This is a genomic window from Intrasporangium sp. Soil_C_50, assembly GCF_057656595.1.
In genome coordinates, this window is the sequence record NZ_JBDGKB010000002.1 from 56,463 (window position 1) to 169,532 (window position 113,070).

Here is a 113,070-nt window from a genome sequence, read left to right on the forward strand (position 1 = left end):
CCCGATGAGCGACCCGTCAGCCATCAAGGGCATCGTCGACGCGGTCCAGACCCAGGAGGCCACGATCATCGACTCCGCGGCCCGGGCGCTCTACTCCGACAACCCGACCGTGCCGATCCTCCTCGCCGGGGTGGGCCTCGTCGGGGTCGTGGGAGCGAGCCGGAGGTGGTCGACGTGAGCCTCCTGCCCGTCCTTCCCTGGCCGGTCCTGCTCGTCCTCGTCGTGGCGGGCCTGGCCGCCGTGTGGTGGAACCCGTCGTCGCGGGCGACGCCGGGGGAGTCGCGAGGCACCCACTGGCGCCTCACCGCCGGGGTCGTCCTGCTCGGCCTCGCGGCGCTGCGCCCCGGGCTGCCGGGGGACCAGGCGGACACCACGGCGGCCAACCTCAACGTCTACTTCGTGGTCGACACGACGAGCAGCATCATCGCCGAGGACTACGGCGACGGTCAGCCCCGCATCGCCGGAGTCGCGGCCGACATCGCCGCCATCGCCGAGCGCCTGCCCGGGGCCCGCTACAGCGTCGTGACCTTCGACCAGGCCACCCGCGTGCGGCTGCCGCTGACCACCGACACCAACGCGCTCGACGCCGCGCTCCAGACGCTCATGCCCGAGCCGTCGGAGTACTCGCACGGGTCCTCGGTCACCGAGGCGAACGACCGGCTCAGGACGCTGCTCGAGCAAGCGCGGCAGCGCACCCCGGAGCGCGGCCGGATCGTCTACTACCTGGGTGACGGCGAGCAGACGGCCCCCGACCCCCCGACTCCCTTCGCCATCGACCACGCGCTGGTCAACGGCGGCGCCGTGCTCGGCTACGGCACCAGCGAGGGCGGCCGGATGAAGTCGACGCGTTCGCGGTTCGACTCGAGCGCCTCCTACATCAAGGACCCCTCGACCGGGGAGGACGCGCGCTCGGTCATCTCCGAGCCGACGCTGCGGCAGATCGCCGAGCAGCTCGGTGTCCCGTACGTGCACCGTCAGGCCGGTGACGGCGTCGACGAGGCGCTCGCCGACGTCGACCTCGCCCAGTTCGGCACGAGCGAGCAGCTGGAGAAGCAGAAGGTCGCGGCGCGGCGCGAGCTCTACTGGGTGGCGCTCGTCGGCCTCGCGGGGATCGCGGCGTGGGAGGTCGGTGCGGGCGCCGCCGCGCTCGCCCAGACCCGCCGACGCAAGGAGGTGGGGTCATGACCTCGCTGCTCGACCGACCCGTGCCCGCCCCCGGGGACGCCCCCCGCTCCGGAGGACGACTGGCGTCCCTGCGCTCGCGGCTGCCGGGTGGCGCGCGCGGCCGTGCGGAACGGTCCGACCTGCTGCCCCGGCCGCCTCAGGTGCGGCGCCGCCGGCGCCGCCTCGTGCTGGCATCCTTGCCCGTCGCCGTGCTGCTGGTGCTCGTCGCGGCGCGGCTGCTGACGCTCAACGTCGTCCACGACCGCACGCTCGACGCGTACACGGCCGGCGACGCCGAGCGCACGATGACGTGGGCGCAGCGCCAGGGATGGGTCAACGTCGTCGAGCAGTTCCGGGCCCCGTTCGCCGTCGGCGACGCACACATCCTCACCGGCCACTACGCCCTGGCCCGCCCGTGGTTCGAGCAGGCCTTCGAGCTGGTCCCCAAGGGTGGGATCGACGACTGCAAGGTGCGCGTCAACCTCGGACTGACCTACGAGGCGCTCGGTGACGACGCCAAGGCGCGTGAGCGTACCGACGAGTGGAAGCAGTTCTACGACAAGGGGATCCGCATCACCAAGGAGCGGCCGCCGCTGTGCGACGCCCCCGAGGGCGGCCAGACCGGCGACCAGCTCCAGCAGGCGCAGCAGCGGATGCAGCAGAAGAACGCCGACGCGCCGCCCGACCAGGGACAGGGCAACGACAACCAGCCGCGGCCCGGCCCGACGCCCCAGCCGACCCCGACGCCCGACCCGAACCACACGCCGAGCCAGGAGGAGCAGGACTACCTCCAGCAGCAGCAGCGCCAGAACACCATCGAGCGCAACCAGCAGCAGGGCCAGGACGACCGGATCCAGCCCGGCGACGGCGGCCAGACCTACTCCAAGCCCTGGTGAGGCTCCCTCCTACGGCTGGGACTGGGTGACCGCCGCGGCCGGGGACGGGCCGGCGACGACGGTGACGCGGTACTCGTGCACCGGCACCGCCTTCTTGCCGCACGACTCCGGCCGGGTCAGGCCCGATACGGCCCGCTCGACCCGGACGCGCCACACGCGGCCGTCCTCGTGGGTCACCGGGACGAGCCACGCATCGGGAGGCGTCGCGTCCGCAGGTTGGTCGGGGCGGGCCGCAGCGGGCCGCGGCTCGGCATCGCCGGCCCAGAGCGCCGGCAGGTGCGTCTCGCCGAGGAGGGCCCGCACGTGCGACTCAGCGCACTGGGCGGCCGGCTCGAGCGAGGAGCGACCGCGGTCGTGCTGTGGCCCCAGCAGCTCCTCGGGCGTGTGGCCGGTGGCGCTGGCGCCGAGCACCCACTCCGCGGCCGGGTCGTCGAGCCGGGCGTACGTCTGGCCCCAGGGCAGCAGCACGGCGGTCGGGGCGAACCGGTGTCCGCCGGTGTGCGACACCTCCCAGACGCGCCCGGGTGCCACTCGACCTGCGTGCACGGCCAGCGGTCGGCCTCTCACGGCGCAGCACACGTCGCGGCGGCCGTTCGTGCACACGAGCAGCGTCGGCTCCGCGGGCTCGGCGCCCGGCAGTGACGCGCGAACCATGGCCCGGCTGCCGCGCGCCAGGGCGCCCCAGTCGAGGCCGAAGAGGTCGCCGATGCTCGTGACCGTCGCCCGCAGCAGCCACGCGTCGCCCGGACGGGCACCCGCGTGGGCCAGCAGGACGGTGCGCGGCGCGTCGCTGGCCGGGTGGCCACCGGGCTTGCGGATCAGCATGAACCGGCCGCCGGCCTGCGCGGTGCGCGCGTCGAGCTCGGCACCGAGCTCGCGGTCGAGGTGCGACTCGCGGGCGGCGTCGCGGCCCCACGGGCCCGGCTGCTCGACGGCGACGAAGAACCGCGCACGCGCGGCCGTCCCGTAGGCGCTCGTGCCGTCGTGGTCGAAGAGGACCGAGCACGCGTCGCTCGCGGGCTCGCCGTGGCCCGTCGTGGCCGGGTGGGCGTCGTGCCCGTCCTCGCCCGCGGGCACGGGGTCGACAGGCGTGGCGGCTCCGCCCGCGTCCGCACTTCCGGTGTCGTCCTCGGTCTCTTCGGTCTCCTCGGTCTCCTCGGCGTCTGCTGAAGCCTCGGTCTCTTCTGACGCCTCGGCGTCCCCGGCGTCCTTTGAAGACTCGGTCTCTTCCGACGCCTCGGAGTCGTCGGAGGACTCCTGCGTCGCCTCGTCGTCGGACTGCGCCCCGCGCGGCGGGTCGGGCGTCGGGTCGGTGCCCTCGGACTCCGTGGTCGCGTCCTCGCCGTCGGGCTGCTCAGCCCCGGTGACGTCGGGTTCGCCGGCCACGTCGACCGACTCGGTCACCTCGGCTGCGTCGTCGGGCACCGCTGCGGCGCCGCGCTCCTGCTCCGGTCCGGGGGCCGACGCGTCGGCGGGGCGGGGCGTCACGACGCCGGGCCCGCCGACGCGCCCGCTGACGGCGGACCGGCGATGGCGCCGATGACGGTGTTCGTCGGGACGCCGGAACCGTCGCGCCGGCCGTCGGCCGGTGGCAGCTCGATGGCGACGCCGTTGGCTGCCGACGCGCGGGCCGGGGTGTTGCCGGCGAAGGCGAGCACGAGGGTGTCCTCTCCCTTGAGGAAGCGGTGGCAGCGGACGCCGCCGGTGGCCCGGCCCTTGGCCGGGTACTCGGCGTAGGGCGTCACCTTGAGCGAGCCTCCCTCGGTGCCGGGCAGTGCGCCGGAGGAGCCGGAGGAGGTGACCACGATGCCGTCGCGCGTCGGGTCGACGACGCCGAAGAAGACGGCACGGCCGAAGCCACCCAGCTTGATGCCCGCCATGCCGCCGGCCGAGCGGCCTTGCGGGCGAACCGACTTCGCGGGGAAGCGGAGCAGCTGTGCGTCGGTCGTGAGGAAGACGAGGTCGAGGTCGTCGCGGTCGGCGACGGCAGCACCGACGACGGAGTCGCCGTCCTTGAGGCTGATGACGTCCCAGTCGTTGCTCTTGGGCGCATCGGGCGTGACGCGCTTGACGACGCCGCTCGCGGTGCCGAGCGCGACGACCGGCGCCTCCGGGCCGATCGGCACGATGGTCAGCGGCTCCTCGCCCTTGCCGAGGTCGACGTAGGCCGCGAGCGGCGCGCCACCGGACAGGCTCGGCGCGCCGTTGGTCGGCGGCAGCGTCGGCAGGTCGAGCGCGGACAGCCGGACCATGCGCCCAGCCGAGGTGAGGAGGCCGAACTCCCCACGCGCCGTGGTGCGCACCGCGCCGACGACGACGTCGTGCTTCGAGCGCGACCCCTCGGCGCTGACCGGCTCGTCGGACCCCGTGCGGGCCAGCAGCCCGGTGGAGGACAGCAGCACCCAGCAGGGGTCGTCGGCGATCTCGAGGGGCGACGCGGCGGCGGCCGCCGCGCTCTGCCCCGAGCCCTCCAGCAGGACGGTGCGCCGCGGCGTCCCGTGCGACTTGGCGACGTCGGCCAGCTCGGTGGAGACGAGCTTCATGAGCAGCTTGTCGTTCTCGAGGATGGCGCGCAGCTCCTCGATGGTCTGCTCGAGGGTCTCCTTCTCCTTCTCCAGCTCGATGCGCGAGAACTTCGTCAGGCGCCGCAGCTGCAGCTCGAGGATGTAGTTGGCCTGCAGCTCGGACAGGTCGAAGACGCCCATGAGCCGCTCGCGGGCCGTGCCGGCGTCGTCGGAGGCGCGGATCAGCTGGATGACCTCGTCGATGTCGAGGATCGCGATGAGCAGGCCGTCGACGAGGTGGAGGCGGTCCTGGGCCTTCTTCATCCGGTAGGAGGTGCGCCGCCGCACGACGTCGGTGCGGAAGTCGACGTAGACCTTGAGGAGGTCCTTGAGGCCCATGGTGCGGGGCTGGCCGTCGTCGAGCGCGACGTTGTTGATGCCGAAGTTCTCCTCCATCGGCGTCAGCTTGTAGAGCTGCTCGAGGACGGCGTCGGGGTTGAACCCGTTCTTGATCTCGATGACGAGGTTGAGGCCCTGCGTGCGGTCCGAGAGGTCCTTGAGGTCGGAGATGCCCTGGAGCTTCTTGGCCTGGACGAGGTCCTTGATCTTGTCCATGACCTTCTCGGGGCCCACGAGGTAGGGCAGCTCGGTGACGACGATGCCCTTGCGGCGGGCGGTGATCGACTCGATGCGGGCCGTGGCGCGCGTGCGGAAGCTGCCGCGGCCGGTGAGGTAGGCGTCGCGGATGCCCTCGAGGCCGACGATCCTTCCGCCGCACGGCAGGTCGGGGCCGGGCACGAACTTCATCAGCTCGTCGAGCGAGCACGTCGGGTTGGCGATGAGGTGGCGCGCGGCGCCGATGACCTCGACGAGGTTGTGCGGCGGCATGTTCGTGGCCATGCCGACGGCGATGCCGGCGGCCCCGTTGACGAGCAGGTTCGGGAACGCGGCGGGCAGGACGCCCGGCTGCAGCTGGGTGTCGTCGTAGTTCGGGACGTAGTCGACGGTGTCCTCGTCGAGGCCCGAGACCATGAGCAGGGCGGCGTCGGCCATCCGGGCCTCGGTGTACCGGGCGGCGGCGGGGCCGTCGTCGAGCGAGCCGAAGTTGCCGTGCCCGTCGACGAGCGGCAGGCGCAGCGTGAACGGCTGGGCCATGCGCACCAGGGCGTCGTAGATCGCCTGGTCGCCGTGCGGGTGGTACTTGCCCATGACCTCGCCGACGACGCGTTGGCTCTTGACGTGGCCGCGGTCGGGGCGCAGGCCCAGCTCGTTGGCGCCGTAGAGGATCCGCCGCTGGACCGGCTTCAGCCCGTCACGGGCATCGGGGAGGGCACGGGAGTAGATGACGCTGTAGGAGTACTCGAGGAAGGCGTTCTGCATCTCCTCCTCGACGTCGATCCCGACGATCTTCTCCTCGAAGTCCTCAGGGGGAGGCGTGGTGGTGGTGCGTCGGGCCATGCCGGGTGCTGCTCCTTGCCGTGCCGCTGTCGGTGAACGCCCCATCTTCGCGCAGGCCGCTCAGGTCGGCTCACCTGCCACGCCGAAACGGCCCCAGTGGGCCACCTCGGAGCCGGTCCGGCGGTGCCGGCGCAGGCTCGGACTCTTGGGGCCGGGCACCGAGTAGCCGATCGAGACCACGCCGACGATCCGACGCTCGTCGGGGATGCCGAGGGACGCCTTGACGGCGGGGTGGCGTGGGGCAGGGACCCCGAAGAAGAGGCTGCCGAGACCCTCGTCGGTGGCCGTGAGCAGCACGAGCAGGGCCGCCATGCCGGTGTCGACGTCCCAGTACGGCACCGGCCAGCGGGCCTCGTCGCGGTCGGTCCAGCCCTTGTCCGGCGCGGCGTACCGGTCGAGGTAGGCGTCCTTGTCCGACAGGCACAGCACGAGCACCGGCGCGGCCTTGATGCCGCCGAGCCACGGGTCGTCGCCCGACGCGCCCTGCTCGGCCGACGCGTCCCAGAACACCCGGCGCTCGGCGTCGGTCGACAGCACGAGGAAGTCCCAGCCCTGGCTGAACCCGGCGCTCGGTGCCCGCACGGCGTTGTCGAGGCAGCGCTGCACGACCTCGCGCGGCACCGGGCGGTCCGGGTCGTAGCGGCGGGACATGTGACGGGCGCGGACGACCTCGGTGAACTCCATGTGGCCAGCCTCGCACCGCAGGTGCGCCCGCGGCGCGACGTGACACCATGGCCCCATGGTTTCGGGAGCGGACCAGCAGGCCGGCACCGGCGCGCCCGGGGCCGTGCCCACCGCAGGGGCGGCCCCGGACGACTGGCCCGCCGGGCCCGTCGAGTGGGAGGCCGACGTCGTGCTGCGCGACGGCACCGTCGCGCACGTGCGCCCGATCGGGCCGGGAGACGCCGACGGCATCCGAACCTTCCACGCGCGCCAGTCCGACGAGTCGATCTACCTGCGCTTCTTCGCGCCCCTGCGCCAGCTGAGCGACCGCGACGTGCACCGCTTCACCCACGTCGACCACCACGACCGGGTCGCGCTCGTGGCCACCCTCGACGACGAGATCATCGGCATCGGCCGCTACGACCGCATCGACGCCGGCAGCGCCGAGGTCGCCTTCAACATCTCCGACCACTACCAGGGCAAGGGCATCGGCTCGGTGATGCTCGAGCACCTCGCGGCCATCGCCCAGGAGCTCGGGATCACCCGGTTCACCGCGGAGGTGCTGCCGCAGAACCGCAAGATGCTCCAGGTGTTCCGCGAGGCCGGCTACGAGGTGTCCCACCACGTCGAGGACGGCGTGGTCGAGGTGTCCTTCGACATCCTGCCGACCGAGCAGAGCAAGGCCGTGCAGCTGGCGCGCGAGCACCGCGCCGAGGCCCGCAGCATGAGCACGATCCTCTTCCCGCAGCGAGTGGCCATCATCGGTGCGAGCCGGCGCGCGGAGTCGATCGGGGCGCTCGTGCTGCGCAACATCCTCGCGGCCGGGTTCGCCGGCGAGATCTACCCGATCCACCGCGTTGCCGACACGATCCAGGGGTTGCGGGCCTACCCGACCATCGCCGACGTGCCCGAGCAGGTCGACCTGGCCATCGTCGTCGTCCCCGCCGAGCAGGCCGTCGACGTCGTCAAAGAGTGCGGCAAGGCCGGCGTCCGGGCCCTGCTCGTCATGTCGTCGGGCTTCGCCGACGCGGGGGAGGAGGGGGCGCGCCTGCAGGACAAGCTGCGTCGACGCGTCCGCCGCGCCGGCATGCGCCTCGTCGGCCCGAACAGCTTCGGGCTCGTCAACAACGACCCCGACGTGCGTCTCAACGCGACGCTGGCCCCCGTCATACCGGAGCGGGGGCGGCTCGGCCTCTTCGCCCAGAGCGGCGCGCTCGGCGTCGCGGTGCTCGCCTCGGCGGCCCGGCGCGGCCTCGGCATCTCGGTGTTCGCCTCGGCCGGCAACCGCGTCGACGTCTCGGGCAACGACCTCATGCAGTACTGGATCGACGACCAGTCCACCGACACCGTGGGGCTCTACCTCGAGTCGATGGGCAACCCGCGCAAGTTCTCGCGCATCGCCCGGCAGCTGGCCCAGGTCAAGCCCGTCGTCGTCGTGTCCTCCGGCGTCTCGAGCTACGCGGCCCCACCGGGACACCGCACCCGTGTCACCCACGCCCCGCCCCAGGCCTTCGACGCCCTGCTGCGCCAGGCCGGTGTCATCCGCGTCGAGAACGTGCACCAGCTCTTCGACGTCGCACAGCTGACGCTGCACCAGCCGCTGCCCAAGGGGGAGCGGGTCGCCATCGTCGGCAACTCCGACGCCCTCGGCGCGCTCAGCGCGTCGGCGTGCCTCAGCTGGGGCCTGCGCGTCACGCACGGACCGGTGTCGCTGCTGCCGCAGGCATCCGCCGAGGAGTTCGCGGCCGCGCTCGACGCCGCGTTCGCCGACGACGACGTGGACAGCGTCGTCGCCGCGTTCATCCCGCCCCTCGTGACCCAGGACGAGGAGGTGCTCACCGCGGTGCGGTCGATTGCGGCCAGCCACGAGAAGCCCTGCGTGGCAACGTTCCTCGGCATGCGCGGCGTCGGCGACCTGCTGTCGTACGAGCAGGACGGGCAGCACCGCTCGGTGCCGGTGTACTCGATGCCCGAGGACGGTATCCGCGCCCTCAACGCCGTGACGCGGTACGCCCAGTGGCGCTCACGCGACCGCGGCAGCCAGGTGAGCCCCATCGGCATCGACCGCCTGCGGGCCGAGCGCATCATCGACGAGGTGCTCGCCGGCTCGCCCGACGGGCGCGCCCTGACCCGTGAGGAGTCTCGCGACCTGCTCGGTTCCTACGGCATCCGGCTGTGGCCGGCCGTCGAGGTCACCACCGCCGACACGGCCGTGGCGGCCGCCGACCTGCTGACCTACCCCGTCATCCTCAAGTCCACCTCGCCCGTCGTGCGCCACCAGCCGGGGCTCGTCGGGGTTCGCGGCGACCTCGTCGACGCCGAGGCGGTCCGCGAGGCGCACGCGTCGCTGACCGGCCGCCTCGGCCCGCTCGGCGCCGACCGGTTCGTCGTGCAGCGGATGGCCGTGCCCGGCGTCTCGTGCGTCGTGCGGGCCAGCGAGGACCCGCTCTTCGGGCCGGTCGTCTCCTTCTCCGTGGCCGGCCCGCCCACCGAGCTGCTCGGCGACGTCGCCCACCGCATCCCCCCGCTCACGGACGTCGACGTCACGGACCTCATCGACGGCGTCAAGGCCGCCCCGCTGCTCAGCGGCCACCGTGGTGCCGCCCCCGTGCACCGAGCGGCGCTGGCCGACCTCGTGGCGAGGCTCTCGGTTCTCGCCGACGACCACCCGGAGCTCGCCTCCGTCGAGCTCAACCCCGTCAACGCGTGGACCGGCGGCGTCGACGTGCTCGGTGCCGAGGTCGTCGTGCGGCACGCCCTCGTGCGCAAGGATCCGGGCCGCCGCCGGATGACCTGACGGGGCGCGGGCCTGGCCCCGACCCTGTGGACGACGCCTCGCCCGAGCGCCCCGGCGTCCACACCCACAGGTCGGCGGGGACGGTGCCGGGCCGGGCGGGTGCAAGGATGGGGTCATGCGACGCACGACCCAGGACGCCCACCGGGCCCTCCCCGACGACCTCACGGCGGACATCACCCGCGCGGGCTACTACCCGGACCTCGTGTGCGACGTCGTCGAGTCCGCCGTCGCCGACGACGAGGTCGTCAGCCACCTCGTGCACCAGGAGACGACCTTCGACCACGAGACGGTCCGCCGGCACGTCACGGTCCTCGTCGTCACGCCGCAGCGCCTCGTCATCGCCCACGCCGACGACCACGCCGAGCCCGACGACAAGCTCATGGCCACGGCCACCACCGAGACCGTGCCGCTCGTCGCCGTCCGGGGGGTCATGCTGACCCACGTCGTGTCCGAGCCCGAGACCTTCACCGCCGGCAGCCACGGGCGCGACCTCACCCTGACCCTCGGCTGGGGAGCGGTGAGCCGCCTCGACATGATCCCGGCCCAGTGCGGCGACCCCGACTGCACCGCCGACCACGGCTTCGAGGGCACCATCGCCTCCGACGACATCTCGCTGCGGATCAGCTCGGCCGCCGACGGTGAGGCCGCCGTCGGCAAGGCGATGCGGTTCGCGCGCGTCCTGTCGGCGAGCATCGGCGGCGGCCCGGCTCTCTGACGGTGAGCAGCCCCGACGCGCCCGCAACCGCCCCCGCGCTCGACTGGTCCGGACCGACGCTCGCCTCCGTCCTGCCTTCGATGGCCGCCAGTCTCGGAGTGCCCGCCTATGCCGGGCGCGACGTCCTCGGCCTGCCCGACGCCGCCCGCGCCGTCGTCGTCCTCGTCGACGGGCTCGGGCACGACCTGCTGCGCCAGCGCAGCGGCCACGCCCCGTTCCTGCGCTCGCGGTTCGAGTCCATGCAGCGGGTGCCCTGCGGGTTCCCGACGACCACCGCCACCTCGATGGGCTCCTTCGGCACCGGGCTGCCACCGGGCAGTCACGGCCTCGTCGGCATGCAAGTGCTCGACCCGGACACCGACCGCGTCCTCAACGAGCTGTCGTGGGAGAACGGCCCCGACCCGCGAGCCTGGCAGCCGAACCGGACCGTCTTCGAGGAGGCCGCCTCCGCCGGGCTCGCCGTCACCATGGTCGGCCCGCACTACTTCGACGGCTCCGGCCTCACCACGGCTGCCCTGCGCGGCGGCGTCTTCCGCGCCGCGCACGCGCTCGAGGCCCGGGTCGACGCCGCCCTGTCGGCGGTGCGTGCCGCACCGCGTTCGCTCGTCTACCTCTACTGGGGCGAGGTCGACAAGGTCGGGCACGTGCACGGCTGCCAGTCGTGGCAGTGGGGCGACGAGGTCGAGGCCGTCGACGCCGCGCTGCGCCGCCTCGCCGGAAGCGTGCCGGCCGACACCGTGGTCGTCGTCACCGCCGACCACGGCATGGTCGACGTGCCCTTCCAGGCACGTGTCGACCTCGTCGACGAGCCTGCCCTCATGGCGGGGGTGCGCCATCTCGGCGGCGAGCCCCGCAACCTCCAGCTGTACACGCAGCCGGCTGCCCTCGCCGACGTCGCCGCCACCTGGACCGAGCGCTTCGCCGGCCGGGCGCGCGTGCTGACTCGCGAGCAGGCGGTCGACGAGGGCTGGTTCGGCGCCGTCAGCGCCCGCGTCGCCCCGCGCATCGGCGACCTGCTCGTCGTCACCGGAGACGACCTGGCCGTCGTGCACTCCGGCCTGATGCGGCCCGAGGTCGTCCGCCTGCTCGGCCTGCACGGGTCGACGAGCGACGCGGAACTCGCCGTGCCCGTGGTCGTGGTGCCGCCCCGCGTCGCCCCCTAGGGTGGTGCCCCGTGGCTGAGCTCGTCTTCTTCTCCGGGACCATGGACTGCGGCAAGTCGACGCTCGCCCTCCAGATGGACCACAACCACGGCGCCCGCGGACGCGTCGGACTCATCTTCACCAAGATGGACCGCGCCGGCACCAACGTCCTGTCCTCGCGGCTCGGCCTGTCGACCGGCGCGCTCGAGGTCGAGGACACCCTCGACTTCTGGGAGTCCGTCGTCGAGCGAGCCACGTCCGGGCAGCGCATCGACTACCTCATCTGCGACGAGGCCCAGTTCTACACCGGCGAGCAGGTCGAGCAGCTGGCCAGGGTCGTCGACGAGATGGACATCGACGTCTTCGCCTTCGGCATCACCGCCGACTTCCGCACCGAGCTGTTCCCGGGCAGCAAGCGGCTCATCGAGCTGGCCGACCGCGTCCAGGTGCTCCAGGTCGAGGCGCTGTGCTGGTGCGGCCGTCGCGCCACGACCAACGCGCGCGTCCTCGACGGCGTCATGGTCGTCGAGGGCGAGCAGGTCGTCGTCGGCGACACCAAGCCGGGCGCCGGAGTCGTCGAGTACGAGGTGCTGTGCCGCCGTCACTACATGCGGCGGATGACCTCCCACGCCGCGCGCGCCGCGGCGGTGTCGCCCGAGCTGCTGCCGTTCGACCTCGACGTGTGCCCGCTGCCGCCCCTGCCGATCACGCAGGCCGACTGACCACCCTCCGAAAGGTCACTCGCCGCGGCGGCCGAACATGATGTCGTCCCAGCTCGGGACGCTCGGACGCCCGGACTTGCGGGCCGCCGGCCGCGCCGGGGGAGTCGGGCGTGGGTCGCTCGCGGTCGCGCGCTCCTCGATGAGCTCGCCGGACTCCTCGTCGTCCTGCTCCGGCGCATCGTGCGCGTGATGCACGTCGGCGGTCTGTACGTCGGCCGGCTGCTCGCGCCGGCCGACGGCGGCGACGGCCGGCGCCGCGGGCGTGTCCTCGGCGTGCTCCACGTCGACGGTGTCGTCCGCATCGTTCGTGTCGTCCGTGTCGACTGCGTCCTCTGGGTCGTCTGCGTCGTCACCGACGTCCGGACGGTCACGGTCGGTGGGGTGCGCGGCCTCGACGCGGGCCGCCGCGGGGCCGACGTGCTCGACGGCCTCGTCCGGCGCGGGGTGCTCGGGCTGCTCGAACTGCTCGGGCTGCTCGGCCAGGGCAGGCGACCGGGGCCGACCTGTCGCGCCCGCCTGGCGCACCGGCTGGGTGCGCTCGGCGCGGCGGGCCTTGCGGGCCGCAGCCTCGGGACCGATGCGGTCCGCGGCGTCGCCGTGCTTCTCGACGTCCGGGTCGTCCTCGGGGTGGGTGTGCGCGGCGGGCGGCAGCTGCTCGCGCGGGTCCCTGGCGAGCTCCTCGAGGGGCAGGGCCTCCTCCGGGACGTCCTCGAGCCCTGGCACCTCGGCGGCGCGCGGCCGGCGACGGCCTCGACGCTGGGCGCTGCGCTCGCGCATCGCCGCCATGAGGTCGACGGTCTCGCCCTCGCGACGCCGGGCGCTTGCCGAGACGCCGGTGGCCCGACGCGTCTCGCCGGTGTCCCGCGGCTCGCCGACGCCACCCTCGGCCTCGACGTCGTAGACGCGGCTCGGTCGGGTGGACGCAGCCAGGTGCGGGGTGGGGATGGGTCCGGGGGCCTGCTGCTCCTCGTCCTCGCTGAGCCAGCGGGCCTCGTCGTCGAGCACCGTCACGGTCCGCGAGAGCGGGTCGTAGTGCCAGGCGGCCTCCCGCTCGCGGCCCCCGGCGAGGAAGCGCAGCAGCGCCGTCCACGTGCCGGCCTCGGTGCGGCGGGAGTCCCAGCGGACCGAGCCGAGGTCGATCTCCCGGGATCGCAGGCGCTCGGAGACCCTGGCGTCGAGCGTGGGGGAGGCGCCGTGCGACGCACCTCGGGCCCGCAGCCGGGCCTGTCGGGCCAGGCCTGCGACGTGCTCGCGCTCGGCGAGGATCGGCCCTTCGTAGCGGTGCACCTTCTCGACGGGCCAGCCGGCGCGTTCGGCGACCTCCTCGGCCGAGAGCCCCGCGCGGATCATCGCCTGCACGTCGCGCGGACGCGCGCCACCGGAGATCTCGATCTGCAGCTGCCCGAGCCGCGGCCGGTCGCGCCGCGCGGCCGCGCGCAGCGGCTCGTCGAGCGGGAGGGCGAACCCGTTGCCGTCGTCGTCGGTCAGCAGCAGGTGCGTGCCGTCCTCGTGGACGCCGACGAGCCGGAGGTGCTGCATGGAAGGGTCCTTCGGTGGGTGGAGAGGGCGGGTCGGTGGGCTGGTGGTGGATCGAGCATGCCACCGGCCGGGCGGGCACGAAAGCGCCCACGCCGCGCGGGTACCGTTTGCTCTGGCATGCCCACCTCGTACGCCTCCGCCCAGCTCGCCCTCGACATCGTCGGCGTGTTCGTCTTCGCGCTCTCCGGCGGTCTCGTCGCCGTCAAGAAGCGCTTCGACCTCTTCGGTGTCCTCGTGCTCGCCTGTGCCGCCGCGCTCGGTGGCGGCATCGTGCGCGACCTGCTCATCGGCGACATCCCACCGGTCGGCATCAGCGACTGGCGGCTGCTCACGGCGGCCGCCCTCGGTGGGCTCGTCACCTTCCTCTACCACCCGGCCGTCGAGCGCACGACCCGCTTCGTCCGGGTCCTCGACGCCGCCGGCCTCGCCGTGTTCGCCGTCGCCGGAAGCCTCAAGGCCGTCACGACCCCGGGCGTCGCGCCCGTCGCGGCCGTCCTCGTCGGCGTCATCACCGCGGTCGGCGGAGGCGTCGTGCGCGACCTGCTCGCCGGGCAGGTGCCCGAGGTGCTGCGTCGCGAGCTCTACGCCCTGCCGGCCATGCTCGGTTCGGTCGTCATCGTCGTCGCAGCTCGTCTGGGCTCGCTGCAGGACTGGCTGCTGTGGACCGCGGTCGGCCTGGTCTTCGCCGTGCGCATGGTCGCGGTGCGCCTCGACCTCAACGCTCCCGTCCCGCTGAGATCCGGCCCCTGAGCGCGCCGCACAGCACCCGCACCACCACACCCGATCGAGAGGCCCCAGCCACCCATGACAGGTCAGACCCCCAGCAGCGCCCGGCCCGACGCGTCGGCCCCGGCCTCGCTCGAGCCCTACGACGCCGTCCTCCTGCTCGGCTTCGGCGGCCCCGAGGGCCCCGACGAGGTCATGCCGTTCCTGCGCCGGGTCACGGCCGGGCGCGGCATCCCCGACGAGCGGCTCGCCGCCGTCGGTGAGCACTACTTCCTCTTCGGCGGTCGCAGCCCCATCAACGACCAGAACCGCGCGCTCATCGCGGCCCTGCGCCGCGAGCTCGACGCCCGGGGGATCGACACCCCGGTCGTCTGGGGCAACCGCAACAGTGAACCGTTCATCCCCGACGCCCTCCGCAAGGCGCACGCCGAGGGGCACCGCCGCGTCCTCACCCTGACGACCAGCGCCTACTCCTCCTACTCCTCGTGCCGCCAGTACCGCGAGAACCTCGCCGACGCCGACGCGGAGCTGCGCGAAGAGGGGGTCGAGCTCGAGATCGACAAGGTCGCCCAGTACGCCCCGCGGCCGGGCTTCGCCGCCGCCAACCTCGAGGAGCTCGTGCGCTCGCTGCGCGCCCTCGACGGCCTCCCCGACGGCGAGCTCGCGCTCCTCTTCGTCACCCACTCCATCCCCGACGCCATGGACGACACGTCGGGCCCGGGCGACGGCGAGGGCAACCTCTACCGCCGCCAGCACCTCGCGCTCGCCTCGCACCTCGCCGAGGAGGCCGGACGCGTCCTCGGCCGTGAGCTCACCGGTGAGCTGGTGTACTGCTCGCGGTCCGGACCGCCCACCCAGCCGTGGCTCGAGCCCGACGTCAACGACCGCATCGAGGAGCTCGTGGCCGAGGGGGTCTCGACCGTCGTCCTGGCGCCGGTCGGTTTCGTGTCCGACCACATGGAGGTCGTCTACGACCTCGACACCGAGGCGCAGCAGACGTGCGACCGGCTCGGCGTCCGGCTCGTCCGGGTACCGACCGTCGGTACGGGTGAGGCGTTCGTGCGCGACCTCGCCGACGCGCTGCTGGAACGGGCCGCCGAGGCCCGTGGCGAGGCCGTGCCGCAGTTCGAGGGGCGGATGCCCTCGGTGTGCGCTCCCGGCTGCTGCCCCAACCTGCGCACCGCCCGACCGGCCCTCTGCGGTCGCGACTGAGGAGGGCCCCGATGACCGGACTGCCAGACCTTCCCGAGGGCCTCGACCTCGCCGACCTCGAGCGCACCGTCGTCGCCATCGCCACCCAAGCGGCTCGCTTCATCCGCGACGAGCGGCCCGACGGCGTCGGGGTCGCCGCGACGAAGTCCACCGACACCGACGTCGTCACCGTCATGGACCGACGTTCCGAGGAGCTGCTCCACCGCCTCATCCAGCAGGCGCGCCCCGACGACGGGATCCTCGGTGAGGAGGGCGTCGACGTCGCCGGCACCTCGGGCCTGACGTGGGTCGTCGACCCGATCGACGGGACCGTCAACTACCTCTACCGGGTGCCGGCCTACGCCGTCTCGGTCGCCGTCGTCGTCGGCGACCCGTCGGCCGAGGGTCGCTGGGCGCCGGTGGCGGGCGCCGTCGCGGACCCGTGCCTCCGCCTGGTGCACCACGCCCGACGAGGCGGCGGGGCCTGGACACGTCCCGAGGGCGCCACGCCGGACGACCCGGGCACCCGCCTCGCGGTGTCGACCGAGGACCGCCTGGGGCGCACCCTGCTCGCCACGGGCTTCGGCTACGCGCCGGAGAAGCGAGCGCGCCAGGCCGAGGTGCTGACGCGCGTCCTGCCCCAGGTGCGCGACATCCGCCGGATCGGCAGCGCGGCCCTCGACCTCGTCCGCGTGGCCGACGGGTCCGTCGACGCCTACGCCGAGTCAGGCCTCAACGCCTGGGACCTCGCCGCCGGCTGGCTCGTCGTCGAGGAGGCCGGTGGCGTCGTCGTCGGCGCAGCGGGCGCAGCAGCCGGGCCGGGCGCAGCAGCCGCGCCGGGCGCTCCGGGAAAGGAGCTGACCGTCGCGGCCGGGCCGGCCCTCGTCGAGCCGGTCCGCGAGCTGTTCACGAGCTGACCCGCATCGGGCGGCAGGCGGATGGTGTCCACGGTGGCCGGACACGACGAACGGGCACCCGGCAGAGGCCGGGTGCCCGTGATGTCGAGGGGTGCCGAGGGCTCAGGCGGCCGCGAACGGCACGAGCTCCGGAACGTGGATGTCGTTGTCGTGGGCGAGCCGGGCGAACGACTCGAGCTCGCCGGTGTGCACGCGCACCCGGTACTCGTCGCCGGCGGCCTGTGCCTCGGCGAGCTCGTCGAGCGTCGCGCTCACGCGCTGGCGGATCTCGTCGACGAACTGGGTCATGGTGCACCTCCGGGCCGGTGGAAGGATGTCGGTCGGGTCCGCAGACCCTACCGCGGCGACGGACCTCCACCGTGCACCGGACCACGTCGGTCGAGGGCAAAGGAACGGTGAACTATTGGTCTGCAGAGGGTAGGGACAGGCCCGGCGGAGCATGCGGGACCGGACCCGAGGGGTCGGGAGTGTGGCGAGCGTCTCAGGCTGTGAAAGGGCCGACGTGACATCGCCGTGATGTTCAGGCACAATCCGCGCACGCAGAGAGATGTTTCGGGGCGGTAGAACCGGTCCACCGCGCAGGGAACAAGCGTGAGCCACCGAGCGTTCTCCGCCACACAGACGCAGGCGCACGAAGAGAAGCGAGATTCCAGATGGCAACCGATTACGACGCGCCACGCAAGACCGACGACGACCTCAGCGAGGACTCGCTCGAGGAGCTCAAGTCGCGACGGGTCGACAAGACCTCGTCGAGCGTGGACGTGGACGAGACCGCGGAGGCGGAGGGCTTCGAGCTGCCCGGCGCCGACCTGTCCGGCGAGGAGCTGTCGGTCCGGGTCCTGCCCAAGCAGGCCGACGAGTTCACCTGTGGCCAGTGCTTCCTGGTCCACCACCGCAGCCAGCTCGCCAAGGAGAGCAACGGCATGATGATCTGCACGGACTGCGCCGCCTGAGCGGCTCGGTCGGTCACGTTCACGCGCAGGTGCCTGCAGCGCAGGAGCAAGTAGGGTCGGTCCACGTGACCGACCCTTGTGCTGTCCCGGACGCCGCGCCCGCGCTGGCGGTGCTCCGGCTCGACCCCGAGCTCCCGATGCCTGCCTACGCGCACCCGGGCGACGCCGGAGCCGACCTCCGGGCCCGCGCGGACGTCACCATCGCGCCGGGGGAGCGGGTCCTCGTGCCCACCGGCGTGGCCATCGCGCTGCCGCCCGGCCACGCCGGTTTCGTCCACCCGCGATCGGGCCTCGCTGCCCGGCACGGGATCTCGATCGTCAATGCTCCGGGCACCGTCGACGAGGGGTACCGCGGCGAGATCCTCGTCAACCTCGTCAACCTCGACCCGCGTGAGGCCTTCACGGTGCGCCGCGGCGACCGCATCGCCCAGCTCGTGGTGCAGCGCGTCGAACGGCCGGTGTTCCTCGAGGTTGACTCGCTCGACGAGACGGTCCGGGGTGACACTGGACATGGGTCCACCGGCGGTTTCGGGCCGGGGGACCCCGGACCGGGTCACGGGGGCGACGGGGCAGACGCCCCGCCGAGCGCGCGGGACGCCACCACGGCTCACGGGTGATCGGGTACGGTTCGCCGGGCGCCCACTCGGGACCGCCCGGCCGGCTCGGCCCAGCACGACCCAGCTCCACCCCAAGCTCGACGCAGCAGTACTCATAAGGACGGAATGACGTGGGACTCTTCAGCCGCGGCAAGTCGCGCAGCAACGACGACGAGGCGTTCGTCGACGACGCCGAGGGCGCTGAGGGCGCCGAGGGCGTCGGGGGTCCCGACGGGACCGACGACCTCACCGAAGGCGCGCCGGCCACCACGGGCCCGCTCGATCGTGGGTCGGTCGACGACGACACCGACTACCTCAACCTCGGCTCGATCTGGCTGCGCGGCCAGCAGGACATGGAGCTGCGCCTCGAGGTCAACGAGCAGGAGCAGCAGATCGTCGGCGTCACCGCCGTCATCGGTGAGTCCGCAGTACAGCTGCAGGCCTTCGCGGCCCCGCGCACCGAGGGCGTCTGGGTCGAGATCCGCAACGAGATCGCCAAGAGCATCACCGACGCCGGTGGCACCGCCGAGGTGCAGACCGGTGACTTCGGTGAGGAGCTGCTGACGCGGATGCCCCAGAACGGCCCCGACGGGCGCACCGTGTTCATGCCGGCCCGCTTCGTCGGCGTCGACGGCCCGCGCTGGTTCCTCCGCGCCGTGGTGTCCGGCCGCGCCGCGATCGAGCCGGCGGCGGCCGAGGCCGTCCACGAGGTCATCCGCACGGCCGTGGTCGACCGCGGCGACGAGGCCATGCCGCCCCGCGAGCTGCTGCCGCTGCGCCTGCCCGAGGCCCAGCAGGCCGGCGCGGACGACGGTGAGGACCAGCCCGAGGGCGCCCCGAACGTCGAGGACCTGCGCCCGTTCGAGCGCGGCCCCGAGATCACCGAGGTCCGCTGAGGTGTCCACCCGCGCGGGCACGCTGCGCCGCCTCGCCGACCTCGTGCGGCCGTCGCACGAGCTCGAGGCGGCCGAGCTGCGCCAGGAGTCGACCGACGTGGGCGTCATCCACATCGTCGATGCCCGGCTGCGCAGCAGGGCCACCGTCCGCGGCGAGATCCGCTCGGTGACGCTACGCCCCCGCGACGAGACGCCGGCCCTCGACGCCGAGCTGTGGGACGGCACCGCGTCCCTGCACCTGGTGTGGCTGGGCCGGCGGCGCATCGCCGGCATCGTGCCCGGCATCAAGATCGAGGCGACCGGTCGCGTCACCCGGCAGCGCTCCGTGACGACGATGTTCAACCCCGCCTACGAGATCATCGGGAAGCCGGGGTCCTCCCATGCCTGACCGCGACACCGACGGCTCCGTGACGCCGGCCGCCGAGCCGCCCATCGAGACGACCGTTGAGACGTCGCGCGCGACCTCCGCCGAGAGGCCGACGGACGGCGTGCAGCGCGGCGAGGCGGACCTCAAGCGCTACGAGACGGTCGAGGAGCTGCTCCGCGACAAGCTGTCCGAGGCGATCGGCGGCTGGCGCGGGGCCGTCGAGTCGGCCGTGCCCACGCTCGCCTTCGCGCTCGTGTGGGCCCGCACCCAGGATCTCCGCACGGCGCTCGTCGTCGCGGGCGCCTGCGTCGGCCTGCTGCTCGTGGTCCGCCTCGTCCAGCGCCAGGACCCGCGCTTCATCGCCTACGCCGCGGTCGGCGTCGCCATCTCGGCCTTCTTCGCGCTCCGGTCGGGCAAGGCCGAGGACGCCTTCCTGCCGGGGATGCTCCAGAACGCCGGGCTGCTCGTGCTGCTCCTCGTGACGAACCTGACCCGCTGGCCGCTGTTCGGCTTCGTCGTCGGGGTCGCCGAGCCCGAGGCGTTCGCCGAGAACCCGACGTGGTGGCGGCGGCACCGGGGGATCGTCACCGTCGCGATGCGCCTCGCGTGGGTCCTCATCGCCCTCAACGTCGTGCGCCTGTCGATCATGGTGCCGCTCTACCTCGCAGAGCAGGTGGCCGCCCTCGGCGTCGCCAAGGTCGTGCTCGGGTGGCCCGCCTACCTGCTCGCCATCACCGCCATGGGTGCGATCCTGCTGCGCGGGCGCACCCCGATCGACCCGAACCGCCTCGCCTGACGCGTTCGGGCTGATGGCCCGGGGGCCGGGTTCGTCTGCGGCCCAGAGCTGTCGGTTCGCCCGCGGCTCAGAGCTCGTCGTCGTCGCCGGTGCGGATGCGGGCCCCGGGAGCCACGAGCTTCTGGAGCTCGACCTCCTGCTCGGTCGTCGTGATGAAGAGCAGCTCGTCGCCGACCTCCATCGCGTCGTCGGGCGTCGGGGCGAGCGGGCGCTCCTCGCGGATGATCGCCACGAGGACGGTCTCGCTCGGCCAGTCGACATCGCCGACGCGCCGCCCGGCGAAGGGGCTCGCCTCGGGCAGGGTGATCTCGACCATCGACGCGCGGCCCTGCTGGAACTCGAAGATCCGCACGAGGTCGCCGATGCTCACGGCCTCCTCGATGAGGGCGGTCATGAGGCGCGGCGTCGACACGGCGACGTCGACGCCCCAGGACTCGTCGAACATCCACTCGTTCTTGGGGTTGTTGACGCGGGCGACGGTACGCGGCACGCCGAACTCGGTCTTGGCCAGCAGCGACAGCACGAGGTTGGCCTTGTCGTCACCGGTCGCGGCGACGACGACGTCCGACTCCTCGAGCCGGGCCTCCTCGAGGGCCGCAAGCTCGCAGGCGTCGGCGAGCAGCCACGAGGCCTCGGGCACGCGTGACGCCTGGACGTCGTCGGCGTCCTTGTCGATGAGCAGCACCTGGTGGCCGTTGCCGAGCAGCTCGCGGGCGATGGACCGGCCGACGCTTCCGGCTCCGGCGATGACGACGCGCATGGGTTCTCCTGTGCCGCTCAGCTTGCTGCCGGGGCCTGGTCGCAGACGCGCTCGACACGGGTGAGGTCGTCGCGGGGGACGGTGAGGTGCACGAGGTCGCCCTGCTGGACGACCATGTCGGGACGCGGGAGCGTGCCCTCGCCGAGCCGCGTCACGTAGGCGACGCGCGCCCCGGTCTGCTCCTCGACGTCGACGAGGCGGCGCCCGATCCAGCTCTCGGCGAGGGGCACCTCGGCGATGACGATCTTGCCGCTCGGGTCGGTCAGCTCGGGCACGGCACCCTGGGGGAGCAGCCGCTGGATCATCTGGTCGGCCGTCCAGCGCACCGTCGCGACGGTCGGGATGCCGAGCCGCTGGTAGACGGCGGCGCGCTGAGGGTCGTAGATGCGGGCTGCGACGTGCTCGACGCCGAAGGTCTCGCGGGCGACGCGCGCCGCGAGGATGTTCGAGTTGTCGCCGCTGCTGACCGCCGCGAACGCGTACGCGTCGCGGATGCCGCCGGCGATGAGCGTGTCGCGGTCGAAGCCCACGCCGGTCACGGTCTGTCCCTCGAAGGACGTGCCGAGACGGCGGAAGGCAGAGGCGTCGACGTCGATGATCGCGACGTCGTGGCCGCCCCGACCGAGCGTCCGGGCCAGGGTCGACCCGACACGGCCGCAGCCCATGATGACGAAGTGCACGGACGCGACGCTACACCGTGGGCTCCCCTCGCACCGTGCAGGTCCGGGCCGGTCCCACGGCGGGTCCCGGAGCGGTGTCGGAGTGCGGCGGCACCGGGCGGCGGGGCGGCATACTCTGTCGACGTGCCCGGAACCGGATCGCTGTTCAAGCGCCTCCTCGTCGGTCGCGCCATGCGCAGCGACAAGCTCGGCGAGACCCTGCTGCCCAAGCGGCTCGCCCTGCCCATCTTCGCCAGCGACGCGCTGTCCTCGGTCGCGTACGCGCCCGACGAGATCCTGCTCATGCTGGGCCTCGCCGGTGGCGCCTTCGTCACGACGCACAGCTGGCAGGTGACGATCGGCGTCGTCCTCGTCATGGTCGTCGTCGTCGCCTCGTACCGGCAGAACGTCCACGCCTACCCCTCCGGCGGTGGCGACTACGAGGTGGCCACGGTCAACCTCGGCCCCAAGGCCGGGCTGACGGTGGCGAGCGCGCTTCTCGTCGACTACGTCCTGACCGTCGCCGTGTCGATCTCCTCGGGGGTGCAGAACGCCGCGACCGTCCTCGGCTTCGTCCGCGGTCACGAGGTCGTCGTCGCGGTCGGGCTCATCGTCTTCCTCACGGCGATGAACCTCCGGGGCGTGCGCGAGTCGGGCAAGGCCTTCGCGATCCCGGTGTACGCCTTCATGATCGCGATCCTCGGGATGGGCCTCTACGGCGTCCTCCAGAAGGTGACCGGCACGCTGCAGCCCGCCGAGAGCGCGGCCCTGACGCTCGTGCCCGAGGGCGGCGAGGACCTCACCGGCCTCGCGGCAGCCTTCCTGCTGCTGCGCGCCTTCTCCTCCGGCTGTGCGGCGCTCACCGGCGTCGAGGCGATCAGCAACGGCGTCCCCGCGTTCCGCAAGCCCAAGAGCCGCAACGCCGCCTCGACGCTGCTGCTCATGGGGACCCTGTCCGTCACCATGCTCGGGTCGATCATCGCCCTCAGCATGTGGACCGGCGTCAAGATGGCCGACAACCCGTCGACGCAGCTGCTCCGCAACGGCGCGCCGGTCGGCGACGGCTACGTGCAGCACACGACCATCGGCCAGCTCGCCAACTCGGTGTTCGCGAGCTTCCCGCTCGGCGTCGTGTTCGTCTCGATCGTCACCGGCCTGATCCTCGTCCTCGCCGCCAACACGGCCTTCAACGGCTTCCCGGTGCTGGCCTCGATCCTCGCCCGCGACGGCTACCTGCCACGCCAGATGCACACCCGCGGCGACCGCCTCGCGTTCTCCAACGGCATCGTCATGCTCTCGGCTGCGGCGATCGTCCTCGTCATCATCTTCAAGGCCGAGGTCACGGCGCTCATCCAGCTCTACATCGTCGGCGTCTTCGTGTCGTTCACGACGAGCCAGATCGGCATGGTGCGGCACTGGACGCGTCACCTGCGCCTCGAGCGTGCGGCCAAGGAGCGAGCCCGGATGCAGCGCTCGCGCGTCATCAACGCCGTGGGTGCCGCGATGTCGGCGACGGTCCTCGTCGTCGTGCTCATCACGAAGTTCCAGGCGGGCGCCCGCTACGCCATCATCGCGATGGCCATCCTCTTCGTCGTCATGCTCGGCATCAAGCGGCACTACTCGCGGGTGCGCGACGAGCTGCAGATCGACTGGACCATCGAGCGGCCCATGCTGCCGAGCCACGTGCACGCCATCGTCTGCATCTCCAAGGTGCACAAGCCGACGATGCGCGCCCTCGCCTACGCGCGGGCCAGTCGGCCGACCTACCTCGAGGCCATCACCGTCGACGTCGACCACGACGAGACCCAGGCGCTGCTCGCGGAGTGGGACAAGCACGACATCCCCGTACCGCTCAAGGTGCTCGCCTCGCCCTACCGGCAGATCACCCGGCCGATCCTCGACTACGTGCGCTCGATCCGCAGCGGCAACCCGCGCGACATCGTCACCGTGTACCTGCCCGAGTACGTGCTCGGCAGGTGGTGGGAGCAGCTGCTGCACAACCAGAGCGCGCTGCGGCTCAAGGGCCGCCTGCTCTTCACCCCAGGGGTCATGGTGGTCAGCGTGCCGTGGCAGCTGCAGTCCTCGCAGGGCGCCGAGCGCGACTGGATCGACGAGCCGCCGGTCGGGGGTTCGGTGCGCGGCGGGGCGCTGTGAGCGCTCGCCGGCCCCGGGAGCGAGCGGCCAAGGGGGAGAGCCTGGTCGGCGCCCGGTGGACGCTCGAGGTGGGCGGCGTCGCCCACGGCGGCCACTGCGTGGCCCGGCACGAGGGACGCGTCGTCTTCGTCCGGCACACCCTGCCGGGGGAGCGCGTCGTCGCGGTCGTCACCGAGGGGCGCGACGGCGACAGCTTCGTGCGGGCCGACGCCGTCGAGGTGCTCGAGGCCTCCCCGGACCGCGTCGAGGCACCGTGCAGCTTCGCCGGTCCCGGGCTCTGCGGTGGGTGCGACTTCCAGCACGTGACGCTCGAGGCGCAGCGCCGCCTCAAGGCCGACGTCGTGCGCGAGCAGTTCGCCCGGGTCGCGAAGATGCCCGACGTCGACGTCGAGGTGCGTCCCGTGCCGGGCGACGCCGACGGCCTGCGCTGGCGCACCCGTGTCGAGTTCGCGGTCGACGCCGAGGGGCGGGCGGGCTTGCGGGCCCATCGTTCCCGCGAGGTCGTGCGGGTCGACGACTGCCTCATCGCGACCGAGGACGTCATCGCCTCGGGCGTTCTCGACACCGAGTGGGACGAGTGCGCGTCCGTCGACGTCATCGACGCCGTGCACCCCGACGAGCCCGTGATCGTGCCGGTCCCGGCCGGCGCCGAGGGAAAGGGCACCGACTGGTCCGAGACGCCGAAGGGACCCGTCGGCGGCCTCGTCGGCGAGCTCGTGCGCCAGGGTGACTGGGAGGGCGAGTACGTCGTCGCGGCCCGGGGCTTCTGGCAGGTGCACCCCGGCGCGGCGTCGACGTTCCTGTCCCGGGTCGTCGACCTGCTCGGGGCCGGCCCCGGCGACCGGGTGCTCGACCTCTACGCCGGCTCGGGCCTGTTCACCATGCGTCTCGGGGAGCTCGTCGAGCCCGGGGGCGTCGTCCTCGGTGTGGAGGGCGACGCCGTCGCCGTCGCCAACGGCGAGCGCAACACCGAGCACCTCGCGAACGTCGAGTGGCGCGCCGCCCGCGTCGACCGTGAGCTGCGCTCGCTGGTGCGCCAGGGCGTCACCGCCGACCTCGCCGTCCTCGACCCGCCACGCACCGGCGCCGGCAAGGAGGTCATGGCCCTGCTCGCGCAGGTCGCGCCCCGACGCGTCGTGTACGTCGCCTGCGACCCCGCGGCGCTGGCCCGCGACGTGCGCCAGGCCGCCGAGCACGGCTACGAGATGACCTCCCTCGAGGGCTGGGACGCCTTCCCGATGACCCACCACGTCGAGTGCATCGCAGTGCTGGAGCGCCGACCCGCGTGACGACGCCCCCGGGGCAGACAACGCGGGAGTGAACGACGAAGATGGGCCGCAGGCGGCCGGGTCGGTCCGGGTACGGGACAGCGAGTCGCCACCCCGTGGACACGGGTGGCCCGGGCTGCGCGCCCGTGTGGTTAGATATATCTTGACGTCAAGATAAATCGCGCACTGCGACATCCAACAGAGTTGCTGGAAGGAGCCCGACGTGGGCAGCATCGACAGCTTCAAGGCCAAGGGACCCCTCGAGGTCGGTGAGAAGTCCTACGAGATCTTCCGGCTGGCCGGGGTCGAGGGCCACGAGACCCTCCCGTACAGCCTCAAGGTGCTCCTCGAGAACCTCCTGCGCACCGAGGACGGCGCGAACATCACCGCCGACCACATCCGCGCGGTCGGCTCGTGGGACGAGAACGCCGAGCCCGACACGGAGATCCAGTTCACGCCGGCCCGCGTCATCATGCAGGACTTCACCGGCGTGCCGTGCGTCGTCGACCTCGCCACGATGCGCGAGGCCGTCGCCGACCTCGGCGGCGACCCGGCAAGGATCAACCCGCTCGCCCCCGCCGAGCTCGTCATCGACCACTCGGTCATCATCGACGTCTTCGGCCGCGCCGACGCCTTCGAGCGCAACGTCGAGATCGAGTACGAGCGCAACCGGGAGCGCTACCAGTTCCTGCGCTGGGGCCAGACCGCCTTCGACGACTTCAAGGTCGTCCCGCCGGGCACCGGCATCGTCCACCAGGTCAACATCGAGCACCTGGCGCGCACCGTCATGGTGCGCGAGGTCGACGGCGAGCAGGTCGCCTACCCCGACACCTGCGTCGGGACCGACTCGCACACGACGATGGTCAACGGCCTCGGCGTGCTCGGCTGGGGCGTCGGCGGCATCGAGGCCGAGGCGGCCATGCTCGGCCAGCCCGTCTCGATGCTCATCCCGCGCGTCGTCGGCTTCAAGCTCTCCGGCTCGATCCCGTCGGGCGCCACGGCCACCGACGTCGTCCTGACGATCACCGAGATGCTCCGCAAGCACGGCGTCGTCGGCAAGTTCGTCGAGTTCTACGGCGAGGGCGTGGCCCAGGTGCCGCTCGCCAACCGCGCGACCATCGGCAACATGAGCCCCGAGTTCGGCTCGACGTGCGCGATCTTCCCGATCGACGACGTCACCCTCGACTACCTGCGCCTCACCGGCCGCTCCGACGAGAGCGTCGCGCTCGTCGAGGCCTACGCCAAGGAGCAGGGCATGTGGCTCGGCGCCGACACGGCGCAGGCCCGCTACAGCGAGTACCTCGAGCTCGACCTGTCGACGGTCGTCCCGTCGATCGCCGGCCCGAAGCGCCCGCAGGACCGCATCGAGCTGTCCGCCGCCAAGGAGTCGTTCCGCAAGGTGCTGCCGACCTACGTCGCGCACGACGAGGGCGACGCCGGCGAGGCGGAGTCCTTCCCGGCCAGCGACCCCGGCATCGACAACGGCGGCGACAAGCCGGCCGACGGCGCCACGAACGGCCGACCCTCGAAGAAGGTCTCGGTGACCGACGCCGAGGGCCGCACCTTCGACATCGACCACGGCATCGTCTCGATCGCCTCGATCACGAGCTGCACCAACACCTCCAACCCGTCGGTCATGATGGCCGCGGCGATGCTCGCGAAGAACGCCGTCGAGAAGGGCCTGTCGGTGGCCCCGTGGGTCAAGACGTCGATGGCGCCGGGCTCCAAGGTCGTCACCGGCTACTACGACAAGGCCGGCATGTGGCCCTACCTCGAGAAGCTCGGCTTCCACCTCGTCGGCTATGGCTGCACGACGTGCATCGGCAACTCGGGCCCGCTCAACGAGGAGATCTCCGCGGCGATCAACGACGCCGACCTCGCCGTCACGTCGGTCCTGTCGGGCAACCGCAACTTCGAGGGCCGCATCAACCCCGACGTCAAGATGAACTACCTCGCGAGCCCGCCGCTCGTCATCGCCTACGCCCTCGCCGGCACCATGGACTTCGACTTCGAGTCCGAGCCGCTCGGCCAGGACACCGACGGCAACGACGTGTTCCTCAAGGACATCTGGCCAGCCCCGGAGGACGTCGAGCAGACGATCGCCGCCAGCATCAACCAGGACATGTTCACCGAGGACTACGCCGACGTCTTCGCGGGCGACCAGCGCTGGCAGTCGCTCCCGACGCCGGAGGGCGACACGTTCGCGTGGGACGCCGAGTCGACGTACGTGCGCAAGCCCCCGTACTTCGACGGCATGGCGACCGAGCCGTCGCCGGTCGCCGACATCGAGGGCGCGCGGGTGCTCGCCAAGCTCGGCGACTCGGTCACGACCGACCACATCAGCCCCGCCGGTGCGATCAAGAACGACAGCCCCGCCGGCAAGTACCTCGCCGAGCACGGCATCGAGCGCAAGGACTTCAACTCCTACGGCTCCCGCCGCGGCAACCACGAGGTCATGATCCGAGGCACGTTCGCCAACATCCGCCTGAAGAACCTCCTCCTCGACGGCGTCGAGGGTGGCTTCACGCGCGACTTCACGAACGGTGGCGAGCAGACGACGATCTACGACGCCGCGCAGAGCTATGCGGCGGCCGGCACCCCGCTCGTCATCCTGTCGGGCAAGGAGTACGGCTCGGGCAGCTCGCGTGACTGGGCCGCCAAGGGCACCAGCCTGCTCGGCGTCAAGGCCGTCATCGCGGAGAGCTACGAGCGCATCCACCGCTCCAACCTCATCGGCATGGGCGTCATCCCGCTGCAGTACCCGGCCGGCCAGAACGCCGACTCGCTCGGCCTCGACGGCACCGAGACCTTCTCGATCACCGGCATCACCGCCCTCAACGAGGGAACGACGCCGAAGACCGTCAAGGTCGTCGCGACGAAGGACGGCGGGGAGACGGTCGAGTTCGACGCGGTCGTGCGCATCGACACCCCCGGTGAGGCCGACTACTACCGCAACGGCGGCATCCTGCAGTACGTGCTGCGCTCGCTCGTCGCGGGCTGAGCACGAGGCGCCGGCAGGCGCCACCCGTCGGGGCCCGGTCACCGTTCGTCGGTGGCCGGGCCCCGACGCGTCCCGGGCGTCCCGCGGATGGCATGCTCGACGCGTGAGCGAGCGACACGCGTCCCTGACCGTCTGGGAGTCAGGCTTCGGATGGGAGCCTGCGGCGGACGTCGCCTACCGGGACGTGCACGTCGAGGACTCCGGGCCGCGCAACTACGCCGCCAGCGTGTGGGAGTCTCCGGTCGTCGAGATCCCTTTCACGGCAACGGAGCTCATCCCGTCGTGGAACGCGCGCACGCCGGCCGGCACGTGGCTGCACGTCGAGGGCCGCGTCGGCGACGCGTCGGGCTGGGCGCCATGGGTCACCTTCGCGCGCTGGGCCGAGGACGACCCGGAGGGCGGCTCGCCGGTGACCCGCACGACGGTGCGCGGCCAGCAGCTCGACGCCGGTCACGTCTCGGCCGACACCTGGCACGCCGCACCCGGTCGCGGTCTCGAACGGTGGCAGCTGCGCCTGACGGCCCTGGCCACCGAGGCCGCCGTGCAGGCCGCCGACGGGGCGTCGGGCGGGGGCGTCGAGGTGTCCCTCGTCGCTGCCGTGGCCTCACGATTCGCCATCGCGGCCGACGAGCCGACGAGCCGGCCGGGCGGGGGAGCGGGCCACGAGGTGCCGGTGCCGCCGCACTCGCAGCGACTGCACGTCGACACCTTCCCCCACTGGGACAACGGTGGCCAGTCCTGGTGCTCGCCGACGTCGACGACGATGCTGCTCGAGCACTGGGCGTCGGGCCCGAGCGCGGAGGAGGCGGCCTGGGTCGGCCACGACATCGACCCTGTCGTCGTGCACGGCGTCCGTCGCGTCTTCGACCGGTCCTACGGCGGGGCCGGCAACTGGGCGTTCAACACGGCCTACGCCGCGACGCGTGGGCTGCGGGCGTACGTGACGCGGCTGCGCGACCTCACCGAGGCCGAGGCGTTCCTCGCCGCCGGGGTGCCCCTCGTGGTGTCGGTGACCTTCCGCGAGGACGAGCTCGACGGCGCCGGCTACGGCACGAGCGGGCACCTGCTGACGATCGTCGGTTTCACCGCCGAGGGCGACGTGGTGTCCAACGACCCGAACTCCGGTCGGATCGCCAGCAACGACGAGGTGCGTCGGGTCTACCGGCGCGACCAGTTCGAGCGGGCGTGGCTCGGCGACAACGGCGGCCTGACGTACGTCATCCACCCCCACGGCGTCGAGCTCCCGCCGCCGCCCGCGGAGGCCAACTGGGCCTGAACGGCCGGCGTCGGGTCAAGGGGGCGTAAATTTTCCACGGTGAGCGACCGAATGCCGAGAATCCTTGACCCGAAGCCCCCGTGGGCGGGGCGCGCGGGTGTTCACTGACCGGGCCCAGCAGCCCCGTGCCCGCGTCCACCACGCCGGCCCGGTGGCGCCTGCCCCCACGGAAGGTGTGCCATGTCGTCCGTTCCCACCGTCCCCTCCGGCTCGTCCGGAGTCCCCGCCGGTCCTGCGACGCCGAGCCGACGCGTCGTGCTCGGATCCGCCGCCGGTGCTGCGTTCCTCGGCCTGTCCGCCGCGCAGACCGCGTCCGCCTCGTCGGTGCCCGGAGGACCTGACACCCGCCACGTCGCCTACCGCGAGTGGAGCGGCCCGCAGCTGGCCGTCGGCGCCTTCACCGGCACCCGGGAGTACGTCGACCCGTTCGACCCGACGGCGATGCCGGCCACCTACGACGTCGCGACGTGGACCTCGCCCGTCGTCCGGCCCGGCTTCGGCCTGACCGAGCTCGTCGCGTCGTGGAACGCCGACACCCCCGGACGCTCGTGGGTCGAGGTCAGCGTCCGCGGGCGCAGCGGCGGCGTCGAGACCAAGGAGTACGTCCTCGGGCGCTGGGCCCGGTACGACCCGGCCGACGGCGGCGGCATCCACCGCACCAGCCTCAACGGGCAGGGCGACGCCGTCGCGACGGTCTACACCGACACCCTCGCGACGCGCAGCGGGCACACCCTCGAGTCGTGGCAGCTCGTCGTGCGCCTCATGCGCCCGACCGGCACGGGGCAGACCCCGCGGCTGCGTTCCGTCGGGGCCATGGCCTCGGCCCTGCCGGACGCCGACCGGGTGCCACGCAGCCCGAACGGCCGGGCGTGCGGCACCACCCTCGACGTGCCGCCCTTCTCCCAGGAGCGCCACATCGGGCACTTCCCGCAGTGGGACAACGGCGGCGAGGCCTGGTGCTCGCCCACGTCGACGTCGATGGTGCTCGCCTACTGGGGGGCCGGTCCGCGCGCGGACGAGACGGCGTGGGTCACCGAGGCCATCCCGGGCGAGACCGATCCGCAGGTGGACTTCGCGGCGCGCAACGTCTTCGACTACACCTACGACGGCGCCGGCAACTGGCCGTTCAACGCGGCCTACGCCGCGACGCGTCCGCGGATGCGGGCGTTCGTCACCCGGCTGCGGTCGTTGACCGAGGCCGAGGAGTTCATCGCCGCCGGCATCCCGCTCGTCACCTCGGTGTCGTTCAAGAAGGGCGAGCTGGAGGGCGCGGGCTACGGCACCAACGGCCACCTCATGGTCGTCGTCGGGTTCACGCCCGAGGGCGACGTCGTGTGCAACGACCCCGCCTCGCACCTCATCCGCGACAACGGCCAGGTCCGCGTCACCTACGACCGCGAGCAGTTCGAGAACACGTGGGTGCCGCACAGCGGCGGCATCGTCTACGTCATCCACCCGCAGGACCACCCGCTTCCGGCGCCGCCGCGCCCCGAGCGCAACTGGTGACCGGCCGGCCGGCCCGGACGCCGTGATCCGGGCCGGCTCGTCGGGCCGGTGGGTCCCGGTGGCGAGCCCTCAGCCGCTGTGCGGGTCGCGGTCGGTGACGCAGTAGCTCGAGCCGCCGGGGTCGCGCAGCACGGTCCAGCCGCCGCCCGGGTCGCCGACGACCGTGGCACCGACTGACCTGTGCCGCGCCACCTCGGCGGCGCGGTCGTCGCACGCGAGGTCGAGGTGCGCCGTGACCGGCCCCTCGGCGCGGTCGGGCCGGTCGGGGCGGTCGCCGTCGAGACGCTGGAGCAGGAAGCGCAGCGGCACCCCCGCCGGACGCTCGAGGTGGTGGAACTCGGGACGCGACACCGAGCGGCGCAGCCGCCACCCGGTCACCTCCGTCCAGTACCGGCACTCCGCCTCGTAGGCCGTCGGCGGGATGTCGAGGCACACCTGGTCGACGAGGCTCTCGTGGCCCCGGGGCCAGCGGACCGGCTCGGGGCGCACGTGCGGACCGGCCCGCACGAAGCAGTGGACGAGACCGCCGGGGGAGGAGACCACGACGTAGCCGTGGGGTGAGCGGTGCAGCTCCGTCGCCCCCGACGCCACGGCCCGGTCGGCGGCATCGGCCGGTGAGAGCACGTGCAGGTCGAGGTGGATCGAGGGGCCGGTGGGTTCGGTGCCGGCCGTGCCGGTGCGCTGCACGGCGAGGAACGGGTCGCCCTGCTCGGGCAGGAGGCTGACGAACTCGCCCTCGTCGCCGCGCGCCGGCGACTCGGTCGAGGCCGTCACCGCCGACCAGAACCGCACGACCGAGTCGCGTACTGCCGGCGGCACGTCGAGGAAGGCCGTGACCCACGAGACCGACCAGGGTGTCGTCATGCCCCGAGCGTAGGCGAGGCAGACTGGAGCCATGTCCGCCCACACCCCACCCGGCTGGCCGCCGGGCGTGCCGCCGGCCCAGGCACCGGGCTGGCAGGAGCGGGCCGTGCTCTGGCTGCTCGACCAGTGCCCACCGGACTACCGGGGGTACCCGGGCTGGCGCAAGCACCCCATCGCCCTCGCGTGGATCACCTGCCGCCACCTCGAGGGCCAGGTGGCCGCCACCCGTGACGCGTGGCGTGAGGCGCGCGTCGAGATCGGGCCGCACGTGCCCACCGAGGCGCTGACCGAGATCCTGTCCGAGATCGAGGCCGAGGGCATCCGGCTCGTCGCCGCCACCCGCTCGGCGCGCCTGCTCCACGAGGCGCTGCAGGGCAAGGTCTTCGCCCCGCGGCTCTAGCCGTGGGGAGTCGGTCGCTTCTGGACCTCCTGTGGCGCCGACGCGAGGATCATGTGTGGTGTGCCACGCGGTGGGCGGTGCACGTTTTCGCCGGCCTGATCGTTGCACCTAGACTCGATCAACCCGCTCCGACGCGTCGGGACCAGACCCCCGACGACCCCCTGACGACGCGGCACCGAACTTCGAGAGGAAGACCCGGCGTGGCCCTGCTGGAGACGATCACGAGCCCCGCGGACCTCAAGGCACTGCCGGCCGACCAGCTGCCGGCGCTCGCCGAGGAGATCCGCACCTTCCTCGTGACGGAGGTCTCCAAGACCGGCGGCCACCTCGGGCCGAACCTCGGCGTCGTCGAGCTGACGATCGCGCTGCACCGGGTCTTCGACTCGCCGCAGGACACCCTCGTCTTCGACACCGGCCACCAGTCGTACGTCCACAAGCTGCTCACGGGGCGGCACGACTTCAGCAAGCTGAAGAAGCAGGGCGGCCTGTCGGGCTACCCGAGCCGTGCCGAGTCCGAGCACGACGTCGTCGAGAACTCCCACGCATCCACCGCGCTGTCGTGGGCCGACGGCATCGCCAAGGGCCGGCGCCTCGCCGGCGAGACCGGCCGGCACACCGTGGCCGTCATCGGCGACGGCGCCCTCACCGGTGGCATGGCCTGGGAGGCGATCAACAACATCGCCGTCGACAAGGACCTCCCGCTCGTCATCGTCGTCAACGACAACGAGCGCTCCTACGCCCCGACCATCGGCGGGCTGGCCGATCACCTGGCCACGCTGCGCACGACCCGCGGCTACGAGCGGTTCCTCGACTGGGGCAAGCGCTCCCTGGCCCGCACGCCCGTCGTCGGCGGCGCGATGTTCGAGACGCTGCACGGCGTCAAGAAGGGCATCAAGGACATCGTCGCCCCGCAGGGCATGTTCGAGGACCTCGGCCTCAAGTACCTCGGCCCCGTCGACGGCCACGACGAGCAGGCGGTCGAACGCGCCCTGCGCAAGGCCCGCGACTTCGGCGGCCCGGTCATCGTCCATGTCCTCACCCAGAAGGGCCGCGGCTACCAGCCGGCCGTCGACGACGAGGCCGACCAGTTCCACGGCGTCGGCAAGTTCAACCCCGAGACCGGCCTGCCGTTCGAGGTGTCCGGGCGCATCTGGACCGACGAGTTCAACGACGAGATGGTCGCCCTGGGCGCGGAGCGTCCCGACGTCGTCGCCATCACCGCCGCGATGCTCATCCCCGTGGGCCTCGACGGGTTCGCTGCCGCCTACCCCGACCGCGTCTTCGACGTCGGCATCGCCGAGCAGCACGCGGTCACGATGGCCTCGGGGCTGGCGTACTCGGGCCTGCACCCGGTCGTCGCCGTCTACGCCACCTTCCTCAACCGCGCGTTCGACCAGCTCCTCATGGACTGCGCCCTCCACCGCGCCGGCATCACCTTCGTCCTCGACCGGGCCGGAGTCACGGGCAGCGACGGCGCCTCGCACAACGGCATGTGGGACATGACCCTCACCTCGATCGTGCCGGGTCTGCGCCTCGCCGCCCCGCGCGACGGCGACCAGGTGCGCCGCCGGCTGCGCGAGGCCGTCGACGTGTCCGACGGCCCGACCGTCATCCGCTTCCCCAAGGGCGACGTCGCCGACCCGCTGACGGCCCAGCGCACCATCGGCGACGTCGACGTGCTCTTCGAGAACGCCGGCGACGACGTCGACCTGCTCGTCGTCGGGGTGGGGGCCTTCGCGGGCCTCGCCATCGAGGCGGGGGAGAAGATCGCGGCGCACGGGCGCGCCGTGCGCGTCGTCGACCCGCGCTGGGTGCTGCCGGTCAGCGACACCGTCGTCGACCTCGCCCGCCGGGCCCGCACCGTCGCCGTCGTCGAGGACAACCTCGTCAGCGGCGGCGTCGGCTCGGCCGTCAGCCTCGCCCTGCGCGAGGCCGGCGTCGAGGTGCCGGTGCACACGTACGGCATCCCGAAGCGCTTCCTCGACCACGCCTCGCGCGGCCAGATCCTCGAGGAGCTCGGCCTGACCGCCGACCAGGTCGTCGCAGACCTCGAGCCCCGCCTGGTCTGACGGGCGTCGCCACGGCATCCGCGGCACCCGCGTCGAGTCCCGTGGTCCACCCGACGGGGGTGGCGGCCAGCCACATGCGTCGGCCCGCATTGTGGTCGCACGTCCCACCGCCGCGTTGTGGGCGCTCACCTAGGTTCGCCGAAACGGCTGGGCGTCAACGGATCTCGTTGCAGCAAAGGCGCGAGCGCCCGCCAGAGGTGGAGGACATCGGTGTCCAAGCGTTGGAGCCTGGCGCTCGCGAGCGCCATGATCGCCCTGTCGGTGGCTGCCTGCGGCTCACCGGGGCAGCCGGGAGCTCCGGCGGCCGGTGACGCGGGAGCGGGGGCGACGAACGGTGCGGGAGGCACGTTCAAGGTCGGCCTCGTCTACTCGAAGTCCGGCCCGCTCGCGAGCTACGGCGAGCAGTACCGCCAGGGCCTGACGGCCGGGATCGACTTCGCCACCAAGGGAACCGGCGCGGTCGCGGGCAAGAAGATCGAGATCAGCGAGGCCGACGACGCGGGCGACCCCGCCAAGGCCGTGTCGGCGGCGACCGACCTCATCGGCAAGGGCAGCACCATCATCGCCGGCTCGACCGCCTCGGGCGTCGCGCTCCAGGTCGCGCCACTGGCGCAGGACAACAAGGTGCTGTTCATCTCGGGCCCGGCAGCGGCCGACGCCGTGACCGGTGCCAACCGCTACACGTTCCGCTCCGGTCGCCAGACCTACCAGGACGTCGCCACGGCCGGTTCGATGCTCGGTGACGTCAAGGGCAAGAAGGTCACGGTCCTCGCGCAGGACAGCGCCTTCGGCAAGGCCAACGTCGCTGCCGTCACGGCGATCCTCGGTGCCAAGGGGGCGACGGTCTCGGCGGTCGAGGTCCCGGCTGCTGCCACCGACCTGACGCCGTTCGCGTCCAAGGTCAAGGCCGCCGGCCCCGACCTGCTCTTCGTCGCCTGGGCCGGGGCCAATGCCACGCAGATGTGGACGACCCTCGGGCAGCAGGGCGTCTTCGACACGACCAAGGTGGTCACCGGCCTCGACATCAAGGCCACCCACACGCTCTTCGGCGAGGTCGGCACGAAGATCGACTTCCTCTCGCACTTCTTCGAGGGGGCGGCCGACAACGCCGCGTACACGGCGCTGAAGGACGGGCTCGCCAAGCAGGGCGCGTCGGTCGACCTGTTCACCAACGACGGCTTCGTCGCCGGCCAGATGATCGTGCACGCGCTCGAGACCGGCGGCTCCGACGTCGACAAGATGGTCACCGGGCTCGAGGGCTGGTCGTTCCAGGGGCCCAAGGGGCAGCTGACGATCCGTGCCGAGGACCACGCCCTGCTCCAGCCGATGTTCACCGCGACGCTGAAGAAGGACGGCACCAACGTCGTGCCGCAGCTGGTGAGGACCCTGGACCCGCAGAGCGTCGCCCCGCCGGTCACCCCCTTCAAGTGATCGGTGCGTGACCAGCACATGATCGGCACATGATCAGCGCGGAGGCGGTGGGCTGGAGCGTCGGCGGCGCCCGGATCCTCGACGACGTCACCCTCTCCGTGGGGGCCGGTGAGCTGCTCGGCATCATCGGCCCCAACGGGGCGGGCAAGTCCTCGCTCGTCAACATCCTCAGCGGCGTCACCCGACCCACGCACGGCCGGATCACGCTGCGGGACGACGACGTCACCCGGGCGAGCGCGACGCGTCGCGCTCGGCTGGGCCTCGCCCGGTCGTTCCAGACCTCTGCCCTCTTCGACGGCCTCACCGCCGGTGAGAACGTCCGCCTGGCCGTGCAGGCCGCAGGCTCCTCGCCCTTCTCGCCCTTCCGGCGGGCGGGCGACGACAGGTCGGAGTCCTCGGGACGGGTGCCTGGACTGCTCGCCCGGGTCCGGATGCCGGGGCGTGCCGGCACGCTGGCCCGCGACCTGTCGCACGGCGACCGCCGCAAGCTCGAGCTCGCGATGGCCCTCGCCGCCGACCCCGCCGTGCTGCTGCTCGACGAGCCGATGGCCGGGGTGTCGGCGGAGGACGTCGACGGCCTCACCGAGATCATCGCCGAGGTGCGCGACACCGGCGTCGCCGTCGCGATGGTCGAGCACCACATGCACGTCGTCCTCGGCCTCGCCGACCGCGTCGCCGTGCTCCACCACGGCCAGCTGCTCGCCGTCGGTGCCCCCACCGAGGTGACGGCAGACGAGCGCGTGCAGCAGGCCTACCTGGGAGAGGCACTGTGAGCATCGAACGACCGACAGACCCACCCGTCCTCCGTCTCGAGGACGTGCACGTCCGCTACGGCGGATCGCACGTCCTGCAGGGGATCTCCTTCGACGTCGCGTCGCGCGGCGTCACCGCACTGCTCGGGCGCAACGGCGTCGGCAAGACGACGACCCTCAAGGCCGTCATCGGGCTGGCTCCGCGGACCGGTCGGATCACTCTGCGCGGCAAACCGATCCACGCCCTGACGACGCACCGGGTCATCCGCGGGGGAGTCGGGTACGTGCCCGAGGACCGCGAGGTGTTCGGCGGACTGACCGTTGAGGAGAACCTCCGGCTCGTCGACCCCGAACGCGGCGTCGACGCGCCTGTCGTCGCCGAGCTGTTCCCAGACCTCGTCAAGCGGCGCGGACAGCGGGCCGGCACGCTGTCCGGCGGACAGCAGCAGATGGTCGCGCTCGCGCGGGTCCTGCTGCGCGACAACGACCTTCTCCTCGTCGACGAGCCGACCAAGGGCTTGGCGCCCAAGCTCGTCACCGAGGTCGCCGACGTGCTGGCCGAGGTGGCCCGCACGACACCCGTCCTGCTCGTGGAGCAGAACCTGCCTCTCGTGCGGCGCATCGCCGACCGCGTCGTCGTGCTCGACGCCGGACGCGTCGTGCACCGGGGCGACGCGGCGGCCCTCGTGGCCGACGCCGACCTGACGCGCGAGCTGCTCGGCGTCGCCATGCGTCGGGAGGGTGCCGCGTGAGCGACCTCGTCCTCATCCTCTTCACCGGCCTCGGGCTCGGCGCGCTGTACTTCCTGGCCGCGTCCGGCCTGAGCCTCGTCTACGGGCTCATGGGGGTGCTCAACTTCGCCCACGGCGCCTTCATGACGGCGGGCGCGTACGCGGCGTGGTTGACGATGCGCGACCTGCCGCTGGGGTGGCCGGTCGTGCTGCGCCTTGCCGCGGCGGTGCTCGTGGCCGTGCTCGTCGGGGCCGTCGTCGGCCTCGTCGTCGAGGTCGTCCTCATCCGGCCGCTCTACCGGCGGCACATCCAGCAGGTGCTCGTCACCGTCGGCCTGTCCTTGGCGGGTGTGGCTGCGGCGCAAGGGATCTGGGGATCAGACCCACGCCCGGTGGAGAAGCCCGAATGGATGGGCGGCACGACGCGTCTGCTCGGGGCGACGGTCCCCAACGACCGCTTCGTCTACCTGCTCGTCGCGCTCGTCGTCTTCGGTGGCCTGCTCGCGCTGCTGCACCTGACCCGTCTCGGCCTCGTCATCCGCGCCGGGGTCGAGAACCGCACCATGGTGGAAGCGCTCGGCATCGACGTGCGGCGCACCTTCACCGTGGTCTTCGCCATCGGCGGTGCCGCTGCGGGCCTCGCCGGCGTCCTCTACGCCCAGTACGCCGGCGCGGTCTCACCCGGGCAGGGTGGATCGCTGCTCATCTACGCCTTCATCGTCGTCGTCATCGGCGGGATGGGGTCGCTGACCGGCACCGCCCTCGCGGCGGTCGCGGTCGGGCTCGTGCAGCAGCTGGCCAACTACTACGCCGCGAGCGGCGTGGGCGACCTGTCGGTCGTCCTCCTGCTTGCCCTCGTGCTGCTCCTGCGGCCGACGTCCCTGAAGGGAGCCCCGGCATGACCCCGAGCACGCGCGCCGGCGTCACCGACGCCGCGAGCGACCGCGACACGTCGACCGACCAGGAGGCCGGGGAGCCGGATCCCGCGCAGGCCTCCGAGCAGCCGCCCGCAAAGGGCGTGGAGGGTGCGGGAGGCCTGCGACGCTGGATGGCTCGGCTCGCGCCCGTCGTCGTCCTCGCGGTCCTGGCCTACCTGCCCTACCTGCCGGTAGACGTGCCGGGAGTGCTGCCCGGGCGTCTCAACGGCCCCGGCTCGATGCAGCTGCTCGCCACGTGCCTCGTCATCGGCGGTATCGCCTTGAGCTACGACGTCCTGTTCGGGCGTACCGGGCTGCTCAGCTTCGGTCACGCCCTCTTCGTCGCCGCCGGCAGCTACCTGCTGACGATCTCGACCGCATCGTGGTCGCTGCCCCTGCCCGCCGCCGTCGGGCTGGCGCTCGGGCTGTCGACGCTCCTCGCGCTCGTCGTCGGCGCCGTGGCCCTGCGGGTCGGCGGGATCGCCTTCGCCATGGTGACGCTCGCATTCGCCCAGGCCGCCTCGATCATCGTGATGCGCGACCCGGGTGGCGCGACCGGCGGCGAGGAGGGGCGCACCATGAACCGCGCAGCCCTGCCCGACGTGCTCGTCGGCGTGGCCAACGCCCCCTACCGGTACTGGCTCGCGCTCGCGTTCCTGGCTCTGACGTGGGTCGCCGTCTCGCTGCTCGTCGCCTCGCGGGCCGGGCACGCGATGGCGGCCGTCCGTGAGAACGAGCAGCGAGCCGCGGTCATCGGGCTCGGCACCTACCGGGTGAGGCTCCTGGCCCTCGTGGCCGGGTCGTTCCTCGGTGCGCTGGGCGGCGTCGTCCACGCCCTCGTGCTCGGCGGCTCGAGCCCGCACCTGACGACCTCGGAGTTCACGCTCTCGCTGCTCGTCATGGTCGTGCTCGGCGGCGCGGGCAGCCGGTGGGGCGCCGTCATGGGCGGCGTGCTCTACACCTATGCCGATGCCAGACTTGTCGAGGTGAGCGGCGCCGGCGTCCTGCAGTCGCTGCCCGAGGTGGTGCGCCAGGTGCTGTCGCAGCCGCTGTTCATCCTCGGCGCGTTCTTCGTCGTCGTCGTCTACTTCGCACCGTCGGGGCTCACCGGTCTCGGCGGGAGGATCATCCGGAAGGCAGGGGCCTCGTCATGACCCAGTCCGCGTTCGTCATCGAGCTGCCCGAGGGCAGCCTCGCGATCCACGACCTCACGGTCGGGCCTGTCGCCCCGGAGGCGCCTGTCGTGCTGGCCGTCCACGGCATCACGGCCAACGGGCTGTCCTGGCGACGCGTCGCCGACGAGGTGGCGCGGCGGCACGGCCCGGGTGCGGTTCGCCTCCTCGCGCCGGACCTGCGCGGCCGTGGAGACAGCCGGTCGGCCCCCGGACCGTACGGCCTCGCGGCGCACGTCGACGACCTCGTGCAGACCGCGTCGGTCTTCGGGGCGGCGCCCGTGCTCGTCGGCCACTCGATGGGCGCCTTCATCAGCGCCCTGGCCGTGGCCCGCCACCCCGACCGGTTCGCCGGCGCCGTCCTCGTCGACGGCGGCCTCGCCTTCCCCGTCGACGCCTCGGTGGACATCGACGCGGCCTTGCAGGCCGTCATCGGCCCTGCCATGGACCGGCTCCGGATGCGCTTCGGCGGCCCGGGCGAGTACCTCGACTTCTGGAAGAAGCACCCGGCACTCGGCCCGGTGCTCGAGGGGCCCGGGGGCGACGCGGCGCGCGCCTACATCGAGCACGACCTCGTGGAGGATCCCGACGCGCCGGGCTCGTGGCACAGCACGTGCGTCCTCGACGCGGTGCGGGCCGACGGCGCCGACGTGCTCGCCGACCCGGAGACGCACGCCGCCGTCCGCACCGCTGCCGCGCGTGGCGTCCCCCTCGAGCTCGTCTGGGCCCGCCGCGGCCTGCTCGACGAGCCGCAGGGGATCTACGACGAGCAGCGCCTGGCCGCCCTCGACGTGCCGGCGTCGGTGCACACCACCTCGGTCGACGCCAACCACTACGACGTCATCCTCGGCGAGACCGGCGTCGGGGCCGTCGTCGACGCCGTCGACCGTCTTCTGGCGGCCCCTGCTGCCGGGTCGAGGTGATCCCTCGCGCCTGACCGCGACGGAGCACCTCCAACCGCATACGTCCCCGTCCGGTCGAGGTATTCCTGCGCGCCAGACCGCGGCGGGACACCTCGACCGGCGCGGAGGCGGCGGTCGGCGTCAGGCGGGGGACTGGAGGGCCCGGAGGCGAAGGGCCAGCTGCAGCTCCAGGGCGTGGTCGGGCTGCTGCCACGTGGCACCGAGCAGGGCCGAGATCCGCTCGAGCCGTTGTGACACGGTGTTGACGTGGACGTGCAACGTGCCGGCGGCGTGACGCGGACTGCCCCCGGCCGAGAAGTAGGCCGCCAGGGTGCCGACGAGGTCGGTGCCGCGGCGGTCGTCGTACTCGATGACGGGGCCGAGGAGCCGCCGCACGTAGTCGTCGACGTCCGGCGCCGAGCCGACGATGAGCCCGGCGAAGCCGAGCTGGGTGGCGGCGGCACCCTTGCCCTTGTGCCCGAGCGCGATGAGCGCCCCGACGGTGCGGGCGCCCTCCTCGTGCGCGGTGGGCACGCCGTCGACCCCCTCGACCGGGCCGACGCCGGCCACGGTGACGCAGGTGCGCCGGCCGATCCGGGCCGCCACCGCACGGGCCAGGCCGTCGGCGTCGGTGCCCGGGACGAGGGCCACGACGTCGCCGTCGTGCGAGCCGACGAGCGCCACCTCGTCGGTGGCTGCGCTGGCGGAGAGGAGCAGGGCGCGATGGCCGTGCGGGTCCTCGCCGCGCAGCACGAGCACGCAGAAGGGCCGGTTCGGGTCCAGGCCGGCTGTGCGCGCCAGCTGGAGGCGCTCCTCGCGGCTGCCGCGGGCGCTGACGAGATCGGACACGAGTCGGTTGCGGGCGGACTGGCGAGCGTCGGCGGCCTGCCGCTCGAAGAGCAGGACGAGGGCCGTGACGACCCCGGCGCGCTCCACCGTGCGCTGCTCGGACTCGCGCAGCCGGTCGATGCCGCCGATGACCAGGGTGCCGAGCCGTTCGCGCGCCGCGGTGATCGGCAGGACGTACATGCCCTCGCGCTCGAGGAGACGACCGGAGCCCTGCCCGGGCACGCTCGACAGGAGGTCCTCGAGGAGCCCGACGCGTCCGGAGCCCGGGTCGGGTGCCGGGCCGGCGGTGCCGATGCGGGTGCCGTCCTCGTCGACGAGAACGGCCCAGCCGCCGAGGAGGTCGCACAACGCCCGGGCCACGTCGTCGACGCCGCCACCGCCGAGCACGAGCGAGGCGAACCGGTCGTGGGCAGCGGCGGCCCGCTCGATGCCCTCGGCGTACTGGCGCACCGTCTCGTGCGCCTCGGACAGCTGGGCCAGGGCATTCTCGGCGTCGGCCAGGGCGCGCGTCTGCACGAGGGTGACCGCGGCGAGCGTCGCGAGGTTGCCGAGGAGCGCGACCTCCTCGCGGGTGAACGGGCGCGAGGACCGGTTGGCGGCGAAGAGCACGCCGACGAAGTGCGACTCGACGATGAGGGGAGTGCCGCAGATGGCGATGATCCCCTCCTCGCCGACGGCACCGTCGATGGCGGACGTGTGCCGGAACCGCTCGTCGGACCAGTAGTCGGCGGTCCAGTACGGCTTGTGCGTCGAGGCGACGAGCCCGCCGAGACCGGCACCGAGCGCCAGGCGCACCGACTGGAAGGCCGCCGACACCGACCCGTCGGTCGCGCGCATGAAGGTGTCGCCGGCCTCGGGGTCGTAGAGGGTCAGGTAGGCGAGGTCGGTGCCGACGAGCCGGCGGGCCCGCCTCACGATGGCGTCGAGGACCGACCCGGGGTCGCTCTCGGTCGCGAGCTCGCGGGCGGTGTCGAGAAGGGCGGCCAGGCCCGCCTCGCGGTGCTGGTGCACCTCACGGGCGCTCGTGATCCGCAGGGCGAGGTCGCGCGCCTCGGCAGGAGCGTCGGCGGCCGCCACCTCGGCCACCGAGGCGTCGGCGGCGAGCAGCTCGAGCAGGCGCATCACCTGGTCGACGGTCATCGTCTCGCTGCGGGTCACCACGGCCAGATCCTAGGTCGACGCGGCGCCGCGGCGCTCAGTGCGCCGTCCAACCGCCGTCCATCGAGAAGGACGTGCCGTTGACCGACGCCGACGCGGGCCCGCAGAGGAACAGGGCGAGGGCTGCGACCTCATCGGGCTCGACGAGCCGCTTGACCGCGACCGGCTCGAGCATGACCTTCTCGACGACCTCCGCCTCGGGGATCCCGTGGGTACGGGCCTGGTCGGCGATCTGCTTCTCCACCAAGGGCGTCCGCACGTAAGCGGGGTTGATGCACGTCGAGGTGACGCCACGCGGTCCGCCCTCGAGGGCGACGACCTTCGAGAGGCCCTCGAGGCCGTGCTTGGCCGTGACGTAGGCCGACTTGAAGGCGCTGGCGCGCAGCCCGTGGACGCTCGACACGTTGACGACGCGGCCCCAGCCCCGGTCGTACATGTGCGGCAGCGACTGCCGGATCAGGCGGAAGGGGGAGACGAGCATGAGGTCGAGGATGAGGTTGAACCGCTCGAGCGGGAACTCCTCGATCGGGCTGACGTGCTGGATGCCGGCGTTGTTGACGAGGATGTCGACGTCGGTGGGCAGCGCTGCGAGCCCGTCGAGGTCGGCGAGGTCGGCCGTCACCGGCATGACGCCCTCGACGCCGTCGAGCGAGGCGAGGCCCTCGGCGTCGCGGTCGACCGCGTGCACCTTGGCACCGGCTGCCGCCAGCGCGCGGGCGATGCTCGCCCCGATGCCGCTCGCGGCTCCGGTCACGAGGGCCGTGCGCCCGGTGAGGTCGATGGGTTCGTTGGCCGCCGTGGGGACCCGCGCGGGGGAGTCCGGGGCGGCGTCGCGTGCGTCGTTGCGGGCGTCGGCCATGCGGGAAGACTAGGGACGGCCCCCGGGGGCACCTGTGTGGGCCGCGGACACAAAACGGCCCATCCGGTGTGCGATCACACACGTGCGGCGATGCCACTCCGAGCGCGCTCGTCCCCTCGCACAACCGTCACGAGAACGACACCTCTCCCGTGGCTCGTTCGCGTTGACGCGCGCACCGCGGTCTGGTGGTGTCGACGTCATGCACCCGCGGCCGACCGGCCGCGGTCACGACAGGGGAGGTTCGACGGTGACGTCGACATCAGGAGTGCCGCGTCCGGCATGGGCGGACGACGGAGACGGCGCAGGGCGCGGAGACGGCGCAGGGCACGACACGGACGGACGAACCGCCGGGCAGCAGGACACCGCGGTCCGCGAGGTCGGGGGTCGCGACGGGGTGGCTCCGCCGCCGCACCGCCGGTCCGGCGCGTCGCCGCGCTCGTGGGTCTGGGCCGTGCCACTGCTGGCACTGGGGGGTTGGTTCGCCGGCCTGCTCCCGTGGATCGTCGCGCGCTCGAGCACCCACACCTTCGGCACGCCGTGGAACCCGCGCAACGACCTGCGCAGCGCCCTGCTGCCCTTCCAGCACCAGCAGCTCATGACGCTGCTGCTCGTCACCGTGGTCGCCGGCGCCCTCGCCGGCTCCGCGCCGTGGTGGAGCCGGGACCGTCTCCGGCGCCGGTGGCAGCTCGCACTGCTGGCGACGTTGGGTGCCGCCGCCGCGACCTCGTGGGCCGTGGCCCAGACGCTCGGGCCGGATCCCGACCTCGGCGGCTCGGGACGCACGGCCGACACGGTGCGCCTCGCCTTCGTCGCGCTCACGGTGGCCGGCTCGCTGCTCGGCCTGCTGCTCGGGCTCGGGGCCTCGCTGGGCGGACCGGTCCTGCGGACGGTGGCGGCGACGCCGCTCGTCGTGGTCGGGGCCGACTGGCTGGGCCAGCTCGTCATCGTGGCGCTCGCGGACCCGTCGCGTCCGCAGCCCCTGACCTGGCTACCGACCACGCTCGCGGTTCTCACGGGCGTCGGGGTCGGCGTCCTGCTCGCCGTGCTCGGGATGCGCCCGATCTGGCGGCTGGTCGGCTGGGTGCTGGCCCTCGTGCTGCTCGTCCTGACGCCTTCGGTGCTGACCGCGACCCGGTACGTGCTGGAGTCGCTGCGCGGAACGCCGGTCCGCAGCGCCGAGCTGGCCGAGCTCGCACACGACGGCCTCGAGGTGTTCCGGCTCTCACTCACCTCGACGGCCACCGCGTTCGGGCCGGCGACCCCGACGACGACCGCGTTCATCGCCGTGGTGGTCGGCGCGCTCGGAGGGGTGCTCGTCCGGCGCGTCAGGGGATGACCGACTGCGCGACGCGTTCCACCTCGACCGGCAGGGAGTCGTTGAGGTTGAGCGGGTGCTCGCAGGAGGAGGCCGACCCCGATGCGCCGGCGAAGGTCCACGCATAGGCCACTGACGTGCCGTCGCGGTTCGCCGCGCAGTCTGGCGCGCCGGTCGCGCGCGCCCGAGCCGGGTGATGCGTACCGCGTAGGTGAGGGCGATGACCTGGTCGCGGGGCAGCGTGCCGGTCGTGGTGCGCCCCTCGGAGGTGAGGACCCACGCGCCGGAGGCGGTGACCACGAACCTGCTTCCGCACGGGCCGCCCGGGCACATCCCGCCCCAGGTCCGACGCTCCACCCGAAAGTCGTCGGGCAGCCACACGGTCGGTGTGTCCGTGCCCGGGCTCGGGTCGGCCGCGAACACGCCGACGACAGTGGTCCTCCCCGGGGTCGACGCCTGTGGCGCAACGGTGCTGCCGCAACCGGCGAGCATCGCGACACCGGCCGATGCGACCAGTGGCCAGCGCAGCCGCCGCGCCCGTACCCGTGATGACGTACCCGCTCCGCCCATCAGCTCCCCCTGTGCCTTCGCGTCCTGAGTGTTCAGCAGGCCCCGCCACATACGTGGGTGGGACCTCTTGCCCTGCCGTGTGCCTGCTCCCGTCGGCCGGGAGCAGGCATACGGCAGGTGGCCAAGGCTCAGGCCAGGACCTTGTAGGTGATGACGAGGCGGACGTAGCTGATGTCGTAGTCGTTCTTGTAGTAGCGGTTGGGGACGAACACGGTCGTCTCGACGACCCTGGAGGAGCTGACAACGCCGGTCGGTGAGACCGAGCCGAGGGTGCGCCATGCGGTCGAGGTGCTCGTGTAGATCTCCGGGGTGAATGCGTAGTTGTCGGTGCCCCACTTGGTGAACCCCGCTGCGAGCTTCGACGTCGCCAATGAGTTGCCGTAGCTCTGCAGCTTCAGCGAGCTGTACCTCACCGCAGACGGCAGGGTGAACCGATAGACACCGCCCGCGATCTCAAGGCCGTAGTACGCGTCGCACGTGTTGGCCAGCCACAGCCCGTAGGGGCGGAAGTCGGACGAGGACAGGCTGGCCCACGAGCAGGAGTCGTCGCTGCCACCGGCGGACGTGAACTGCGAGCCCCTCTTGTTCAGGGTCGCGGTCTTGGTCACGAGTCGCTTGCTGCTGACGACGACCGAGTACCTCGCGGCGGCGCGCCGGTTGCCGGCGCGGTCCTGTGCGGTGAGCGTCCAGTAATACGTGCCGGCACCCACGAGGGATCCCGCGTTGTTCCGGCCGTTCCAGGTGATGCTCGTGCGGCCGGCGGCACGGCTGCCCGTGACGGTCCGGACGAGGCCACCCCCGCTCGTGCGCACGGTCAGGGTGACGGTCGCTGCCTCGCTGAGGGTGAGGGCGGGGGAGAACGTGTCCTTGTACGTGTCCGGGTAGGGATAGAAGCCGGTGCCGCTGCCTGTGATGGAGCTCATCGTGGGAGCGACCTGGTCGACCCGGACGTTGATGGCCGCGGCGCCGCGCAAGGTGCCTGAGGTCGTCGCCCGGGTCGTGACGAGCTCGACGCGGTACGTGCCACTCGTGGCACGGGCTCGGCTGTTGGTCAGGCCGTTCCAGACGAAGGACCGGGTGCCGACGCCCAGGGTCCCGAGGCTTGCGGGTCCCCGGATCACGGTGCCGGCGGCGTTGCGCACCTGGTACTTCACCGCTTCGGTATCGGGAAGGTAGTAGGTCAGCTTCGTCGTGTCGTACCGGCCGTCACCGTTCGGGCTGAACACGCTTGGACCGGCGGCGGTGAACCTCGGGTGCAGCGACTGGTTGCGGAACGTCACGGACGCGGAGACTGGCCCCGAGCACGCACCGGCCGCCGAGCAGCTGACCGCGGTGACGGTGTGGTTCCCGTCGGTCAGGGCGCTGACCGGGTAGGTGAACGCGTACGGAGCGCTGGTGTCGAGGCCGCGCCGCACGCCGTCGATGACGAAGCCGACCGCGCCACCGGGGGCCGTGGCGGTGAACGTGGCAGAGCCCGAAACTAGCTGAGACGCCCGCGGCGAGGTGATGACCGGGACCGCGTTGGTGACGTTGACGCCTGCCACAGCGCCGTTGCGGGCGCACAGGTCCTTGAGGCTGCAATCGACAGCGCGAAGCGTATGAGCGCCGTTGGCCGAGCCCCACGTGGACCAGCTGGTCCTGGCGGTGCCGGTGCTGGGGTCGGTGGCCACTGGAACGCCCAGCGGCGAGCCGTCGACGTAGAAGCGAATCTTGGGTGCGGTCGTGGCCGCGGTCACCGTGACCGCGCCCGAGACGCTCGCCCCGTCGGTCGGCTGTGTCAGGGCCGGCGTCGAGTCCGGCCGCAGGGCGTCCATGGCGGCCCGGAAGTCCACCTGGCCGGCTCCGAGGCCCAGACCCGCGTACCCATGGGCGGACGCGATGATGGCGGCGCGGACCTCGGCAGCGGTGGCGCCTGGGCTTCGGGACCACAGCAGAGCGGCTTCGGCCGCGACGAGCGGTGCGGAGAACGACGTGCCGCCTGCGGTGTCGTACTCCGGCTGGAAGAACGTGCTGCCGGCCACCGGCGACGTGCTGGTGATCGTGGTGCCGGGCGCTGCGACGGTCAGCCACGACCCGTACTGGGAGAACGGTGCCCGCTGGCCAGCGGCGTCGGTCGCACCGACCGCGACGACCTGTGGGTAGGCCGCGGGGTAGTGCGCCGTGGTCCCGCCGTCGTTGCCGGCGGCCGCGACGACCAGGACGCCCTTGCCCACGGCGTAGGCGACGGCGTCGGACTCGACCTGGTCGGGGCTGGTGCTGGACAGGCTCAGGTTGATGACGTTGGCGCCGTGATCCGCGGCCCAGATGATGCCGGCGGCCTCGGCGTCCGACCAGACCTGCCCGGCGGGGTCGGCCACCTTGACGGCCATGACGCTCGCGCCCATCGACGCGCCGGCGATGCCGATGGCGTTGTCCGCCGTGGCTGCGGCGACCCCGGCGACGAAGGTGCCGTGCCCGACCTCGTCGACGACGTCCGTGCTGGAGTCGACGGCGTTGTACGTGTCGGTGACCCGGCCGGCGAGGTCGGGGTGGGTGAGGTCGACGCCGCTGTCGATGACCGCGATCCGTACGGCCGCATCCCCTCGCTGGACGTCCCATGCGGTGGGGGCGTTGACTGCGTCGAGGTAGGGCGCGCTCGCGGCGTATCTCTCGTCGTTGGGCACGAACGTGAAGTTCTTGCGCCCGACGACGTCGACGCGCGTGACGTCGGAGCGCTTCCGCAGCTGCGCCGCGAGACCTGAGGCCGCACCCTTGGGCACCTCGAGGGAGAGGGTGCCCAGCTGACGCAGCGCGCGGCGCTGGACTCCGCCCTGCGCCTTCGCCGACCGGGCGACGTCGGCCAGGGACGTACCGGCACGGGATCCGCCACGCAGCTTGACGGAGAGGACCACCTTGCCTGAGTCCCCTTGCACCGCAAGGGCGCTCAGGCGCCCTGTGCCAACTCGGTGGGAGTGCGGCTGGCCCGGTGTCGGCCGTGCGTGCAGCTCGGCGAGCTGCTCCTGCTTGGACTCGGATGGGTCGGTGCCTGCGCTGGCGAAGGCCTGAGAGCCTGGCGGCAGCATGAGACCGAAGGTGACGGCAGCAGCGATGACGGCTCGGCGGCGTACGCCCATGAAAACCCCCTGTACGGCTCGCCGTGGCCGGTAGCTGGCGCCCGGGCGAGATCATGTCCCGCGCTGGGCAGCAGCGGGCGAACGGAAATGTAGCGCGCTCGTCCGACAGGCTGGGGCCAATTCACGGAATGCGCATTCCCGTCGATTTGCTGGTTTCGGGGGTGTGATTTTCGACGTCCCGATGCATGTCGCCCGGAAATGCGTGCAAAACGGTCAAATGGTCCGGAAATCTCACCGCTGCGGCCGGTGCTTCGTCACTACGCAGGGTGTGCGGGGTCGGTTGTCTGCCTGCGCACTGCATGAACACGCAACGATCACGGGCACGTCGGGCTTGCAGCCCTGGCCTCCCGCCAGATGGAGGAGGTGACGACAACGCAGCCCGGGCGTCTCTCGGGCCCGGGCTGCGCGTGTCGTCTCAGATGTCGCGGAAGACCTCGATCGTCGCGCCGAGGCGGTTGAGGCGCTCGGCGAGGTCCTCGTAGCCCCGGTTGATGACGTAGACGTTGCGCAGCACCGACGTGCCCGGAGCGGCCAGCATCGCGAGCAGGATGACGACGCCCGGACGCAGCGCCGGCGGGCACACGACCTCGGCCGCACGCCAGCGCGTCGGGCCCTCGACGATGACGCGGTGCGGGTCGAGCAGCTGGACGCGGCCGCCGACCTTGGTCAGCTCGGTGAGGTAGATGGCGCGGTTCTCGTAGACCCAGTCGTGGATCATCGTGCTGCCCTCGGCGACCGCTCCGATGAGCGCGAAGAAGGGCAGGTTGTCGATGTTGAGGCCGGGGAACGGCATCGGGTGGATCTTGTCGGTCGGCGCCTTGAGCGGCCCGGGGATCGTCGTGAGGTCGACGAGTCGCGTCTTGCCGTTGGCCGAGACGTACTCGGACGTGAGGTTGTACTTCATCCCCATGCCCTCGAGCGTCGCCAGCTCGATCTCGATGAACTCGATCGGCACGCGGCGGATCGTGATCGACGAGTCGGTGACGACCGCCGCCGCGATGAGGCTCATCGCCTCGATCGGGTCCTCGCTCGGCGAGTATTCGACGTCGACGTCGATGGCCGTGCGGCCGTGGACCGTGAGCGTCGTCGTCCCGATGCCCTCGATGCGCACGCCGAGCTTCTCGAGGAAGAAGCAGAGGTCCTGGACCATGTAGTTCGACGAGGCGTTGCGGATGATCGTCTGGCCCTCGTACCGCGCTGCGGCCATGAGGACGTTCTCGGTGACGGTGTCGCCACGCTCGGTGAGCACGATGGCGCGGCCCGGGTTGACCGAGCGGTCGCTGCGGGCCTCGTAGAAGCCGTGGGTCGCGGTGACCTCGAGCCCGAACTGGCGCAGGGCGCTCAGGTGCGGCTCGACGGTGCGGGTGCCGAGGTCGCAGCCGCCGGCGTAGGGCAGGCGGAAGCCCTCGTACTCGTGCAGCAGCGGGCCGAGGAACATGATGACGGTGCGGGTGCGGCGGGCGGCCGCGACGTCGATGCCGTCGAGGTCGAGACGGGCGGGCGGCACGATCTCGAGGTCGTTGCTGTCGGGCAGCCAGCGGGTGCGCACGCCGATCGAGGAGAGCACCTCGAGGATGCGGTTGACCTCCTCGATGCGGGCGAGGTTGCGCAGCGTCGTGCGGCCGCGGTTGAGCAGGGAGGCGCACAGGAGCGCGACCGCGGCGTTCTTGCTCGTCTTGACGTCGATCTCGCCGGACAGCTTCTGGCCGCCGACGATACGCAGGTGCTGCGGTCCGGAGTGGCCGAGGGAGACGAACTCGGAGTCGAGGGCGTCACCGATCTTGGCGAGGGTGTCCAGGCTGAGGTTCTGGCGGCCCTGCTCGATACGCGCGACGGCGCTCTGCGAGGTGCCGAGGAGCTCGGCGAGCTCGGACTGTGTCATCCCCTTGTGGCGTCGGGCGTCGCGGATGAGTCCGCCGATCCGGGTCAGGTAGGTCTGGGTCACGAGCGGCGACTCTAACTCATATATGAGATAGATGCACACAGGCTCGCCGCGCCTGACGGGGCCAGACGTGAAATCGGGGCGAATGGTATACCCCGGGACGGGCAGGCCCGTCCATGGCTCAGTGCGTCAGCGTCTCCGCGATCGGCGTCTGCGGAAGCCACGGGTGCTCGGCGTGGCCGGGCCCGGGGTCGGCCACGAGCGGGACGTGCTCCATGGTGAGGGTCTGCCGCGCCACGCGTGCCAGACCCGGACGGAAGGGGCGCAGGACGGTCCCGATGGCCCAGACCGCGGCGGTCGGCACGTGGCCGGGGTGGTGCCCGGCCGGCGTCACGAGTGCCGCGAGCTCGGTCTCGCTGAGGTTCTCGCCGGCCACCTCGACGACGCGTCCTCGAAGGGCGGGATCGATGCAGGCCCGCGCCACGGCTGCCGCCACGTCGTCGACCGACACGAAGTTCACCGGGTTGCGGCCCCTCCCCAGGACGCGCGGGACGCCCGAGGCGCCCGCGGTCGTGCGGAAGAGCTCGAGCCACATCTCGGCGAAGGCGGACGCGCGGACGATGGTCCAGTCGGGGGCGCCGGTGCCCGGGCCCTCGCGCAGCCAGCCCTCGGCAGCGGCCTTCATCCGGAACAGCTCGATCGGGTGGTCGGGTCGGGCGCCGATGATGGAGACGAGCACGATCTCGGCTCCCAGGGCCCTGGCGGCGGTGATGAGGGCGCGATTGCCGTCGCGGTCCACCCCCGCGGGCGACTCCCCGGCGTTCGGGTCCATGCCGTGCACGGCCGAGACGACGACCCGCGAGCCGGCCAGGGCGGACGGCAGCGACTCCGGGGCGCGGACGTCCGCGGCGACGAACTCGGTGCCGGGAACCGGCGTTGCCGGTGTGCTCCGGCCGACCACCCGTACCGCCCGGCCGTCCGCCACCAGCTGGGCGCACACGAGCCGGCCCAGCCGGCCGCTGCCACCCACCACGGTGATCATGACGGCACCCCCTGGGAGGGGACGCTGCTGCCGGTCCGCGCCGGAGGCGTCGGGGAGAGGCCGGCCATGGCGGCGAAGACGGCGTCGATGCCGGGTCCGCCCTCCTCGACCGGTGCGGCGTACATGCGGGCGCTGCGGATCTGCCCGCCCTCGACCCGCGCGATGAACACCGTCCGGGTCGTGATGTCGACGCCGTCGTGGCGCGTTCCCGCCTGTGTCGCCTCGAGCCAGAACCCGGTGTCGGTGACGACGCGGTCCTGGACCTCGAGGTGGATGTCGGGCACCGCCGCGAACATCGTCGACCAGTTCCTGCGTACCTGGGTCGCCCCCTCGAACGAGCGGGCCGGATGGACGGGGTCGGTCAGCCGGTAGTCCTCGGCGAAGCAGCTGACGAGCCGGTCGAGGTCGTGGTCGTTCACCGCGGTGACGAGACGGTCGAGGACGTCCAGGGAAGCGGAGTCGGTGTTCATGTCGTCATGCCCTCAATTCGATACAGTGCGCTGTATCCGATAAGAAGGATCCTCCCCGTGCCGAGCATCGTCAAGGGTTCCTCCGCCGAGGGGCCGCGCCGTCGTTACGACGCGTCCGGGCGGCGTGCGCGCTCCGCCGAACGCCGGTCCGCCGTGGTCTCGGCGGCCCGACACCGGTTCCTCGCCGACGGCTTCACGGCGACGACGATGTCCGGGGTCGCGGCGGAGGCCGGGGTGTCCGTCGAGAGCGTGTACAAGTGGTTCGGGTCCAAGGGTGGGCTGCTCGAGGCGGTCTGGCACCGGTCGCTCGCGGGGCCCGGGCCCGTGCACGCAGAACGCCGCAGCGACGCCGGCTCCCGGTCTGCCGCGGACGGCAGGGCCATCGTGCGCAACTGGGCGCGCCTTGCCGCCGAGGTGGGGGCGCTCGCCGACCCCGTCCACCGCCTTGTCGAGGCCGCAGCCGCCGTCGACCCCGAGGCCGCGGCGCTGTACGCGACGATCGAGAACGAGCGCGCTGCCCGCATGGAGCACAACGCGGCCTACCTCGTCGCCAATGGCCACCTGCGGTCGGACGTCACGCCGGGACAGGCGCGCGACGTCCTCATGCTCTACACCACCTTCTACGACCGACTCGTGACCCAGGGTGGCTGGACCCCCGAGGAGTTCACCCGCTTCGTCGAGCGCGGGCTCACGGCACACCTGCTCGACTGAACGACGCCTGGCGCCGGGAGGTCCGGCGGCAGGCGTCGTCAGGTGCGCGGATGGGCGTCAGCGCGGGGCGTCGGCCGCGCCAGGCGGCAGGAACCGCGTGCCGGTGACGCGCTCGGCGACGCCGGTGCGGTCCAGCAGCGGGGTGATGCCGCCGTTCCAGAACTGGAACCCGGCGCCGGTGATCATCGCGAGGTCGAGGTCCATGGGGGACTGGGCCACGCCCTCGTCGAGCATCCGACGGGCCTCGTCGGCGAGGACCGTGAGGACCCGCTCGCGCACCTGCGCGGCGTCGAGGACGACGGGCTCGGCCGGCTTCTCCACGAGCTCGGCGACCTCCGGGTCGAGGACGGGTCGCCCCGAGCTGAGGTCGTAGAACCCCGGCTTGCCCGCGGCGACGACGCGCTGCAGCGTCGGCGAGGCGTAGAAGCGGTCCGGGAACGCGCGCACCAGGGTCTCGCCGTTGTGCAGCGCGATCGCCGGCCCGACGAGCCCGATGAGGACGAACGGCGGCATCGGCGCTAGTCCCGCGAAGGCACGGTCGACGACCTCGATCGGGGTGCCCGCGTCGAGCACCCGCGCCGCCTCGCCCATGAACCGGCCCAGGAGCCGGTTGACGATGAACGAGGGGCGGTCCGCGGCGAGGACGCACGTCTTGCGCAGCGCCTTGCCCACGGCGAAGCCGGTGGCGAGCGTCGCCTCGTCGGTGGCCTCGCCGGGGATCACCTCGAGCAGGGGCATGACGGCGACCGGGTTGAAGAAGTGCAGCCCGATGACGCGTTCCGGGTGATCGAGCCGCGAGGCCATCTCGGCGATCGACAGGCTCGAGGTGTTCGTCGCGAGGACGCACTCGGGCGACACGACGGCCTCGACCTCGGCGAAGACCTGCTGCTTGACGCCCATCTCCTCGAAGACCGCCTCGATGACGAGGTCCGCGTCGGCGAAGCCGGCCTTGTCCGCAGCCCCGGTGACGAGCGCCTTGTAGCGGTTGAGGCGGTCCGGGTTCAGCCGGCCCTTCGCAGCGAGCTTGTCGAGCTCGGCGTGCACGTAGCCGACGCCCTTGGCCACCCGGGCCTCGTCGACGTCGGTGAGCACGACCGGCACCTGGAGCCGCTGGACGAACAGCAGGGCCAGCTGGCTGGCCATGAGGCCCGCACCGACGACACCGACCTTCGTCACCGGGCGCGCGAGCGCCTTGTCCGGTGCGCCCGCCGGGCGCTTGGCCCGACGCTGCACGAGGTCGAACGCGTAGAGCCCGGCGCGCAGCTCGTCGCTCATGACGAGGTCGGCGAGGGCCTCGTCCTCGGCGGCGAAGCCCTGCTCGCGGGTGGCGGTGCGCGCCGCCGAGAGCAGGTCGAGCGCCGCGTACGGGCTGCGGGCCTGGCGCCCGGTCTTGACGTCGGCGGTGGCGCGGGCCTTGGCGATCGCGCCCTCCCAGCGCTGCTCGTCGCGGTCCACCTCCGGGCGCTGCACGACGACCTCGCCACGCACGACGGCCGAGGCCCACGCCAGCGACTCCTCCAGGAAGTCGGCCGGCTCGAAGAGGGCGTCCGCGAGACCGAGCCGGTACGCGTCGACGCCCTTGAGCATCCGGTTCTGGCTCAGGGGGTTCTCGATGACGACGGTCAGGGCCTTCTCGATGCCGACGAGGTTCGGCAGCATCCAGCAGCCGCCCCAGCCCGGGACGAGGCCGAGGAAGACCTCCGGCAGGGCCACGGCCGGCACGCCGGCGCTCAGGGTGCGGTACGTCGCCGACAGGGCGAGCTCGACACCCCCGCCCATGGCCGCGCCGTTGACGAAGGCGAAGGTCGGCACGGGCAGGTCGGAGAACGCCGAGAAGGCGGCGTGACCGGCGCGGGCGATCTCGAGGGCCTGCTCGCGGTCGCGGACGTGCGGGATGCCGGTGAGGTCGGCACCGACGGCGAAGACGAACGGCTTGCCGGTGACGCCGGCGGCGACGATCTCGCCGGCCTCCTCGCGCTCGCGCAGCCGGGCGATGGCGGCCGTCAGCTCGGCGACGCCCTGCGGGCCGAAGCTGTTCGGCTTGGTGTGGTCGAAGCCGTTGTCGAGCGTGATGAGCGCCAGGGTGCCGCCTCCGGCGGGCAGCTCGACGTCGCGCACCTTGGCGTGCGTCACGACCTCGCCGGCGAACCCCGTTGCGGCACTCGCCTTGTCGGTTGTGGGCTTGTCGGTCGTGGTGGTCACGCGACCTCCTCCTGGGTGCTGGCGGGCACGTAGTCGGTGTGGTGCGGGTTCTCCCAGATCACCGCGCCGCCCATGCCGATGCCGATGCACATCGCGGTGAGGCCGTACCGCACCTCCGGGTGGGCCTCGAAGTGGCGGGCGAGCTGCGTCATGAGGCGCACGCCGGAGCTGGCCAGCGGGTGGCCCGTGGCGATGGCGCCGCCGTACTCGTTGACGCGCGGGTCGTCGTCGGCGATGCCGAAGTGGTCGAGGAACGCGAGCACCTGCACGGCGAACGCCTCGTTGAGCTCGAAGAGGCCGATGTCCTCGATGTCCAGCCCCGCCTTGGAGAGGGCCTTCTCCGTGGCGGGCACGGGGCCGACGCCCATGACCTCCGGCTCGACGCCGACGAAGCTGTAGGACACGAGACGCATCCGGACGGGCAGCCCGAGCTCGGACGCCGCGGCCTCCGAGGCGAGCAGGCACGCCGTGGCGCCGTCGTTGAGGCCGGCGGCGTTGCCCGCGGTGACGTTGCCGTGCGGGCGGAACGGCGTCTTGAGGGCGGCGAGGTCCTCGACGGTGGTGCCGGGCCGCGGTGGCTCGTCGGTCGTGGCCAGGCCCCACGCGTCGTCACCGTCGCGGACCGCGACGCTGACGAGGTCGCGCTGGATGCGCCCGTCGGCGTACGCGGCGGCGAGCTTGTCCTGGCTGGCGACGGCGAACGCGTCGGCCCGCTCCTTCGTCAGCTGCGGGAAGCGGTCGTGGAGGTTCTCGGCCGTCTTGCCCATGACGAGCGCGTCGGGGTTGACGATCTTCTCGGCGATGATCCGCGGGTTCGGGTCGACGCCCTCGCCCATCGGGTGGCGCCCCATGTGCTCGACGCCGCCGGCGATCGCGACGTCGTAGGCGCCGAAGGCGATCGAGGAGGCGGTGTTCGTCACGGCGGTCATGGCGCCGGCGCACATCCGGTCGACCGAGTAGCCGGGCGTCGTGTTCGGCAGGCCCGCGAGCAGCGCCGCGGTGCGCCCGAGCGTCAGGCCCTGGTCGCCGATCTGCGTCGTGGCCGCGATGGCGACCTCCTCGACGCGGTCCTTGGGCAGGTCGGGGTTGCGGCGCAGGAGCTCGCGGACGCACTTGATGACGAGGTCGTCGGCACGGGTGTGGGCGTACATGCCCTTCTCACCGGCCTTGCCGAACGGCGTTCGCACGCCGTCGACGAAGACGACCTCCTGGAGCTGACGGGGCACGAGGCCTCCTCGGTCGTGGACAGGGGTGGGCGGCGTGAAGCCGCTCCCTCGATCCTACTGCCGGGTAACTTTCCCGTCCGTGCCGGCGGGCGTGAGCCACCTCACCGTGGGTGCTCCGTGCATGCCACGGCCACGAGGGGGGCGGCGATGCGGGTCTGCCAGTGTCGCGCCCCCATCGACTCGAGGGCATCCGCGATCTCGTTCGTGGACGGCGCAGCCGGGCCCTCCCAGAGGAAGCGACGCAGCAGGTCGGGGGTCAGCAGGTTCTCGACGGGAATCGCCAGCTCGCCTGACACGGCGGTCAGCAGCTCGCGCGCCCGGGCCAGGCGTCCGGCTGCGACGGGGTCGCGGTCGGCCCACGCCTTGGGCGGCGGGGGACCGGTGGGCGGCAGGGTCAGTGGCGGGAGGTCGTCCTCGGGCAGCGCGAGCGCGCGGGCCACGGCCTCGATGATCGCCTCCTGGTTGCGGCGGATCGAGCGGGCCAGGCGCGGGTCGGACGACCCGACCGAGCGGGGCGGGGTCGTGGCACGGGCGTTGGCCACCGCGATCTCGCTGATGGCGGCGTCGGGCAGGACCCGCCCGGGGGAGACGTCACGCTGCTGGGCCACGGCGTCGCGCCAGAACCAGAGCTCGCGCACCACGGCCACGCCGCGCCGCCCGCGCACCCGGTGCATTCCCGACGTGCGCCGCCACGGGTCGACGCGCGGCTCGGGTCCGGTGAAGGACAGCAGGCTCTCGAACTCCTCGGTGGCCCAGGCTCCCTTGCCCTGACCGTCGAGGTCGGCGGCCACCGCGTCGCGCAGGTCGGCGAGCACCTCGACGTCGAGGGCGGCGTAGCGCAGCCACGGCTCGGGCAGCGGTCGGGTGGACCAGTCGACCGCAGAGTGCTCCTTGGCGAGCTGGAGGCCGAGGTAGTGCTCGACCATGGCGCCGAGGCCGACGCGCGGCAGGCCGGCGAGACGACCGCCGAGCTCGGTGTCGAAGAGCGCGTGCGGACGCAACCCGACCTCGGTGAGGCACGGGAGGTCCTGGGTGGCTGCGTGCAGGATCCACTCGGCCTCGCCGATGGCCTCCTGCAGCGGGGAGAGGTCGGGGCAGGCGACGGGGTCGACGAGCCAGGTGCCGGCGCCCTGGCGTCGTAGCTGGACGAGGTAGGCGCGCTGGCCGTACCGGTAGCCGGACGCGCGCTCGGCGTCCATCCCGATCGGGCCGGTGCCGCCGGCGATGGCTTCCGCCGCGCGTACGAGGGTGCGCTCGTCGGTGACGACGTCGGGCACGCCGTCGCGCGGGTGCAGCAGCGGCGTCGGTTCGATGGTGTCGGTGGACGTGGCCGCAGCGGTGGCCGCCGGCTCGTTCGTCGTCGCCGCGGGAGCGAGGTCGGACGCCGGTTCGGTGCCGGTGTGCTCGGCGTGCGCCGTCACCGGCGCTGCCCCGGCAGGGGGACGACGCCGTCGGGAAGCGGCGGGATGCCCGCGATGGTGCAGAGCATGTCCGCCCAGGCGCGCAGGTGCTCGACGACGTCACCGGCGGTCGGCGTCCACGACGCCCGGATCTCCATCTCGACGCTCGCCTCGCGGTCGGCCAGGCCGCCGAAGCTCTCGCTGACGACCCTCGTCACGGTGCCGGCCTCGGCGGTCCACGCCAGTCCACGCCCAGCGAGGGAGTCGCTGAGCCACGACCACCCGACCGCTCCGAGCATCGGGTCACCGGCGAGCTCGGGCTCGAGCTCGGCCCGGGCGAACGTCACGACGCGCCACTGGCCGTCCCACGTGTCGGGGGCCGCGGGGTCGTGCAGGAGGACGAACCGACCGGTGGCGAGGTCCTCCTCGGGGTCGGCGACGTCGATGACGTCGGCGGTCAACGCGGCTGCATAGGGCGCGATGCGCGTCGGGGCCGGCACCTCCGTGAGGCGCACCTCCGAACGCAGCCGGACGTCGCGCAGGGCGGTCAGCGTCCTCGCAAAAACCGCCCCGTGGCCTCCCGGCAACGTTCTCGTGTGCACCAGATGAGGGTAAGCCGGGAGCCCCGGATCTGTCTCAGGGCACGCCGGGGCGTTCCGGGCAGGTCGGCACAGTCTGCGCAGGCGTCACTCCTGTCACCACCGCGCCCGTCGTGGCGGGCCGGGGCACCGCCGTGCACATGGCAGGATTGACCGGTGCCGACGTATGCCCCTGCTGCCACGCGACAGAGCGACCTCGTGCGAGCCGCGCGCCGCGAGCCGGTCGGGCGCACCCCGGTGTGGTTCATGCGCCAGGCCGGGCGATCGCTGCCCGAGTACCGCGCCGTCCGCGAGGGCGTGCCGATGCTCGAGTCGTGCATGCGCCCCGAGCTCGTCACCGAGATCACGCTCCAGCCCGTGCGCCGCCACGGCGTCGACGCCGCCATCTTCTTCAGCGACATCGTCGTGCCGCTCAAGGCCATCGGCGTCGACCTCGACATCGTGCCCGGCGTCGGTCCGGTCGTGGCCCGCCCGATCCGATCGCACGCCGACCTCGACCAGCTCGTGCCGCTGACCGCCGACCACGTCCCCTACGTCACGGAGGCCGTACGCCTGCTCGTGGCCGAGCTCGGCGAGACGCCGCTCATCGGCTTCGCCGGTGCCCCGTTCACCCTCGCGTCCTACCTCGTCGAGGGCGGGCCCTCGAAGAACCACGAGAAGACCAAGGCCCTCATGCACGGCGACCCGCAGCTGTGGGACGCCCTGTGCGCGCGGCTCGCCCAGATCTCCGGTGAGTTCCTGAGTGTGCAGGTGCAGGCCGGCGCCAGCGCCGTCCAGCTGTTCGACTCATGGGCCGGCGCCCTCTCGCGCGCCGACTACAAGGCCCGGGCGATGCCGCACTCCGCCGTTGCGCTCGGGGCCGTCGCCGACCTCGACGTGCCCCGCATCCACTTCGGCGTCGGCACCGGAGAGCTGCTGACGCTCATGGGCGAGGCCGGCGCCGACGTCGTCGGCGTCGACTACCGCGTCTCGCTCACCGACGCCGTCGAGCGGCTGGGGCCCCGCTACGCCGTCCAGGGCAACCTCGACCCGGCGCTGCTCTTCGCCCCGTGGGAGGCCCTGGAGCGACGCGTCCGCGAGATCGTCGACGAGGGTCGCCACGCGCCTGGCCACGTCTTCAACCTCGGCCACGGCGTCCCGCCGAACACCGACCCCGACGTGCTGACGCGGGTCACCGAGCTCGTCCACGAGCACTCGAGCCGCCGATGACGGCGCCCGCACCGGAAGCACCTCGCGACGCCGCGCCCGGCCTCGAGCCGGAGTCGGCCCCGTCGGTCGCGCGCTCGAGCCTGACGATGTTCGGCGGCTCGATCGCCTCGCGCGTCCTCGGCACGGTCCGGGCCGCCCTCATCACCGCGATCATCGGCGCCAGCCTCGCCGGAGACGCGTTCTCGCTGGCCAACACGCTGCCCAACGTCCTCTACATGCTCGCGGCCGGCGGCATCCTCAACGCCGTCCTCATCCCGTCGCTCTCGCGCGCCATGCGCCTGCCCGACGGTGGGCAGGAGTTCACCGACCGCGTCATCACCCTCGCCCTCGTCGGCATGGCGGTCATCACCGTCCTCGTGACGGCCGGGGCCGGCCTCTTCGTGTGGATGCTCGCCGGCACCAGCGAGCCGAGCGTCAAGCAGCTCGCGCTCGCCTTCTCCTACATCACGCTGCCGCAGATCTTCTTCTACGGCCTCTTCGCCCTGCTCGGTCAGATCCTCAACGCACGGGGCAAGTTCGGCGCCTTCGCGTGGGCGCCGTTCATGGCCAACATCGTCGCCGTCACCGGCCTCGTCGTGTTCATCGTCATGTACCCGGCGCCGCGCCAGTTCCACAACGGCCAGCCCTTCCCGCGCACCCCGGAGCAGTGGACGCCGGGCATGATCTGGCTCTTCGCGGGATCGGCCACGATCTCGGTCGTCGTGCAGGCGCTGTCGCTCGTCCCGGCGCTGCGCGGAACCGGGTTCCGCTACCGGCCGCGGTGGGGGATCCGCGGCGCCGGTCTCGGCGGGGTCAGCCGCCTCGCCGTCTGGGCCTTCGTCGGCCTCGTCGTGTCACAGCTCGGCTTCTTCGTCAGCCAGGGCGCGCTCAACCACGCCGTGGCGCGGGTGCCCGGGAACGTCCCGGTCGGTGGCCCGGCCGTGTACGGCATCGCCTTCACGATCTTCATGCTGCCGCACGCGTTCGTGACCGTCTCGATCATCACCGCGCTCTTCCCGCGTCTGTCGGCTGCCGCCGCGGGCGGCCGCGTCGAACGGATGCGCGACGACATCCGCACCGGCATCGCCCTGCCGCTCGTCGTCAACGTCGCGGTCATGGCGTTCGTCATGGTCGAGGCCGAGCCGATCATCGCCCTGCTCAACCCCGGCCTCAACCTCGGCTCGGTCGAGACCGCGGCCATCACCCTCGTCGTCATGATCCTCGGGATCGTGCCCTTCGGCATCGACCTGCTCTGCTACCGCACCCTCTTCGCCCTCGAGGACGGACGCCCGACGTTCGTCATGCAGGTGCTGCTCACCGGCACGAGCATGCTCGCACTCGGCGTCACGTTCCTCGTGCCGCCGCAGTACGCCGTGGCGGTCATGGCGTTCGGGCAGACCCTCGGCAACGTCGTCAGCTGCGCCTACGGCCTGCGGGCCTGCCGCACCCGCGTCGGACCGCTCGGCGGGGCGGCGGTCATGGACACCGCGGCCCGCGTCGGGGTCGCCGCGCTCGTGGCGGGCCTGCTCGCCTTGGGCACCCACAACGTCCTCGCGCCGATCCGCGTGTACGCCGCCGAGGGCGAGGGCACGACGGCCATCGGCCGGATGATCGCCAACGCCGTCGAGATCGGCCTGGTCGGCGTGGTCTTCACGGCCGTCTACGTCGGCGTGGCCCACGTGCTGCACGTCCGCGAGGTCCGCGACGTCGCGGCGCTCGTGCGTCGACGCGTCGGCCGCTGACGCGCGTCCGTCCCGACGCCGGTCAGCGGCCGCACGCGCCTCAGTCGTCGGACGCGGGTGCCGGCGCCCCGCCGGGGGGGCCCGCCGGGTTCGGCGTGCCCTGGCCCCCGACGCCGCCGGTCGCGGTCGTCGACGACCTTCCCACCGACCCGGCCGGGGACGCCGTCCCCGCCGTCGCGAGGGCCGGCAGCGGGGAGCCGGCGGTGCGGCGGCGACGGAGCCGGAGCACGACGAGCGCGCCGAGGCCGATGACGACGATCCACGGCAGCAGCGCCGCGAGGCCGGTGACGATGACGGTGGCCGAGGTGAGCAGGCCCTCCCACGCGCCGCGCAGCCGTGAGGTGACGTCGTCACCGGTGGCGGCCACGACCGGTGTCGTCGCCGCGGTCCACATCGTCAACGTGACGTCGCTGTACGTCGTGCGACGCTCGAGGTCGGCCAGGCGCCGCACGAGCGAGTCGAGGTCGGCCTGGCGCCGGCTCAGCTCGCTCTCGAGCAGGACGACCTGCTGGAGGTCGGTCGCCTTGGCGAGCAGGGCCCGCACGCGGGTGATGCTGTCGCGGGCCGGCTGCACCCGCGCCTGGGCATCGGCATAGGTCTCGGTGACGTCCTCGCTCTGCGACGAGCGGTAGGACACCGAGCCGAGGCCGGACAGGTCGGTCAGGACGCCGTCGAGCTTGTCGGCCGGGATGCTCAGCACCATGCGGGCCTCGTCGACGCCGACCGGCTGCGCCGCGAGGGAGTTCTCGGACGAGGTGCCGGAACCGGTCGAGCCGGGGGAGGGGACGCGGTCCGGCGGCCCGTAGAGGCCGGTCGGGTCGGTGGCCGTGACGACGTTCTCGAAGGTCACGACGCCGCCCGCCTCCGACGTGGCCACCCGCGCCCGGGCGCTCGCGGTGGCGAGGTCCCCGACCTTGACGCCGAGCCACGCCGTCCGTGCGAGCCGGACCCCGAGATCGGTGGGCAGCGCGTCGAGCACCGACGACCCCGTGGCTCCGGCGCCGTTCGACCCGCTCGAGCCGTTGGTGCCCGACGATGCACCGGACCCCGTGGACGCGCCCCGGGCCAGCCCCTTGCCCTCACCGGGGGCCTGGGGCAGGCCCGCGCTGCCGGAGCCGGTGTCGGAGCCGAACGAGCCGCGCGCCGACGTGCTCGACGTGGCACCGCGGCCGAGGACGGTCAGTCCGACCGGCACGGCGAGGGCGAGCACCGCGACGGCGACGAGTGCGGCGGCGACCCACCGTCGTCGAGCGGCCGGGACGCGGTCGACGAGGGGGCGCAGGCGGGCGAACGGGTCCATGGCGAGCCTTCCGACGGGTCGCCCGGACCGGTGGCCCTTCCGGCCACATCCGCGGCGACGTCCTGACCGGTAGACACGGACGCACCCCCGAACGTTGCGGGCGGCTCTGCGGCTCAGGCGTCGTCGCGGTCGACGGTGGCGACGCGGCTGCGACGCACGTGCCGGACCACGAGCCACCCGAGCAGGCCGGCGGCGGCCGACAGGACGACCCAGTCGAGCAGGCCCGAGTACTCCTCGACGAGCTCGTAGCGGGACCCGAGCGCCCAGCCCAGTCCGATGAGCGTGCCGTTCCACACGGCGCTCCCGAGGACGGTCATGAGGCTGAACCGGCCGAGCGGCATCCGCACCGCCCCGGCGGGCAGGGAGACGAGGCTCCGCACCCCCGGGACGAGACGCCCGAAGAGCACCGAGCGCCGTCCGTGCGCCATGAACCACTGGGTGGCGCGGAGGAAGTCCTCGCGGTCGACGAGCGGCAGCCGGGCGAGCAGGTCGATGGCGCGGTCCGGGCCCAGGCGGGCCGCGAGCAGGTAGAGGACGAGCGCACCGGCGTACGCGCCGAGCGTGCTCGCGACGAGCAGCAGGAACAGGTTGAGCTCGCCCTGCCGGGCGATGAACCCGGCGAGCGGCAGCACGACCTCACTCGGGATCGGGGGCACGACCGTCTCGACGAGGGTGAGCACGCCGACGCCGACCTCACCCAGCGCGGCGATGACGCGTGCCGCGACGCCGACCAGACCGGACAGCTCGGCGGCACCGTAGGTCTCCGGGGCGGCCTGCGCGGTCATCTCCCCATCCTCACATTCGCGCCCGGTGGACCCCGGCCCCGCCCCCGCGCTCGCGGCCGAGGTACGGAGTGCGACAGTGGGCGCATGGGGCGCAGGAGCGTGGCGGTCGTCGGTGGCGGGATCAGCGGGCTCGCGGCCGCGTGGGAGCTGGCTCGAGCGGCCGGCGACCTCGACGTCACGGTGCTCGAGTCGACCGACCGGGTGGGAGGCAAGCTGCGCCTGGCCGACGTCGGGGGGATCGCCGTCGACGTCGGCGCCGAGTCGGTGCTCGCCCGCCGACCCGAGGCGCTCGCCCTCGTCGAGGAGCTGGGCCTCTCGGGCCGCCTGGCCCACCCGGCCGCCGTCGGGGCCTCGGTCGTCGCGGGCGGCCGGCGCCGGCCACTGCCCAAGGGCACCCTCATGGGCGTTCCCTCCGACCCCGACTCCCTGCACGGGCTGCTGTCCGACGCCGAGGTCGCGCGGGTGCGGGCCGAGCACCCCGTCCCCTCCGGCGGTGCCGACATCTCCGTCGGCGACCTCGTCGACGCGCGCCTCGGCCCGGCCGTCACCGACCGCCTCGTCGAACCCCTCCTGGCCGGGGTGTACGCCGGCCACGCCCGCGCGATCTCCGCGGAGGCGGCGGTCCCGGCGCTGGCCAGGGCCGCGCGCGAGGGACGCTCCCTCCTCGAGGTCGCACGGGAGGCCGCCTCGGCCGCCGTGACATCGGCCGGGCGACCGGTCTTCGCCACCCTCGAGGGCGGCCTCGGCACGCTCCCTGCGGCGTTGGCCGACGCGCTCGTGGACGCCGGCGTGCGGCTGCGGACAGGCGCGGTGGTGCGCCGGCTGCGCGCCGACGGCGCCGGCTGGGTCATCACGACCGGCCCCACGACGGCGGAGGTGGACGAGCGGTTCGACGCCGTCGTCCTCGCGACCCCCGCCCGGCCCACCGCGCGCCTGCTCGCCGACGTGGCCCCCGACGCCGCCGCGGCCCTGGCCGGCATCGAGTACGCGTCGATGGCGATCGTCACCCTCTGCCTCGACGGACCGCCCCCCTCGGTGCTCGAGGGCAGCGGCTTCCTCGTGCCGCCGACCGAGCCCCTGTCGATCAAGGCCTCGACGTTCAGCACCGTCAAGTGGCCCTGGCTGGCGCGCGCGCACCCGGACCGGACGTTCCTGCGCGCCTCGCTCGGCAGGCACCGCGACGAGGCGACGCTGCAGCGCTCCGACGACGACCTCGTGGCCACGGCGGTCGCCGACCTGCACCGTGTGCTCGGCGACGGCCTGCCCGACCCGAGTGCGGTCCACGTGCAGCGCTGGGGCGGCGGTCTGCCGCAGTACGCCGTCGGTCACATGGCTCGCGTCGGGGCGGCTCGCCGTCTGCCCCCGGGGGTCGCCGTCTGCGGTGCCGCCTACGACGGGGTCGGCATCCCGGCCTGCATCGGCTCGGGGCGCGCGGCCGCCCGCGCGGTCCTGACCCGGTGGCCGGACCCCGCGGGCGCCTTGGGATGATGAGGCCATGAGCGAGCGCCTGACCCCGTCCCGGATGCGGGAGATCAACGACACGATCCGCTACAGCATGTGGTCGGTGTTCGCGTCGGCCACGCCGCTCGGCGACGACCGTGATGCCATGCTCGCCGAGCTCGGGGGCTTCCTCGCCGAGATCGCCACCGAGGGCGTCGTGGTCCGGGGCCTGTACGACGTCGCCGGCCTGCGCGGCGACGCCGACCTCATGGTCTGGTGGCACGCCGAGTCGATCGAGCAGCTGCAGTCGGCCTACCACCGGCTGCTGCGCACCGAGCTCGGCCAGCACCTCGAGCCGGTCTGGAGCTCGGCGGCCCTGCACCGCCCGGCCGAGTTCAACAAGAGCCACATCCCGGCGTTCATGGCCGAGGAGGAGACGCGCCAGTACCTCTGCGTCTACCCGTTCGTGCGCTCCTACGAGTGGTACCTGCTCGAGGACTCCGAGCGGCGCGACCTGCTGCGCGAGCACGGCCAGATGGCGCGCGACTACCCCGACGTGCGCGCCAACACCATCGCCTCGTTCGCGCTCGGCGACTACGAGTGGCTCCTCGCCTTCGAGGCCGACGAGCTCCACCGCATCGTCGACCTCATGCGCGAGCTGCGTGCGTCCCGCGCCCGGCTGCACGTGCGCGAGGAGGTCCCGTTCTTCACCGGGCCACGGATCGAGCCCGCGCAGCTCGTCGCCAACCTGCGCTGAGGCGCACGCCTCGGCCGGGGTGGGTCGGGCCGGTCGGGTCCGAGGTCAGTCGCCCCGGAACAGCCTCCCGAGGCCGGCCGCCATCGGGATGAACAGGAACACGAACCACTCGCCCGTGCGCGCGAACACCAGGAGCGCGACGAACGGCGACAGGACTACGAGGGTCCGGCCGATGCGTTCGCCGAGCGACGTCGTCGGCCGCCCGGCCGGCGTGATCGCGCCGGCCGCCCCCGTCACGCTGTCGAACGTCGGACGAGGCTCGGGCAGGTCGGTGAACAGGGCCTTGAGGTCGCTGCGGGTGACGGCGTCGGTGGCCCGCCCGCGCCGGTCCTCGTACTCGAACGCGTCGAGGCGCCCGGCCTCGTGGTGCGCCGCCAGAGCGCTGAGGGCCTCCTCGCGCTCCTGGCTGCCGATGCGCAGGTCGTCGTCCCCGGCCATGACCCCAACCTACGGCGTGGGCCCTCCGGCGCCCGGCGACGCGTCGGTGCCGGTGGATCCGTCACCGGCGGGCTCGAGTCGCAGCGAGATCGAGTTGATGCAGTAGCGCTGGTCGGTCGGGGTGTCGTAGCCCTCACCCTCGAACACGTGCCCGAGGTGCGAGCCGCACGTGGCGCAGCGCACCTCGACGCGCTTCATGCCGAAGCTGACGTCCTCGATGTACTCGACGCTGTCGCCGGCGAGCGGGGCGTAGAAGGACGGCCACCCGCAGTGCGACTCGAACTTCGTGTCGCTGCGGAACAGCTCGGCCCCGCATGCCCGGCACGAGTAGACGCCCTGGGTCTTGGTGTCGGTGTACTCACCGGTGAAGGCGCGCTCGGTGCCGGCTTCGCGCAGCACCTGGTACTCGGCGGGGGAGAGGGCGTCACGCCACTCCGCGTCGGTGCGCTGGACGGCGTACGGCTGGCGGGAGGTGCTCTGGTCGCTCATGACCGGGCAACGCCGCGGCACCCGCATTTGTGCCCGGCGAGGGTCTCGGCGGGGGTCCCGGCAGGGAACGGCCCGGGCGTGCCGGTTGCGCACGCCCGGGCCGCTCGGCTCAGCCCTGGTCCGTCACTTCTGCTTCGGCGGGACTGAACACGTGGCCGTGGCGGTGTTGCCCGCGGCGTCGGTGGCGGTGACGAGCAGGTCGCCCCTGACCGTCACGTGCCAGTCGACGGCGCCCGATCCGGGCACGGCCGAGGGGGTGGCCCCCGGCGCCTGCGTCAGCTTGATCGCCGTGCCGGGCGCGTACGGGCCGAACGAGGCCGAGGAGGCCGTGTCGGACACGGTCACCGACACCCCGGGCAGGTTGTCGCTCGCGAGCAGCCGGTAGAAGCCGGCTGACGCGTACCCGGGCGGCGTCTTGCCCGCCGGGTTGACGCCCGGCCCGCAGGCGGCCGTCGGCGGGGTCACGTCGTTGACGGCGATGCGGACGGTCTGGACGAAGTCCGGTCCGGCGTCGGTGCCGTTGACGAGGAACGTCGTCGTGCACGTCAGGGTCGAGCCCTGCGGCGCGTCGGCCGCCACGGTGATCGCCTCGTCGAGGACGAGGTCGGTGCCGCTCGTCACGGTCTGCGGCAGCGACGGCGAGTACGCCACCGACAGGCCGGGGTCGCACGACGCGTTCGCCGTGACCTCCGCAGGCAGGTTGCCGAGCCCGGCGAGGATGGCCGAGGCCACGCCGCCGGGGGCGACGCTCGGGAAGAACGTGCCCGAGGTGGCGGACGTGATGCGCGTGGCCTGGCCCGTGGCGTCGAGCCCGTCGCCGGACCCCGAGCTGACGTTGATCGCGATGACCTGGGCCGACACGCCCTGCAGGGAGGCGAGGGCGTCCGCCTCGGTGTGACCGTTGCTCGGGTCGTGGCCGCTCGCGTCGCCGAACCAGACGACGATGCGCGTCGAGCCGGGACGGTAGGCGATGGCGTTGCCGCCCGAGCCGACCTCCCAGAGAGCGTTCAGCTGACCCTCCTGCAGATCGCCGCCGCCGCCCGCGGAGAGGCTGTCGATGGCGTTCTGCGCGGTCGTCTGGTCGCCGGTGAGCCCGGTCTCGACCTGGAAGAGCTGCGCCCCGTCGCTGACGTCGCGGTAGGAGGACACCGCGAACTGCGCGAGCGGCTGCGCCCCCTGCACGCTCGTGACGATCGAGCTCATCTCCGACTTCACGTTGGCGATGGCCGAGCCCATGCTGCCGGTCTCGTCGACGACGAGGACGATGTCGGGCTTGGGCGGGATCTCCGGTGTGGTGACGGTCTTGGTCACGTGGACGGTCTGGCCCGGGTCGAGCGAGTCGTCGTAGGTGGCCGGCGTGACGCCGGCGCCTGACGCGACGGTCGGGACGGCGACGAGGGCTCCGGTTGCGATGATCGAGAGTGCGCCGCGGCGCATTCCGTTGAGCACGGTGGTCCCCTTTCGTGGGACGCGAGGGTTGGGCGGGTGGCCGGCGCCGGTGCTTCCCGGCGCGGCCCCGGAGGCGGCTGGCGCGACGTCACGACCCCGAAGGTCGTCGTCCCCTGCCGGCGACGGTCCTGGTGGTGGACCCGGGAGCGGTCGGGTCCGGCCGGTGGAGGCGTCCGCCCGAGGCTCCCTGCTCCTACCGAGCTCCGGTTCGCCCGTTTTGATACGAGAACCGCCGGAAAGTGGTGCTGCTGGGACGCGCGGGGCAGGCTTTGCCACCATGGGGCCCGTGGAGCAGCGCCAGAGGGTCCCGCGTCCGCTCCTCGCCGCGGCCGCGGCGGGGGCCGGCACCGCCGTCGGGGCCGCCGCCGGGTCGGTGGCGGCCGCCGCCTACTTCGCCCGCCGCGTCCTGACCCCGGACGAGCTGCAGCCCGACGACGTCGTCGTCCTCGAGTGCGACGAGCACACGGTGCTGTTCGCCGCGGCGCCCGACCCGGTCGTGCCCGGCCGCTACGGGCTGTGGCTCGACGGCGGCCTCGGCCACGCCCGCGTCGGGGAGATCGTCGCGGCCGACGACGCGTCGGTGACCCGACGGCTGCTGTCGGTCGACCGGGGCCGGCTCACGCCCGGCCCGGCCCGGTGGAACCAGTACTACTACTGGGACCGGCCGCGCGTCAGCCTCGGGCTGCCCGACGAGGACGTCTCGGTGCTCTCGGACGTCGGCCCGCTGCCCGGCTGGGTCGTGCGCCCCGATGGCGCCGCGTCGCGGGGGCGCCGGCGCGGGCGCGACTGGGCCGTGCTCGTCCACGGACGCGGTGCTCGCCGGGAGGAGACGCTGCGAGCCGTGCCGGTGCTGCGCGAGGCGGGCTGGACCTGCCTCGTCACGTCCTACCGCAACGATCGCGACGCCCCGCGGGGCCCGGACGGCCGGTACAACCTCGGGCTCTCGGAGTGGCGCGACGTCGAGGCGGCCATGGCCCACGCCGTGTCCCACGGCGCGCGCCGGCTGCTCCTGTTCGGCTGGTCGATGGGCGGGGCGGTCGTGCTGCAGGCCCTGGACCGCTCGCCGCTCGCCGACCGTGTCGTCGGGGTGGCCCTCGACTCGGCGGTGCTCGACTGGGGCGTGGTGCTGCGCCACCACGGGAGGTTGCACCGTCTGCCCGGACCGCTCGTGCGGGTGGCCACCGACCTCATGGGATCCGCGCGCAGCCGCCGCCTGGTCGGTGTCCGCGAGCCCATCGACGTGGCCCGCACCGACTGGGTGGCCCGCGCCGACGAGCTGCGGGTGCCGATGCTCGTCATCCACTCCGACGGCGACGACTTCGTCCCGATCGGGCCCGCGGTCGCGCTCGCGGCGCGACGGCCCGACCTCGTCCGGTTCGAGCGGTGGCAGGTGGCTCGTCACTGCCGCGAGTGGAACCACGACGTCGAGCGGTGGGAGCGGGTCGTCGGGGAGTTCGTCGGCGGCCTCGGTCCGCCGCCCCGACGCGTCGGGCGCTGAGGCTCAGCGCCGCACGAGCCAGCGACCGAGCAGGGTGGCGTCCTGCTCGACGAGCACCTCGAGGTCGAGGTCGACGTCGAGCGCGGGACCGGAGACGGGTCGCCGCGCCTCGCCTGCGACGACCGCGGGCGTCACGGTGAAGCACAGCTCGTCGACGAGCCCTGCCGCGAGCAGGCTGCCGAGCAGGCCGGGGCCGCCCTCGCTGTGCAGCCGGGTCCAGCCCCGGGCGTGGAGGTCGGCGACGAGGGAGGCGAGGTCGACGCGGTCGGTGCCGTGCACGAGCACGTTGTCGGCACCCAAGGCCTCTCGGGCCGCACCGAGACCGTCCGAGCCGGCCGGCACCGCGAGCAGCACCGAGCCGTCGGTGAACGGGCGCACCGAGTCCGGCACCTGCCCCGAGTTGCTGACGACGACGAGAGGCAGCGCCTCGGGGAGACCCTCCTGGGCGCGCAGCGCCGTCAGCGACGCGTCGACCGCGAGGGCGGGGTAGCCCTCGGCGCGGACGGTGCCCGCCCCCACGACGACGCCGTGGCTCAGCGCCCGGAGCAGCTCGAACACCACGTGGTCGGCGTCGGTGTTGATCGAGCCGGACCGCCCGTCGGGACCCGTGGCAGCGCCGTCGATCGTCGTGACCATGTTGGCCCGCAGCCACGTGTCGGCCGGGGGCCGGTAGGCCGCCGCCAGGCCGTCGGCGTCGAGCTCGGTGAACGGGTCGAGGCCGGACTGGCCGGGCACGAGGAGGCGCATGCGGCCAGTATGGCCACTCGGCCTCGTCGGCCGCGGCCACGATGCGTGCCTCGCCTCGCCCCTGCGGCGACCGCGCGTCGGGCAGGATGACGACCATGGGCAAGAAGGGGTCGAAGAAGGGGTCCGACAAGGGCCGCAAGAAAGCCGAGAAGAAGGCCCGGAAGGTCGCCGAGGCCACCGCCGACGCGGTCGGCGAGGGAGCCGTCCTCAACGGCTTCGCCGACGCGCTGCGGGTTGGCAAGGGGTTCGTGCTCGCCGACCTCGACCCAGGATCGACACCGGCCTTCGACGGCGACAAGGTCGCGGGCGAGGCGGCACTCGCCGCCGGCGAGGCCGAGCTCGGTGACCTGCTCGAGCGGCTGTGGGCCGAGTCGACGGCCGGCTCGCGCCGCTCGCTGCTGCTCGTCGTGCAGGGCATGGACACCTCGGGCAAGGGCGGGATCATGCGCCATGTCGTGTCGGTCAACCCCGAGGGCGTCAAGGCGACCGCGTTCAAGGCGCCGAGCGACGAGGAGAAGAAGCACGACTTCCTCTGGCGGATCGAGCGGGCCCTGCCCGGCCCGGGACAGCTCGGCGTCTTCGACCGCTCACACTACGAGGACGTCCTCGTCGTCCGGGTGCACGAGCTGGTGCCGCCGGAGGTCTGGCGCAAGCGGTACGCCCAGATCAACGCCTTCGAGCGCGAGGTCGAGCGGTCCGGCACGCAGGTCGTCAAGGTGATGCTCCACCTCTCCAAGGACGAGCAGCTCGCCCGGCTGCAGGAGCGCCTCGACCGGCCCGACAAGCACTGGAAGTACAACCCCGGCGACGTCGACGAGCGCAGCCGCTGGCTCGACTACATGGAGGCCTACCAGGCGGCCCTCACCAAGTGCTCCACCGTCGGGTCGCCGTGGTACGTCGTGCCGGCCGACCGCAAGTGGTACGCGCGCCTCGCCATCCAGCAGCTGCTCCTCGAGGCGCTGCGCGAGATGCACCTGCAGTGGCCCGAGGCCGACTTCGACGTCGAGGTCGAGAAGCGCCGCCTCTCCGAGAGCTAGCCGTCAGCCGGCGCGGTCGAGCACCGCGCCGGCAGACCCGGCGAGGTCGGCGCCGAGCGTGCCGAAGACGGTTCCCCGTGCCCCACGCCCACTGGCGACGCGGCTCGCGACGAACGCGTCGGCCACGGCGGCGGGGGAGTGCTCGACGACGAGGACTGCCCGCAGCGCGAGCGCCAGGCCCTCGACGACCGACCGGGCCTCGAAGGCCGCCGCCGCGGTCCCGGGGTCGAGCGAGCGGGCCCGCCCCACCGCGGAGTCGACGAGCAGGTCGAGCTCGCGGATGCGGCCGCGGACCCGGTGCAGCTCCTTCTCGAGCGCCTCGAGGCTCGCTGGCTCGCGGTCGAGCGCCCGGACGACGTCGAGCGCGTTGACGTTGCCCGAGCCCTCCCAGATGGAGTTGAGGGGCGCCTCGCGGTAGAGGCGGGCCAGGCCGTTCTCCTCGACGTAACCGTTGCCGCCCAGGCACTCGAGGGCCTCGGCGACGACCGGCGCCGTGCGCTTGCACACCCAGAACTTGCCGAGGGCGACGCCGAGGCGGGCCAGGTCGGTCTCGCCGGCGTCGACCGCGTGCGCGAGCCGCATCGAGAGGACGGTGGCGGCCTCGGCCTCGAGGGCGAGGTCGGCGAGCACGTTGCGCATGAGCGGCTGGTCGATCAGCCGCGCCCCGAAGGCGCTGCGGTGCCGGGCGTGGTGCACGGCGCGGGCCACGGCGTCGCGCGTCGTCGCCGTCGAGCCGAGCACGCAGTCCAGACGCGTCGCGCCGACCATGTCGATGATGGTGCGGACGCCGCGGCCCTCCTCCCCGAGGCGACTGCCCCACGTGCCGTCGAGCTCGACCTCGCTCGAGGCGTTCGAGTGGTTGCCGAGCTTGTCCTTGAGGCGCTGGAGGGCGAAGGTGTTGCGGCTGCCGTCGTCGAGGGCGCGCGGCACGACGAAGCACGTCAGTCCGCCCGGCGCCTGGGCGAGCACGAGGAAGACGTCCGACATCGGCGCCGAGCAGAACCACTTGTGGCCGGTCAGACGGTACGTCTCGCCGGGCAGCGGGCCGCCGGGGGCGGGCGCCGCCTGCGTCGTGTTGGCGCGCACGTCCGAGCCGCCCTGCTTCTCGGTCATCCCCATCCCGGCGACCGCCCCGGCCTTGGTCGTCACGGGCCGGATGCCGAACTCGTAGCGGCGGCTGGCCAGCGCCGGCAGCCAGCGCTCGGCCAGCGTCGGGTCGTGGCGCAGCGCCGAGCCCGCGGCGTAGGTCATCGAGACGGGACAGCCGTGGCCGGCCTCGACCCGGGACCAGATCATGAAGCCGGCGGCGCGACGGGCGTGAGCACCCGACCCGGCCGGACGCGTCCACGGCTCGGCCGTGAGGCCCGTGCCGACGGCGCGCTCCATCAGCCAATGCCAGGAGGGATGGAACTCGACCTCGTCGATGCGGTTGCCGCGTGCATCGTGGGTGCGCAGGACCGGCGGGTGGGTGTCGGCGAGACGGCCGTGCTCGAGGGCCTCGGCCGAGCCGGCGCGACGTGCGAGGTCGGCCAGCCCGTCGGGGCCCTCGACGTCCGCCTCCGGAACCCACCGGCGCACGGCCTCGGCGAGGGCGGGGTCCTCCGCGAGGAGGTCGTGGCCCTCGTAGGGCGGCACCTGGTTGGTCACCTCGTGCGTGCTCATCGCCCGAGCGTAGGGCGCCCCGACGCGTCCGGAGCGGAGCGCGCGGTGTCACGCTCCTCACGCGCACGGCGCTGCGGATAGCCTCGTGCCGATGACGGTCAAGGAGCGGGTGCGGACGACCCTGCGACGGGTACCCGGCGGCCTGGCCGTCGGGCGGCTCACCGTGCGGACCGTCGACGTCTGCCTCGACTACCGGGTCACCGGCCTGGCCGCCGAGGCCGCCTTCTTCATGCTCCTCTCCCTGCCCCCGCTCGTGCTCGGCCTCTTCGGCGGGCTCGGCTACGTCAGTGCCTGGATCGGGCCCGAGAACGTCGACACCGTCGTCGAGTCGATCCGCGAGTACGCGGCGCGCTTCCTCACCGAGGACAGCATCAGCGACCTGCTCGTACCGACCGTCCAGGACGTTCTCGGCCGGGGCCGGCCCGAGCTCGTCTCGGTCGGCTTCCTCCTGTCGCTGTGGTCCGGCTCGCGCGCCCTCAACGTCTTCATCGACACCGTCTCGATCATGTACGGGCAGAAGGACGTGCGCGGCATCATCCGGCTGCGGGCCCTGAGCCTCGCGCTCTACACGGTCAGTACGGTGGCCGGCATCATCCTGCTGCCGCTCGTGCTGCTCGGTCCGCAGCTGGTGTCGGGGTGGCTGCCGGACTCGCTCGGCTTCCTGCGCTACCTCTACTGGCCGGCGGTCCTCGTCTTCAGCGTCGTGGCCCTGACGACCCTCTACCACGTGGCGACGCCGCGGCGCGGGCCGTGGTGGCGCGACGTCCCCGGTGCCCTGCTCGCCCTCGCGATCTGGCTCGGTGCCTCCTACCTCGTGCGCATCTCGCTCGAGGCGTCCCTCGGGGGCTCGACGATCTACGGCCCCCTCAGCGCGCCGATCGTCCTGCTCATCTGGCTCTACTTCCTCGCCCTCGCCATCCTCATCGGTGCCGGACTCAACGCGGCCACCCGCGTCCTGTGGCCGGTGGAGCTGACCGAGCACCGGCCGCCCGGCCTCGCCGAGTGGCTCGCCCGCCGGCGCGCCGAGGAGCGCCAGGTGGCGCGCAGCCGCCGCACCCGGGTGCCCGACGCGTCCGAACCCCCGGAGGACGCCGGCGCTCCGGAGGACGTCGCAGGGGAGCGCGGGACCGGTTTGGTGTCGCGCAGATCCATCCGCTAATGTCTACCTCGCACCGGGCGGGGAAGTTACATCGCTGGTGTTCCCGCGGACGTAGCTCAGTTGGTAGAGCGCAACCTTGCCAAGGTTGAGGTCGCCGGTTCGAGCCCGGTCGTCCGCTCGGAGGCAAATCGGTACTTGCCTTCACACGGTGGAGTGGCCGAGAGGCGAGGCAGCGGCCTGCAAAGCCGCGTACACGGGTTCAAATCCCGTCTCCACCTCGGGTAGCAACACCCCCAGGGCGATTGGCGCAGTGGTAGCGCGCTTCCTTGACACGGAAGAGGTCACTGGTTCAAACCCAGTATCGCCCACCGGACGACGGCCCCCGGACACGCATCGTGTCCGGGGGCCGTTGCTGTTCCCGATTCGCACCCGGCAATCCGGTCAGAACGGATAATCTTCGCGCAAGGCCTGAACCGGAGGAGCCGCCGTGCGCCGTCAATTCCTGACCGTCACCGCACGCGCGGTGGCCGTCGTCGCGATCGTCGTCCCTGCCATGGCGACGTCCTCCCCGGCCCAGGCGGCACCGGCCGTTCCGGGCGCCATCTCGGCGGTCACCGCCCGGCCTGGGCCGTACGCCGGCCAAGTCACCTTCAGCTGGTCGGCATCCGGGGCGAACACCACGTCGTTCGTCATCGAGACCGGTCTGACCACGTTCAAGGTCGGTGACCCCGTGCTGCCCGACCACGGGCGCCAACCCACCTACTTCACGATCTCGCCGGGCCGTCGGTCAGTCACGCTGACCGCCGCACAGGTCGCGTCGGCCGGAGCCGGCGCCTCGTCGGCGAACCACCTGTACTACCGGTTCAAGGCGATCAACCACACCACGGCCGGCACGACGACGCGTAGCTGGCCGTACCTGCAGAACGTCGCGGTCAAGCAGGGCACGCCCAGCTCGGCCGGACTGTCCCTTCGCGTCGCCACCTACAACGTGCACACCGCGACGGCAACGACCGGAGTGCGCCCCTGGACGTCCCGCGTCCCGGGCATCGCAACCACGATCCTGTCCCGCAACCCCGGTGTCGTCAGCCTCCAGGAGCTCGGCATCGGACGAGCGGACGGCAGCAGCCAGCCGACGACCGTCGGCAGCCTGAACCAGGTCCAGTCCCTGCTCGACTCGCTTGCAGCCCATGGCGGCTCGCGTTACCGCCTCGTGCGCAGCACCCGTTTCGTGGCCCCGGGGCTGCCGGAGGGCATCCAGGGCGCCCGGATCCTCTACGACACGGGCCGCTATCGGCTCGTGAGCTCCTGCCCGGAGCGCTCGGACACCAAACCCCTGTCCACCGACAGCTACTCCGCGTCGTGCACGATCCTCTTGCCGGCCCTGTCCGGCGACAACGCCTGGATCCGGCGTCGGGCCTCCTACGCCCTGCTCGCCGACCGTGCGAGCGGACGCCAGTTCTGGGTGGTGTCGGCCCACCTGGACCAGCGTCAGAGCACGACCTACGCCACGGAGCGCACCTACGAACGGCTGCGTGCCACGCAGGTCAAGGCCGTCATGGCGAGGCTCGACCAGCTCAACACCGGCCGTCTGCCCGTCGTCCTGGCCGGCGATCTGAACACATACCAGAACAACCAGGGCGGATACGACGCCCATGACGCACTGGTGTCCGCCGGCTACTACGACACTGCGGCAGCGGTGACCCAGGTCAACTCGCGGTACACGACGATGAACCATTTCGCGTGCGCGCTCGCGGTGCCTGGTAGCGGGTGGGGGAGTCGCCTCGACGTCGTCACGGTCAAGGGCGTGTGGGGTGCGCCCCGCTGGGAGAACGTCATGGCCGCCTCCGACTGTGCACGGCCGTCCGACCACAACATGGTCGTGGCCGACATCCGAATCCCCTAGCACCCCAGTGCCTCCGCCGGGGTCGGGGCCGATTGTGCACTGGGCGGCTCCTTCGGATAGTGTCCTGCCTGCAGCCGCGAGAGTGGCTCCTGCGGACGTAGCTCAGTTGGTAGAGCGCAACCTTGCCAAGGTTGAGGTCGCCGGTTCGAGCCCGGTCGTCCGCTCCAACAGGGAGGCCTCACGACCCCGGTCGTGGGGCCCTTCCGTTGGCGGTCCGGCAGAGCCCGGATCGCGCACCACCAGAGGGCGATTGGCGCAGTGGTAGCGCGCTTCCTTGACACGGAAGAGGTCACTGGTTCAAACCCAGTATCGCCCACCAGCACGAGACGGCCCCCGATCGGCGAGACACCGGTCGGGGGCCGTTCGCGTCTGCGTGCCCGTGTTCAGCGCCCGCCGAAGCTCTCGAGGAGCATGTCGCGCTCCCCGTCGGTGAGGTTCGTGGCGATGAGGGTGTTGTGCATCCCGCGGAAACGCTCACCGACCCGGTCCAGGTCGCCGTCCTCGGTGACGACGAAGAGGGCGGAGGTGCCCGGGGTCACCTCGGTCCGGATGGTCTCCAGCTGCTCCTTGGTGATCCCCGCGTCCTCGGTGATCTTGCTGATGGCACCGATCCCCGCACCGACGATGCCGCCGACGACCGGGACGAAGAAGAGCGCCCCGACGAGGACACCCCAGAGCGCGCCCCACCCGGTGCCGCGCCACTTCTCGTCGTTGCTGTGCGACATCTGGGGCTTGTCCTCGCCGACGGGCCACGTGACGACCGCGTGGTCGATGATCTTGAGGAACCCGTCGGTCTGGCAGCCCTCGAGGACCGACTCCGCCTGTGCGGCGCCGCCCGGGTCGTCGAACTTCCACACCGTGAAAGCAGCCATGTCATGCTCCTTTGCCTGGCGCCGGCGGCCGGTCGGCCGTCCGACGGTGGTTGCGAGTTGGTGTCGTCAGGTGGCACCTGCGTCTCCGGGGCGCCCGTCTCGCGAGACCACCCTGCCGCTCTCGGCCGGGCGGTTCGTCCCCCTCGCAGGCTGAGATGTGGGCCGTCGCCGACCCGCGGGTCAGGTCGCCCCCTCCGGCTAGGCACCGGTCGTGACCCGCCCCGAAGCCGTGGTCGGCAGCGTCAGGGAGGTGGAGGACGACGCCGCGGCGGCCGCGTCCTGGAGGGTGCCGCGTGCGGCCTGGTGCCGGCCCATGACGACCGCCATCGCCACGCCCGCGAGGCTGATGACCGCCATGACCCAGGACGCCGCCGCGAGACCCGAGGCGAGCGCGTCCCCCGGCGGCTGGCCCTGCGCCGTGCGGTCGGCGATGACCCCGCCGTAGATCGTGGCGGCGAGCGCCGTGGCCACCGCGGCCCCGACGTAGCGGGCCATGTTGGAGACCCCCGACGCCGAACCGACCTGGTTCGCAGGGACGCACGCCGTCGACGCCGAGGAGGCCGGCCCGTTCGAGAGCCCCATGCCGACCGCCACGGCCACGAGGGGCAGCAGGAAGGCGCGGTAGGCCCACGAGGCGTCGACGAACCCGATGGCGGCGAACCCGACTGCCGTGAGCAGGAACCCGAGGCCGACCACCTGCCGGCCGCCGAGTCGGGCGGTGAGGCGGGGCACCGCCGCCGCGATGGCCACGAGACCGACCGTCGCCGGCAGCGTGGCGAGGCCCGCCTGCAGTGTCGTGAGGCCCAGTGTCGACGGGTCCTGGAAGTAGAGGCTGAGCAGGTACATCAGGGCGTTGATGGTGCCCGCCCCGATGAGGATGGCGATCGTCGAGCCGACGAGGACCCGGTTGCGCAGCAGCGCCAGGTCGAGCATCGGCACGGCGACGCGGCGCTCCACCATGACGAACCCGATGCCCGAGGCGACCCCGACCGCGAGGCACCCGATGGTCGCGGCCGAGACCCAGCCCCACGCGCTCCCCTTGCTCAGCGCCAGGATGACCGGCCCCAGGGCCAGGGCGATGAGGACGGAGCCGGCGTAGTCGATGGACCGCGAACGCGTCAGGTCGCGTGACTCGGACACCTTGGCCGCCGCGATGAGGATGCACGCCGCGCCGATCACCGCGTCGACCCAGAAGAGCCCCTGCCACCCGGCGACCGTGACGAGCGCACCGCCCATGAGCGGGCCGGCTGCGGCACCGACGGCCGCTGCCGCGCCCCAGAGCGAGACGGCCCGTAGCTGCGCCTCGCCAGTGTTCGCCACGGACAGGAGGCTCAGGCCGCAGGCGAGGATCGTCGCGCCCGCCGCGCCCTGGACGAAGCGGCCGGCGATGACGGCACCGCCGGAGTGCGACAGGGCGATGAGCACGCACGACACGACGAACAGCACGAGGCCGAGCTGGAACACCCGCTTGCGCCCGAAGACGTCGCCGAGCGAGCCCGACGTCACGATGACGGCGGCCCCGACGAGGGAGTACCCGGTGACCGCCCACTGCAGCGTCGTCACGTCCGTGCCGGTGTCGGCGCTGATGGCGGGCAGCAGGATGCTCACGGCCGAGGTGTTGGCGTTGACGACGAACGTCGACAGGCACGTGGCGGCGAGGACGCCGCCGGCTCCGGTGGCCGCGCCGGCGCCGGACTCGATCGAGCCCCCGGTCCCGACGGGGGCGCTCCTATCCGACATGGCCGTCCGCCAGGCGCTGGAGCAGGAGCGCCTGGGTCACGATGAGCTTCTCGATCTCCGACACGTCGACGCTCTCGTCGGAGGCGTGGATCCGCGATGCGGCGACGTCCTCGGGCCCCCAGAGGACGAACTCGGCGTCCGGTGCCGCCTGCTGGAGCGTCCGCAGGAGGGGGATCGACCCGCCGCAGCCGGCCTCACCGGCTGGCCGGCCGAAGGCCTCGCTCAGCGCGTCCCGGGCGGCGGCGTACCCCGGACCGTCGGTGCGGCACAGGAACGGCGGCGCCTCCTTGGTGCGCTGGACCTCCACCTTGGCGCCCCACGGCGCGTGCGACTCGAGGTGCCGCACCAGGGCGTCGAGCTCGGCGGCGGGCTCGGACCCGGGGACGATGCGCATGGAGATCTTCGCGCGGGCCTCAGGAATGAGGACGTTGGACGACGCCGCGATGCTCGTCATGTCCAAGCCGATCGCGTTGACCGACGGGCGAGCCCAGAGCCGGCCACCGATCGGGCCGCTGCCGGTCAGGCCGACCCCGTCGAGCACGTCGGCGCTGGACCGGAGGTCGTCCTCGCTGAGGTCCGCGCCGTCCCAGACGGTCTCCGAGACGCCCTCGATGGTCACGTTGCCCTCGTCGTCGTGCAGCGTCGACAGCAGCCGCGCGAGGGCCATCATGGCGTCCGGTGCCGGACCACCGAAGACGCCCGAGTGCAGGGGGTGCTCGAGGGTTCGGACGGTGACGATGCACGCGACGTCGCCGCGCAGCGCCGTCGTCAGGGCGGGCTCGCCGACGCGGAGGTTGCCCATGTCGCAGATGACGAAGAGGTCGCAGGCGAACAGCTCCGGGTGCGCCTCGACGAACGCCTCGAGGTTGCTCTCCGTCTCCTCCATCCCCTCGAGGATCAGCTTGACGGTGCACGGCGGCTGCCCGTCGAAGACCCGCAAGGTGCCCAGGTGCGCGACGAGCCCGCTGATGTCGTCGGCCGCGCCACGTCCGTAGACGCGTCCGTCCTCCTTGCGCGTCGGCGTCCACGGGTCGCTCGTCCAGCCCTGCTCGGGGGGCGCGGGCTGCACGTCGTAGTGGGCGTACAGCACGACGACGGGTGAGCCCTCGGGCCCCGGGATCTCGCCGTAGATCGGCGGGTAGCCGGACGGGACGTCCATGAGGCGGGCGTCCGTGAAGCCGGCATCGCGGAACAGCTGCAGCGTGGTGCTCGCCATCTGCTCGACGGGCTCGCTCGGGTAGCCCGGAAAGGCCACCGACGGGATCCTGATCAGGGTCTCGAGGTCCGCGACGACACCGGACATGAGGTCCGTGGTCCTGGCAGCGATCTCCTGTGCGTGCATGGTCGGTCCTTTGGCGTCGAGGTCGGTGTCTCTGCGGTGTGGTGCAATGCGGGATTGCCTTGTGTCAGAAGAAGATGCCGCCGATCAGGGCGCCCACGGCGATGGTCACGACCGACATGACGAGCATCGGGACGAAGAAGCTGTGGTCGAGCAGCTTGGTGCCGAGCTTGGTCGTGCCGGTGAGGTCGAAGTTGGCGGCCGCGATCTGGGTGCCGTTGGCCGGCAGGGTGTAGACGCCGCTCAGGGCGCCTGCCCACATGCCGGTGACGACCCCGACCGGGAGCCCGGCGGCGAGGCCGATGGGCACGATGGTCCGGGTCGCCGTCGACTGGCTCGTCGTCAGGGCGGCGACGAGGAAGACGGCGAGGGCGAAGATGAACTGCCAGCTGGTGACCCAGCCGCCGATCGTCGAGACGATGTAGTCCTCGTGGGCGGAGATGAAGGTGGCGGTGAGCCACGCGATCCCGAAGAGGGCGATCGCCGAGATCATGCCGGCCTTGAACACCGACTGGTCAGGGACCGTCTTCACCTCGGGCTTGCCGAGGAAGAGGATCGCCACGCCGACGACGAACATCACCATGACGATGGTCGTCGTCATGTCGATGGGAACGGCTTCCTCGCCCTCGGCGGCGAAGGCCGGCCGCAGCTGCGGGAAGAGCCCGAACACGACGATCGCGACGACGCCGAAGAGGAAGGCGAGGGCGGAGTTGCGGCCCTCCTTGGTGTAGGTGAGCCGCGACGACGCGGACGCGGCCGCGCCGGCCTGCTGCGGCGCGATGAGCACTCCGGACGCGATCCGGGCCTGCACCTCGGGGTCGTCGTCGAGGTCCTTCCACATCCGGTTGACGACGAGCGAGGTGACGACGATGCCGACGACGCACGCCGGGAGGGTGATCGCGAGGATCTGGGTGAGGCCGAGGTTGTAGGGCGCGACGTCGGTGAGGGTCAGCATCGCCGCCATGGCGGCCGAGACGGGCGAGGCCGCCAGCGCCATCCCGGACTGCACCACGGTGACCGTCAGCGGGCGCGCCGGCCGGATGTTGTTCTTGTACGACACGTCGTAGATGACCGGCAGCAGCGGGTAGATGATGTTGCTCGTCCCGGCGCCGATGGAGAAGAGGAATGCCGTCAGTGGGGCGATGACGGTGATCTGCTTCGGTCGCTTCTCGATGACGCCCGCGGCCACCGAGACCATCCAGTCGATGCCGCCGGCCGCCTGCATCATCGCGGCCGACGTCACGACCGCGAGGATGATCGCGAGCGCTGCAGCCGGTGGCTCTCCGGGCGGCTCGCGGAAGACGAAGACGAGGACGAAGACGCCGAGGCCGCCCCAGAGGCCGACCCCCACACCGCCGGCGCGGGTTCCCATGATGATCGCCCCGAGCACGACGAGTGCCTCGAGCACGAAACTGACGCTCATGTCGATTCCTTCCTGCGATCAGCGAGGACGGGCTCAGCCCGACGTGCACTGGGCGGCGATGGACTGGGACAGCTGGGCGTACGCCGCGCTGATGTCCTTCAGCGATGCCGTGAGCTCGGGGGCGACGGTGGCGAAGGCGCCCTTGCCCGCAGCCGCGAGGGACTGCTTGAAGCCCTCCAGGTTGGCCCGCAACGTCGAGATGGCGCTGTCGTAGCGCCCCTCAGTGACGGCCTGCAGGTGGTCGAGCTTCGCCAGGGCGGCGTCGACCTTCGTCGTCAGCTCGGCGATCCTGCCGCCGTCGGGCTTCTGGGCCTTGAGGCCGTCGACGGCGGTCGCGAGGCTCTTGGCGTTGGCGCAGAGGTTCTGCGCGGTGAGATCGGTACCGCAGCCCGCCACCACGAGGGCGGCGGCGAGGGTCGCGGCTGCGGCCAGCCGGCGCACACGCTGGTTCGTCATGGACGTCCCTCTCCCTCGACGGGCTGGGTGACGACGGCCACGAGCACCTGGCAGGCCACCACGAGGTCGTCGATCGCGATGTGCTCGCTCGTGGCGTGCTCGTCGACCATCCCGGTCGGGAGCGCCACGCACGGGATTCCTTTGGCGTTGAAGAAGTTCCCGTCGGTCCCGCCGCCCGACTTGCGCGGCGAGACCTCGAGCCCGAGGGACCGGATGGCGCGTGCCGCCTCGCGGTACGGCTGCGCGTCCTCGGTGATCCGGTAGGTCCGGTAGATCTCCTCGGCAACGACGTCCACCGTCGCCCCGCGCGCCTCCGCGGCACGCTCACAGGCCCCTCGCATGGCCGCGAGCTGGCGGTCGAGCTTGGCCTGGTCGTGGCTGCGCGCCATGCCCTCGAGCACGACGGTGTCCGGGATGATGTTGCGGGCCTCGCCACCATGCACCGTCCCGATGTTGGCGACGGTCTCCTCGTCGATGCGCCCCAGGGGCATCCCGGCGATGGCGTCCGCGGCCACCTGGACGGCGCTGACACCTTTCTCCGGCTCGACCCCAGCGTGGGCCTTGCGACCGTGGACGGTGATGGTGAGGTACACCGAGGTCGGCGACCAGTACGTCACCGAGCCCATGACTCCTGCGGTGTCGACGACGAACCCGTGGGTGGCCTGCAGCCGGCTCACGTCGAGGTGACGTGAGCCGACCAGGCCCCGCTCCTCACCGACGGTCGACACGAACTCGATCGTCGGATGGGACCAGTCCGGGTGGTCCCGCAGCAGCCGGACGAGCTCGAGGCACCCGGCCAGGCCCGACTTGTCGTCCGCCCCGAGGATCGTCGTGCCGTCGGTGCGCACCACGCCGTCGTCACCGATGACGGGCACGATCCCGCGGTCGGTCCCGGCCGTGTCCATGTGCGTCGACACCAGGACCGTCCCGGGCCGGGTGCCCGGGTACACGGCGACGAGGTTGCCGACGTCGTCCTGCGTCGTGGTGCACCCCAGCTCGCGGAAGCGGGCTGTGAGCACCTCGCCGATCTGCTGCTCGTAGCCGGTCGGGCTGTCGATCGCCACCAGCTCGAGGAAGGTGGCCAGCAGCCGGTCCCGGTCCACGGCGTCCGCGGGCCGGAGTGCGGCTGCGGGCGCCGGGCTCATGCCAGGGCCCGGGCCTTGATCTGCGAGAACTCCTCGGGGGAGATGGCGCCGCTGTCGAGCAGCGACTTGGCCTGGTACAGCTGGTCGGTCGTCGAGGCGGAGGAGCCGCCGGCGACGCGTTGGATGTACTTCTCCTGAGCGGCCATCTGGGCCTCAGCGGCCTGCATCTCGCGCTCGGCCATTCCCCGGCCCCGCACGATGAGGTAGATGAGGGCGGAGAGGAGGGGGACGATGAAGAGCGCCAGCACCCACAGCACCTTCGAGAACCCACCGAGGTCCTTGTCCCGGAAGAGGTCGCCGAAGATGTGGAAGAGCATGATCAGGTAGGCCACGAAGAAGAAGGACCACACAAGCAGCCAGAAGAAGCTCCAGAAGTCCATGGTGAGCCAGTCCTTTCGTTGTCGCGACTCGTCGCGGTAGCGGTCAAGGGGACCGCTTCGCCATCAGCCTTCCGCCACCGAACAAACCCGGCATCGCACTCTGCGAGCGAGATCGGCGGTCAGGGGTCCGCCTCGGCGCGGTCCGTCCCTCCACCGCCCGGCTCGTCCATCAGCTGGGTCGAGGTGACCTCCAGTCCCATGGCCGTCAGGCTGCCCAGCACGGCGACCAGCTCCTGGCTGTCGTGCACCCGCACCGTCAAGGTCGTCCGGATCCCGTCGCTGTCACACCACGTCGCATAGGGCCAGACGTCGCGCTCGTCCACCTCACCGTTCACGATCACCACGGCTTGCATCGGCATCCTCCTTCTCCTGCGAAGGACTTCGCGTCATCGACAGGATGCCGGTGACGGAGGCGTGGCGCGTCACTTCATGGGGAGTAGATCGCCGACGCGGACGCCGACCCGCGGCCGCAGCCACGGTCAGTAGAGCTCCAGCTCCGCGGCCCTGCGGATGGCGGCACGCCGGCTGCTGACGCCCAGCTTCTGGTAGATGTGCGCGATGTGCGTCTTGGCGGTGTGCAGCGAGATGTACTCCGCCTCGGCGATCTCGGCGTTGGTGAGGTTGGTGGCGAGATAGCGCAGGATCACGTGCTCGCGCTCGGTCAGCTGCTCACCGCGCCCGGTGGTCTCCTGACGCTGCCCGGCGGCGATCCGCCCGAGCACCTGGGTCACCGCGGCGGGGTGCGCCGTGCCGTGACGCAGGTGGGCCTTGAGCAGCTCGGGCATCCGCTCGCCGACGCCGAGGAAGGGCCCGTACAGCTCGTCCGGCTCGGCAGCCGCGAGGGCCGCCTCCAGGGAGGCGTGCGCGTCGGGCCTTCCCAGCTCTGCGCGGGCCTCCGCCTCGAGGCAGTGGTGGACGCAGTCGACCTGGACGAGCCGCCCGGCCCAGGAGGTCCGGTCGAGCTCTGCCAGGGCATCGGCGGGCCGTCCCGCCCAGAGAAGCACCTTCGCGCGGTGCACGCGGGCCAGCGGGTACTCGGGCTCGGTCAGCGGCGCGGAGGCCAGGGCCACCGCCTCGCGCGTCCGTCCCTCCGCCATGAGGACGAGCCCTTCCACCCCGGCCAGCATGGACGGCCAGCCGGGCGCGCTGCGACCGGACTCCATCAGGGCTCGCACCTGCCCGGCTGCCCGCTTGGCGCCGGCCAGGTCGCCCAGGGCCAGGCAGGCCTTCGTCAGGTAGTTCAGCGTGAGCCCGTGCAGCTCCCAGTCGAAGGGGAGCATCATCGACAGGGCGCGCTCCAGCTCGGCCCGTGCCTCGTGCACGTTGCCCCGCCAGTAGTCGAGCCAGCCGAGGAAGGCGACCGCCGGGGCCAGCGTCGCCAGGCCCACCCAGCCGCGGTCGTCCGCGCGTGCGAGGACGCTGATTGCGAGGTCGCGCACCTCGTCGAGCCGCTCTTCGACGATGGCAGGCAGACACGACTCCGCGAGCGCCGTCAGCTCGAGGGCCAGCAGGCCGGTGTCGCGCGCCGTGGCGGCCGAGGACCGGAGCATCTCCAGGGCCGGCGTGGGCTCCGCGAGGCGACGGGCCTCGCCCATGCCGACGAACATCTGCACCGAGGCGAGGATCGCCGGGTCGGTCGGGCGCTGGCTCCGGTCGAACCGCTCGAGCAGCGCCGCACCCGGCTCGACCGCAGCGCTCAGGCCCAACCCGTAACCGGTGTGGAACAGCTTGACGACGGCCATCCGGTCCTCGAAGTCGCTCTTGGCCTCCAGCGGGAGGAGGGCGACGGAGTCGCCGGCGGCGTCGATCTGCAGCTGCGCCTCGTCCATCTTCCCGCGCTGCACGAGGACGAGGGCCCTGGCCAGGTGGGTGTCCGCGGAGTAGGCCGAGCCCTCCGGCACCTGGCCCACAGCATCGAGCACCGCGTCCACGCGTCCCTCGAGGAACAGCTCGAGCCAGCGGTCGGCGAAGATCCAGGACGCCTTCTCGCCATCGCCGGCTGCCACGGCATGCCGGATCGCGGTCGGGGCGTCGACGGCGCTCCACCAGTCCGCGGCCGCAGCGTGCTGGACGGTGGCCCGGTCGGGGTAGTCGGCGACGAAGCGCCGGTGGATGTGGGCGGCGAAGAGCGGGTGCCAGTAGTACCAGGCCTCCTCGCCGTTGCTGCTGCCGCCACGGGACAGGAAGAGGCCGTCGGCGACGCACTGCTCGAGGAGTGCCTCGGCGCTGTGCGTTCCCCGCACGCTGTCGACGAGCGATGGGCAGACGTGCTCGTCCAGGGTGGCGTCGAGGACGAAGTCCCTGAGGTCGTCGGTGAGCGAGGAAAGCACCTCGGTCGCGAGATACTCGGCCAGCGCCTGGTCGCGCCGCAGCTGGGTCGGCACCTGCTTTCGCAGGCCGTACTGGCGCGTGGCGAGGATCGCCATGCGGACGCCGGCAGGCCACCCGCCTGTGGCGCGGTGGATCGACTCCACGGTCTCGACGTCGAGGTCCAGACCGGCGGCTCGCACGGCCTCGGTCGTCTCATCGGGGCTGAACGCGAGCTGCTCGTGCGTGAGGTAGGCGAGCCGGTCGTCGAGCCGGAGCCTCTGCAGGCGCAACGGAGGGACGACCCGGGCGGCCACGGCGATGCGCATGTTGGCCGGCGCCCATTTCAGGATGTGGTCGATGATCTGGATGGAGCCTCGCGAGCCGGTGAGGTCCTGCAGGTCGTCGAGGACGAGGGTCAGGGGCAGGGCCGCGTCGTAGAGCACCTCGAGCAGCGAGTCGACGAGCGTCAACGGCTCAGCACGCAGCGCCGAGGCGCGGAGGGGGTCGAGGTTCGCGCCCAGTTCCTCGAGCCCGGACAGGCCGACGGCGGTGATGAGGTCGGCGACGAGGCGCACCGGGGACCGGTCGGAGTCGTCGACGTCCAGCCAGATGGCGGCGCCGTTGACCTGCTGGCGCCTCGACGCGGCAGCGAGCAGCGTCGACTTGCCGTAGCCCGCCATACCGGCGAGCACGACCACCGGACGATGGTCGATGAGCGGCACGAGGCGCGCTCGGTCGATGGTGTGGGCGGACGGCTGAGGAACCGTCATCCGCGCGTGACGTGGTCCGACCATGTCATCCCCGACGGTGGATGTGTGGAGGGTTATCTACCTGCGAGCGTAACCACTCGAACTGGCAGGAGCGCCGGCTTTCAGGGTTTTCCCGGATATGGGGCAGGTCATGCAGCGGTACGAGATCGTCCTCGACGGAGAGCTGACCGCGGACCTGCCCGATCTGGGCTCGCCGGTCCGGCGTCGCGACAGCGGACAGGCGACGATCCTGTCGGTCTCGGCCGGCGACCCCGACGCGCTCGGGCGGACGCTGGACCTGCTCGAGTCGCTGGGCATCGGTGTCACCGCGATCCACAAGGTGTCCGACGCCGACTCAGGTCAGGACGCCGCCGGGCAGGGCTGACCGGCGCACGGACCGTCCCCCTTCATCCTTGCCCGCCGAGCCTCGCCCACTCATCCTCGACGGGCGATGTGCAGGGCCGGTGCCGGACGCGAGGGTCGGGGTATTGCAGGCCAGCCGTCAAGGAGGCAGGACATGAGTGTCAACGTCGACGTCGGACCCATCGACTTTCTCGCGCTCGAGTTCCCGGGCGCCCGGATCAACGGGGAAGGGATGGCCATCCTCGTCGACCTCGTCGACCGCGGCATCATCCGGATCCTCGACATGAAGGCCATGGTCCGCGGCGAGGACGGGACGGTGACGGCCGTGGCCATCACCGACCTCGACGGGGACGGCACGCTCGACCTCGCCGTCTTCGAGGGCGTCGAGTCGGACCTGCTCGACGAGGAGGACCTGGCGCAGGCCGCCGACCTGCTCGAGCCGGGCAACGCCGCCGCCGTCCTCGTCTACGAGAACACGTGGGCGGGCCCGTTCGTGTCGGCCATGCGTCGTGCCGGGGCCGAGGTCGTGGCCAGCATGCGCGTACCCGCCGACGTGGTCGTCGCGCGCCTCGAGGAGCTCGAGGCCGCGCGTGAGGACGGCTCAGGGGAGTCGGACGGCTCCGACAGCGCCGCCGCCCAGCCGGCGGACAGCACGCCGGCGTGACCCGGAACTCTCAGGCAGAGCAGAGGAGCAGACGATGGGACTGATCGGTGGAATGGCCCGGACGGCCGTGGTGGCAGGCACCGCGACGGCGGTGTCGAACCGCGTGTCACGCCGCCAGGCGGGACGGTGGGCAGCGCAGGAGCAGCAGCAGGCGCCGCCCCCGCCGCCGCAGTACGCAGAACCCCAGTACGCGCAACCCCAGTACGCGCCTCCGCCTCCGCCGCCCCCGGAGCCCGCCGCCCCCGCACCCTCGGGTGCCGACGCGGACCTCGCGAGGCTGCAGCAGCTCGGCGAGCTGCGCGCGTCGGGGGTGCTGACGGAGCAGGAGTTCCAGGCCCAGAAGGCCCGCATCCTGGGGCTGTAGGAGGGCTGGAGCACCACAGCGACTCCCGCGGGCCGCGCCGTCCCACCGGCGCGGCCCATGGTCGCGCGCCGACGCGGATGGATGCCGTGCGCCGACACCGGCGACGGGCACCACCGTCGCGAATCGGCGACGGGGCTCGGCGAGGCTCAGCGGACGGAGGGCTCAGGCCACGAAGGCCGGCGGGATGGGCGCGAAGTCGCGGATCTCGTCGTCACCGGGCTGGATGATCCCGCACGACGACTCCGGCACCTCGCGCCAGGCCCCGGGCAGGTCGCGCAGCGGCTCCGACACGACCAACCGCGCCTCGTCACTGGCCCGCTGCAGGATCTCGATCTCGGGGTGGAGGGCGCGCAGCTGTGCCACGTTCGTCGAGTGGAAGAGGGTCCGGCTCTGGTGGGTGGTCGAGTAGCGGAACGCCCACACGGACTCGCCGTCGGAGGTTGCCATCGTGGCCTGCACCGGGTCGGCGACCCCGTGCTTCTGCGCCACGTGCTCGACGAGGCCCACGGCCTTGGCGACGGCCGTGATGGGGTCGTCCTCGAGACCGAAGGTCAGGGCGAGGAAGAAGAGGGCCTCGGAGTCGGTCGACCCCTCGACGTCGGGGTAGAGCGACGGGTCGACCGCGAACATGAGGTCGCGCTTCAGCTCGTGGAAGCCGAAGACGGCCCCGTTGTGCATCCACAGCCGGGCGCCGTGCCGGAAGGGGTGGCAGTTGCTGCGCTGGACCGGCGTCCCCGTCGACGCGCGCACGTGCGCGAAGAGCAGGCCGGTGCGCACCTGCTGGGTGAGCTCGCGGAGGTTCTGGTCGTTCCAGGCCGGGTCGACGCTCTTGAAGATGGCGGGCACGGGGCCTTCGCCGTACCAGCCGATCCCGAAGCCGTCACCGTTCGTGGTCGTGGCCCCCATCGTCGAGTGGAGGCTCTGCTCGATGAGCGAGTGCTCCGGCTTGAAGAGGAGGTCCTCGACGAGGAGCGGGTCACCCGAGTACACCATCCAGCGGCACATGCGTTCATGGAACCGGCCCCGACGCGACCGATCATCACTCCCGCGGGATGACTCGGGGATGACTCGGGGACGCCTCGGGGACGCCTCGGGGACGACTCGTGAACAACGGGGCGCCGCTGGAGCCGAACCGCCACGCGGACAGTCGTTTTCGCCGGGTTTCGCCTTGGGCCCGACGTCCGCTATCGTCTACGACGCACCCGCGGCGCTCCGGCATCGCTGGTCCGCAGGCGGACGTAGCTCAGTTGGTAGAGCGCAACCTTGCCAAGGTTGAGGTCGCCGGTTCGAGCCCGGTCGTCCGCTCCACAGGAAGGGCCCGCCGACGTACGTCGGCGGGCCCTTTGCGCACGTCGGCCACGTCCGCGGGCCGGTGCGGGCGCCGATGTCCGTAGGCTGTCGGGCATGGCTGCGTCGAGCAAGGCCCCCGCCGTGGAGCTCGAGGTCGGCGACCACACGGTGCGCCTCTCGAGCCCCGACCGCGTCTACTTCTCCGAACGTGGAGAGACCAAGCTCGACCTGGTGCAGTACTACCTCTCCGTCGGCCCCGGGATCGTCAACGCGCTGCGCGAACGGCCCTGCATGCTGCATCGCTTCCCCAAGGGTGTCGACGGCCAGAAGGTCCACCAGAAGCGACTGCCGGCCGGGGCCCCGCCGTGGGTCGAGACGGTCCGGCTGCACTTCCCGCGCTACGGCCTGCACGCCGACGAGCTCTGCGTCACGAAGCTCGCCGACGTCATCTGGGCGGTGCAGATGTCGACGGTCGAGTTCCACCCGTGGAACAGCCGCCGGGCCGACACCGAGAAGCCCGACGAGTGGCGCATCGACCTCGACCCGATGCCGGAGTGCGGCTTCGACACGGTGCGGCGCGCCGCGGGCACCGTGCACGAGATCCTCGACGAGCTCGGCGCCGTCGGGTGGCCCAAGACGTCAGGCGGCAAGGGCATGCACGTCTACGTGCGCATCGAGCCGAACTGGGGCTTCAAGGACGTCCGGCGCGGCGCCCTGGCCTTCGCCCGCGAGGTCGAGCGACGCCTGCCCGACGAGGTCACGACGACGTGGTGGCGCCGCGACCGAGCCCCGAGCGACCTCTTCGTCGACTACAACCAGAACGCCCGCGACCACACCATCGCGGCCGCCTACAGCGTCCGCGGCACGCCGCACGCCACCGTGTCCGCGCCGATCCGCTGGGACGAGGTGGCCGACGTCGAGCCGCGCGACCTCACGATCGCCACGATGCCGGGGCGCTTCGCCGAGCTCGGTGACCTCCATGCGGGAATCGACGACGCCGTCTTCGACTTCACTCCTCTGCTGGAGTGGGCCGATCGCGACGAACGGGACGGAGCCGGCGTCCCCCCGGAACCGGAGGACGCCTGAGACCCGACCGACCGGGCTGCCGCTCCGAACCACGCACACCAGCACCCAGCACCACGCACCATGACATCCAGGACACCCAGGAGGACCAGTGACCGCCCTCGGCGACTTCACGGCGACGACGATCGACGGGCGGGAGGCCTCCCTGTGCGAGTACGACGGCGAGGTCGTCCTCGTCGTCAACACCGCGAGCGAGTGCGGCTTCACGCCCCAGTTCGCCGGCCTCGAGGAGCTCTACGTCGCGTACCGTGACCGCGGCTTCAGCGTGCTCGGCTTCCCGTGCAACCAGTTCGGCGGCCAGGAGCCGGGCACCGAGGCGGAGATCAGCGGGTTCTGCGAGAAGAACTACGGGGTGACCTTCCCGATGTTCGCCAAGGTCGAGGTCAACGGCGCCGGCGAGCACCCGCTCTTCACCTGGCTGAAGTCAGAGGGCGGGGGGCTGCTCGGCAGCCGGATCAAGTGGAACTTCACCAAGTTCCTCGTCGGGCGCGACGGTCAGGTCCTCGGCCGCTGGTCGCCGACGACCGAGCCGTCGGCGCTCGCCGGTGAGGTCGAGGCGGCGCTCGGCAGCTGAGAGCACCGGCGGGGCGGGCCCTACGATCTGCGGGTGGACCTCGCCCGCTTCGCCGACCGGGTCGCCACGACGGTCGTCGACGTCCGCCGTGGCGCCGAAGCACTCGACGCCCTCGACGGCGAGGGCTTCTGGGCCGTCGTCGCGACGTTCGAGGGCGAGGTCACGGCCGTCCGCTTCGCCGACGTGACGCGCGGGGTGCCGCTGCCGTCCGACCTGCGGTGGGCGCCCCTGACAGGGGAGTGGACCTCGTCGCTGGACCGCTCCGAGTACGTGGGTGCGGTCCGCGACGTGCGGCGTCGCATCGCGTCGGGGATCGTGTACCAGGTCAACGTGTGCCGCGTCGTCAGCCACGAGCTCGATCCCGTGGCGGATCTCGATGCTCTGGACACCCTGCTGCGACAAGGCAACCCGGCCCCTCACGCCGCGCGCATCCGGTGCGATGCGGCGGGGCTCGACCTCGTGGGCGCCTCGCCCGAGCTGTTCCTGTCGCGTGCCGACGGGCGTGTGGTCACCCGTCCCATCAAGGGCACCGCGCCCACCCCCGAGCAGATGCTGCCCAAGGACCACGCCGAGAACGTCATGATCGTCGACCTCATGCGCAACGACCTGTCCGGGGTGTGCGAGCCGGGCACCGTCTCGGTCGACGAGCTCTGCGCGGTGGAACGGCACCCCGGCCTCGTGCACCTCGTGTCGACGGTGAGCGGCCGCTTGCGTCCCGGCGCGCACTGGCGCGACATCGCGGCGTCGACGCTGCCGCCCGGCTCGGTCAGCGGCGCGCCCAAGTCAAGTGCCCTCAGGGCCATCGCCGAGCTCGAGGGCACGGCGCGCGGGCCATACTGCGGGGCCGTCGGCTGGGTCGACGCCGACCGCGGCGAGGCGGAGCTGGCGGTGGGCATCCGTACCTTCTGGGCCGAGTGCGACGACGACGGACGCCGGTGGATCCGGTTCGGCACCGGGGCCGGGATCACGTGGAGCTCGGACCCCGAGGGGGAGTGGGCGGAGACCGAGCTCAAGGCCGCCCGGCTCGTCGGGCTCGCGGCCGGCGCTGTGACACCATGAGGCCACCCCAGCGGCGACACGACGAGGAGCCATGAGCACGACCACACGCGTCTGGGTCGACGGACGGCTCGTCGACCCTACCGGGCCGGCAGTGTCGGCCCTCGACCACTCCGTCACCGTGGGCGACGGCGTCTTCGAGACGGCCAAGATCGTCGACGGCCAGCCGTTCGCGCTGTCCCGGCACCACCGACGCCTCGAGCGCTCCGCCACCGGGCTGGGCCTGCCGCCGCTCGACCTCGCCCTCGTCGACAAGGGGGTGGCCGCGGTGCTCGAGGGCGACCCGATCCCGTTCGGGCGCCTGCGGTACAGCGTGACCGGCGGCATCGGCCCGCTGGGCTCGGACCGGGCCGACGCCGACCTCACCTACATCGTGCTGGCCGCACCGCAGCCCCTGCCGCCGACGAGCGGCGCCCTGACGGTCGTGCCCTGGACCCGCAACGAACGCTCGGCGGTCGTCGGCCTCAAGACGACCTCCTACGCCGAGAACGTCGTGGCGCTGGCGCGGGCCCGGCAGGTCGGCGCAGTCGAGGCGGTCTTCGCCAACAGCCGCGGCGAGCTGTGCGAGTGCACAGGCAGCAACATCTTCGTCGTCGTCGACGGCGTCGTGCTGACGCCGCCTGACGACTCCGGCCTGCTCCCCGGCATCACCCGCGAGCTCGTCATCGAGTGGGGACGGGCCGCGGGCTTCGACGTCCGGGAGGAGGCCCTGCCGATCGACGTCCTCGCGTCGGCCGACGAGGTGTTCATCACGAGCTCGACCAAGGACGTCCTGCCCGTCCACGCCGTCGACGAGCGGACCATGCCGGCCGAGCACCCGGTCACCGACGCCCTCCAGCGGGTCTTCCGCGAGGCATCCGGGCAGGACCTCGACCCGTGACCGGCCCCGAGGGCACCCACCAGCACCACGTGGCATCCGAGGCGTCGGGCGAGGTCGACTACTCCGACCCCAACTCGACCCTCGACGCCGACGAGGACCGCTGGGCCTGGCGGGCCCGGCTGCGCCGAAACCGCGTGACGCACCTCGTGTGGCGCACCGCCGTCGGCGTCGTCGGCACGGTGGTCACCGTGGCGGGTCTCATCATGGTGCCGGCCCCCGGGCCGGGCTGGCTCGTCGTGTTCTTCGGGCTGCTCATCCTCGCCAGCGAGTTCGAGTTCGCCCAGCGCTGGCTCGACTTCGCCAGGCGTCACGTGACCCGGTGGAACGACTGGATCATGGCGCAGGCCGTCTGGGTTCGCGGCCTCGTCGCCCTCGGGACGCTCGTCGTCGTGTGGGCGGTCATCTGGGGCTACCTGGCTGTCGCCGGCGTCCCGCAGTTCGTGCCGCAGTGGGCCGAGGAGCTCCTGACGCAGCTGCCCGGCATCGACTGACCTGCGTCGACACGGGTCGGCGCGGCCGCCGGCCCGACCTCGAGTGGGGCGATTTCCGCCACCGGTCCGGCACAGGCTATTGTTTCCCTCCGTCGCCCCGATCGCCGTCGGCACACGGGCGCCCGGACGTGTAGCTCAGTTGGTTAGAGCGCTCGCTTCACACGCGAGAGGTCAGGGGTTCGAGTCCCTTCACGTCCACCGACACCGAACGGCCCCAGACCTGTGAGAGCACCGGTCAGGGGCCGTTCGGCATCCCGGGCCGCGCGCCGCGCGCGACTGCCAGCAGGACGGACTAGCCTGAGCCGCATGAACGCCGCCGTGTCGAGCCTGTTCATCTATCCCGACTCCGACGCCCCGGGGCAGGAGCTCGACAGCGTCGAGATCACGCCGACCGGGCCGGCCGGCAACCGGGCCAAGAAGAACGCCGTCCACCTCGTCTCGGCGGCCGACTACGTCGAGACCCACCCGAAGGCCAACGTCGTGCTCGACATGGACGCCTCGGTGCTGGCAGGGCTCGTCGGGCGCACCGTGCGCCTCGGCGACTGCACCCTGCAGGTGACCCGGGCGCCCTCGCAGTGCGCCGGGGTATACGCCGACGTCGTGGAGCCCGGCGAGGTTGCGGTCGACGACCTGCTGCTCGTCGCCGAGTCGGAGTGAGCCGCGTGCCCGTTGTGCCGGGGGCCTCACGCGACCCGGACGCGGGCGCCTCGTGACGATCCACTCCGAGCACCCGTTCCTGCCGCCCGAGCCGGACCGCGACCCGGTCCGGCGGCTGCGGGGCCGGGTCGGGTCGACGGTGACGCTGTGGACCGCCGGCTCCGGGGTCGAGCGCGCCGGGCTGACGGTGTCCTCCTACCTCGTCGCCGCGGGGGAGCCCGCCCGGGTCGTCGCCCTGCTCCACCCGGAGTCCGACCTCCTCGAGCGCCTCGAGGAGGAAGGGACGGCCGTCGTCGCCCTGCTCGGCTGGCGCCAGCGCGAGCTGGCCGACGTCTTTGCCGGCGTGCGCCCGGCCCCTGGCGGTCCGTTCCGGGGCGGAGACTGGGAGCAGACGAGCTGGGGGCCGCGCCTCCTCGACGTCCCGACGTGGGCGGGCGTCCGTCTCGACGACGCCGCCACCCACGACGTCGGGTGGTCGCGCCTTGTCGAGGCCGTCGTCGAGCACGTGGAGCTGGGCGACGACGCCGAGTCGCTGGTGCACCGACGCGGCCGGTACCAGCGACCCGACGCCTGAGCGATCCCGCTGCGGCACAGCGGAGTCCGGCCGCCGTCAGTCGGCCGACGCCCCGCCGTTCATCTCCGTCGTCAGCCACGCGTCGGGGATGCCGAAGCCGTCGACGAGCAGGCCCGCGTGCGGGCGCAGCTCGGCGCACAGCTCGTTGACGACCGCGGTGAGGGCCTTGGCGCGAGCCGGGCTCAGACGGTCGTGCTCGAGGTACCAGGCCTTGTGCGCCTCGACGGTCGTGAGGGCGTGCAGGTCGCAGACCCGCGAGAGCAGGGCCTGCACCTGCGGGTCGTCGCACTCCTCGACGGCGGCCGCGAACGACTCGGTGACGACGCGCTCCACGTGAGCCTGAGCGGTGTCGACGAGGTGGTCCTGACAGGCGTTGAAGACGGCGAAAGCGTCGGCGTCGCGAGCCTCGGCCCGACGCAGCCGACGGGCCAGCCCCTCGAGCAGGTGCTCCTCCCGCTCGCGCAGCAGCCGCAGCTGGGTGCCGCGGGCCGCGAAGGTCAGGTCCTCGTCGCGGCCGGGCGAGGCGTCGACGATGCGCTGGACGATGCCGCGGGCGGCGGAACGCTCGATGACCGTGCCGGCAGCCAGGCGTGCGCCGAACCGGACGATGCCGACCGTGTCGAGGTCGCCGAACGTCGAGCGGTAGTCGGTGAGCAGCGACTTGGCGACGAGCTGGAGCAACACCGTGTTGTCGCCCTCGAAGGTCGTGAAGATGTCGGTGTCGGCCTTCAGCTGGGCGAGCCGGTTGGCGTGGAGGTAGCCGGCCCCTCCGCACAGCTCACGGCACTCCTGCAGGGTGTCGGTGGTGTGCCGCGTGGTCAGCGCCTTGATCCCGGCGGCGCTGGTCTCGAGGCGCCGCTGGGCCTCCTCACCGGGGGCGCGGCCCGACAGCACGTCGTCCATCGCGCCGACGAGCTCGTGCTGGGCCACCTGCAGGGCGTAGGCGGCGGCGATGCGGGGCAGCAGCCGGCGTTGGTAGGTGCGGTAGTCGAGCACGGTGACCTCGTCGCCCGCGCCGGGAGGCGCGAACTGCCTTCGCCCGAGGGCGTACCGCGTCGTGACCGCAAGAGCCGAACGGGCGGCGGCGCCCGCACCACCGGCCACCGAGATGCGACCCCGGACCAGCGTGCCGAGCATCGTGAAGAAGCGGCGCGACGGGTTGTCGATGGGGCTGGTGTACCGGCCCTCGTCGTCGATGTCGCCGTAGCGGCCGAGCAGGTTGGTGCGCGGCACGCGGACGTGGTCGAAGGAGAGTCGCCCGTTGTCGACACCGTCGAGGCCGAGCTTGGGCCCGCAGTCGGTCGCCGTGACGCCCGGCAGCGTGCGGCCCTCGTGGTCGCGCAGCGGCACGAGGACGCAGTGCACGCCCTGGGATTCGCCGTCCACGACGAGCTGGGCGAACACCGCCCCGACGCGGGCGTCGTGGGCGGCGCCCCCGATGTAGTCCTTGCGCGCTGCGGGCGAGGGGGAGTGGACGACGAGCTCGTCGGTGGTGGGGTCGTAGGTGGCGGTCGTCAGCAGTGCCTGGACGTCGCTGCCGTGACCGGTCTCGGTCATGGCGAAGCAGCCGAGCAGCTCGCCGCTCGTGATGCGCGGCACGAGGGCGTCGTGACGGTCGGTGCCGAGCATCGACACGGCCCCGCCGAACAGGCCCCACTGCACGCCTGCCTTGACGAAGAGCGAGAGGTCGCTGTGGCCGAGCATCTCGAAGGCGGCCACGGAGTCGCCGTACTGTGCACTGCCCCCCTGACGCTCCGGGCAGCCCTGTGCCGCATAGGGTTCGGCGGCCAGCCGCTGCATCTGGTCGCGGACGCGCGCACGGTGCTCCTCGAGCGGGAGCGGCCGGTCCGGCGGACCGAAGACGGCGTGGTCGAGCTCGCGACAGCGCTCACGCACGGCCCGACGCGGGCCGTCGAGGTGGGCGCGCAGGGCGTCGGCGCCGGGCGGCGGCAGGATCGGTGCGGTGGTGGGTTCAGCGGACACGGCGGGCCTCCTGGGCGGGCGTGCTGGCGGGGGTGTCAGGACTGTCGGGGGACCGGGGGAGGGAACCGGAGGGGGAGAGGACGGGGGCGAGGCCGGTCCACGCGAGGTCGGTGAGGGCCGCGACCACCTCGGCCCGCGGAGTGCGGTGGGCGGTCGCCAGCCAGTCGTCGGCGACCGCCTGCACCGAGCCGACCAGGGCGATGGCCCAGGTGCGCGCGCGGCCGGTGTCGGTCGCCGACGCCTCGAACGAGCCCCGCAGCAGCCCGGTGAGACGGTCGGCCACCTGGGCCACGGTGCCCCCGACGGGGTCGTCGGCGAGCGGACGGTCGACGAGTGGCCGGTTGACGACGAAGCGGTAGACCTCGGTGTCGGACTCGACGAGTGCGAGATAGGCCTCGACGGTCGAGGCGATGAGCCCGCGCGGGTCGCCCGCGCCGCCGTCCGCGTCGTTGCGCGCGAGGGCCGCCCCCACGTCGCGGACGACCCGGGCATCGATGCGTTCGGCCACGGCCCGGTAGAGCCCGGCGCGGTCCTCGAAGTGCCGGTAGACGACGGTCTTGCTCGTGCCGGCCTCGGCGGCGATGTCGTCCATGCCGACCGTCGCTCCGTGGCGACGGATGGCCCGGATCGTCGCGTCGACGAGGGCGGCCCGGCGTTCCTCGCGGTGGCGCTCCCACCGGGCGTCGCGCCCGTCACGGGTGGCTGCGCCGGTCCGACCCCGACGCGGCGCGCGGGAGCCGCTCGACCGGGGCTCGTTGACGTCGTCCATCTCACGAAAGTAACAGGTACGCGCTGTATCGACTACTGCCAGTTTCGGTTATCTTGAGAACAACGACAGCCAGAAACCTCCACCCGAGCGAGAGCAGGTACAGACCCATGGCGTCCACCACCACCGCCCGAGCGCCCCGCCGCGTCGCGGTCCTCGGGGGCAACCGCATCCCCTTCGCCAGGGCCAACGGCGCGTACGCGCAGGCCGGTAACCAGGACATGCTCACCGCCACCGTCGACGGCCTCGTCGCCCGGTACGGCCTCTCGGGCGAGCGACTCGGCGAGGTCGTCGCGGGCGCGGTCCTCAAGCACAGCCGCGACTTCAACCTGACCCGCGAGACCGTCCTCGGCACCCGACTGTCGCCGGCCACCCCCGCCTACGACGTCCAGCAGGCGTGCGGCACCGGGCTCGAGGCGGCGATCCTCGTCGCGAACAAGATCGCCCTCGGCCAGGTCGAGTCCGGCATCGCCGGTGGTGTCGACACGGCCAGCGACGCCCCGATCGCCGTCAGCGAGGGTCTGCGCCACACGTTGCTCGCGGCGAACCGTGCCCGCACCCCGGGGGCGAAGGTCAAGGCCCTCGCCGGCCTGCGTCCCGGCGACCTCCTGCCGTCGGTTCCGCAGAACGTCGAGCCGCGCACCGGGATGTCGATGGGCGAGCACATGGCCGTCACGGCCGCCCAGTGGGGCATCTCGCGCGAGGCCCAGGACGAGCTGGCCGCCGCGAGCCACCACCACCTCGCCGCAGCCTACGACCGCGGCTTCTTCGACGACCTCATGACGCCCTACCTCGGGCTCACCCGCGACAACAACCTGCGCCCCGACACGAGCGCCGACAAGCTCGCGGCCCTCAAGCCGGTCTTCGGACGGGGCGAGGGCGCGACGATGACCGCCGGCAACTCGACGCCGCTCACCGACGGCGCCTCGGCCGTGCTGCTCGCGAGCGAGGACTGGGCCGCCGGGCACCACCTCGAGCCGCTCGCCTGGTTCGTCGACGCCGAGACCGCCGCGGTCGACTACGTCCACGGCGACGAGGGCCTGCTCATGGCACCCGCCTACGCCGTGCCCCGGCTGCTCGCCCGAAACGGCCTGTCCCTGCAGGACTTCGACTACTACGAGATCCACGAGGCCTTCGCCGCCACGGTGCTCACCACGTTGACGGCGTGGGAGGACCCCGACTTCTGCAAGGCGCGCCTCGGCCTCGACGCCCCCCTCGGCGCGATCGACCGCTCGAAGCTCAACGTCAACGGCTCGTCCCTCGCCGCCGGGCACCCGTTCGCCGCCACGGGCGGGCGCATCGTCGCCTCGCTGGCCAAGCAGCTCAAGGAGGCCGGCGGCGGCCGCGGCCTCATCTCCATCTGCGCTGCCGGTGGGCAGGGCGTCGTCGCGATCCTGGAGGCCTGACCCGTGCCCGACCTGCTCACCACGCTCATCAGCTCGCCCGTGGCCAAGAAGGTCGGCGTGCCGCAGCCGACGCCGCTGCGGCGCTACGAGCCCGGTCTGCCGCTCTGCGAGGGGCCGGTCCTCGTCGCCGGCGGAGGTCGCTTCGGCACAGCGCTCGCCGAGTGGCTCGGCTCCCTCGGGATCGCCACCGTCGAGTCGGCCGACGCGGTCGCCGAGGGCACGCGCCTCGGCGCCGTGGTCCTCGACCTCAGCGCCGCCACGCACCCCGACGAGCTGGCCGCCCTGCGCGTCGTCGGGGCGCCCGCGGTCAAGCGCCTGGCTCGCAACGGACGCGTCGTCGTCGTCGGTACCGACCCCGCGTCGCTGACCGGCGTCGCCGACGTGGCCACGCAGCGCGCCCTCGAGGGCGTCGTGCGCTCGATCGGCAAGGAGCTGCGCGCCGGCGCCACCGCCAACCTCGTGCTCACCACGGGCGAGGCCTCCGAAGGTGTCCGCTCCGCTGTCGAGTTCTTCCTCTCGGGCCGCTCGGCCTACGTCGACGGGCAGGTCGTTCGCGTCGACGAGTCCACCGGCGCCGAGGCCGACGCCCTGCGCCCGCTCGAGGGCAAGGTCGCGGTCGTCACCGGTGCCGCTCGCGGCATCGGTGCCGAGATCGCGCGGGTCATGGCCCGCGACGGCGCGACCGTCGTGGCCGTAGACGTGCCCCAGGCCGGCGACGCCCTCGCGCGGGTCGCCAACGAGGTCAAGGGAACCGCGCTCCAGCTCGACGTCACCGCGCCCGACGCGGGTGCACGGCTCGTCGAGCACGCCCGCTCGCGCCACGGCTCGCTCGACATCGTCGTCCACAACGCCGGCATCACCCGCGACAAGCTCTTCGTCAACATGGACGACGCGCGGTGGGACTCCGTCATCGGGGTCAACCTCGCCTCGATCCTGCGGATGAACGAAGCCATCCTCGGCGAGGGTGGGCTCTCCGACGGTGGCCGGATCGTCTGCGTCGCCTCGATCGCCGGGATCGCCGGCAACCGGGGGCAGACGAACTACGGAGCGAGCAAGGCCGGCGTCATCGGGCTCGTCACCGCACTGTCGGCGCAGGTGGCCGCGCGCGGCATCACCGTCAACGCCGTGGCTCCCGGGTTCATCGAGACGGAGATGACGGCCAAGATCCCCTTCGCCACGCGTGAGATCGGTCGCCGGATGAACTCCCTCCAGCAGGGGGGCCGCCCACGTGACGTGGCCGAGACCATCGCCTGGTTCGCCCAGCCGGGTGCCGCCGCCGTGACCGGGCAGGTCGTGCGCGTCTGCGGCCAGAGCCTGCTCGGGGCGTGAGGCCGATGACGCGCCACACGACGCTCGACGGCCCGCCGGACCTGCGCCGCATCTACGCCACGGCGGCCCTGCGCCGTGGCTCGTCCGCAGGCGAGCTGCCCGACGTCGAGGTGTCCCGCGCCGGCGTGCGGGTCGATGTCGCCGACCTGGTCGCGTACTCGCGGGTCTGCGGCTTCACCGTCGACGGGACGATCCCGCCGACCTACCCGCACCTGCTCGCCTTCCCGCTCCAGATGGTCGTCATGAGCGGCGACGGGTTCCCGCTGCCGCTGCTCGGCGCCGTCCACGTCGAGAACACGATCACCGCGACCCGGCCGGTCCGCGTCGACGAGGTGCTCGACGTCTCGGTCCGCGCGGCCGACCTGCGCCCGCACCGTCGGGGCCGGCAGGTCGACCTCGTCTCGGAGGCCAGCGTCGCCGGGGAGCTCGTCTGGCGCGGCGTCAGCACCTACCTGTCGCGCGGCACCGAACACCCGGACGCCGTGGTCTCCGAGCCGCCGTCGTCGGCGCCGCTCGACGCCGTGACGACCGGGCCGCGCTGGCGGCTCGGCGAGGGCACGGGGAGGGCCTATGCGTCGGTCTCCGGCGACTGGAACCCGATCCACGTGCACGCCTTCACCGCCAAGCCGCTCGGGTTCCCGACTGCCATCGCACACGGGATGTACTCGTACGCAAGGGTGCTCGCCTCGCTCGGACCCAAGCTCCCGCAGTCCGGCCTCACGAGCAGCGTCTGGTTCCGCAAGCCCGTCCGGCTGCCGTCGACCGTGCGCCTGCGCACGGCCTTCGACGACGCGTCGTCGCTGTCGGTGCTCGAGTCGGCCAAGGGCGACGTCGAGCACGCAGTGGTGCGCAACAGCTGGTGAGTGCCCCGGGGCCCGGGCGATCAGGTGGACCCACCTGGTCGCCCGGGCCCCGAGTGCTCGCTCAGGGGCGCCACACCCAGTTGACGCGGTCGTAGACCTGCACGAACCCGGCCCGTTCCATGTTGTGCAGCGACGGGTTGTGCTGGCCATCGGACTCCTGCCACGTCTCGGAGCTGAGCCACGTGCACCCGGCCACCCGGGCGGCCTCGACGCGCTGCTGCATGAAGGCCGACTGCGCCCCGAGGCCACGGGCTTGCTCGTCGGTCGCGGCCCCGCAGAACGCGCCCAGGCCGTCGTGGACGAACAGCTGCGCGGCAGCCACCAGCCGCGGTCCGTCGTGGGCGCCCCAGGGACGGAAGCCGGAGCGCAGCCCCGAGCGCGCCCCCTCGGCGAACATCGCGAGCAGCGAGGGATGCTCGGGCATGCCGAACCCGCGGGCGAACAGGCGCGCCCACGCGTCCGCCTCGCCAGGATCGAGTGGACCGATCTCGAGGTCCGAGCGCGCCTGTGCGGCAGGCTCGTCGGCGGGGCGCAGCAGCTTCGCCCACACGTTCCCGGCGACGATGCCGAGGCGTCCGCTGATGTCCTCCCAGTCCTCGGGGAGCGCCGCGGGTGCCAGCTGAAGCACCCCCGCAGGTGCGGCCGCCCTGCGGTAGCGGTCGACGACGTCACGGGCGATGTCCTCGGTGAACGGCTCGCTGACGCCGAAGCCCAGGGCCTTGTTCCAGTAGCCCCCCGTCGGGTCGCCGGCCATGACGAGAACGACGCCGCCACCGACCCGGGCCTGCTCCATCCCGAGGGCCTCCTGGGCCTCGGCGGGGGCGCCGCGCTCGAAGGCGTACATGAACTCGGCCTCGGCGGTCTCGGCCACCGCCACCGTCTCGGACACACTCAGCTCATCGACGCGCACGCACGCCTCCCGGGGCCGGCCGACGGCGTCGGCGACTCGCACCAGCGTAGGGCGCCGAGTGGCGCGACGGGGCCACTCGCGAAGCACCGTGTCGCTGCTGCGCACGCGTCCTCGATACCCTTGACCGCGCCGTGACCCAACGGCGTCCACCCACCGAAACGCGAACGTCCGGCCCGTCACGGCCGGACGGGGGCGAGAAGGAGCACGCACGTGTCTGCAGACATCACCGTCACCGTCGCCGGGAGCGAGCGAACGGTCGCGGAGCAGACGACGGCGGGTGAGCTCTTCGAGGGCGACCGCTCCGTCGTCGTGGCCCGGGTCAACGGCACCCTGCGTGACCTCTTCCACGTGCTCGCCGACGGCGACGTCGTCGAGCCGGTCACCGTCGCCAGCGAGGACGGCCTGGCCGTCCTGCGCCACTCGACCGCGCACGTCCTCGCGCAGGCGGTCCAGCAGCTGCACACCGACGCCAAGCTCGGCATCGGTCCGCCGATCCGCGACGGCTTCTACTACGACTTCGACGTCGAGACCCCGTTCCACCCCGATGACCTCAAGGCCCTCGAGAAGGCCATGCAGAAGATCATCAACGAGGGCCAGACGTTCGAGCGTCGCGTCGTCACCGACGCCGAGGCCCTCGAGGAGCTCGCCCACGAGCCGTACAAGTGCGAGCTCGTCGGGCTCAAGGGCGGCAACGCCGACGAGGCGGCCGAGGGCGCCGGCGTCGAGGTCGGGGCCGGCGAGCTGACGATCTACGACAACATCCGCCGCGACGGCACGCGGGCCTGGGGCGACCTCTGCCGCGGCCCCCACATCCCGAGCACCAAGCTCATCGGCAACGCCTTCAAGCTGATGCGCTCGGCCGCCGCCTACTGGCGCGGGTCGGAGAAGAACCCGCAGCTGCAGCGCGTCTACGGCACCGCGTGGCCGACCAAGGACGACCTCAAGGCCTACCTCGACCGCCTCGCCGAGGCCGAGCGTCGAGACCACCGCAAGCTCGGGGCCGAGCTCGACCTGTTCAGCTTCCCCGACGAGCTGGGCTCCGGGCTGCCGGTGTTCCACCCGAAGGGTGGCGTCATCAAGCGCGAGATGGAGGACTACGTCCGCCGCCGGCACATCGAGGAGGGCTTCGACTACGTCGGCACGCCCCACATCACCAAGGACGGCCTCTTCCACACCTCGGGCCACCTGCCGTACTACGCCGACACGATGTTCCCGCCGATGGAGCTCGAGGGCGCGAAGTACCAGCTCAAGGCGATGAACTGCCCGATGCACAACCTCATCTACAGCTCGCGCGGCCGCTCCTACCGTGAGCTGCCGCTGCGGTTCTTCGAGTTCGGGTCGGTCTACCGCTACGAGAAGTCGGGCGTCGTGCACGGGCTCACGCGCGTGCGCGGCATGACGCAGGACGACTCGCACAGCTACGTCACCCCGGGGCAGGCGCCGGCCGAGATCCAGCACCTGCTCGACTTCGTGCTGAGCCTGCTGCGCGACTTCGGCCTCGACGACTTCTACCTCGAGCTGTCGACGCGCGACGAGGACGGCGACAAGAAGGACAAGTTCATCGGCAGCGACGAGCAGTGGGCCGTCGCGACGAAGGTCCTCGAGGACGTCGCCGTCGCCTCAGGCCTCGAGCTCGTGCCCGACCCGGGTGGTGCCGCGTTCTACGGCCCGAAGATCTCGGTCCAGGCCCGTGACGCGATCGGCCGCACCTGGCAGATGTCGACGATCCAGTACGACTTCAACCAGCCCGAGCGCTTCGGGCTCGAGTACCAGGCCGCAGACGGCTCGCGCCAGCAGCCGGTCATGATCCACTCGGCGAAGTTCGGCTCGATCGAGCGCTTCCTCGGGGTGCTCGTCGAGCACTACGCGGGCGCGTTCCCGGTGTGGCTCTCGCCGGTCCAGGTGCTCGGCGTGCCGGTTGCCGAGGACTACGCCGACTACCTCGGAGACGTGCTGGACCGCATGAAGCGCAAGGGAGTCCGCGTCGAGCTCGACGCCAGCGACGACCGCTTCCCGAAGAAGATCCGCAATGCGAGCAAGTCCAAGGTGCCCTTCACGCTCATCGCCGGTGAGGAGGACCGCGCCGCCGGCGCCGTGTCGTTCCGCTACCGCGACGGGTCGCAGAAGAACGGCGTGCCGATCGACGACGCCATCGCCGAGGTCCTCACTGCGATCGAGAGCCGCGCGCAGGTCTGAGCTGATGCGCTGAGCGCAGGACCCTTGTCCTGTCCGATGTCGTGTCGACTTCGGACAGGGCAGCGGTCACGGGTTGCCCGGTGGGGCGGACGACACGAGTCTCGGGCGAGACACCGCTGTCGCCCCCGTGAAGGAACGTCCCATGCCCACCGTGCTCGGATCGCTCGGCACCGTCGTCCTCGCCGACAGCCGGTTCGAGGTCTACGCCGTCACGCTCGGCTGAGGTCCACGGGTTCCGGGTCCGGCGTCGTCTCGCGCCGGGCCCGGAACCGCACGAGGCCGGCCAGGCCGACGACGAGGAACAGCGCCGACAGGTACTGCGCCTGGCTCAGGTGCAGCGGGCCGTGCAGCTCGTTGACGCGGAACGGCTCGATGGCGAGCCGCTCGGCCGCCGCGAGCACGATCCAGAGGCTGAAGAGCCACCCGGCCCGGAACGAGTGCCGGCGCAGCGCCCACAGGACGCCGAAGAGGACGAGCGCCATCACGGTCTCCCAGATCGGTGTCGGGTGGACGCCGGGGGCGGGGATCTGCACGCCGAAGATGTTGCCCTGGTACTGCTGGGCCCAGAGCCACGTCGGCAGCCACCCCGGCTTGGCCGCGGGGTCCGCCGCCACACCCCAGTCGCCGTCACCGGACACCTGGCAGCCGATCCGCCCCACCGCGTAGCCGAGCATGAGGGCCGGCGCGGCCGCGTCGAGGAACGGCGCGACGCGGATGCCCTTGCGGCGCAGCAGGACGACACCCACCGCGGTGGCGACGACGAGGCCGCCGATGATGTTGAACCCGTTGCTGTTGAAGACCTGACCGATCGGGTCTGCGAGCAGGGCGCCGGGGTCCTCGGCTACCGAGAAGAGCTTGGCCCCGGCGATGCCCGACAGGAGCATGGCGGCGGCGAAGGTCGTCGTGAACTCGTCGAGCCCCTCGAGGGACGTCACGGCGCGGGAGGTGCGGCGGACCCCGCCGCGCCCGGCCGCGGTGTCGCCGTCCGGCGAGATCGGGTCGTCGGCCGGTGGGTCGGCCGAATCGTCGGCCAGCTCGCCGGCGCGCCACCGGCGTCGCAGCTCGATGCGCAGGGCGACGGTGGCTGCGCCGACCGCGAGGAGCACGAGGAGACCGAACATCGGCACCGGCAGGGGCAGGTCGGCACCGGTCATCGCCTTCACCAGGTCGCTGAGGTAGGGGTAGGCGTCGTCCGGTGTAGGCACAGCCGGACCTTAGGTTCGCGCCGGCCACGGGGCAAGCGCCGGGCCATAAGCCGGGCCATAAGCCGGGCCACAAGCCGGGCCACTCGGGGGCCCTCCCGAAGTTGGGACGGCGTGTCCCCGCCGACACGCCGCCACGAAGGAACCGGGCCGGGATTCTTTCGCGGATCCCTTGCGCCGCACCCGATCCCGGGGTTACAACTGTTCTTACCGATCCGCTTCGGCGGAACGGTTTCTGAACCACTCCGGTGGGACAGAACCGAAGGCCCGGGAACTCATACTTCCCGGGCCTTCACCTCTCTCAGGACGCCTCCGGCAGCGCTCCGGCGCGTCCCCAGGACCTCGGCCCCGCGGATCTCACACCCGCGGGGCTGATCTGCGTCCGGAGCCCGCACTCGGCCGCCCGGCCTCGCGGGAGGGCGATGTCGGGGCGTGTCGGATTTCCCCTCCTCCCGGCGACACGGTTCAATGGATTCGGCCCTGCGGTGTGTGAGACCGCAGGGCCGCTCACGTCCCCGGACCCCCGCACCCTAGGATCGTCAACCATGACGGAGCAGGGGAGCGCGCCCGAGGCGCCTGAGGCGCCCGAGCCACCCGAGCCGGCAGCGGGCTTCGCCCGGGTCGACGACGGCTTCGAGCGGCTGTGGACCCCGCACCGGATGGCCTACATCCTCGGCGACAAGCCGACGGACGAGGCCGGCAACGGCTGTCCGTTCTGCGCCGCCCCGCGCAAGGACGACGCCGAGGGCCTCGTCGTGCACCGCGGCGAGCACTGCTACGTCGTCATGAACCTCTTCCCCTACAACCCGGGCCACGTGCTCGTCTGCCCGTACCGGCACGTCTCCCTCTACGTCGACCTCACCGACGAGGAGACCGCCGAGTTCACGGCCCTGACCAAGCAGGCCGTCCGCGCCCTCGAGGCGTCGTCGGGTCCGCACGGGTTCAACCTCGGGATGAACCAGGGCGCGGTCGCCGGCGCCGGGGTGGCCGCCCACCTGCACCAGCACGTCGTGCCGCGCTGGAGCGGCGACTCGAACTTCCTGCCGATCGTCGCCCAGACCAAGGCGCTGCCGGTCCTGCTCGAGGAGACGCGCTCGCGGCTCGTCGCCGCATGGCCCGAGCGCTGAGCCCCGGTCGTTACGCTGTCACCACCATGCTCAACAGACTCCTGCGCGCGTCGCTGACCAAGGTCCTCGGTCCGATCGCCCACCTCTTCCTCCGACTCGGCATCAGCCCGGACGTCGTCACGATCGTCGGCACCGTCGGCGTCTGCGTCGGAGCCCTCGCCTTCTTCCCGCGCGGACAGATCTGGGTCGGCGTCCTCGTCATCACCGCCTTCGTCTTCTCCGACAACGTCGACGGCATCATGGCGCGCGAGTCGGGACGCTCGAGCAAGTGGGGTGCCTACCTCGACTCGACCCTCGACCGGGTCGGCGACGCCGCGATCTTCGGCGGGCTCGTCCTCTACTACGCCGGCCGCGGCAACAACCAGCTCATGGCCGGACTGGCCCTGGCGTGCCTCATCCTCGGCAGCGTCGTGTCCTACGCCAAGGCCCGGGCCGAAGGCCTCGGCTACACGGCGGACGTCGGCATCGCCGAGCGCGCCGACCGGCTGGTCGCCGTCCTCGTGGCCGCCTTCTTCGCCGACCTCTTCGACTCGACGCTCCTGCTCGGCGTGGTCCTCGGCCTGCTCGCGGTCGCGAGCTTCGTCACCGTCCTCCAGCGGATGCTGACGGTCCGGCGCCAGGCCCTCGCGGCGGGGGAGGCCCGCAGTTGAGCGGGGTCCTCGGCCGGGCCACGGACACGCTGAGCGTCCTCGGGTTCCGGCTCGGGTGGTCCGCGGTCCGAGCCCTGCCCGAACGCGCCGCCTACAGCCTCTTCGACCGGGTCGCCGACATCGCCGTGCGCCGTAGTGGATCCGGCATCGTGCGGCTGCGCGCCAACTACCGACGGGTCCGACCCGAGCTGTCCGACGCCGAGCTCGACGACCTCGTTCGTGCCGGGATGCGCTCGTACATGCGCTACTACTGCGAGGCCTTCCGGCTGCCGTCGCTGCGTCGGGAGCAGGTCGACGGTGCCGTCGAGGTGCGCGGCGAGCAGGAGGTCGCCGAACGTTCCGCCCGCGGTGAGGCTGCTGTGGTCTTCGTCGGGCACCTCGGCAACTTCGACCTCGCCGCCGCGTGGTCGGCTGGCAACCTCATGCCTGTCACGACCGTCGCCGAGCGGCTGAAGCCGGAGGAGGTGTACCAGGAGTTCGTCGCCTTCCGGCGCAGCATCGACATGGACATCATCCCGCTGACCGGCGGGGACGACCCGTTCCAGGGACTGCTCGCCGCGGCCCGGGGCGGCGGCCGGCTCATCGCCCTCGCCGCCGACCGCGACCTCACCAACGGCGGCGTCGAGGTCGACCTGCTCGGTCACCGGGCCCGGATGGCCAAGGGCCCGGCCGTGCTCTCGCTCATGACCGGCGCACCGCTCTACGCTGCCCGCATCTGGTACGAGCCTGCGCCCGAGGGCGAGGGCCTCGGCGGGTACCGCACCGTCATCGAGTTCAGCCCCCGGCTCGAGCCGCGCGTCTCCGGCACCACCGCCGTCCGGGCCGCCGACCTCATCCAGCAGTGCGCCGACCACCTCGCCGTCACGATCCGCGAGCACACGTCGAGCTGGCACATGCTCCAGCGCGTCTTCGTCGACGACCTCGACCCGGCGCGGACGCCGGCGCCCGCAGCGTCCGCTCCCGCTCCGGCTCCCTCCTCGAGTCCCGACGGCGGGTCGACGCCATGAAGGTCGGCATCGTCTGCCCGTACTCGTTCGACGTCCCGGGTGGTGTGCAGTTCCACGTCCGCGACCTCGCCGAGCACCTCATCGGCCTCGGTCACGAGGTCTCGGTGCTCGCGCCGGCCGACAGCGACACCGCCCTGCCCGACTACGTCACGTCGGCGGGCCGGGCCACCGCGGTGCGCTACAACGGCTCGGTCGCCCGCCTCAACTTCGGGCCCGTCACGGCGGCCAAGGTCGGACGCTGGCTCGAACAGGGCGCGTTCGACGTGCTGCACCTGCACGAGCCCGTCACGCCGAGCATCAGCGTGCTCGCGCTCCTGGCCGCCGAGGGCCCCATCGTCGCGACCTTCCACACCTCGATGGTCCGCTCGCGCACGATGCAGACCGCCTACCCGATCGTGCGTCCGAGCCTCGAGAAGATCGCCGGGCGCATCGCCGTCAGTGAGGACGCCCGCCGTACCGTCACGACGCACGTCGGTGGCGACGCGGTCGTCATCCCCAACGGCGTCTACGTCGACCGTTTTGCCGCCGCCCCGCGCCGCAGCGCCTGGATCGGCACCCCGGCGGCGCCGACCGTTGCGTTCCTCGGCCGGATGGGTGAGCCGCGCAAGGGCCTGCCGGTCCTCGCCGCGGCGCTGCCCGAGGTGCTGCGTGCCGTGCCGGGTCTGCGCGTCCTCGTGGCCGGTCCCGGTGACCCCGAGGAGGTCACGGAGGGCTGGCCGTCCGAGGTCCTCGCCGCGTGCGAGTTCCTCGGCGCCGTCTCCGACGAGGACAAGGCCTCGCTGCTCGCGTCCGTCGATGTCTACGTCGCCCCGAACACCGGCGGCGAGAGCTTCGGCATCATCCTCATCGAGGCGATGTCGGCCGGCGCCTGCGTGCTCGCGAGCGACCTCGGCGCCTTCTCCCGGGTGCTCGACGGCGGCGAGGCCGGGGCCATGTTCACCAACGAGGACCCCGCCGACCTCGCGCGCGTCCTCGTCGAGCTGATCCGCGACCCGGCCCGGCGTCGCGGCCTCGCCGAGGCCGGAGCCCGCCGAGCCCGCCTCTTCGACTGGGCGGTCGTGGCCGACCGCATCCTGGCCGTCTACGAGACCGTCATCGAGGGCCGGGCGGCCGCCAGCTTCGAACCTCCGGCCCGGTGGAGCCGCTTCCTGCCCGGGGGGAGGACCCGATGAGCGAGCTGCTGACGTGGGTCTTCGCCGTCCTGTTCGTCCTGGTCGTCATCGCCTGGTACCTGTCGTACACGGCCGCGCGGCTCGACCGGCTCCACGTGCGCCTCAGCGGCACCCTCGCCGCCCTCGACGCCCGGCTCGTGCGTCGGGCCGAGGCCGCCGTCGAGCTCGCCAACAGCGGACTGCTCGACGGCGCCACGGCGCTCATCGTGGCCAACGCGGCCGCCGACTCGCTCGAGGCGCCGTCGGAGCACGGGGAGGAGCGCGAACAGGCCGAGAGCGACCTCACCGAGGCCCTCGACGTCGCGCTGCCGCCCGATCTCGTCGCCGACCTGCGCGAGGACCCCGTCGGTCGTGACGTCATCGGACGCGTCACCTCGGCGTGCACGCGCGTGCAGCTGGCCCGGCGCTTCCACAACGACGCCGTCACCGACGTCCGACGCGTGCGGCGCACGTGGACGGTCCGTGTCTTCCACCTGGCCGGGTACACCCCGATGCCCCACACCATCGAGTTCGACGACGAGGTCTCCGCGCTCGTCGCCGAGTGAGCCGGCCGCGCCCCGGACCCGGTCGGGAGCACCCCGCCGCGGGCCCTACCCTTGGAGTCGAGGGGCTCGTGACCTCCCACGGGCCACCCCCGACACAGCGAAAGCAGGACATCGTGAGCACGACCCAGACGCCCGGCGGCGCGGCCGCGGCCGACCGGCACGCCGGCACGAGCACCGGGACCACGCGCGTCAAGCGCGGCATGGCCGAGATGCTCAAGGGCGGCGTCATCATGGACGTCGTCACCGCTGAGCAGGCCAAGATCGCCGAGGACGCCGGCGCCGTCGCCGTCATGGCGCTCGAGCGGGTCCCTGCCGACATCCGCGCCCAGGGGGGCGTCTCGCGCATGAGCGACCCCGACATGATCGACGGCATCATCGAGGCCGTCTCGATCCCGGTCATGGCCAAGGCGCGCATCGGCCACTTCGTCGAGGCGCAGGTGCTGCAGAGCCTCGGCGTCGACTACATCGACGAGTCGGAGGTCCTCACCCCGGCCGACTACGCCAACCACATCGACAAGTGGCAGTTCACGGTGCCCTTCGTCTGTGGTGCGACCAACCTCGGCGAGGCCCTGCGCCGCATCACCGAGGGCGCGGCGATGATCCGCTCCAAGGGCGAGGCCGGCACCGGCGACGTCTCCAACGCGACGACGCACATGCGCCAGATCCGCCAGGAGATCCGCCGCCTGCAGAGCCTGCCGGAGGACGAGCTCTACGTCGCGGCCAAGGAGCTGCAGGCCCCGTACGACCTCGTCAAGGAGATCGCCGAGACCGGCAAGCTGCCCGTCGTGCTCTTCACCGCGGGCGGCATCGCCACCCCGGCCGACGCCGCGATGATGATGCAGCTCGGCGCCGAGGGCGTCTTCGTCGGCTCGGGCATCTTCAAGTCCGGCAACCCGGCCCAGCGCGCCGAGGCCATCGTCAAGGCGACGACCTTCCACGACGACCCCGACGTCATCGCCAAGGTCTCGCGCGGCCTCGGCGAGGCCATGGTCGGCATCAACGTCGACGAGATCGCCCAGCCGCACCGCCTCTCCGAGCGCGGCTGGTGACGATGGGGCCGACCTACGCGCTGCTCACCCGGGCGTCCGCCTCCGAGCTGGCTTCGGCAGTGCCGGTGCCGGCTCGCGTCGGGACGCTCGACGGGTGGAGCGTAGCCGGGATCGACCCCGACCTCGTCACCGACAGCTGGCCCGACGAGACGCCCGACCGGACGAGCGCACGGCTCGGGTCCCCGGTCGTCGCGGTGTTCGAGAACGCTCACATCGCCGGCCTCGCGGCCAGTGCCGAGGGCGACTCCGAACCGCGGATGTTCAGCGATGGGTGGCTGCCGCCGCGCGGCCTCATGGGCCGGCTCTGGGTGCGCGGCTGGCGGTCCAGCGCCGACGAGTTCGCGCGTCGGGCCGGACTGCCCGACCGCGGGGCGGCGCTGGGAGAGGTCCGCCAGCCCGCTCCCGACGGGTCGTCCCTGCCGATCTCGACGCTGTTCGTCGCAGCGGTCGACGCACTCGGCCTGCCTGCAGGCGTCCGCGGTACGTCGCTCTTCTCGGCCGACCACCTGCACGACGTCATCGACGTCGACCCCGGGCGCCAGCCCTGACGTGATCGAGCAGATCGCCGTCGTGCCCCGCCGGGCGCGACGGCGATCTGCGTCCTGCGCTCGGGCTGACAGGATCGGGCTCGTGGAGATGAACGGCGCTGCCGTGTCGCGGGCGTACTGGGCCGACGTCGTCGAGCCCCTCGTCCGACGCCGGTGGCCTGCGATGCCCTTGGGTGCAGGCCGGCTCGGCAGCGGCTCGGACGTGCTCGCGCTCGACGACGAGATGTCGCGCGACCACGACTGGGGGCTACGCCTCAACCTCCTCGTTCCCCAAGAGCGTGTCGACGAGGTCGACGCCCACCTCGCCGAGGCGCTGCCCGACGAGGTCCTGGGGCTGCCGACGCGGTTCGCCACGACGTGGGACCCCGTGGTGCGCCACCGGGTGCAGGTGCAGACGACGCGTGACCTCGCGGCCTCGCGCCTCGGCGTCGACCCGGCCGAGCCGCTGGACGTCGCCGACTGGCTCGCGCTCACCGGGCAGGCCGTCCTCGAGGTGACCGCCGGCGACGTCTTCGCCGACGACGCCGGCGAGCTCGCGGCGGTCCGCCGGACCCTCGCCTGGTACCCGGACGACGTCTGGCGGTACGTCGTCGCGACCGACTGGGCCCGGCTCGCGCAGGAGCTGCCGTTCGTCGGCCGCACGGGCGAACGGGGCGACGACCTCGGTTCCCGCGTCGTGGCGGCGCGCCTCGCCCACGTCACCCTGCACCTGGCGCACCTGCTCGAGCGTCGCTGGCCCCCGTACGCCAAGTGGCTCGGCACGAGCGCCGCGCGCCTCCCGCGCACGGGCGGCGTCGTCCCGCTCCTGGGTCGCGCCCTGTCAGCCGACGCGTGGGAGGTGCGCGAGGAGGCTCTCGTCGCGGCGCTGCGCGTGCTGGGCGGCGTGCAGGGGCGGTCCGGGCTGCCGGCCGTCCAGGACCCGGTCGAGCCGTTCTGGGACCGCCCCTACCGTGGCGTGCGCGAGGCGGCCGTTCAGGTGATCGAGGACGCGGTCACCGACCCTGTCGTGCGCGCCCTGCCCCGCGGCGTCGGCTCGGTCGAGCAGTGGAGCACCAGCGTCGACGTGCTCGTGGAGCCGCACCGCCGCCGTCAGCCGTCCTGACCGCGGGTCGTGTCTGGTTGACGGGGCCCTGACCCCACCAACCGCACACGACTCAGGTGACGGCGCCGCGCTCGGCGAACTCGGGACGCTCGAACTCGCGTCCCTCGATGACCTCGCGGACGTGCTCGGCCGCGCGGACCGCGTCGACGTGCGTCACGTAGAGCGGGGCGAAGCCGAGGCGCACGATGTCGGGCTCACGGAAGTCGCCGATGACGCCGCGGGCGATGAGGGCCTGGACGACGGAGAAGGCCTGCGGGTGGCGCAGCGACACCTGGGAGCCGCGTCGGGCCGGCTCGTGCGGTGTCGCGAGCGGAAGGTCCACGCCGAGCGCACTCAGCGCGTCGATGAACGTCGACGTCACGGACAGCGACGCCGCCCGCACGTCGGCGGGGGAGAGGCCGTCGTAGGCGGTGAGGGCGGCCTCGAGGGCCAGCACCGACAGCAGCGGCGGCGTGCCGGTGCGGGCCCGCGTGATGCCGGCGTGCGGCTCGTAGTCCGGGCTCATGTCGAACGGCCGGGCGTGCCCGTTCCACCCGGCGAGCGGCTGGTCGAAGCCGTCCTGGTGGCGGGCGGCCACGTAGATGAAGGCAGGGGCACCCGGACCGCCGTTGAGGTACTTGTAGCCGCAGCCGACGGCGAGGTCGACGCCGTTCGCGTCGAGGTCGACCTCGACGACGCCGGCGGAGTGGCACAGGTCCCAGCAGGCAAGGGCGCCGACCGCGTGCGCCGCGTCGGTCACCGGTCGCAGGTCCCACAGCTCGCCGGTGCGGTAGTCGACGCTCGAGTACGACACGAGGGCGAGCGCGTCGCCGACCTCGCGGACGGCCGCCACGGCGTCGCGTGGGCTGACGCGCCGCACCTCCAGGCCGGCGAGGCGCGCGGCGGCCTCGGTCATGTAGAGGTCGGTCGGGAAGGAGCCGGGATCGGTGAGCACGACGGTGCGGCCCGGGCGCAGCCGCGCGGCGCCGACGACGGCCTTGAAGAGGTTGACCGACGTCGAGTCGGTGACGACGACCTGCCCCGGCGCCGCCCCGACGATCCGTCCGACGGCGTCACCGACGCGGGTCTGCGCGCCCCACCAGTCGTGCTCGTTCCACGACCGGATGAGCCGCTGGCCCCACTGCCGGCGCACGACGTCGTCGAGGACCGGGCCCACGGCACGGGGCAGGGCTCCGAGCGAGTTGCCGTCGAGGTAGATGACGCCGTCGGGCAGCTCGAAGAGGTCACGCGTACCGGCCAGGGGCGAGGCGGCGTCCGCGGCCTCGGCGGCGGACAGCAGGGTGTCGAGGGCGCTGACGGTCATGGCCGCAACGTATCCCGGCCGTCCGTCCCGGCGTCAGGGCCTCGAGCGCACGGAGTGTCTCGGGTACCGGACACCCCGCAGGCGGGGCCGGTGTCCGCGAGCCGGCCGGCGCGTCATACCCTCGCCTCCATGGCAGCACCCCGCATCGGCGTCCTCGCCGTCCAGGGCGACGTGCGAGAGCACGCGACCGCCCTCGCCGCCCTCGGCGCCGACGTCATCCTCGTCCGGCGCCCCTCCGAGGTCGAGCATCTCGACGGGCTCGTCATCCCCGGCGGCGAGTCCACGACGATGGACAAGCTCGTCCGGGCCTTCGACCTGCAGGAGCCCCTCCGGCGGCGCATCGCCGAGGGCCTGCCCGTGTACGGCTCCTGCGCCGGCATGATCATGCTCGCCGACCGCATCGCCGACGGCCGCTCCGACCAGCAGACCCTCGGCGGCCTCGACGTCACGGTGCGCCGCAACGCCTTCGGCCGGCAGGTCGACTCCTTCGAGCAGGACATCGAGTTCGTCGGGCTCGAGGGCACCGTGCACGCCGTCTTCATCCGCGCCCCGTGGGTCCAGGAGGCCGGAGACGCCGTCGAGGTGCTCGCCCGTGTGAGCGACGGGCCCGCCGCCGGTAGGATCGTCGCGGTTCGGCAGGGGAACCTCATGGCGACGTCCTTCCACCC

Annotated in this window: 102 protein-coding genes and 7 tRNA genes (2 of these 109 running past the window's edge); 68 read left to right on the top strand and 41 right to left on the bottom strand. The window is 72.6% G+C overall.

Features of this window, described 5'->3' with window-relative positions:
• The 3 genes in view from AC3A5R_RS07730 to AC3A5R_RS07740 are tightly spaced (each overlapping or abutting the next) and all read left to right on the top strand, a layout consistent with a single transcriptional unit that may run on beyond the window.
• A protein-coding gene (locus AC3A5R_RS07730; RefSeq protein WP_487620179.1) for a vWA domain-containing protein crosses the window boundary here: on the top strand, nt 1-178 show its 3' portion. The gene continues 812 nt to the left of window position 1, outside the view; 178 of the gene's 990 nt are visible here — the last part of the coding sequence; its start codon lies off the left edge, out of view; it ends in the stop codon at nt 176-178.
• On the top strand, nt 175-1,185 hold the full coding sequence (locus AC3A5R_RS07735; RefSeq protein ID WP_487620180.1) for a VWA domain-containing protein: 1,011 nt from the start codon (nt 175-177) through the stop codon (nt 1,183-1,185). The genes AC3A5R_RS07730 and AC3A5R_RS07735 overlap by 4 nt, the downstream gene beginning before the upstream one ends.
• Nucleotides 1,182-2,060, top strand: a complete 879-nt coding sequence (locus AC3A5R_RS07740) for a tetratricopeptide repeat protein (protein ID WP_487620181.1) — start codon at nt 1,182-1,184, stop codon at nt 2,058-2,060. Before AC3A5R_RS07735 ends, AC3A5R_RS07740 begins: the two co-directional genes overlap by 4 nt.
• A gap of 9 nt (nt 2,061-2,069) precedes the next feature.
• Here the strand turns inward: AC3A5R_RS07740 and AC3A5R_RS07745 are convergent, their stop codons facing one another.
• The 3 genes from AC3A5R_RS07745 to AC3A5R_RS07755 are packed head-to-tail and all read right to left on the bottom strand — an operon-like array spanning nt 2,070 to nt 6,706.
• Entirely contained in the window at nt 2,070-3,548 is a 1,479-nt protein-coding gene (locus AC3A5R_RS07745) for a ferredoxin family protein (RefSeq protein WP_487620182.1), read from the bottom strand.
• Entirely contained in the window at nt 3,545-6,022 is a 2,478-nt protein-coding gene (locus tag AC3A5R_RS07750) for a DNA gyrase/topoisomerase IV subunit A (protein WP_487620183.1), read from the bottom strand. The genes AC3A5R_RS07745 and AC3A5R_RS07750 overlap by 4 nt, the downstream gene beginning before the upstream one ends.
• 60 nt (nt 6,023-6,082) lie before the next feature.
• Nucleotides 6,083-6,706 carry a nitroreductase family protein gene (locus AC3A5R_RS07755; RefSeq protein WP_487620184.1) on the bottom strand — a complete coding sequence of 208 codons (624 nt, stop codon included), beginning with the start codon at nt 6,704-6,706 and terminating at the stop codon, nt 6,083-6,085.
• Nucleotides 6,707-6,761: 55 nt separating this feature from the next.
• On the opposite strand from AC3A5R_RS07755, the gene AC3A5R_RS07760 reads away from it, so the two are divergent.
• The 4 genes from AC3A5R_RS07760 to AC3A5R_RS07775 all read left to right on the top strand — a co-directional run bounded on the left by AC3A5R_RS07760 (nt 6,762) and on the right by AC3A5R_RS07775 (nt 12,061).
• On the top strand, nt 6,762-9,482 hold the full coding sequence (locus AC3A5R_RS07760; protein WP_487620185.1) for a bifunctional acetate--CoA ligase family protein/GNAT family N-acetyltransferase: 2,721 nt from the start codon (nt 6,762-6,764) through the stop codon (nt 9,480-9,482).
• 115 nt (nt 9,483-9,597) lie between these two features.
• A complete protein-coding gene (locus AC3A5R_RS07765; protein WP_487620186.1) occupies nt 9,598-10,197 on the top strand; it encodes a DUF5998 family protein in 600 nt (199 codons plus the stop codon).
• Nucleotides 10,194-11,360 (top strand): alkaline phosphatase family protein, encoded by a 1,167-nt coding sequence (locus AC3A5R_RS07770; RefSeq protein WP_487620536.1) that lies wholly within the window; start codon nt 10,194-10,196, stop codon nt 11,358-11,360. The genes AC3A5R_RS07765 and AC3A5R_RS07770 overlap by 4 nt, the downstream gene beginning before the upstream one ends.
• An 11-nt stretch (nt 11,361-11,371) precedes the next feature.
• Entirely contained in the window at nt 11,372-12,061 is a 690-nt protein-coding gene (locus tag AC3A5R_RS07775) for a thymidine kinase (RefSeq protein WP_487620187.1), read from the top strand.
• 15 nt (nt 12,062-12,076) lie between these two features.
• On the opposite strand, the gene sepH is transcribed toward AC3A5R_RS07775, so the two are convergent.
• Nucleotides 12,077-13,600, bottom strand: a complete 1,524-nt coding sequence (gene sepH, locus AC3A5R_RS07780; RefSeq protein WP_487620188.1) for a septation protein SepH — start codon at nt 13,598-13,600, stop codon at nt 12,077-12,079.
• A 117-nt stretch (nt 13,601-13,717) separates the two neighbouring features.
• Here sepH and AC3A5R_RS07785 point away from each other — a divergent pair, with 117 nt between their 5' ends.
• Genes AC3A5R_RS07785 through AC3A5R_RS07795 form a run of 3 tightly spaced genes read left to right on the top strand, consistent with a single transcriptional unit; the run spans nt 13,718 to nt 16,434 of the window.
• Nucleotides 13,718-14,350 carry a trimeric intracellular cation channel family protein gene (locus AC3A5R_RS07785; RefSeq protein WP_487620189.1) on the top strand — a complete coding sequence of 211 codons (633 nt, stop codon included), beginning with the start codon at nt 13,718-13,720 and terminating at the stop codon, nt 14,348-14,350.
• 54 nt (nt 14,351-14,404) lie between these two features.
• Complete coding sequence (locus AC3A5R_RS07790) at nt 14,405-15,538, top strand: ferrochelatase (protein WP_487620190.1); 1,134 nt, start codon at nt 14,405-14,407, stop codon at nt 15,536-15,538.
• An 11-nt stretch (nt 15,539-15,549) separates the two neighbouring features.
• Entirely contained in the window at nt 15,550-16,434 is an 885-nt protein-coding gene (locus tag AC3A5R_RS07795) for an inositol monophosphatase family protein (protein ID WP_487620191.1), read from the top strand.
• Nucleotides 16,435-16,536: 102 nt separating this feature from the next.
• Here AC3A5R_RS07795 and AC3A5R_RS07800 read toward each other — a convergent pair whose 3' ends face one another.
• Nucleotides 16,537-16,722 (bottom strand): hypothetical protein, encoded by a 186-nt coding sequence (locus AC3A5R_RS07800; RefSeq protein ID WP_323098620.1) that lies wholly within the window; start codon nt 16,720-16,722, stop codon nt 16,537-16,539.
• A gap of 365 nt (nt 16,723-17,087) precedes the next feature.
• Between AC3A5R_RS07800 and AC3A5R_RS07805 the strand changes: the two genes are divergently transcribed.
• From AC3A5R_RS07805 to AC3A5R_RS07825, 5 genes are all read left to right on the top strand, one after another.
• On the top strand, nt 17,088-17,387 hold the full coding sequence (locus tag AC3A5R_RS07805; protein WP_323098619.1) for a DUF4193 domain-containing protein: 300 nt from the start codon (nt 17,088-17,090) through the stop codon (nt 17,385-17,387).
• Nucleotides 17,388-17,452: 65 nt separating this feature from the next.
• A complete protein-coding gene (gene dut, locus AC3A5R_RS07810) occupies nt 17,453-18,004 on the top strand; it encodes a dUTP diphosphatase (protein ID WP_487620192.1) in 552 nt (183 codons plus the stop codon).
• Between the two features lie 110 nt (nt 18,005-18,114).
• The gene (locus AC3A5R_RS07815; RefSeq protein WP_487620193.1) at nt 18,115-18,879 is read left to right on the top strand and encodes a DUF3710 domain-containing protein; all 765 of its coding nucleotides are present in this window, start codon (nt 18,115-18,117) and stop codon (nt 18,877-18,879) included.
• A gap of 1 nt (nt 18,880) precedes the next feature.
• The gene (locus AC3A5R_RS07820) at nt 18,881-19,267 is read left to right on the top strand and encodes an OB-fold nucleic acid binding domain-containing protein (protein WP_487620194.1); all 387 of its coding nucleotides are present in this window, start codon (nt 18,881-18,883) and stop codon (nt 19,265-19,267) included.
• Nucleotides 19,260-20,042 (top strand): DUF3159 domain-containing protein, encoded by a 783-nt coding sequence (locus AC3A5R_RS07825; RefSeq protein ID WP_487620195.1) that lies wholly within the window; start codon nt 19,260-19,262, stop codon nt 20,040-20,042. Before AC3A5R_RS07820 ends, AC3A5R_RS07825 begins: the two co-directional genes overlap by 8 nt.
• A 67-nt stretch (nt 20,043-20,109) precedes the next feature.
• Here AC3A5R_RS07825 and AC3A5R_RS07830 read toward each other — a convergent pair whose 3' ends face one another.
• Together AC3A5R_RS07830 and AC3A5R_RS07835 are read right to left on the bottom strand one after the other, a co-directional pair.
• Nucleotides 20,110-20,802 (bottom strand): potassium channel family protein, encoded by a 693-nt coding sequence (locus tag AC3A5R_RS07830; RefSeq protein ID WP_323098612.1) that lies wholly within the window; start codon nt 20,800-20,802, stop codon nt 20,110-20,112.
• A 17-nt stretch (nt 20,803-20,819) separates the two neighbouring features.
• A complete protein-coding gene (locus AC3A5R_RS07835) occupies nt 20,820-21,482 on the bottom strand; it encodes a potassium channel family protein (protein WP_487620196.1) in 663 nt (220 codons plus the stop codon).
• A 171-nt stretch (nt 21,483-21,653) separates the two neighbouring features.
• Between AC3A5R_RS07835 and AC3A5R_RS07840 the strand changes: the two genes are divergently transcribed.
• The 5 genes from AC3A5R_RS07840 (at nt 21,654) to AC3A5R_RS07860 (ending at nt 30,666) form a co-directional block, all read left to right on the top strand.
• Entirely contained in the window at nt 21,654-23,615 is a 1,962-nt protein-coding gene (locus AC3A5R_RS07840) for an APC family permease (protein WP_487620537.1), read from the top strand.
• On the top strand, nt 23,612-24,904 hold the full coding sequence (locus tag AC3A5R_RS07845) for a class I SAM-dependent RNA methyltransferase (RefSeq protein WP_487620197.1): 1,293 nt from the start codon (nt 23,612-23,614) through the stop codon (nt 24,902-24,904). Before AC3A5R_RS07840 ends, AC3A5R_RS07845 begins: the two co-directional genes overlap by 4 nt.
• 202 nt (nt 24,905-25,106) lie before the next feature.
• Nucleotides 25,107-27,884, top strand: coding sequence for an aconitate hydratase AcnA (gene acnA / locus AC3A5R_RS07850; RefSeq protein WP_487620198.1), 2,778 nt, complete (start codon nt 25,107-25,109; stop codon nt 27,882-27,884).
• 103 nt (nt 27,885-27,987) lie between these two features.
• A complete protein-coding gene (locus AC3A5R_RS07855; protein ID WP_487620199.1) occupies nt 27,988-29,160 on the top strand; it encodes a C39 family peptidase in 1,173 nt (390 codons plus the stop codon).
• Nucleotides 29,161-29,340: 180 nt separating this feature from the next.
• Nucleotides 29,341-30,666, top strand: coding sequence for a C39 family peptidase (locus tag AC3A5R_RS07860; RefSeq protein WP_487620200.1), 1,326 nt, complete (start codon nt 29,341-29,343; stop codon nt 30,664-30,666).
• Between the two features lie 69 nt (nt 30,667-30,735).
• On the opposite strand, the gene AC3A5R_RS07865 is transcribed toward AC3A5R_RS07860, so the two are convergent.
• Nucleotides 30,736-31,530 carry a VOC family protein gene (locus AC3A5R_RS07865; protein ID WP_487620201.1) on the bottom strand — a complete coding sequence of 265 codons (795 nt, stop codon included), beginning with the start codon at nt 31,528-31,530 and terminating at the stop codon, nt 30,736-30,738.
• 31 nt (nt 31,531-31,561) lie between these two features.
• Here AC3A5R_RS07865 and AC3A5R_RS07870 point away from each other — a divergent pair, with 31 nt between their 5' ends.
• The 8 genes from AC3A5R_RS07870 (at nt 31,562) to AC3A5R_RS07905 (ending at nt 39,925) form a co-directional block, all read left to right on the top strand.
• Nucleotides 31,562-31,930 (top strand): hypothetical protein, encoded by a 369-nt coding sequence (locus AC3A5R_RS07870; protein ID WP_487620202.1) that lies wholly within the window; start codon nt 31,562-31,564, stop codon nt 31,928-31,930.
• Between the two features lie 200 nt (nt 31,931-32,130).
• Complete coding sequence (gene dxs / locus AC3A5R_RS07875) at nt 32,131-33,999, top strand: 1-deoxy-D-xylulose-5-phosphate synthase (protein WP_487620203.1); 1,869 nt, start codon at nt 32,131-32,133, stop codon at nt 33,997-33,999.
• A gap of 210 nt (nt 34,000-34,209) precedes the next feature.
• Entirely contained in the window at nt 34,210-35,430 is a 1,221-nt protein-coding gene (locus AC3A5R_RS07880) for a substrate-binding domain-containing protein (protein WP_487620204.1), read from the top strand.
• A 29-nt stretch (nt 35,431-35,459) separates the two neighbouring features.
• The gene (locus tag AC3A5R_RS07885) at nt 35,460-36,203 is read left to right on the top strand and encodes an ABC transporter ATP-binding protein (RefSeq protein ID WP_487620205.1); all 744 of its coding nucleotides are present in this window, start codon (nt 35,460-35,462) and stop codon (nt 36,201-36,203) included.
• Nucleotides 36,200-36,934 (top strand): ABC transporter ATP-binding protein, encoded by a 735-nt coding sequence (locus AC3A5R_RS07890; protein ID WP_487620206.1) that lies wholly within the window; start codon nt 36,200-36,202, stop codon nt 36,932-36,934. The genes AC3A5R_RS07885 and AC3A5R_RS07890 overlap by 4 nt, the downstream gene beginning before the upstream one ends.
• Nucleotides 36,931-37,815 (top strand): branched-chain amino acid ABC transporter permease, encoded by an 885-nt coding sequence (locus AC3A5R_RS07895; RefSeq protein ID WP_487620207.1) that lies wholly within the window; start codon nt 36,931-36,933, stop codon nt 37,813-37,815. The genes AC3A5R_RS07890 and AC3A5R_RS07895 overlap by 4 nt, the downstream gene beginning before the upstream one ends.
• On the top strand, nt 37,812-38,984 hold the full coding sequence (locus AC3A5R_RS07900) for a branched-chain amino acid ABC transporter permease (RefSeq protein ID WP_487620208.1): 1,173 nt from the start codon (nt 37,812-37,814) through the stop codon (nt 38,982-38,984). Before AC3A5R_RS07895 ends, AC3A5R_RS07900 begins: the two co-directional genes overlap by 4 nt.
• Nucleotides 38,981-39,925, top strand: coding sequence for an alpha/beta fold hydrolase (locus tag AC3A5R_RS07905; RefSeq protein ID WP_487620209.1), 945 nt, complete (start codon nt 38,981-38,983; stop codon nt 39,923-39,925). The genes AC3A5R_RS07900 and AC3A5R_RS07905 overlap by 4 nt, the downstream gene beginning before the upstream one ends.
• Before the next feature lie 120 nt (nt 39,926-40,045).
• On the opposite strand, the gene AC3A5R_RS07910 is transcribed toward AC3A5R_RS07905, so the two are convergent.
• Both AC3A5R_RS07910 and AC3A5R_RS07915 read right to left on the bottom strand, forming a co-directional pair.
• A complete protein-coding gene (locus AC3A5R_RS07910) occupies nt 40,046-41,914 on the bottom strand; it encodes a helix-turn-helix domain-containing protein (protein ID WP_487620210.1) in 1,869 nt (622 codons plus the stop codon).
• 34 nt (nt 41,915-41,948) lie between these two features.
• The gene (locus AC3A5R_RS07915; protein WP_487620211.1) at nt 41,949-42,770 is read right to left on the bottom strand and encodes a 3-hydroxybutyrate dehydrogenase; all 822 of its coding nucleotides are present in this window, start codon (nt 42,768-42,770) and stop codon (nt 41,949-41,951) included.
• Between the two features lie 451 nt (nt 42,771-43,221).
• On the opposite strand from AC3A5R_RS07915, the gene AC3A5R_RS07920 reads away from it, so the two are divergent.
• Nucleotides 43,222-44,106: a hypothetical protein gene (locus AC3A5R_RS07920; RefSeq protein ID WP_487620212.1), complete on the top strand. Its 885-nt coding sequence runs from the start codon at nt 43,222-43,224 to the stop codon at nt 44,104-44,106.
• Here the strand turns inward: AC3A5R_RS07920 and AC3A5R_RS07925 are convergent.
• The 5 genes from AC3A5R_RS07925 to AC3A5R_RS07945 form a co-directional block, all read right to left on the bottom strand.
• Nucleotides 44,096-44,218, bottom strand: coding sequence for a hypothetical protein (locus AC3A5R_RS07925; RefSeq protein WP_487620213.1), 123 nt, complete (start codon nt 44,216-44,218; stop codon nt 44,096-44,098). The genes AC3A5R_RS07920 and AC3A5R_RS07925 overlap by 11 nt on opposite strands.
• 565 nt (nt 44,219-44,783) lie before the next feature.
• Nucleotides 44,784-47,768, bottom strand: a complete 2,985-nt coding sequence (locus tag AC3A5R_RS07930) for a S8 family serine peptidase (protein WP_487620214.1) — start codon at nt 47,766-47,768, stop codon at nt 44,784-44,786.
• A gap of 415 nt (nt 47,769-48,183) precedes the next feature.
• Nucleotides 48,184-49,713: a helix-turn-helix domain-containing protein gene (locus AC3A5R_RS07935; protein ID WP_487620215.1), complete on the bottom strand. Its 1,530-nt coding sequence runs from the start codon at nt 49,711-49,713 to the stop codon at nt 48,184-48,186.
• A gap of 118 nt (nt 49,714-49,831) precedes the next feature.
• On the bottom strand, nt 49,832-50,692 hold the full coding sequence (locus tag AC3A5R_RS07940) for an SDR family oxidoreductase (RefSeq protein WP_487620216.1): 861 nt from the start codon (nt 50,690-50,692) through the stop codon (nt 49,832-49,834).
• Complete coding sequence (locus AC3A5R_RS07945; protein WP_487620217.1) at nt 50,689-51,162, bottom strand: nuclear transport factor 2 family protein; 474 nt, start codon at nt 51,160-51,162, stop codon at nt 50,689-50,691. Before AC3A5R_RS07945 ends, AC3A5R_RS07940 begins: the two co-directional genes overlap by 4 nt.
• A 57-nt stretch (nt 51,163-51,219) precedes the next feature.
• On the opposite strand from AC3A5R_RS07945, the gene AC3A5R_RS07950 reads away from it, so the two are divergent.
• Nucleotides 51,220-51,873: a TetR/AcrR family transcriptional regulator gene (locus tag AC3A5R_RS07950; RefSeq protein ID WP_487620218.1), complete on the top strand. Its 654-nt coding sequence runs from the start codon at nt 51,220-51,222 to the stop codon at nt 51,871-51,873.
• Between the two features lie 57 nt (nt 51,874-51,930).
• Here AC3A5R_RS07950 and AC3A5R_RS07955 read toward each other — a convergent pair whose 3' ends face one another.
• The 4 genes from AC3A5R_RS07955 to AC3A5R_RS07970 all read right to left on the bottom strand — a co-directional run bounded on the left by AC3A5R_RS07955 (nt 51,931) and on the right by AC3A5R_RS07970 (nt 57,303).
• Nucleotides 51,931-54,075 carry a 3-hydroxyacyl-CoA dehydrogenase NAD-binding domain-containing protein gene (locus AC3A5R_RS07955; protein WP_487620219.1) on the bottom strand — a complete coding sequence of 715 codons (2,145 nt, stop codon included), beginning with the start codon at nt 54,073-54,075 and terminating at the stop codon, nt 51,931-51,933.
• Nucleotides 54,072-55,301: a thiolase family protein gene (locus AC3A5R_RS07960; protein WP_487620220.1), complete on the bottom strand. Its 1,230-nt coding sequence runs from the start codon at nt 55,299-55,301 to the stop codon at nt 54,072-54,074. Before AC3A5R_RS07960 ends, AC3A5R_RS07955 begins: the two co-directional genes overlap by 4 nt.
• Before the next feature lie 101 nt (nt 55,302-55,402).
• Nucleotides 55,403-56,722: an HRDC domain-containing protein gene (locus AC3A5R_RS07965; RefSeq protein WP_487620221.1), complete on the bottom strand. Its 1,320-nt coding sequence runs from the start codon at nt 56,720-56,722 to the stop codon at nt 55,403-55,405.
• Nucleotides 56,719-57,303, bottom strand: coding sequence for a DUF3000 domain-containing protein (locus AC3A5R_RS07970; protein ID WP_323098565.1), 585 nt, complete (start codon nt 57,301-57,303; stop codon nt 56,719-56,721). The genes AC3A5R_RS07965 and AC3A5R_RS07970 overlap by 4 nt, the downstream gene beginning before the upstream one ends.
• Before the next feature lie 153 nt (nt 57,304-57,456).
• Between AC3A5R_RS07970 and hemE the strand changes: the two genes are divergently transcribed.
• On the top strand, nt 57,457-58,509 hold the full coding sequence (hemE, locus tag AC3A5R_RS07975) for a uroporphyrinogen decarboxylase (RefSeq protein ID WP_487620222.1): 1,053 nt from the start codon (nt 57,457-57,459) through the stop codon (nt 58,507-58,509).
• A complete protein-coding gene (murJ, locus tag AC3A5R_RS07980; RefSeq protein ID WP_487620223.1) occupies nt 58,506-60,230 on the top strand; it encodes a murein biosynthesis integral membrane protein MurJ in 1,725 nt (574 codons plus the stop codon). The genes hemE and murJ overlap by 4 nt, the downstream gene beginning before the upstream one ends.
• Nucleotides 60,231-60,270: 40 nt before the next feature.
• On the opposite strand, the gene AC3A5R_RS07985 is transcribed toward murJ, so the two are convergent.
• The gene (locus AC3A5R_RS07985; RefSeq protein ID WP_487620224.1) at nt 60,271-61,530 is read right to left on the bottom strand and encodes a DUF4349 domain-containing protein; all 1,260 of its coding nucleotides are present in this window, start codon (nt 61,528-61,530) and stop codon (nt 60,271-60,273) included.
• 113 nt (nt 61,531-61,643) lie between these two features.
• Nucleotides 61,644-62,315 (bottom strand): DedA family protein, encoded by a 672-nt coding sequence (locus tag AC3A5R_RS07990; protein ID WP_487620225.1) that lies wholly within the window; start codon nt 62,313-62,315, stop codon nt 61,644-61,646.
• A gap of 84 nt (nt 62,316-62,399) precedes the next feature.
• Between AC3A5R_RS07990 and hemG the strand changes: the two genes are divergently transcribed.
• Entirely contained in the window at nt 62,400-63,803 is a 1,404-nt protein-coding gene (gene hemG, locus AC3A5R_RS07995; RefSeq protein WP_487620226.1) for a protoporphyrinogen oxidase, read from the top strand.
• 7 nt (nt 63,804-63,810) lie between these two features.
• Nucleotides 63,811-64,512 (top strand): hydrogen peroxide-dependent heme synthase, encoded by a 702-nt coding sequence (gene hemQ / locus AC3A5R_RS08000; RefSeq protein WP_487620227.1) that lies wholly within the window; start codon nt 63,811-63,813, stop codon nt 64,510-64,512.
• A 45-nt stretch (nt 64,513-64,557) separates the two neighbouring features.
• Here the strand turns inward: hemQ and AC3A5R_RS08005 are convergent, their stop codons facing one another.
• From AC3A5R_RS08005 to AC3A5R_RS08015, 3 genes are all read right to left on the bottom strand, one after another.
• The gene (locus AC3A5R_RS08005; RefSeq protein WP_487620228.1) at nt 64,558-64,950 is read right to left on the bottom strand and encodes a DUF1707 SHOCT-like domain-containing protein; all 393 of its coding nucleotides are present in this window, start codon (nt 64,948-64,950) and stop codon (nt 64,558-64,560) included.
• Between the two features lie 9 nt (nt 64,951-64,959).
• Complete coding sequence (msrB, locus tag AC3A5R_RS08010) at nt 64,960-65,439, bottom strand: peptide-methionine (R)-S-oxide reductase MsrB (protein ID WP_487620229.1); 480 nt, start codon at nt 65,437-65,439, stop codon at nt 64,960-64,962.
• Between the two features lie 123 nt (nt 65,440-65,562).
• Nucleotides 65,563-66,888 carry a vWA domain-containing protein gene (locus AC3A5R_RS08015; RefSeq protein ID WP_487620230.1) on the bottom strand — a complete coding sequence of 442 codons (1,326 nt, stop codon included), beginning with the start codon at nt 66,886-66,888 and terminating at the stop codon, nt 65,563-65,565.
• A 277-nt stretch (nt 66,889-67,165) separates the two neighbouring features.
• On the opposite strand from AC3A5R_RS08015, the gene AC3A5R_RS08020 reads away from it, so the two are divergent.
• Entirely contained in the window at nt 67,166-68,386 is a 1,221-nt protein-coding gene (locus AC3A5R_RS08020) for an alpha/beta hydrolase family protein (protein WP_487620231.1), read from the top strand.
• Nucleotides 68,387-68,389: 3 nt separating this feature from the next.
• On the opposite strand, the gene AC3A5R_RS08025 is transcribed toward AC3A5R_RS08020, so the two are convergent.
• Entirely contained in the window at nt 68,390-69,133 is a 744-nt protein-coding gene (locus AC3A5R_RS08025; protein WP_487620232.1) for a dihydrofolate reductase family protein, read from the bottom strand.
• A gap of 95 nt (nt 69,134-69,228) precedes the next feature.
• Here AC3A5R_RS08025 and AC3A5R_RS08030 point away from each other — a divergent pair, with 95 nt between their 5' ends.
• Nucleotides 69,229-70,170: a PPK2 family polyphosphate kinase gene (locus AC3A5R_RS08030; RefSeq protein WP_487620233.1), complete on the top strand. Its 942-nt coding sequence runs from the start codon at nt 69,229-69,231 to the stop codon at nt 70,168-70,170.
• 3 nt (nt 70,171-70,173) lie between these two features.
• Here the strand turns inward: AC3A5R_RS08030 and AC3A5R_RS08035 are convergent, their stop codons facing one another.
• Nucleotides 70,174-71,832: an acyl-CoA dehydrogenase family protein gene (locus AC3A5R_RS08035; protein ID WP_487620234.1), complete on the bottom strand. Its 1,659-nt coding sequence runs from the start codon at nt 71,830-71,832 to the stop codon at nt 70,174-70,176.
• A gap of 91 nt (nt 71,833-71,923) precedes the next feature.
• Here AC3A5R_RS08035 and AC3A5R_RS08040 point away from each other — a divergent pair, with 91 nt between their 5' ends.
• From AC3A5R_RS08040 to AC3A5R_RS08070, 7 genes are all read left to right on the top strand, one after another.
• Nucleotides 71,924-72,991, top strand: coding sequence for a YihY/virulence factor BrkB family protein (locus AC3A5R_RS08040; protein ID WP_487620235.1), 1,068 nt, complete (start codon nt 71,924-71,926; stop codon nt 72,989-72,991).
• Nucleotides 72,992-73,036: 45 nt separating this feature from the next.
• Nucleotides 73,037-73,109: transfer RNA gene (locus AC3A5R_RS08045), tRNA-Gly, on the top strand.
• Nucleotides 73,110-73,138: 29 nt separating this feature from the next.
• A tRNA-Cys gene (locus tag AC3A5R_RS08050) sits at nt 73,139-73,209 on the top strand.
• Between the two features lie 18 nt (nt 73,210-73,227).
• A tRNA-Val gene (locus AC3A5R_RS08055) sits at nt 73,228-73,299 on the top strand.
• 119 nt (nt 73,300-73,418) lie between these two features.
• On the top strand, nt 73,419-74,834 hold the full coding sequence (locus tag AC3A5R_RS08060; protein ID WP_487620236.1) for an exonuclease/endonuclease/phosphatase family protein: 1,416 nt from the start codon (nt 73,419-73,421) through the stop codon (nt 74,832-74,834).
• A 91-nt stretch (nt 74,835-74,925) separates the two neighbouring features.
• Nucleotides 74,926-75,001 (top strand) — tRNA-Gly (locus AC3A5R_RS08065).
• Nucleotides 75,002-75,078: 77 nt separating this feature from the next.
• Nucleotides 75,079-75,153 (top strand) — tRNA-Val (locus AC3A5R_RS08070).
• 64 nt (nt 75,154-75,217) lie between these two features.
• Here AC3A5R_RS08070 and AC3A5R_RS08075 read toward each other — a convergent pair.
• The 9 genes from AC3A5R_RS08075 to AC3A5R_RS08115 all read right to left on the bottom strand — a co-directional run bounded on the left by AC3A5R_RS08075 (nt 75,218) and on the right by AC3A5R_RS08115 (nt 85,269).
• On the bottom strand, nt 75,218-75,706 hold the full coding sequence (locus AC3A5R_RS08075) for a DUF1269 domain-containing protein (protein ID WP_487620237.1): 489 nt from the start codon (nt 75,704-75,706) through the stop codon (nt 75,218-75,220).
• 198 nt (nt 75,707-75,904) lie between these two features.
• Nucleotides 75,905-77,446 (bottom strand): MFS transporter, encoded by a 1,542-nt coding sequence (locus tag AC3A5R_RS08080; RefSeq protein ID WP_487620238.1) that lies wholly within the window; start codon nt 77,444-77,446, stop codon nt 75,905-75,907.
• Nucleotides 77,436-78,788, bottom strand: a complete 1,353-nt coding sequence (locus AC3A5R_RS08085) for a M20/M25/M40 family metallo-hydrolase (protein ID WP_487620239.1) — start codon at nt 78,786-78,788, stop codon at nt 77,436-77,438. Before AC3A5R_RS08085 ends, AC3A5R_RS08080 begins: the two co-directional genes overlap by 11 nt.
• A gap of 64 nt (nt 78,789-78,852) precedes the next feature.
• Complete coding sequence (locus AC3A5R_RS08090) at nt 78,853-80,208, bottom strand: anaerobic C4-dicarboxylate transporter family protein (RefSeq protein ID WP_487620240.1); 1,356 nt, start codon at nt 80,206-80,208, stop codon at nt 78,853-78,855.
• A gap of 33 nt (nt 80,209-80,241) precedes the next feature.
• Nucleotides 80,242-80,664 carry a hypothetical protein gene (locus tag AC3A5R_RS08095; protein WP_487620241.1) on the bottom strand — a complete coding sequence of 141 codons (423 nt, stop codon included), beginning with the start codon at nt 80,662-80,664 and terminating at the stop codon, nt 80,242-80,244.
• Entirely contained in the window at nt 80,661-81,809 is a 1,149-nt protein-coding gene (locus AC3A5R_RS08100; protein ID WP_487620242.1) for a M20/M25/M40 family metallo-hydrolase, read from the bottom strand. The genes AC3A5R_RS08095 and AC3A5R_RS08100 overlap by 4 nt, the downstream gene beginning before the upstream one ends.
• Nucleotides 81,806-82,189, bottom strand: coding sequence for an SHOCT domain-containing protein (locus AC3A5R_RS08105; RefSeq protein ID WP_487620243.1), 384 nt, complete (start codon nt 82,187-82,189; stop codon nt 81,806-81,808). Before AC3A5R_RS08105 ends, AC3A5R_RS08100 begins: the two co-directional genes overlap by 4 nt.
• A 119-nt stretch (nt 82,190-82,308) precedes the next feature.
• On the bottom strand, nt 82,309-82,542 hold the full coding sequence (locus AC3A5R_RS08110) for a hypothetical protein (RefSeq protein WP_487620244.1): 234 nt from the start codon (nt 82,540-82,542) through the stop codon (nt 82,309-82,311).
• Between the two features lie 126 nt (nt 82,543-82,668).
• Nucleotides 82,669-85,269 (bottom strand): winged helix-turn-helix domain-containing protein, encoded by a 2,601-nt coding sequence (locus tag AC3A5R_RS08115; RefSeq protein ID WP_487620245.1) that lies wholly within the window; start codon nt 85,267-85,269, stop codon nt 82,669-82,671.
• A 130-nt stretch (nt 85,270-85,399) separates the two neighbouring features.
• On the opposite strand from AC3A5R_RS08115, the gene AC3A5R_RS08120 reads away from it, so the two are divergent.
• The 3 genes from AC3A5R_RS08120 to AC3A5R_RS08130 all read left to right on the top strand — a co-directional run bounded on the left by AC3A5R_RS08120 (nt 85,400) and on the right by AC3A5R_RS08130 (nt 86,639).
• The gene (locus AC3A5R_RS08120; protein WP_487620246.1) at nt 85,400-85,633 is read left to right on the top strand and encodes a hypothetical protein; all 234 of its coding nucleotides are present in this window, start codon (nt 85,400-85,402) and stop codon (nt 85,631-85,633) included.
• A gap of 132 nt (nt 85,634-85,765) precedes the next feature.
• On the top strand, nt 85,766-86,275 hold the full coding sequence (locus AC3A5R_RS08125) for a DUF6325 family protein (protein ID WP_487620247.1): 510 nt from the start codon (nt 85,766-85,768) through the stop codon (nt 86,273-86,275).
• Between the two features lie 34 nt (nt 86,276-86,309).
• Nucleotides 86,310-86,639 carry an SHOCT domain-containing protein gene (locus AC3A5R_RS08130; RefSeq protein ID WP_487620248.1) on the top strand — a complete coding sequence of 110 codons (330 nt, stop codon included), beginning with the start codon at nt 86,310-86,312 and terminating at the stop codon, nt 86,637-86,639.
• Nucleotides 86,640-86,801: 162 nt separating this feature from the next.
• Here the strand turns inward: AC3A5R_RS08130 and AC3A5R_RS08135 are convergent, their stop codons facing one another.
• The gene (locus tag AC3A5R_RS08135; RefSeq protein WP_487620249.1) at nt 86,802-87,644 is read right to left on the bottom strand and encodes a class II glutamine amidotransferase; all 843 of its coding nucleotides are present in this window, start codon (nt 87,642-87,644) and stop codon (nt 86,802-86,804) included.
• Between the two features lie 227 nt (nt 87,645-87,871).
• Between AC3A5R_RS08135 and AC3A5R_RS08140 the strand changes: the two genes are divergently transcribed.
• The 9 genes from AC3A5R_RS08140 to AC3A5R_RS08180 all read left to right on the top strand — a co-directional run bounded on the left by AC3A5R_RS08140 (nt 87,872) and on the right by AC3A5R_RS08180 (nt 93,244).
• Nucleotides 87,872-87,947 (top strand) — tRNA-Gly (locus tag AC3A5R_RS08140).
• A gap of 96 nt (nt 87,948-88,043) precedes the next feature.
• Nucleotides 88,044-89,015: a non-homologous end-joining DNA ligase gene (gene ligD, locus AC3A5R_RS08145; RefSeq protein WP_487620250.1), complete on the top strand. Its 972-nt coding sequence runs from the start codon at nt 88,044-88,046 to the stop codon at nt 89,013-89,015.
• An 88-nt stretch (nt 89,016-89,103) separates the two neighbouring features.
• Nucleotides 89,104-89,586 carry a glutathione peroxidase gene (locus AC3A5R_RS08150; RefSeq protein ID WP_487620251.1) on the top strand — a complete coding sequence of 161 codons (483 nt, stop codon included), beginning with the start codon at nt 89,104-89,106 and terminating at the stop codon, nt 89,584-89,586.
• Nucleotides 89,587-89,619: 33 nt separating this feature from the next.
• Nucleotides 89,620-90,645, top strand: coding sequence for a chorismate-binding protein (locus tag AC3A5R_RS08155; RefSeq protein WP_487620252.1), 1,026 nt, complete (start codon nt 89,620-89,622; stop codon nt 90,643-90,645).
• A gap of 31 nt (nt 90,646-90,676) precedes the next feature.
• Nucleotides 90,677-91,522: an aminotransferase class IV gene (locus tag AC3A5R_RS08160; RefSeq protein WP_487620253.1), complete on the top strand. Its 846-nt coding sequence runs from the start codon at nt 90,677-90,679 to the stop codon at nt 91,520-91,522.
• Complete coding sequence (locus tag AC3A5R_RS08165; RefSeq protein WP_487620254.1) at nt 91,519-92,013, top strand: TIGR02611 family protein; 495 nt, start codon at nt 91,519-91,521, stop codon at nt 92,011-92,013. The genes AC3A5R_RS08160 and AC3A5R_RS08165 overlap by 4 nt, the downstream gene beginning before the upstream one ends.
• A gap of 124 nt (nt 92,014-92,137) precedes the next feature.
• Nucleotides 92,138-92,211 (top strand) — tRNA-Val (locus AC3A5R_RS08170).
• A gap of 108 nt (nt 92,212-92,319) precedes the next feature.
• Nucleotides 92,320-92,670: a hypothetical protein gene (locus tag AC3A5R_RS08175; protein WP_487620255.1), complete on the top strand. Its 351-nt coding sequence runs from the start codon at nt 92,320-92,322 to the stop codon at nt 92,668-92,670.
• Between the two features lie 52 nt (nt 92,671-92,722).
• The gene (locus AC3A5R_RS08180; RefSeq protein WP_487620256.1) at nt 92,723-93,244 is read left to right on the top strand and encodes a flavin reductase family protein; all 522 of its coding nucleotides are present in this window, start codon (nt 92,723-92,725) and stop codon (nt 93,242-93,244) included.
• Nucleotides 93,245-93,280: 36 nt separating this feature from the next.
• Here AC3A5R_RS08180 and AC3A5R_RS08185 read toward each other — a convergent pair whose 3' ends face one another.
• Nucleotides 93,281-95,227 carry an acyl-CoA dehydrogenase family protein gene (locus AC3A5R_RS08185; RefSeq protein ID WP_487620257.1) on the bottom strand — a complete coding sequence of 649 codons (1,947 nt, stop codon included), beginning with the start codon at nt 95,225-95,227 and terminating at the stop codon, nt 93,281-93,283.
• The gene (locus tag AC3A5R_RS08190; protein WP_487620258.1) at nt 95,217-95,996 is read right to left on the bottom strand and encodes a TetR/AcrR family transcriptional regulator; all 780 of its coding nucleotides are present in this window, start codon (nt 95,994-95,996) and stop codon (nt 95,217-95,219) included. The genes AC3A5R_RS08185 and AC3A5R_RS08190 overlap by 11 nt, the downstream gene beginning before the upstream one ends.
• Nucleotides 95,997-96,103: 107 nt before the next feature.
• On the opposite strand from AC3A5R_RS08190, the gene AC3A5R_RS08195 reads away from it, so the two are divergent.
• From AC3A5R_RS08195 to AC3A5R_RS08205, 3 genes are read left to right on the top strand one after another with little or no spacing between them, the layout of a single operon-like run.
• The gene (locus tag AC3A5R_RS08195; protein WP_487620259.1) at nt 96,104-97,399 is read left to right on the top strand and encodes an acetyl-CoA C-acetyltransferase; all 1,296 of its coding nucleotides are present in this window, start codon (nt 96,104-96,106) and stop codon (nt 97,397-97,399) included.
• 3 nt (nt 97,400-97,402) lie between these two features.
• Entirely contained in the window at nt 97,403-98,728 is a 1,326-nt protein-coding gene (locus tag AC3A5R_RS08200) for a 3-oxoacyl-ACP reductase (protein ID WP_487620260.1), read from the top strand.
• 5 nt (nt 98,729-98,733) lie between these two features.
• Entirely contained in the window at nt 98,734-99,591 is an 858-nt protein-coding gene (locus AC3A5R_RS08205; RefSeq protein ID WP_487620261.1) for a MaoC family dehydratase, read from the top strand.
• A gap of 61 nt (nt 99,592-99,652) precedes the next feature.
• Here the strand turns inward: AC3A5R_RS08205 and AC3A5R_RS08210 are convergent, their stop codons facing one another.
• Nucleotides 99,653-100,480, bottom strand: coding sequence for a GCN5 family acetyltransferase (locus tag AC3A5R_RS08210; RefSeq protein WP_487620262.1), 828 nt, complete (start codon nt 100,478-100,480; stop codon nt 99,653-99,655).
• Nucleotides 100,481-100,711: 231 nt separating this feature from the next.
• Here AC3A5R_RS08210 and thrS point away from each other — a divergent pair, with 231 nt between their 5' ends.
• Nucleotides 100,712-102,697 (top strand): threonine--tRNA ligase, encoded by a 1,986-nt coding sequence (gene thrS, locus AC3A5R_RS08215; protein ID WP_487620263.1) that lies wholly within the window; start codon nt 100,712-100,714, stop codon nt 102,695-102,697.
• Between the two features lie 209 nt (nt 102,698-102,906).
• Here thrS and AC3A5R_RS08220 read toward each other — a convergent pair whose 3' ends face one another.
• Complete coding sequence (locus AC3A5R_RS08220; protein ID WP_487620264.1) at nt 102,907-103,902, bottom strand: prolipoprotein diacylglyceryl transferase; 996 nt, start codon at nt 103,900-103,902, stop codon at nt 102,907-102,909.
• Between the two features lie 542 nt (nt 103,903-104,444).
• On the opposite strand from AC3A5R_RS08220, the gene AC3A5R_RS08225 reads away from it, so the two are divergent.
• The 8 genes from AC3A5R_RS08225 (at nt 104,445) to AC3A5R_RS08260 (ending at nt 111,099) form a co-directional block, all read left to right on the top strand.
• Nucleotides 104,445-105,026, top strand: a complete 582-nt coding sequence (locus AC3A5R_RS08225) for an HIT family protein (RefSeq protein ID WP_487620265.1) — start codon at nt 104,445-104,447, stop codon at nt 105,024-105,026.
• A gap of 26 nt (nt 105,027-105,052) precedes the next feature.
• Entirely contained in the window at nt 105,053-105,676 is a 624-nt protein-coding gene (pgsA, locus tag AC3A5R_RS08230; protein ID WP_487620266.1) for a phosphatidylinositol phosphate synthase, read from the top strand.
• Nucleotides 105,673-106,683 (top strand): phosphatidylinositol mannoside acyltransferase, encoded by a 1,011-nt coding sequence (locus AC3A5R_RS08235; RefSeq protein ID WP_487620267.1) that lies wholly within the window; start codon nt 105,673-105,675, stop codon nt 106,681-106,683. The genes pgsA and AC3A5R_RS08235 overlap by 4 nt, the downstream gene beginning before the upstream one ends.
• Nucleotides 106,680-107,855, top strand: a complete 1,176-nt coding sequence (locus tag AC3A5R_RS08240) for a glycosyltransferase family 4 protein (RefSeq protein WP_487620268.1) — start codon at nt 106,680-106,682, stop codon at nt 107,853-107,855. Before AC3A5R_RS08235 ends, AC3A5R_RS08240 begins: the two co-directional genes overlap by 4 nt.
• Nucleotides 107,852-108,400 (top strand): hypothetical protein, encoded by a 549-nt coding sequence (locus AC3A5R_RS08245; RefSeq protein WP_487620269.1) that lies wholly within the window; start codon nt 107,852-107,854, stop codon nt 108,398-108,400. The genes AC3A5R_RS08240 and AC3A5R_RS08245 overlap by 4 nt, the downstream gene beginning before the upstream one ends.
• A gap of 113 nt (nt 108,401-108,513) precedes the next feature.
• Nucleotides 108,514-109,449, top strand: coding sequence for a pyridoxal 5'-phosphate synthase lyase subunit PdxS (gene pdxS / locus AC3A5R_RS08250; RefSeq protein ID WP_487620270.1), 936 nt, complete (start codon nt 108,514-108,516; stop codon nt 109,447-109,449).
• A 2-nt stretch (nt 109,450-109,451) separates the two neighbouring features.
• The gene (locus tag AC3A5R_RS08255; protein WP_487620271.1) at nt 109,452-109,997 is read left to right on the top strand and encodes a hypothetical protein; all 546 of its coding nucleotides are present in this window, start codon (nt 109,452-109,454) and stop codon (nt 109,995-109,997) included.
• 88 nt (nt 109,998-110,085) lie between these two features.
• On the top strand, nt 110,086-111,099 hold the full coding sequence (locus AC3A5R_RS08260; RefSeq protein WP_487620538.1) for a DUF4037 domain-containing protein: 1,014 nt from the start codon (nt 110,086-110,088) through the stop codon (nt 111,097-111,099).
• A 52-nt stretch (nt 111,100-111,151) separates the two neighbouring features.
• Here AC3A5R_RS08260 and kynU read toward each other — a convergent pair whose 3' ends face one another.
• Nucleotides 111,152-112,402, bottom strand: a complete 1,251-nt coding sequence (kynU, locus tag AC3A5R_RS08265) for a kynureninase (RefSeq protein ID WP_487620272.1) — start codon at nt 112,400-112,402, stop codon at nt 111,152-111,154.
• A gap of 129 nt (nt 112,403-112,531) precedes the next feature.
• Between kynU and pdxT the strand changes: the two genes are divergently transcribed.
• Nucleotides 112,532-113,070 carry the 5' portion of a pyridoxal 5'-phosphate synthase glutaminase subunit PdxT gene (gene pdxT / locus AC3A5R_RS08270; RefSeq protein ID WP_487620273.1) on the top strand. 67 nt of this gene lie beyond the right edge of the window, so only the first 539 of its 606 coding nucleotides appear in the window; its start codon is at nt 112,532-112,534; the stop codon falls past the right edge of the window.

What these genes read in the sequence shown, in the direction of transcription:
- AC3A5R_RS07740 (WP_487620181.1), top strand. Translation starts at nt 1,182, where the DNA reads ATGACCTCGCTGCTCGACCGACCCGTGCCCGCCCCCGGGGACGCCCCC.
- AC3A5R_RS07750 (WP_487620183.1), bottom strand. Translation starts at nt 6,022, where the DNA reads ATGGCCCGACGCACCACCACCACGCCTCCCCCTGAGGACTTCGAGGAG.
- AC3A5R_RS07755 (WP_487620184.1), bottom strand. Translation starts at nt 6,706, where the DNA reads ATGGAGTTCACCGAGGTCGTCCGCGCCCGTCACATGTCCCGCCGCTAC.
- AC3A5R_RS07760 (WP_487620185.1), top strand. Translation starts at nt 6,762, where the DNA reads ATGGTTTCGGGAGCGGACCAGCAGGCCGGCACCGGCGCGCCCGGGGCC.
- AC3A5R_RS07765 (WP_487620186.1), top strand. Translation starts at nt 9,598, where the DNA reads ATGCGACGCACGACCCAGGACGCCCACCGGGCCCTCCCCGACGACCTC.
- sepH (WP_487620188.1), bottom strand. Translation starts at nt 13,600, where the DNA reads ATGCAGCACCTCCGGCTCGTCGGCGTCCACGAGGACGGCACGCACCTG.
- AC3A5R_RS07785 (WP_487620189.1), top strand. Translation starts at nt 13,718, where the DNA reads ATGCCCACCTCGTACGCCTCCGCCCAGCTCGCCCTCGACATCGTCGGC.
- AC3A5R_RS07790 (WP_487620190.1), top strand. Translation starts at nt 14,405, where the DNA reads ATGACAGGTCAGACCCCCAGCAGCGCCCGGCCCGACGCGTCGGCCCCG.
- AC3A5R_RS07795 (WP_487620191.1), top strand. Translation starts at nt 15,550, where the DNA reads ATGACCGGACTGCCAGACCTTCCCGAGGGCCTCGACCTCGCCGACCTC.
- AC3A5R_RS07800 (WP_323098620.1), bottom strand. Translation starts at nt 16,722, where the DNA reads ATGACCCAGTTCGTCGACGAGATCCGCCAGCGCGTGAGCGCGACGCTC.
- AC3A5R_RS07805 (WP_323098619.1), top strand. Translation starts at nt 17,088, where the DNA reads ATGGCAACCGATTACGACGCGCCACGCAAGACCGACGACGACCTCAGC.
- AC3A5R_RS07825 (WP_487620195.1), top strand. Translation starts at nt 19,260, where the DNA reads ATGCCTGACCGCGACACCGACGGCTCCGTGACGCCGGCCGCCGAGCCG.
- AC3A5R_RS07830 (WP_323098612.1), bottom strand. Translation starts at nt 20,802, where the DNA reads ATGCGCGTCGTCATCGCCGGAGCCGGAAGCGTCGGCCGGTCCATCGCC.
- AC3A5R_RS07840 (WP_487620537.1), top strand. Translation starts at nt 21,654, where the DNA reads ATGCGCAGCGACAAGCTCGGCGAGACCCTGCTGCCCAAGCGGCTCGCC.
- AC3A5R_RS07860 (WP_487620200.1), top strand. Translation starts at nt 29,341, where the DNA reads ATGTCGTCCGTTCCCACCGTCCCCTCCGGCTCGTCCGGAGTCCCCGCC.
- AC3A5R_RS07865 (WP_487620201.1), bottom strand. Translation starts at nt 31,530, where the DNA reads ATGACGACACCCTGGTCGGTCTCGTGGGTCACGGCCTTCCTCGACGTG.
- AC3A5R_RS07870 (WP_487620202.1), top strand. Translation starts at nt 31,562, where the DNA reads ATGTCCGCCCACACCCCACCCGGCTGGCCGCCGGGCGTGCCGCCGGCC.
- AC3A5R_RS07885 (WP_487620205.1), top strand. Translation starts at nt 35,460, where the DNA reads ATGATCAGCGCGGAGGCGGTGGGCTGGAGCGTCGGCGGCGCCCGGATC.
- AC3A5R_RS07900 (WP_487620208.1), top strand. Translation starts at nt 37,812, where the DNA reads ATGACCCCGAGCACGCGCGCCGGCGTCACCGACGCCGCGAGCGACCGC.
- AC3A5R_RS07905 (WP_487620209.1), top strand. Translation starts at nt 38,981, where the DNA reads ATGACCCAGTCCGCGTTCGTCATCGAGCTGCCCGAGGGCAGCCTCGCG.
- AC3A5R_RS07915 (WP_487620211.1), bottom strand. Translation starts at nt 42,770, where the DNA reads ATGGCCGACGCCCGCAACGACGCACGCGACGCCGCCCCGGACTCCCCC.
- AC3A5R_RS07930 (WP_487620214.1), bottom strand. Translation starts at nt 47,768, where the DNA reads ATGGGCGTACGCCGCCGAGCCGTCATCGCTGCTGCCGTCACCTTCGGT.
- AC3A5R_RS07940 (WP_487620216.1), bottom strand. Translation starts at nt 50,692, where the DNA reads ATGATCACCGTGGTGGGTGGCAGCGGCCGGCTGGGCCGGCTCGTGTGC.
- AC3A5R_RS07945 (WP_487620217.1), bottom strand. Translation starts at nt 51,162, where the DNA reads ATGAACACCGACTCCGCTTCCCTGGACGTCCTCGACCGTCTCGTCACC.
- murJ (WP_487620223.1), top strand. Translation starts at nt 58,506, where the DNA reads ATGACGGCGCCCGCACCGGAAGCACCTCGCGACGCCGCGCCCGGCCTC.
- AC3A5R_RS07985 (WP_487620224.1), bottom strand. Translation starts at nt 61,530, where the DNA reads ATGGACCCGTTCGCCCGCCTGCGCCCCCTCGTCGACCGCGTCCCGGCC.
- AC3A5R_RS07990 (WP_487620225.1), bottom strand. Translation starts at nt 62,315, where the DNA reads ATGACCGCGCAGGCCGCCCCGGAGACCTACGGTGCCGCCGAGCTGTCC.
- hemG (WP_487620226.1), top strand. Translation starts at nt 62,400, where the DNA reads ATGGGGCGCAGGAGCGTGGCGGTCGTCGGTGGCGGGATCAGCGGGCTC.
- hemQ (WP_487620227.1), top strand. Translation starts at nt 63,811, where the DNA reads ATGAGCGAGCGCCTGACCCCGTCCCGGATGCGGGAGATCAACGACACG.
- AC3A5R_RS08005 (WP_487620228.1), bottom strand. Translation starts at nt 64,950, where the DNA reads ATGGCCGGGGACGACGACCTGCGCATCGGCAGCCAGGAGCGCGAGGAG.
- msrB (WP_487620229.1), bottom strand. Translation starts at nt 65,439, where the DNA reads ATGAGCGACCAGAGCACCTCCCGCCAGCCGTACGCCGTCCAGCGCACC.
- AC3A5R_RS08020 (WP_487620231.1), top strand. Translation starts at nt 67,166, where the DNA reads ATGGGGCCCGTGGAGCAGCGCCAGAGGGTCCCGCGTCCGCTCCTCGCC.
- AC3A5R_RS08025 (WP_487620232.1), bottom strand. Translation starts at nt 69,133, where the DNA reads ATGCGCCTCCTCGTGCCCGGCCAGTCCGGCCTCGACCCGTTCACCGAG.
- AC3A5R_RS08030 (WP_487620233.1), top strand. Translation starts at nt 69,229, where the DNA reads ATGGGCAAGAAGGGGTCGAAGAAGGGGTCCGACAAGGGCCGCAAGAAA.
- AC3A5R_RS08035 (WP_487620234.1), bottom strand. Translation starts at nt 71,832, where the DNA reads ATGAGCACGCACGAGGTGACCAACCAGGTGCCGCCCTACGAGGGCCAC.
- AC3A5R_RS08040 (WP_487620235.1), top strand. Translation starts at nt 71,924, where the DNA reads ATGACGGTCAAGGAGCGGGTGCGGACGACCCTGCGACGGGTACCCGGC.
- AC3A5R_RS08075 (WP_487620237.1), bottom strand. Translation starts at nt 75,706, where the DNA reads ATGGCTGCTTTCACGGTGTGGAAGTTCGACGACCCGGGCGGCGCCGCA.
- AC3A5R_RS08080 (WP_487620238.1), bottom strand. Translation starts at nt 77,446, where the DNA reads ATGTCGGATAGGAGCGCCCCCGTCGGGACCGGGGGCTCGATCGAGTCC.
- AC3A5R_RS08085 (WP_487620239.1), bottom strand. Translation starts at nt 78,788, where the DNA reads ATGCACGCACAGGAGATCGCTGCCAGGACCACGGACCTCATGTCCGGT.
- AC3A5R_RS08090 (WP_487620240.1), bottom strand. Translation starts at nt 80,208, where the DNA reads ATGAGCGTCAGTTTCGTGCTCGAGGCACTCGTCGTGCTCGGGGCGATC.
- AC3A5R_RS08095 (WP_487620241.1), bottom strand. Translation starts at nt 80,664, where the DNA reads ATGACGAACCAGCGTGTGCGCCGGCTGGCCGCAGCCGCGACCCTCGCC.
- AC3A5R_RS08100 (WP_487620242.1), bottom strand. Translation starts at nt 81,809, where the DNA reads ATGAGCCCGGCGCCCGCAGCCGCACTCCGGCCCGCGGACGCCGTGGAC.
- AC3A5R_RS08105 (WP_487620243.1), bottom strand. Translation starts at nt 82,189, where the DNA reads ATGGACTTCTGGAGCTTCTTCTGGCTGCTTGTGTGGTCCTTCTTCTTC.
- AC3A5R_RS08110 (WP_487620244.1), bottom strand. Translation starts at nt 82,542, where the DNA reads ATGCAAGCCGTGGTGATCGTGAACGGTGAGGTGGACGAGCGCGACGTC.
- AC3A5R_RS08115 (WP_487620245.1), bottom strand. Translation starts at nt 85,269, where the DNA reads ATGACGGTTCCTCAGCCGTCCGCCCACACCATCGACCGAGCGCGCCTC.
- AC3A5R_RS08120 (WP_487620246.1), top strand. Translation starts at nt 85,400, where the DNA reads ATGCAGCGGTACGAGATCGTCCTCGACGGAGAGCTGACCGCGGACCTG.
- AC3A5R_RS08125 (WP_487620247.1), top strand. Translation starts at nt 85,766, where the DNA reads ATGAGTGTCAACGTCGACGTCGGACCCATCGACTTTCTCGCGCTCGAG.
- AC3A5R_RS08130 (WP_487620248.1), top strand. Translation starts at nt 86,310, where the DNA reads ATGGGACTGATCGGTGGAATGGCCCGGACGGCCGTGGTGGCAGGCACC.
- AC3A5R_RS08135 (WP_487620249.1), bottom strand. Translation starts at nt 87,644, where the DNA reads ATGTGCCGCTGGATGGTGTACTCGGGTGACCCGCTCCTCGTCGAGGAC.
- ligD (WP_487620250.1), top strand. Translation starts at nt 88,044, where the DNA reads ATGGCTGCGTCGAGCAAGGCCCCCGCCGTGGAGCTCGAGGTCGGCGAC.
- AC3A5R_RS08160 (WP_487620253.1), top strand. Translation starts at nt 90,677, where the DNA reads ATGAGCACGACCACACGCGTCTGGGTCGACGGACGGCTCGTCGACCCT.
- AC3A5R_RS08175 (WP_487620255.1), top strand. Translation starts at nt 92,320, where the DNA reads ATGAACGCCGCCGTGTCGAGCCTGTTCATCTATCCCGACTCCGACGCC.
- AC3A5R_RS08190 (WP_487620258.1), bottom strand. Translation starts at nt 95,996, where the DNA reads ATGGACGACGTCAACGAGCCCCGGTCGAGCGGCTCCCGCGCGCCGCGT.
- AC3A5R_RS08195 (WP_487620259.1), top strand. Translation starts at nt 96,104, where the DNA reads ATGGCGTCCACCACCACCGCCCGAGCGCCCCGCCGCGTCGCGGTCCTC.
- AC3A5R_RS08205 (WP_487620261.1), top strand. Translation starts at nt 98,734, where the DNA reads ATGACGCGCCACACGACGCTCGACGGCCCGCCGGACCTGCGCCGCATC.
- AC3A5R_RS08225 (WP_487620265.1), top strand. Translation starts at nt 104,445, where the DNA reads ATGACGGAGCAGGGGAGCGCGCCCGAGGCGCCTGAGGCGCCCGAGCCA.
- pgsA (WP_487620266.1), top strand. Translation starts at nt 105,053, where the DNA reads ATGCTCAACAGACTCCTGCGCGCGTCGCTGACCAAGGTCCTCGGTCCG.
- AC3A5R_RS08240 (WP_487620268.1), top strand. Translation starts at nt 106,680, where the DNA reads ATGAAGGTCGGCATCGTCTGCCCGTACTCGTTCGACGTCCCGGGTGGT.
- AC3A5R_RS08245 (WP_487620269.1), top strand. Translation starts at nt 107,852, where the DNA reads ATGAGCGAGCTGCTGACGTGGGTCTTCGCCGTCCTGTTCGTCCTGGTC.
- AC3A5R_RS08255 (WP_487620271.1), top strand. Translation starts at nt 109,452, where the DNA reads ATGGGGCCGACCTACGCGCTGCTCACCCGGGCGTCCGCCTCCGAGCTG.
- AC3A5R_RS08260 (WP_487620538.1), top strand. Translation starts at nt 110,086, where the DNA reads ATGAACGGCGCTGCCGTGTCGCGGGCGTACTGGGCCGACGTCGTCGAG.
- kynU (WP_487620272.1), bottom strand. Translation starts at nt 112,402, where the DNA reads ATGACCGTCAGCGCCCTCGACACCCTGCTGTCCGCCGCCGAGGCCGCG.